Origin of the sequence: Mesorhizobium sp. M0207, assembly GCF_040321995.1 — a bacterium.
In the GTDB taxonomy this organism is placed as follows: Bacteria; Pseudomonadota; Alphaproteobacteria; order Rhizobiales; family Rhizobiaceae; genus Mesorhizobium.
On the sequence record NZ_JAMYSQ010000010.1, the window covers coordinates 1 to 107,885 of the forward strand.

General features: G+C 62.8%; 119 protein-coding genes and 1 pseudogene. 46 read left to right on the forward strand and 74 right to left on the reverse strand.

Features of this window, described 5'->3' with window-relative positions; genetic code table 11:
• The 3 genes from NKJ15_RS15250 to NKJ15_RS15260 form a co-directional block, all read left to right on the forward strand.
• Positions 1-880: cytochrome b (locus NKJ15_RS15250; RefSeq protein ID WP_352816036.1), on the forward strand; the 880-nt coding region annotated here is incomplete at its 5' end.
• Positions 881-969: 89 nt separating this feature from the next.
• Positions 970-1,842, forward strand: a complete 873-nt coding sequence (locus NKJ15_RS15255; protein WP_352816037.1) for a cytochrome c1 — start codon at positions 970-972, stop codon at positions 1,840-1,842.
• Between the two features lie 213 nt (positions 1,843-2,055).
• Positions 2,056-2,601, forward strand: a complete 546-nt coding sequence (locus NKJ15_RS15260) for an adenine phosphoribosyltransferase (RefSeq protein WP_352469734.1) — start codon at positions 2,056-2,058, stop codon at positions 2,599-2,601.
• Positions 2,602-2,647: 46 nt separating this feature from the next.
• Here NKJ15_RS15260 and NKJ15_RS15265 read toward each other — a convergent pair whose 3' ends face one another.
• From NKJ15_RS15265 to NKJ15_RS15310, 10 genes are all read right to left on the reverse strand, one after another.
• Positions 2,648-3,118: a MaoC family dehydratase gene (locus NKJ15_RS15265; RefSeq protein WP_352772566.1), complete on the reverse strand. Its 471-nt coding sequence runs from the start codon at positions 3,116-3,118 to the stop codon at positions 2,648-2,650.
• The gene (locus NKJ15_RS15270; RefSeq protein ID WP_352770919.1) at positions 3,115-3,576 is read right to left on the reverse strand and encodes a MaoC family dehydratase; all 462 of its coding nucleotides are present in this window, start codon (positions 3,574-3,576) and stop codon (positions 3,115-3,117) included. The genes NKJ15_RS15265 and NKJ15_RS15270 overlap by 4 nt, the downstream gene beginning before the upstream one ends.
• A gap of 134 nt (positions 3,577-3,710) precedes the next feature.
• Complete coding sequence (corA, locus tag NKJ15_RS15275) at positions 3,711-4,685, reverse strand: magnesium/cobalt transporter CorA (RefSeq protein ID WP_352469737.1); 975 nt, start codon at positions 4,683-4,685, stop codon at positions 3,711-3,713.
• A gap of 218 nt (positions 4,686-4,903) precedes the next feature.
• Positions 4,904-6,007 carry a redox-regulated ATPase YchF gene (gene ychF, locus NKJ15_RS15280; RefSeq protein ID WP_352816039.1) on the reverse strand — a complete coding sequence of 368 codons (1,104 nt, stop codon included), beginning with the start codon at positions 6,005-6,007 and terminating at the stop codon, positions 4,904-4,906.
• Between the two features lie 77 nt (positions 6,008-6,084).
• A complete protein-coding gene (locus tag NKJ15_RS15285; protein ID WP_352770921.1) occupies positions 6,085-6,648 on the reverse strand; it encodes a hypothetical protein in 564 nt (187 codons plus the stop codon).
• A gap of 3 nt (positions 6,649-6,651) precedes the next feature.
• Positions 6,652-7,377: an aminoacyl-tRNA hydrolase gene (gene pth / locus NKJ15_RS15290; protein WP_352816041.1), complete on the reverse strand. Its 726-nt coding sequence runs from the start codon at positions 7,375-7,377 to the stop codon at positions 6,652-6,654.
• Between the two features lie 23 nt (positions 7,378-7,400).
• A complete protein-coding gene (locus tag NKJ15_RS15295) occupies positions 7,401-8,045 on the reverse strand; it encodes a 50S ribosomal protein L25/general stress protein Ctc (protein ID WP_352469743.1) in 645 nt (214 codons plus the stop codon).
• Between the two features lie 183 nt (positions 8,046-8,228).
• Complete coding sequence (locus NKJ15_RS15300; protein ID WP_352816043.1) at positions 8,229-8,786, reverse strand: DUF2938 domain-containing protein; 558 nt, start codon at positions 8,784-8,786, stop codon at positions 8,229-8,231.
• A gap of 398 nt (positions 8,787-9,184) precedes the next feature.
• Complete coding sequence (locus tag NKJ15_RS15305; RefSeq protein ID WP_352816045.1) at positions 9,185-9,865, reverse strand: response regulator transcription factor; 681 nt, start codon at positions 9,863-9,865, stop codon at positions 9,185-9,187.
• Positions 9,843-11,447 carry a sensor histidine kinase gene (locus tag NKJ15_RS15310; protein WP_352469745.1) on the reverse strand — a complete coding sequence of 535 codons (1,605 nt, stop codon included), beginning with the start codon at positions 11,445-11,447 and terminating at the stop codon, positions 9,843-9,845. The genes NKJ15_RS15305 and NKJ15_RS15310 overlap by 23 nt, the downstream gene beginning before the upstream one ends.
• A gap of 208 nt (positions 11,448-11,655) precedes the next feature.
• Here NKJ15_RS15310 and NKJ15_RS15315 point away from each other — a divergent pair, with 208 nt between their 5' ends.
• Together NKJ15_RS15315 and NKJ15_RS15320 are read left to right on the forward strand one after the other, a co-directional pair.
• Entirely contained in the window at positions 11,656-13,080 is a 1,425-nt protein-coding gene (locus NKJ15_RS15315; RefSeq protein WP_352816047.1) for an SLC13 family permease, read from the forward strand.
• A gap of 1 nt (position 13,081) precedes the next feature.
• Positions 13,082-14,272, forward strand: coding sequence for a glycerate kinase family protein (locus tag NKJ15_RS15320; protein WP_352816049.1), 1,191 nt, complete (start codon positions 13,082-13,084; stop codon positions 14,270-14,272).
• A gap of 123 nt (positions 14,273-14,395) precedes the next feature.
• Here the strand turns inward: NKJ15_RS15320 and NKJ15_RS15325 are convergent, their stop codons facing one another.
• Positions 14,396-15,646, reverse strand: coding sequence for an MFS transporter (locus NKJ15_RS15325; RefSeq protein WP_352541014.1), 1,251 nt, complete (start codon positions 15,644-15,646; stop codon positions 14,396-14,398).
• A 128-nt stretch (positions 15,647-15,774) separates the two neighbouring features.
• Between NKJ15_RS15325 and NKJ15_RS15330 the strand changes: the two genes are divergently transcribed.
• Positions 15,775-16,656, forward strand: coding sequence for an AraC family transcriptional regulator (locus NKJ15_RS15330; protein WP_352469749.1), 882 nt, complete (start codon positions 15,775-15,777; stop codon positions 16,654-16,656).
• 99 nt (positions 16,657-16,755) lie between these two features.
• On the opposite strand, the gene NKJ15_RS15335 is transcribed toward NKJ15_RS15330, so the two are convergent.
• The 6 genes from NKJ15_RS15335 to lgt all read right to left on the reverse strand — a co-directional run bounded on the left by NKJ15_RS15335 (position 16,756) and on the right by lgt (position 22,632).
• The gene (locus NKJ15_RS15335; protein WP_023678427.1) at positions 16,756-17,691 is read right to left on the reverse strand and encodes a ribose-phosphate pyrophosphokinase; all 936 of its coding nucleotides are present in this window, start codon (positions 17,689-17,691) and stop codon (positions 16,756-16,758) included.
• Positions 17,692-17,942: 251 nt separating this feature from the next.
• Positions 17,943-18,563: a hypothetical protein gene (locus tag NKJ15_RS15340; protein WP_023678426.1), complete on the reverse strand. Its 621-nt coding sequence runs from the start codon at positions 18,561-18,563 to the stop codon at positions 17,943-17,945.
• 54 nt (positions 18,564-18,617) lie between these two features.
• Positions 18,618-19,769, reverse strand: a complete 1,152-nt coding sequence (locus NKJ15_RS15345; RefSeq protein ID WP_023678425.1) for a M24 family metallopeptidase — start codon at positions 19,767-19,769, stop codon at positions 18,618-18,620.
• Positions 19,769-20,557 carry a peptidoglycan editing factor PgeF gene (gene pgeF / locus NKJ15_RS15350; protein ID WP_352683930.1) on the reverse strand — a complete coding sequence of 263 codons (789 nt, stop codon included), beginning with the start codon at positions 20,555-20,557 and terminating at the stop codon, positions 19,769-19,771. The genes NKJ15_RS15345 and pgeF overlap by 1 nt, the downstream gene beginning before the upstream one ends.
• A 138-nt stretch (positions 20,558-20,695) precedes the next feature.
• Positions 20,696-21,784: a class I SAM-dependent methyltransferase gene (locus NKJ15_RS15355; RefSeq protein WP_352541016.1), complete on the reverse strand. Its 1,089-nt coding sequence runs from the start codon at positions 21,782-21,784 to the stop codon at positions 20,696-20,698.
• Positions 21,781-22,632 carry a prolipoprotein diacylglyceryl transferase gene (lgt, locus tag NKJ15_RS15360; RefSeq protein WP_352772597.1) on the reverse strand — a complete coding sequence of 284 codons (852 nt, stop codon included), beginning with the start codon at positions 22,630-22,632 and terminating at the stop codon, positions 21,781-21,783. Before lgt ends, NKJ15_RS15355 begins: the two co-directional genes overlap by 4 nt.
• 131 nt (positions 22,633-22,763) lie before the next feature.
• Here lgt and NKJ15_RS15365 point away from each other — a divergent pair, with 131 nt between their 5' ends.
• The 3 genes from NKJ15_RS15365 to NKJ15_RS15375 all read left to right on the forward strand — a co-directional run bounded on the left by NKJ15_RS15365 (position 22,764) and on the right by NKJ15_RS15375 (position 24,264).
• On the forward strand, positions 22,764-23,066 hold the full coding sequence (locus NKJ15_RS15365; protein WP_352469829.1) for an accessory factor UbiK family protein: 303 nt from the start codon (positions 22,764-22,766) through the stop codon (positions 23,064-23,066).
• A 331-nt stretch (positions 23,067-23,397) separates the two neighbouring features.
• Positions 23,398-23,898 carry a type III secretion system chaperone family protein gene (locus tag NKJ15_RS15370; protein WP_023678420.1) on the forward strand — a complete coding sequence of 167 codons (501 nt, stop codon included), beginning with the start codon at positions 23,398-23,400 and terminating at the stop codon, positions 23,896-23,898.
• A gap of 6 nt (positions 23,899-23,904) precedes the next feature.
• On the forward strand, positions 23,905-24,264 hold the full coding sequence (locus NKJ15_RS15375; protein WP_352816053.1) for a tRNA-binding protein: 360 nt from the start codon (positions 23,905-23,907) through the stop codon (positions 24,262-24,264).
• A gap of 12 nt (positions 24,265-24,276) precedes the next feature.
• Here the strand turns inward: NKJ15_RS15375 and NKJ15_RS15380 are convergent, their stop codons facing one another.
• The 4 genes from NKJ15_RS15380 to NKJ15_RS15395 all read right to left on the reverse strand — a co-directional run bounded on the left by NKJ15_RS15380 (position 24,277) and on the right by NKJ15_RS15395 (position 28,204).
• On the reverse strand, positions 24,277-25,299 hold the full coding sequence (locus NKJ15_RS15380) for a glycosyltransferase family 4 protein (protein WP_352816055.1): 1,023 nt from the start codon (positions 25,297-25,299) through the stop codon (positions 24,277-24,279).
• A 205-nt stretch (positions 25,300-25,504) separates the two neighbouring features.
• Complete coding sequence (locus NKJ15_RS15385; RefSeq protein ID WP_352816057.1) at positions 25,505-26,920, reverse strand: ATP-binding protein; 1,416 nt, start codon at positions 26,918-26,920, stop codon at positions 25,505-25,507.
• A gap of 50 nt (positions 26,921-26,970) precedes the next feature.
• Positions 26,971-27,690 (reverse strand): response regulator, encoded by a 720-nt coding sequence (locus NKJ15_RS15390; RefSeq protein ID WP_023678415.1) that lies wholly within the window; start codon positions 27,688-27,690, stop codon positions 26,971-26,973.
• Entirely contained in the window at positions 27,677-28,204 is a 528-nt protein-coding gene (locus NKJ15_RS15395; protein ID WP_352456926.1) for a MarR family winged helix-turn-helix transcriptional regulator, read from the reverse strand. Before NKJ15_RS15395 ends, NKJ15_RS15390 begins: the two co-directional genes overlap by 14 nt.
• A gap of 249 nt (positions 28,205-28,453) precedes the next feature.
• On the opposite strand from NKJ15_RS15395, the gene NKJ15_RS15400 reads away from it, so the two are divergent.
• The 3 genes from NKJ15_RS15400 to NKJ15_RS15410 all read left to right on the forward strand — a co-directional run bounded on the left by NKJ15_RS15400 (position 28,454) and on the right by NKJ15_RS15410 (position 30,622).
• The gene (locus NKJ15_RS15400; RefSeq protein ID WP_352450493.1) at positions 28,454-29,347 is read left to right on the forward strand and encodes a branched-chain amino acid aminotransferase; all 894 of its coding nucleotides are present in this window, start codon (positions 28,454-28,456) and stop codon (positions 29,345-29,347) included.
• 145 nt (positions 29,348-29,492) lie between these two features.
• Positions 29,493-29,804, forward strand: coding sequence for a hypothetical protein (locus NKJ15_RS15405; protein WP_352450492.1), 312 nt, complete (start codon positions 29,493-29,495; stop codon positions 29,802-29,804).
• A 176-nt stretch (positions 29,805-29,980) separates the two neighbouring features.
• Complete coding sequence (locus tag NKJ15_RS15410) at positions 29,981-30,622, forward strand: MBL fold metallo-hydrolase (protein ID WP_352450491.1); 642 nt, start codon at positions 29,981-29,983, stop codon at positions 30,620-30,622.
• A 69-nt stretch (positions 30,623-30,691) separates the two neighbouring features.
• Here NKJ15_RS15410 and NKJ15_RS15415 read toward each other — a convergent pair whose 3' ends face one another.
• The 3 genes from NKJ15_RS15415 to NKJ15_RS15425 form a co-directional block, all read right to left on the reverse strand.
• A complete protein-coding gene (locus NKJ15_RS15415) occupies positions 30,692-31,102 on the reverse strand; it encodes a BA14K family protein (RefSeq protein WP_023678410.1) in 411 nt (136 codons plus the stop codon).
• A gap of 191 nt (positions 31,103-31,293) precedes the next feature.
• Positions 31,294-31,506 (reverse strand): cold-shock protein, encoded by a 213-nt coding sequence (locus tag NKJ15_RS15420; RefSeq protein ID WP_006202521.1) that lies wholly within the window; start codon positions 31,504-31,506, stop codon positions 31,294-31,296.
• Positions 31,507-31,735: 229 nt separating this feature from the next.
• On the reverse strand, positions 31,736-31,948 hold the full coding sequence (locus tag NKJ15_RS15425; protein ID WP_006202520.1) for a cold-shock protein: 213 nt from the start codon (positions 31,946-31,948) through the stop codon (positions 31,736-31,738).
• A 490-nt stretch (positions 31,949-32,438) separates the two neighbouring features.
• Between NKJ15_RS15425 and NKJ15_RS15430 the strand changes: the two genes are divergently transcribed.
• A complete protein-coding gene (locus NKJ15_RS15430; RefSeq protein ID WP_023678409.1) occupies positions 32,439-32,840 on the forward strand; it encodes a Kazal-type serine protease inhibitor family protein in 402 nt (133 codons plus the stop codon).
• 127 nt (positions 32,841-32,967) lie between these two features.
• Here the strand turns inward: NKJ15_RS15430 and NKJ15_RS15435 are convergent, their stop codons facing one another.
• On the reverse strand, positions 32,968-33,213 hold the full coding sequence (locus NKJ15_RS15435) for a hypothetical protein (RefSeq protein WP_023678408.1): 246 nt from the start codon (positions 33,211-33,213) through the stop codon (positions 32,968-32,970).
• The gene (locus tag NKJ15_RS15440) at positions 33,210-33,476 is read right to left on the reverse strand and encodes a hypothetical protein (RefSeq protein ID WP_352469759.1); all 267 of its coding nucleotides are present in this window, start codon (positions 33,474-33,476) and stop codon (positions 33,210-33,212) included. Before NKJ15_RS15440 ends, NKJ15_RS15435 begins: the two co-directional genes overlap by 4 nt.
• Before the next feature lie 368 nt (positions 33,477-33,844).
• On the opposite strand from NKJ15_RS15440, the gene NKJ15_RS15445 reads away from it, so the two are divergent.
• The 3 genes from NKJ15_RS15445 (at position 33,845) to NKJ15_RS15455 (ending at position 36,141) form a co-directional block, all read left to right on the forward strand.
• The gene (locus NKJ15_RS15445) at positions 33,845-34,027 is read left to right on the forward strand and encodes a hypothetical protein (protein ID WP_023678406.1); all 183 of its coding nucleotides are present in this window, start codon (positions 33,845-33,847) and stop codon (positions 34,025-34,027) included.
• 10 nt (positions 34,028-34,037) lie between these two features.
• A complete protein-coding gene (locus NKJ15_RS15450) occupies positions 34,038-34,304 on the forward strand; it encodes a DUF1488 family protein (protein ID WP_352683477.1) in 267 nt (88 codons plus the stop codon).
• A gap of 181 nt (positions 34,305-34,485) precedes the next feature.
• Positions 34,486-36,141: a tetratricopeptide repeat-containing sulfotransferase family protein gene (locus NKJ15_RS15455; protein ID WP_352770945.1), complete on the forward strand. Its 1,656-nt coding sequence runs from the start codon at positions 34,486-34,488 to the stop codon at positions 36,139-36,141.
• Here the strand turns inward: NKJ15_RS15455 and NKJ15_RS15460 are convergent.
• The 6 genes from NKJ15_RS15460 to NKJ15_RS15485 all read right to left on the reverse strand — a co-directional run bounded on the left by NKJ15_RS15460 (position 36,128) and on the right by NKJ15_RS15485 (position 44,011).
• The gene (locus tag NKJ15_RS15460; RefSeq protein WP_352683481.1) at positions 36,128-36,481 is read right to left on the reverse strand and encodes a DUF1428 domain-containing protein; all 354 of its coding nucleotides are present in this window, start codon (positions 36,479-36,481) and stop codon (positions 36,128-36,130) included. The two genes, NKJ15_RS15455 and NKJ15_RS15460, sit on opposite strands and share 14 nt — an antisense overlap.
• Positions 36,482-36,558: 77 nt before the next feature.
• A complete protein-coding gene (locus NKJ15_RS15465; protein WP_352541022.1) occupies positions 36,559-36,987 on the reverse strand; it encodes a VOC family protein in 429 nt (142 codons plus the stop codon).
• 127 nt (positions 36,988-37,114) lie between these two features.
• The gene (locus NKJ15_RS15470; protein WP_352816210.1) at positions 37,115-37,315 is read right to left on the reverse strand and encodes a hypothetical protein; all 201 of its coding nucleotides are present in this window, start codon (positions 37,313-37,315) and stop codon (positions 37,115-37,117) included.
• 75 nt (positions 37,316-37,390) lie between these two features.
• Positions 37,391-38,920, reverse strand: a complete 1,530-nt coding sequence (locus NKJ15_RS15475; RefSeq protein WP_352816061.1) for an ABC-F family ATP-binding cassette domain-containing protein — start codon at positions 38,918-38,920, stop codon at positions 37,391-37,393.
• 432 nt (positions 38,921-39,352) lie between these two features.
• Positions 39,353-42,643, reverse strand: coding sequence for an excinuclease ABC subunit UvrB (uvrB, locus tag NKJ15_RS15480; RefSeq protein WP_352816063.1), 3,291 nt, complete (start codon positions 42,641-42,643; stop codon positions 39,353-39,355).
• Positions 42,644-42,757: 114 nt separating this feature from the next.
• On the reverse strand, positions 42,758-44,011 hold the full coding sequence (locus NKJ15_RS15485; protein WP_352816065.1) for a hypothetical protein: 1,254 nt from the start codon (positions 44,009-44,011) through the stop codon (positions 42,758-42,760).
• Positions 44,012-44,152: 141 nt separating this feature from the next.
• Between NKJ15_RS15485 and NKJ15_RS15490 the strand changes: the two genes are divergently transcribed.
• Positions 44,153-45,193 carry a CapA family protein gene (locus NKJ15_RS15490; RefSeq protein WP_352816067.1) on the forward strand — a complete coding sequence of 347 codons (1,041 nt, stop codon included), beginning with the start codon at positions 44,153-44,155 and terminating at the stop codon, positions 45,191-45,193.
• Positions 45,194-45,265: 72 nt separating this feature from the next.
• On the forward strand, positions 45,266-46,237 hold the full coding sequence (locus NKJ15_RS15495) for a DUF3137 domain-containing protein (RefSeq protein WP_352816069.1): 972 nt from the start codon (positions 45,266-45,268) through the stop codon (positions 46,235-46,237).
• A 15-nt stretch (positions 46,238-46,252) separates the two neighbouring features.
• Here NKJ15_RS15495 and NKJ15_RS15500 read toward each other — a convergent pair whose 3' ends face one another.
• On the reverse strand, positions 46,253-46,747 hold the full coding sequence (locus NKJ15_RS15500) for a YegJ family protein (protein ID WP_352816071.1): 495 nt from the start codon (positions 46,745-46,747) through the stop codon (positions 46,253-46,255).
• A 118-nt stretch (positions 46,748-46,865) separates the two neighbouring features.
• Here NKJ15_RS15500 and NKJ15_RS15505 point away from each other — a divergent pair, with 118 nt between their 5' ends.
• A complete protein-coding gene (locus NKJ15_RS15505; RefSeq protein WP_352816073.1) occupies positions 46,866-48,488 on the forward strand; it encodes an FAD-binding oxidoreductase in 1,623 nt (540 codons plus the stop codon).
• A gap of 8 nt (positions 48,489-48,496) precedes the next feature.
• Here NKJ15_RS15505 and NKJ15_RS15510 read toward each other — a convergent pair whose 3' ends face one another.
• The 3 genes from NKJ15_RS15510 to NKJ15_RS15520 all read right to left on the reverse strand — a co-directional run bounded on the left by NKJ15_RS15510 (position 48,497) and on the right by NKJ15_RS15520 (position 50,744).
• Positions 48,497-49,012: a hypothetical protein gene (locus tag NKJ15_RS15510; RefSeq protein ID WP_352541029.1), complete on the reverse strand. Its 516-nt coding sequence runs from the start codon at positions 49,010-49,012 to the stop codon at positions 48,497-48,499.
• 160 nt (positions 49,013-49,172) lie between these two features.
• Positions 49,173-50,303 carry a hypothetical protein gene (locus NKJ15_RS15515; RefSeq protein WP_352816076.1) on the reverse strand — a complete coding sequence of 377 codons (1,131 nt, stop codon included), beginning with the start codon at positions 50,301-50,303 and terminating at the stop codon, positions 49,173-49,175.
• Positions 50,304-50,309: 6 nt separating this feature from the next.
• The gene (locus tag NKJ15_RS15520; protein ID WP_352690658.1) at positions 50,310-50,744 is read right to left on the reverse strand and encodes a hypothetical protein; all 435 of its coding nucleotides are present in this window, start codon (positions 50,742-50,744) and stop codon (positions 50,310-50,312) included.
• Positions 50,745-51,481: 737 nt separating this feature from the next.
• Here NKJ15_RS15520 and NKJ15_RS15525 point away from each other — a divergent pair.
• Entirely contained in the window at positions 51,482-52,420 is a 939-nt protein-coding gene (locus NKJ15_RS15525) for a diacylglycerol/lipid kinase family protein (protein ID WP_352816078.1), read from the forward strand.
• Positions 52,421-52,512: 92 nt separating this feature from the next.
• On the opposite strand, the gene NKJ15_RS15530 is transcribed toward NKJ15_RS15525, so the two are convergent.
• The 7 genes from NKJ15_RS15530 to NKJ15_RS15560 all read right to left on the reverse strand — a co-directional run bounded on the left by NKJ15_RS15530 (position 52,513) and on the right by NKJ15_RS15560 (position 58,535).
• Positions 52,513-53,436 carry an NAD(P)-dependent oxidoreductase gene (locus tag NKJ15_RS15530; RefSeq protein WP_352816080.1) on the reverse strand — a complete coding sequence of 308 codons (924 nt, stop codon included), beginning with the start codon at positions 53,434-53,436 and terminating at the stop codon, positions 52,513-52,515.
• Positions 53,433-54,644: a mandelate racemase/muconate lactonizing enzyme family protein gene (locus tag NKJ15_RS15535; RefSeq protein ID WP_352816082.1), complete on the reverse strand. Its 1,212-nt coding sequence runs from the start codon at positions 54,642-54,644 to the stop codon at positions 53,433-53,435. Before NKJ15_RS15535 ends, NKJ15_RS15530 begins: the two co-directional genes overlap by 4 nt.
• A complete protein-coding gene (locus tag NKJ15_RS15540) occupies positions 54,641-56,257 on the reverse strand; it encodes a GMC family oxidoreductase (RefSeq protein ID WP_352816084.1) in 1,617 nt (538 codons plus the stop codon). The genes NKJ15_RS15535 and NKJ15_RS15540 overlap by 4 nt, the downstream gene beginning before the upstream one ends.
• Before the next feature lie 148 nt (positions 56,258-56,405).
• On the reverse strand, positions 56,406-56,963 hold the full coding sequence (locus tag NKJ15_RS15545) for a hypothetical protein (RefSeq protein WP_352541034.1): 558 nt from the start codon (positions 56,961-56,963) through the stop codon (positions 56,406-56,408).
• An 80-nt stretch (positions 56,964-57,043) separates the two neighbouring features.
• Positions 57,044-57,214 (reverse strand): hypothetical protein, encoded by a 171-nt coding sequence (locus NKJ15_RS15550; protein WP_352816086.1) that lies wholly within the window; start codon positions 57,212-57,214, stop codon positions 57,044-57,046.
• Positions 57,215-57,277: 63 nt separating this feature from the next.
• Positions 57,278-57,616 carry a hypothetical protein gene (locus NKJ15_RS15555; RefSeq protein ID WP_352816088.1) on the reverse strand — a complete coding sequence of 113 codons (339 nt, stop codon included), beginning with the start codon at positions 57,614-57,616 and terminating at the stop codon, positions 57,278-57,280.
• Positions 57,617-57,743: 127 nt separating this feature from the next.
• Positions 57,744-58,535: an alpha/beta fold hydrolase gene (locus NKJ15_RS15560; protein ID WP_352816090.1), complete on the reverse strand. Its 792-nt coding sequence runs from the start codon at positions 58,533-58,535 to the stop codon at positions 57,744-57,746.
• A gap of 106 nt (positions 58,536-58,641) precedes the next feature.
• Between NKJ15_RS15560 and NKJ15_RS15565 the strand changes: the two genes are divergently transcribed.
• The 4 genes from NKJ15_RS15565 (at position 58,642) to NKJ15_RS15580 (ending at position 61,865) form a co-directional block, all read left to right on the forward strand.
• Entirely contained in the window at positions 58,642-59,568 is a 927-nt protein-coding gene (locus NKJ15_RS15565) for a LysR family transcriptional regulator (RefSeq protein ID WP_352450469.1), read from the forward strand.
• 265 nt (positions 59,569-59,833) lie between these two features.
• Positions 59,834-60,805 (forward strand): MBL fold metallo-hydrolase, encoded by a 972-nt coding sequence (locus NKJ15_RS15570; RefSeq protein ID WP_352450468.1) that lies wholly within the window; start codon positions 59,834-59,836, stop codon positions 60,803-60,805.
• Between the two features lie 200 nt (positions 60,806-61,005).
• Entirely contained in the window at positions 61,006-61,401 is a 396-nt protein-coding gene (locus NKJ15_RS15575; protein ID WP_023678380.1) for an acyl-CoA thioesterase, read from the forward strand.
• A 143-nt stretch (positions 61,402-61,544) separates the two neighbouring features.
• The gene (locus tag NKJ15_RS15580; RefSeq protein WP_352450467.1) at positions 61,545-61,865 is read left to right on the forward strand and encodes a hypothetical protein; all 321 of its coding nucleotides are present in this window, start codon (positions 61,545-61,547) and stop codon (positions 61,863-61,865) included.
• Positions 61,866-61,914: 49 nt separating this feature from the next.
• On the opposite strand, the gene NKJ15_RS15585 is transcribed toward NKJ15_RS15580, so the two are convergent.
• Positions 61,915-62,283 carry a winged helix-turn-helix transcriptional regulator gene (locus NKJ15_RS15585; RefSeq protein WP_352450465.1) on the reverse strand — a complete coding sequence of 123 codons (369 nt, stop codon included), beginning with the start codon at positions 62,281-62,283 and terminating at the stop codon, positions 61,915-61,917.
• A 91-nt stretch (positions 62,284-62,374) separates the two neighbouring features.
• Here NKJ15_RS15585 and NKJ15_RS15590 point away from each other — a divergent pair, with 91 nt between their 5' ends.
• Complete coding sequence (locus tag NKJ15_RS15590) at positions 62,375-62,980, forward strand: NADPH-dependent FMN reductase (protein WP_023678377.1); 606 nt, start codon at positions 62,375-62,377, stop codon at positions 62,978-62,980.
• Positions 62,981-63,054: 74 nt separating this feature from the next.
• On the opposite strand, the gene NKJ15_RS15595 is transcribed toward NKJ15_RS15590, so the two are convergent.
• The gene (locus NKJ15_RS15595) at positions 63,055-63,447 is read right to left on the reverse strand and encodes a winged helix-turn-helix transcriptional regulator (protein ID WP_352683518.1); all 393 of its coding nucleotides are present in this window, start codon (positions 63,445-63,447) and stop codon (positions 63,055-63,057) included.
• Positions 63,448-63,545: 98 nt separating this feature from the next.
• Between NKJ15_RS15595 and NKJ15_RS15600 the strand changes: the two genes are divergently transcribed.
• Positions 63,546-64,526, forward strand: a complete 981-nt coding sequence (locus NKJ15_RS15600; RefSeq protein ID WP_352744433.1) for a quinone oxidoreductase family protein — start codon at positions 63,546-63,548, stop codon at positions 64,524-64,526.
• Between the two features lie 41 nt (positions 64,527-64,567).
• Here the strand turns inward: NKJ15_RS15600 and NKJ15_RS15605 are convergent, their stop codons facing one another.
• The 4 genes from NKJ15_RS15605 to NKJ15_RS15625 form a co-directional block, all read right to left on the reverse strand.
• Positions 64,568-65,158, reverse strand: coding sequence for an HAD family acid phosphatase (locus NKJ15_RS15605; protein WP_352684341.1), 591 nt, complete (start codon positions 65,156-65,158; stop codon positions 64,568-64,570).
• A gap of 840 nt (positions 65,159-65,998) precedes the next feature.
• Positions 65,999-66,433 (reverse strand): FKBP-type peptidyl-prolyl cis-trans isomerase, encoded by a 435-nt coding sequence (locus tag NKJ15_RS15610; RefSeq protein WP_352450461.1) that lies wholly within the window; start codon positions 66,431-66,433, stop codon positions 65,999-66,001.
• A gap of 234 nt (positions 66,434-66,667) precedes the next feature.
• Positions 66,668-67,912, reverse strand: a complete 1,245-nt coding sequence (locus NKJ15_RS32990; protein ID WP_502906912.1) for an SDR family oxidoreductase — start codon at positions 67,910-67,912, stop codon at positions 66,668-66,670.
• A 72-nt stretch (positions 67,913-67,984) separates the two neighbouring features.
• Positions 67,985-68,170: a DUF1127 domain-containing protein gene (locus NKJ15_RS15625; RefSeq protein WP_352816095.1), complete on the reverse strand. Its 186-nt coding sequence runs from the start codon at positions 68,168-68,170 to the stop codon at positions 67,985-67,987.
• 207 nt (positions 68,171-68,377) lie between these two features.
• Here NKJ15_RS15625 and gcvA point away from each other — a divergent pair, with 207 nt between their 5' ends.
• On the forward strand, positions 68,378-69,271 hold the full coding sequence (gene gcvA, locus NKJ15_RS15630; protein ID WP_352450458.1) for a transcriptional regulator GcvA: 894 nt from the start codon (positions 68,378-68,380) through the stop codon (positions 69,269-69,271).
• Positions 69,272-69,310: 39 nt separating this feature from the next.
• Here the strand turns inward: gcvA and NKJ15_RS15635 are convergent, their stop codons facing one another.
• From NKJ15_RS15635 to NKJ15_RS15650, 4 genes are all read right to left on the reverse strand, one after another.
• Positions 69,311-70,093, reverse strand: a complete 783-nt coding sequence (locus tag NKJ15_RS15635) for a class I SAM-dependent methyltransferase (RefSeq protein ID WP_352816097.1) — start codon at positions 70,091-70,093, stop codon at positions 69,311-69,313.
• A gap of 83 nt (positions 70,094-70,176) precedes the next feature.
• Complete coding sequence (locus tag NKJ15_RS15640; RefSeq protein ID WP_352450557.1) at positions 70,177-70,650, reverse strand: VOC family protein; 474 nt, start codon at positions 70,648-70,650, stop codon at positions 70,177-70,179.
• A gap of 247 nt (positions 70,651-70,897) precedes the next feature.
• Positions 70,898-72,895, reverse strand: a complete 1,998-nt coding sequence (locus NKJ15_RS15645; RefSeq protein ID WP_352816099.1) for an ABC transporter ATP-binding protein/permease — start codon at positions 72,893-72,895, stop codon at positions 70,898-70,900.
• Positions 72,896-72,973: 78 nt separating this feature from the next.
• Positions 72,974-73,324 (reverse strand): hypothetical protein, encoded by a 351-nt coding sequence (locus NKJ15_RS15650; RefSeq protein ID WP_352816101.1) that lies wholly within the window; start codon positions 73,322-73,324, stop codon positions 72,974-72,976.
• Between NKJ15_RS15650 and NKJ15_RS15655 the strand changes: the two genes are divergently transcribed.
• The gene (locus tag NKJ15_RS15655) at positions 73,323-73,613 is read left to right on the forward strand and encodes a hypothetical protein (RefSeq protein ID WP_352816103.1); all 291 of its coding nucleotides are present in this window, start codon (positions 73,323-73,325) and stop codon (positions 73,611-73,613) included. The two genes, NKJ15_RS15650 and NKJ15_RS15655, sit on opposite strands and share 2 nt — an antisense overlap.
• Before the next feature lie 52 nt (positions 73,614-73,665).
• Here the strand turns inward: NKJ15_RS15655 and NKJ15_RS15660 are convergent, their stop codons facing one another.
• Positions 73,666-73,959, reverse strand: a complete 294-nt coding sequence (locus tag NKJ15_RS15660; protein WP_352450453.1) for a hypothetical protein — start codon at positions 73,957-73,959, stop codon at positions 73,666-73,668.
• Positions 73,960-74,234: 275 nt separating this feature from the next.
• On the opposite strand from NKJ15_RS15660, the pseudogene NKJ15_RS15665 reads away from it, so the two are divergent.
• A pseudogene (locus tag NKJ15_RS15665) lies at positions 74,235-74,420 on the forward strand (NAD(+)--rifampin ADP-ribosyltransferase); the annotation flags it as partial.
• 118 nt (positions 74,421-74,538) lie between these two features.
• Here NKJ15_RS15665 and NKJ15_RS15670 read toward each other — a convergent pair.
• The 3 genes from NKJ15_RS15670 to NKJ15_RS15680 all read right to left on the reverse strand — a co-directional run bounded on the left by NKJ15_RS15670 (position 74,539) and on the right by NKJ15_RS15680 (position 77,664).
• Positions 74,539-75,276 carry a class I SAM-dependent DNA methyltransferase gene (locus NKJ15_RS15670; RefSeq protein WP_352816105.1) on the reverse strand — a complete coding sequence of 246 codons (738 nt, stop codon included), beginning with the start codon at positions 75,274-75,276 and terminating at the stop codon, positions 74,539-74,541.
• Between the two features lie 76 nt (positions 75,277-75,352).
• Positions 75,353-76,663: a hemolysin family protein gene (locus NKJ15_RS15675; RefSeq protein ID WP_352775078.1), complete on the reverse strand. Its 1,311-nt coding sequence runs from the start codon at positions 76,661-76,663 to the stop codon at positions 75,353-75,355.
• A 59-nt stretch (positions 76,664-76,722) separates the two neighbouring features.
• Positions 76,723-77,664 (reverse strand): LysR family transcriptional regulator, encoded by a 942-nt coding sequence (locus NKJ15_RS15680; protein ID WP_352541054.1) that lies wholly within the window; start codon positions 77,662-77,664, stop codon positions 76,723-76,725.
• A gap of 127 nt (positions 77,665-77,791) precedes the next feature.
• On the opposite strand from NKJ15_RS15680, the gene NKJ15_RS15685 reads away from it, so the two are divergent.
• A complete protein-coding gene (locus NKJ15_RS15685) occupies positions 77,792-78,811 on the forward strand; it encodes a zinc-dependent alcohol dehydrogenase family protein (RefSeq protein WP_352816108.1) in 1,020 nt (339 codons plus the stop codon).
• A gap of 47 nt (positions 78,812-78,858) precedes the next feature.
• Here the strand turns inward: NKJ15_RS15685 and NKJ15_RS15690 are convergent, their stop codons facing one another.
• The 4 genes from NKJ15_RS15690 to NKJ15_RS15705 form a co-directional block, all read right to left on the reverse strand.
• On the reverse strand, positions 78,859-79,566 hold the full coding sequence (locus NKJ15_RS15690) for an LssY C-terminal domain-containing protein (protein ID WP_352541056.1): 708 nt from the start codon (positions 79,564-79,566) through the stop codon (positions 78,859-78,861).
• Positions 79,567-79,632: 66 nt separating this feature from the next.
• Positions 79,633-80,487, reverse strand: coding sequence for an extensin-like domain-containing protein (locus NKJ15_RS15695; RefSeq protein ID WP_352816110.1), 855 nt, complete (start codon positions 80,485-80,487; stop codon positions 79,633-79,635).
• Between the two features lie 116 nt (positions 80,488-80,603).
• Positions 80,604-81,536 (reverse strand): extensin-like domain-containing protein, encoded by a 933-nt coding sequence (locus NKJ15_RS15700; RefSeq protein WP_352816112.1) that lies wholly within the window; start codon positions 81,534-81,536, stop codon positions 80,604-80,606.
• Between the two features lie 112 nt (positions 81,537-81,648).
• On the reverse strand, positions 81,649-82,074 hold the full coding sequence (locus NKJ15_RS15705) for a DUF3775 domain-containing protein (RefSeq protein WP_023678354.1): 426 nt from the start codon (positions 82,072-82,074) through the stop codon (positions 81,649-81,651).
• A gap of 236 nt (positions 82,075-82,310) precedes the next feature.
• On the opposite strand from NKJ15_RS15705, the gene NKJ15_RS15710 reads away from it, so the two are divergent.
• Together NKJ15_RS15710 and greA are read left to right on the forward strand one after the other, a co-directional pair.
• On the forward strand, positions 82,311-82,868 hold the full coding sequence (locus NKJ15_RS15710; RefSeq protein WP_352816115.1) for a tetratricopeptide repeat protein: 558 nt from the start codon (positions 82,311-82,313) through the stop codon (positions 82,866-82,868).
• 318 nt (positions 82,869-83,186) lie between these two features.
• Positions 83,187-83,660 (forward strand): transcription elongation factor GreA, encoded by a 474-nt coding sequence (gene greA / locus NKJ15_RS15715; protein ID WP_023719113.1) that lies wholly within the window; start codon positions 83,187-83,189, stop codon positions 83,658-83,660.
• Between the two features lie 207 nt (positions 83,661-83,867).
• Here the strand turns inward: greA and waaC are convergent, their stop codons facing one another.
• The 3 genes from waaC to rfaD are packed head-to-tail and all read right to left on the reverse strand — an operon-like array spanning position 83,868 to position 86,778.
• Positions 83,868-84,851 (reverse strand): lipopolysaccharide heptosyltransferase I, encoded by a 984-nt coding sequence (gene waaC / locus NKJ15_RS15720; RefSeq protein WP_352816117.1) that lies wholly within the window; start codon positions 84,849-84,851, stop codon positions 83,868-83,870.
• A complete protein-coding gene (gene waaF / locus NKJ15_RS15725) occupies positions 84,848-85,855 on the reverse strand; it encodes a lipopolysaccharide heptosyltransferase II (RefSeq protein ID WP_352469801.1) in 1,008 nt (335 codons plus the stop codon). Before waaF ends, waaC begins: the two co-directional genes overlap by 4 nt.
• Positions 85,828-86,778, reverse strand: a complete 951-nt coding sequence (rfaD, locus tag NKJ15_RS15730; RefSeq protein ID WP_352816119.1) for an ADP-glyceromanno-heptose 6-epimerase — start codon at positions 86,776-86,778, stop codon at positions 85,828-85,830. The genes waaF and rfaD overlap by 28 nt, the downstream gene beginning before the upstream one ends.
• A 176-nt stretch (positions 86,779-86,954) precedes the next feature.
• On the opposite strand from rfaD, the gene NKJ15_RS15735 reads away from it, so the two are divergent.
• The 3 genes from NKJ15_RS15735 (at position 86,955) to NKJ15_RS15745 (ending at position 89,788) form a co-directional block, all read left to right on the forward strand.
• Positions 86,955-87,587: a LysE family translocator gene (locus NKJ15_RS15735; protein ID WP_352816121.1), complete on the forward strand. Its 633-nt coding sequence runs from the start codon at positions 86,955-86,957 to the stop codon at positions 87,585-87,587.
• 139 nt (positions 87,588-87,726) lie between these two features.
• Entirely contained in the window at positions 87,727-89,205 is a 1,479-nt protein-coding gene (gene rfaE1 / locus NKJ15_RS15740; RefSeq protein ID WP_352816123.1) for a D-glycero-beta-D-manno-heptose-7-phosphate kinase, read from the forward strand.
• A gap of 7 nt (positions 89,206-89,212) precedes the next feature.
• Complete coding sequence (locus NKJ15_RS15745) at positions 89,213-89,788, forward strand: D-sedoheptulose-7-phosphate isomerase (RefSeq protein WP_352450434.1); 576 nt, start codon at positions 89,213-89,215, stop codon at positions 89,786-89,788.
• Between the two features lie 325 nt (positions 89,789-90,113).
• Here NKJ15_RS15745 and NKJ15_RS15750 read toward each other — a convergent pair whose 3' ends face one another.
• The gene (locus NKJ15_RS15750; RefSeq protein WP_023678347.1) at positions 90,114-90,590 is read right to left on the reverse strand and encodes an Lrp/AsnC family transcriptional regulator; all 477 of its coding nucleotides are present in this window, start codon (positions 90,588-90,590) and stop codon (positions 90,114-90,116) included.
• Between the two features lie 255 nt (positions 90,591-90,845).
• On the opposite strand from NKJ15_RS15750, the gene trxB reads away from it, so the two are divergent.
• Positions 90,846-91,820, forward strand: a complete 975-nt coding sequence (trxB, locus tag NKJ15_RS15755; protein WP_352816125.1) for a thioredoxin-disulfide reductase — start codon at positions 90,846-90,848, stop codon at positions 91,818-91,820.
• 98 nt (positions 91,821-91,918) lie between these two features.
• Entirely contained in the window at positions 91,919-92,815 is an 897-nt protein-coding gene (locus NKJ15_RS15760) for a LysR family transcriptional regulator (RefSeq protein ID WP_023678345.1), read from the forward strand.
• Positions 92,816-92,919: 104 nt separating this feature from the next.
• On the opposite strand, the gene NKJ15_RS15765 is transcribed toward NKJ15_RS15760, so the two are convergent.
• Positions 92,920-93,564 carry a TetR/AcrR family transcriptional regulator gene (locus NKJ15_RS15765; protein ID WP_352816127.1) on the reverse strand — a complete coding sequence of 215 codons (645 nt, stop codon included), beginning with the start codon at positions 93,562-93,564 and terminating at the stop codon, positions 92,920-92,922.
• A 121-nt stretch (positions 93,565-93,685) separates the two neighbouring features.
• Between NKJ15_RS15765 and NKJ15_RS15770 the strand changes: the two genes are divergently transcribed.
• Positions 93,686-94,438 (forward strand): SDR family oxidoreductase, encoded by a 753-nt coding sequence (locus NKJ15_RS15770; RefSeq protein ID WP_352469808.1) that lies wholly within the window; start codon positions 93,686-93,688, stop codon positions 94,436-94,438.
• Between the two features lie 19 nt (positions 94,439-94,457).
• Here NKJ15_RS15770 and NKJ15_RS15775 read toward each other — a convergent pair whose 3' ends face one another.
• The 3 genes from NKJ15_RS15775 to NKJ15_RS15785 form a co-directional block, all read right to left on the reverse strand.
• Positions 94,458-94,955, reverse strand: coding sequence for a methyltransferase family protein (locus NKJ15_RS15775; RefSeq protein WP_352541068.1), 498 nt, complete (start codon positions 94,953-94,955; stop codon positions 94,458-94,460).
• Between the two features lie 816 nt (positions 94,956-95,771).
• Complete coding sequence (locus NKJ15_RS15780; RefSeq protein ID WP_352816129.1) at positions 95,772-97,823, reverse strand: elongation factor G; 2,052 nt, start codon at positions 97,821-97,823, stop codon at positions 95,772-95,774.
• A 163-nt stretch (positions 97,824-97,986) separates the two neighbouring features.
• Positions 97,987-98,853, reverse strand: coding sequence for an alpha/beta fold hydrolase (locus NKJ15_RS15785; RefSeq protein WP_352816131.1), 867 nt, complete (start codon positions 98,851-98,853; stop codon positions 97,987-97,989).
• A gap of 144 nt (positions 98,854-98,997) precedes the next feature.
• On the opposite strand from NKJ15_RS15785, the gene NKJ15_RS15790 reads away from it, so the two are divergent.
• Both NKJ15_RS15790 and NKJ15_RS15795 read left to right on the forward strand, forming a co-directional pair.
• Positions 98,998-99,597 (forward strand): methyltransferase family protein, encoded by a 600-nt coding sequence (locus tag NKJ15_RS15790; protein WP_352816133.1) that lies wholly within the window; start codon positions 98,998-99,000, stop codon positions 99,595-99,597.
• Positions 99,598-99,626: 29 nt separating this feature from the next.
• Positions 99,627-100,022, forward strand: a complete 396-nt coding sequence (locus NKJ15_RS15795) for a (R)-mandelonitrile lyase (protein ID WP_352816135.1) — start codon at positions 99,627-99,629, stop codon at positions 100,020-100,022.
• 6 nt (positions 100,023-100,028) lie between these two features.
• Here NKJ15_RS15795 and NKJ15_RS15800 read toward each other — a convergent pair whose 3' ends face one another.
• Complete coding sequence (locus tag NKJ15_RS15800; RefSeq protein ID WP_352705346.1) at positions 100,029-101,231, reverse strand: pyridoxal phosphate-dependent aminotransferase; 1,203 nt, start codon at positions 101,229-101,231, stop codon at positions 100,029-100,031.
• 202 nt (positions 101,232-101,433) lie between these two features.
• Between NKJ15_RS15800 and NKJ15_RS15805 the strand changes: the two genes are divergently transcribed.
• The 3 genes from NKJ15_RS15805 (at position 101,434) to NKJ15_RS15815 (ending at position 104,049) form a co-directional block, all read left to right on the forward strand.
• Positions 101,434-102,327, forward strand: a complete 894-nt coding sequence (locus NKJ15_RS15805; protein ID WP_352816137.1) for an EAL domain-containing protein — start codon at positions 101,434-101,436, stop codon at positions 102,325-102,327.
• Positions 102,324-103,178 carry an EAL domain-containing protein gene (locus tag NKJ15_RS15810; RefSeq protein WP_352622192.1) on the forward strand — a complete coding sequence of 285 codons (855 nt, stop codon included), beginning with the start codon at positions 102,324-102,326 and terminating at the stop codon, positions 103,176-103,178. Before NKJ15_RS15805 ends, NKJ15_RS15810 begins: the two co-directional genes overlap by 4 nt.
• A gap of 262 nt (positions 103,179-103,440) precedes the next feature.
• Entirely contained in the window at positions 103,441-104,049 is a 609-nt protein-coding gene (locus tag NKJ15_RS15815; protein WP_352646486.1) for a glutathione S-transferase family protein, read from the forward strand.
• A gap of 79 nt (positions 104,050-104,128) precedes the next feature.
• Here the strand turns inward: NKJ15_RS15815 and NKJ15_RS15820 are convergent, their stop codons facing one another.
• From NKJ15_RS15820 to NKJ15_RS15830, 3 genes are all read right to left on the reverse strand, one after another.
• A complete protein-coding gene (locus NKJ15_RS15820; RefSeq protein ID WP_352616729.1) occupies positions 104,129-104,383 on the reverse strand; it encodes a type II toxin-antitoxin system RelE family toxin in 255 nt (84 codons plus the stop codon).
• Positions 104,380-104,580, reverse strand: a complete 201-nt coding sequence (locus NKJ15_RS15825) for a hypothetical protein (protein ID WP_352475039.1) — start codon at positions 104,578-104,580, stop codon at positions 104,380-104,382. The genes NKJ15_RS15820 and NKJ15_RS15825 overlap by 4 nt, the downstream gene beginning before the upstream one ends.
• Positions 104,581-104,855: 275 nt before the next feature.
• Complete coding sequence (locus NKJ15_RS15830) at positions 104,856-105,068, reverse strand: cold-shock protein (RefSeq protein WP_023678332.1); 213 nt, start codon at positions 105,066-105,068, stop codon at positions 104,856-104,858.
• A gap of 299 nt (positions 105,069-105,367) precedes the next feature.
• On the opposite strand from NKJ15_RS15830, the gene NKJ15_RS15835 reads away from it, so the two are divergent.
• Positions 105,368-105,694 (forward strand): hypothetical protein, encoded by a 327-nt coding sequence (locus NKJ15_RS15835; protein ID WP_352772958.1) that lies wholly within the window; start codon positions 105,368-105,370, stop codon positions 105,692-105,694.
• Between the two features lie 52 nt (positions 105,695-105,746).
• Here the strand turns inward: NKJ15_RS15835 and NKJ15_RS15840 are convergent, their stop codons facing one another.
• Positions 105,747-106,316 (reverse strand): methylated-DNA--[protein]-cysteine S-methyltransferase, encoded by a 570-nt coding sequence (locus NKJ15_RS15840; protein ID WP_352541077.1) that lies wholly within the window; start codon positions 106,314-106,316, stop codon positions 105,747-105,749.
• Positions 106,317-106,523: 207 nt separating this feature from the next.
• Between NKJ15_RS15840 and NKJ15_RS15845 the strand changes: the two genes are divergently transcribed.
• Positions 106,524-107,300 carry a transglycosylase SLT domain-containing protein gene (locus tag NKJ15_RS15845; RefSeq protein WP_352774805.1) on the forward strand — a complete coding sequence of 259 codons (777 nt, stop codon included), beginning with the start codon at positions 106,524-106,526 and terminating at the stop codon, positions 107,298-107,300.
• Complete coding sequence (locus NKJ15_RS15850; RefSeq protein ID WP_352816141.1) at positions 107,293-107,781, forward strand: GNAT family N-acetyltransferase; 489 nt, start codon at positions 107,293-107,295, stop codon at positions 107,779-107,781. Before NKJ15_RS15845 ends, NKJ15_RS15850 begins: the two co-directional genes overlap by 8 nt.
• Positions 107,782-107,885: the final 104 nt, after the last annotated feature.

Sequence of the window (107,885 nt, forward strand, 5' to 3'; positions counted from 1 at the left end):
GACCGGATTCATGGGCTACGTGCTGCCCTGGGGCCAGATGAGCTTCTGGGGCGCCACCGTCATCACCGGTTTCTTCACCGCCATACCTCTGGTCGGCGACTGGATCCAGCAGCTTTTGCTCGGCGGCTTCGCGGTCGACAATCCGACGCTGAACCGCTTCTTTGCGCTGCATTACCTGTTGCCGTTCATGATTGCCGGCGTTGTCGTGCTGCATATCTGGGCGCTTCACGTCGTCGGCCAGAACAATCCGACCGGCATCGAGGTCAAATCGAAGACCGACACGCTCGCCTTCACGCCTTACGCGACCATAAAGGACGGGTTCGGCATGATCGTGTTCCTGTTCGTCTTCGCCTATTTCGTCTTTTATCTGCCGAACTATCTCGGCCATCCGGACAATTACACCGTTGCCAACCCCCTGAAGACGCCGGCCCACATTGTGCCGGAATGGTACTTCCTGCCGTTCTACGCGATCCTGCGCGCTATCACCTTCAATATCGGGCCCATCAACTCCAAGCTCGGCGGCGTGCTCTGCATGTTCGGCGCGATTGTCATGCTGTTCCTGGTGCCGTGGCTCGACACCTCGAAGGTGCGCTCGGCAGTCTACCGGCCCTGGTACAAGCTGTTCTTCTGGCTGTTCGTGGCCGACTCCATCCTGCTCGGCTGGCTGGGCTCGCAGCCGGCCGAGGGCAGCTATGTATTCATGGCGCAGATGGCGACGCTGTTCTACTTCGCCTTCTTCCTGGTAGCGCTGCCGGTGCTCGGGCTGATCGAAAAGCCGCGGCGGCTGCCGAACTCGATCACCGAGGCGGTGCTCGAGAAGAACAAGGGCGGCGGTGGACATCCTGCCGGCGCCACGACCGCGCCGGAAACCAAGGGCTGAGCATGATTCCGAAAAGTGGAAACCGGTACTCGGACAAGGTCATGCTCGAGACGGTGACGGCGCGTCAGAGAATCTCAAGGGGATTTGGCATGAAGAAGATTCTCTCCTCGCTGGCGCTGCTTGGCCTTTTGGCCGCGGGCATGGGTGCCGCAAGCACTGGAGCCAGCGCCCAGGAAGAGGCGCACAATGAGGCGGCGCCGACGCATTTCCCGATACACGAACCGAACGAAATGGATTGGAGCTTCGCCGGGCCATTCGGCACCTACGACAAGGCCCAGCTGCAGCGCGGGCTGAAGGTCTACAAGGAAGTCTGCTCGGCCTGCCATTCGATGAATTTGGTGGCGTTCCGTACACTGGAGGGCCTTGGCTATTCGGATGCGCAGATCAAGACGCTGGCGGCCGAATATACGATCCATGACGGACCGAACGATGCCGGCGACATGTTCGATCGTCCCGGCAAGCCGTCCGACCATTTCCCGGCGCCGTTCCCCAATGTGGAAGCGGCGGCAGCGGCAAATGGCGGCGCAGCACCGCCCGACATGTCGCTGCTGGCAAAGGCGCGCGGGGTTGAACGCGGCTTCCCGCGCTTCGTCTTCGATATCTTTACCCAGTATGCCCAGGGCGGCCCCGACTACATCCACTCGCTGCTGACCGGCTATGATCAGCAGCCGCCGGCGGGCATGGTCATACCAGAAGGCACGTACTACAATCCGTACTTCCTGTCCGGCGTGTCGCTGAAGATGCCGAAGCCGCTCTCTGACGGCCAGGTAACCTATGATGACGGCGCGCCGCAGACGGTCGACCAGTATTCGCGTGACGTGTCGGCCTTCCTGATGTGGGCGGCCGAGCCACACCTCGAGGACCGCAAGAAGACCGGCTTTCGCGTACTGGTCTTCCTGCTGCTGTTCGGCGCACTGGTCTACCTGACCAAACGCAAGGTGTGGGCCGGCGTGGCGCACTGAGCCCTGCGATCTACGAGAATGCGAGGGCGTCGAAAGACGCCCTTCTCATTGCAGGCATGTCGATTCATCGCTGCCGGCGCAGAGTGGCCCCTTTGCCGGACAATTTTCTGTCAGGCGTCACATGGCGGTAGCCGGACTTAGCTGCACCGGGTTACGATTGGCCCATTCCCTTCACGTCTTCAGCCGAATCTGAAAGGCCCGGAGAGCCGCTTGATGAAATCCTCGCTCGAAGAGACGCTGCTTGCCGCGATCCGCACCATTCCGGATTATCCCAAGCCGGGCATCCTGTTTCGCGACATCACCACGCTGCTCGGCAATGCGCGGGCCTTCCGCCGCGCCATCGACGAACTGGTGCATCCCTATGCCGGCCTCAAGATCGACAAGATCGCCGGCATCGAGGCGCGCGGCTTCATCCTCGGCGGCGCCATCGCCCACCAGCTCTCGGCCGGCTTCGTGCCGATCCGCAAGAAGGGCAAGTTGCCTTCCGAGACGGTGCGCGTCGCCTACAGCCTGGAATACGGGCTGGACGAGATGGAGATGCACAAAGACGGTGTTTCTCCAGGCGAGAAGGTAATCCTCGTCGACGATTTGATCGCCACCGGCGGCACGGCCGAGGCGGCCGTCAAGCTATTGCGGCAGATCGGCGCCGACATCCTCGCCGCCTGCTTCGTCATCGACCTGCCGGACCTTGGCGGCCGCGAGAGGTTAGAGGCGCTCGGCGTACCGGTGAGGACGCTGATCGGGTTTGAGGGGCATTGAGCGTTTCTTCCTTCTCCCCTTCTTGTGGAGTAGGGAAGAACTCCGCTCACTCCACCTTCACCAGCACGGCACTTTCGAATTCGATGACCTTGTCGCCGGTCGAATCGAAGGCCTCCGAGCGGAGCGTCAGCAGCCGCCAGCCCGGTCGCGAGGCGATGGGGCGATGGGCCAGCGCGGTGCGGGTGAAAGTCACGGTTTCCCCGGCATAGACAGGTTTGGGCCATTTGAGGTTCTTGAAGCCGGGCGAGGGACCGAATTCCGGCACCGGCCCGGGACCGGGCCAGCGGGCGACCTCTGCCTCTATGCCAGCCTGGAGGTTCAATTTCATCCAGGTGGCGGCGGTGTGCCAGCCCGAGGCGCAGAGCCCGCCGAATATGCTGTTCCTCGCCGCCTCTTCGTCGATATGGAATATCTGCGGGTCGTATTTGCGGGCGAACGCCTTGACCGCCTCCGGTTCGAATCGATGTGAACCGAGCGTGACGGTGATACCGATGCAGAAGAATTCGTCGAGGCTCACGCACTGCCCTCGCGGGTGAGGAACATGACGGTGTTTTCGAGCTCGAAAACACCTTCGCCGCGCTGGTTGAACAACTCGCTGCGCATGGTCACCAGGCCAAGGCGGGGTTTCGATCTGGACAGTCGCTTGGCAAGGACGGTGGTGCTGCCGGTCAACAGGTCGCCGGCCAGGACCGGCCGTTTCCATTTGACCTGGTCGACGCCCGGCGCGCCTTGGGAGGTTGAGTCGAGCAGGAAGGCATCGCACAGCATGCGCATGAACATGGCGCAGGTGTGCCAGCCTGAAGCCGCCAGCCCGCCGAGGATGCTGGCCTTGCCCGCGGCCTCGTCGAGATGCATCGGCTGGGCATCGAACTCGTTGGCGAATTCTATGATTTCGGCGGCGCTTACCAACTTGGTGCCCAGGTCGAGCGAAGCGCCCTCGACAAAATCCTCATAAGCCCAGGTCTTTGCGGTCATGGTTTGGAAATCCTGTTCAGGATTGTACGATCGCTACGGGTCCGGGTCCCGGATGCAGGCAGGGCGGCATTTGGTCAAGCAATTTCTATTGCGCCAGCCCGCTGCGCCCAAGCCGCAGCGCGGTATTGACGACCCTATAGCCAGCCGCGGCGGCGGAAATACCAGAAGGGCAGGATTGCCGAAAGCACCATCATGCCGATGGCGAAGGGATAGCCAAAGTGCCATTTGAGCTCAGGGATGATGTCGAAATTCATGCCGTAGATCGAAGCGACAAGCGTCGGCGGCAGGAAGATGACAGCGGCGACGGAGAAGATCTTGATGATGGCGTTCTGCTCGATCGAGATCATGCCGAGCGTCGCGTCGAGCAGGAAGCTGATCTTCTGCGACAGGAACGTGGCGTGGTCGGCGAGCGACAGCACGTCGCGCGACAAGGTCTTGATGCGAGCGCGGGTATCCTTGCTCATCCGGCTTTGCGTGGAGGCATGGGCGAGAAAGCCGGCAAGGCGCTGCAGCGAGATCAGGCTGTCGCGGATCGAGGAGGCGAGGTCCTCCTTGCGGCCAATGCCTTTCAACAGCTCCTGGAAGTCGCGGTTGCGCTTGGAAACCTTGGTCGAGCGTGCCTCGAAGATGTCGCGCGAGATCGCCTCGACGTCGCGGCCGGCGCGCTCCAGAATGTCGGCGAGGCGGTCGACGATCGCCTCCAGCAGTCCGATCAGGATGGTGTCGCCGCTGGTGCAGCCGGTCGCCACCTTCTCCGCGCGCAGCGGAAAGGTCTTGAACGCCTTCGGCTCGTGGTAACGCACGGTGATCAGCCTGCTTCCGGCGAGCACGAAGGTGACCGGCGACATCAAGGGATCGTTCACCTCGGTCTGCGCAGGCAGAATGGCGGTCATGAAGTAGGCGCCGTCCTCGACGTAGAGACGGCTCGAGATCTCGATCTCTTCCATCTCTTCGCGGGTCGGAACGGCGATGCCGAGCCAGGTCTCGATTGTCGTCTCTTCTTCCTTTGTCGGGTTGAAGAGGTCGACCCAGACGACAGTGTCGCTGTTTTGCACGAGATCGTCGACCAGGCGCAGGCGATCATTGTCGACGACGAAGGCCTTGATCATCGCCGGGGTCTCCCTTGCTGTTGCCAAAGAGCGTTCGTTTGGAGGGGGCGCGTCAGTCACATCGCACGGACACGGGCAGGCGAGGCGCGAGGCCGGTGCAGAGGCCCCTTAGACCCCGCACGATGGCCCGTCAAGCAGCGCAAGAGGCACTGCGACACCCTGCTTTGAAGTTTGTCATCGAGCGACGGCAATGGTGACCATTGGGCTCCCTCGCAGGTTCAGGTGTTGAACTTGAACAGCATGATGTCGCCGTCCTGGACGACATACTCCTTGCCTTCGTCGCGCGCCTTGCCGGCCTCCTTGGCCGCGACTTCGCCGCCCAGCCTGACGAAGTCCTCATAGGCGATGGTCTGGGCGCGGATGAAGCCGCGCTCGAAATCGGTGTGGATGACGCCTGCCGCCTGCGGCGCCTTGGCGCCCTTGTGCACGGTCCAGGCGCGTGTCTCCTTGGGGCCAACGGTAAAGTAGGTGATGAGCTGGAGCAGCTCGTAGCCGGCGCGGATGACCTTGTTCAGGCCGGGTTCGTCCAGACCGAGCGTTGCCAGGAATTCCATTTCCTCTTCGTCCGAGAGCTGGGCGACCTCGGCCTCGATCGCCGCGGAAATCACAACGGTGTGGGCACCTTGCGCGGCGGCCATCTTCTCGACCGCCCTGGTATGCGCGTTGCCGGTGGCGGCATCGGCTTCCGCGACGTTGCAGACGTAAAGCACCGGGTGTGAGGTCAAGAGATTCAGCCCCTGCAGGATGCGTAGATCCTCAGCCGAGATGCCGTTGAGCAGGATGCGGGCGGGCTTGCCGGCCTGCAGCAGTTCAAGCGCCGCTTCCATCATCGGAAGTGCGGTCGCTGCTTCCTTGTCCTTGCCGGCGGCACGCTTGCGGATCTGCACGATGCGGCGCTCAAGGCTGTCGAGGTCGGCAAGCATCAATTCGGTTTCGACGGTCTCGGCATCAGCGACAGGATCGATGCGGCCCTCGACATGGGTGACGTCGTCATCCTCGAAGCAGCGCAGCACATGGACGATGGCGTCGACCTCACGGATGTTGGCGAGGAATTGGTTGCCAAGCCCTTCGCCTTTGGAGGCGCCACGCACCAGGCCGGCAATGTCGACGAACGAGATGCGGGTCGGGATGATCTCCTTCGACTTGCCGATCGCGGCGATCTTCTGCAGGCGCGGGTCGGGCACCGCCACCTCGCCGGTATTCGGTTCGATGGTGCAGAACGGATAATTGGCGGCCTGCGCGGCCGCCGTCCTGGTCAACGCATTGAAGAGCGTCGACTTGCCGACATTGGGCAAGCCAACGATGCCGCATTTGAAACCCATTTTTGTCTGGTCCTATCGGGAAATCGAAATTTAATCAGGGCTATGGGCGAAAGCCCCGATGATCGTCAAGGCGCAATTCAATTCAGACGCTGCGCGATGTCATCGGTGCCTATCGCCAACGAACGAACGCCGGACCTGCTCAGTATTTGCAGAAGATGCCAGAACGCGTCGACCTCAGCGGTTCCGAAATCGATGGTCAGTTGCCCCTCGAGCAATTGCGCACTGTGAATGACGTTTCCGACGGTCTCCGATGTTTCACGCTCGCTATCGATATCGAACCAGCCGCGAAACCATTCGTCGAAGAGATCGCCGTCGAGCTCATTTATAGGGAATTTAAAATGAACCTCATCCCACCTGAAAGGTGAGATGAGGACATCCATTCCACCCATCCCGGCGTGAATATCCGGAGAGAATTTCACATAGGAATCGCTGTTGATGAATTGCGGATTTGGCTGTCCGTCATTACTGACGAAATCAACCGCGATGAAATTTCGATAGAAGGAATCGACGTTCGAAAACTTGATTTCGGTCGCATGCGATCCTTGGCTGTTGCGAGCAAGTTCGCCGGCAGCGGTGACGAAATAATCAACATACTTCTGTCTGATGAGACGGACCAATTCCTGAATGTCATCCAGATCCATGGCTCAGTCCTTGCCGCCAAAAAGCTTCTTCAGCATGGCCGCCATCGGGCCGGTTTCGGGCAGCTTGGCCGCCGGCTGCTGCGGCCGCGCCTGGCGAACGTGGCTTTGCGCCTTTGGCGCCTTGGGCGGCGGGCGATCGTCGTCGTCCGTCGGCGTGAGCTTGTCGCGCAGCGCCAGCGTCACGCGGTTCATGAACGAATTGGTGTCGCCCTTGGCAAGCAATCCGGCACCATCGGCGATTGCGTCGAGCAGCACGTCCAGCCATTCGCGGTCGCCCTTGGCGAAATCGCCAAGCACATGGCCGTGCACCATTTCCTTGACGCCGGGATGGCCGACGCCGATGCGCACACGGCGAAAATCCTTGCCGACGTGCTGGTCGAGGGAGCGGATGCCGTTGTGGCCGCCGGAACCGCCACCGACCTTGACCCGCACCTTGCCGGCGGCAAGGTCGATCTCGTCATAAAAGACAGTCAGCGCCGAAGGGCCGAGCTTGTAGAAGCGCAAGGCTTCGCCGACCGCCTGGCCGGACAGGTTCATGAAGGTCTGCGGCTTGATCAGGATCACCTTTTCGCCGGCAAGCGTGCCTTCGGCAATCAGACCCTGGAATTTCTTCGACCAAGGCGAAAAGGAATGGCGGCGGGCGATCGCGTCCGCCGCCATGAAGCCGACATTGTGCCGGTTGTTGGCGTATTTCGCGCCCGGATTGCCGAGGCCTGCAAAGACAAGCATCGTCGCCTCCGGGCGGGAAGGGGTTACTTCTCTTCGGCGGCAGGAGCCGCTTCGGGCGCAGCCGCTTCAGTCGTCTCTTCCGCAGCCTCCGGCTTCATCGCCGAGGAGCCGGCAATGGTCGCGATGGTGAAGTCGCGGTCGGAGATCACCGGCTTGACGCCGGCCGGCAAGGTGACGGCCGAAATGTGGATCGAATCGCCGATATCGGTACCGGTGAGATCGACGGTGATGAAATCCGGGATCGCATTGGCCGGGCAGTGGAACTCGACCTCGTGGCGCACGATGTTGAGCACGCCGCCGCGTTTGATGCCGGGCGACTTGTCTTCATTGATGAAGTGCACGGGCACATCGACGTTGACTTCGGTATCCTTGCCGATGCGCAGGAAATCGACATGGACAGGGAAATCCTTGACCGGGTCGAGCTGAAAATCCTTGGGCAGAACCTGGATCTTGTTGCCGTCGACATCGATCGTGGCGACCGTGGTCAGAAACCCACCGCCATGGATCTTGTAGTAGATGTCCTTGTAGGTCAGCGCAATCGCCAGGGGAGGCTGCTTGTCGCCGTAAATCACTGCAGGCACTTTACCGTTGCGGCGAACTGCACGGGCGGACCCCTTACCGACCTGTTCGCGCGCTTCGGCCTTGAGCTCGTAAGTATCGTGGCTCATGGCATTTCCTTTCGCGTTGTTCTGGAGCGTTCGCGGCCGGCAACGTGCCGGGGCCGTAAACGTCGAAAGCCGACATAGCTAACGCATGACCTGGTCCGAAAACCGGAATCCACTTTTCGGGATCATGCGGGAAGGCGGCCTTCCGCCGCGTTGCCTCCAAGGGTGTCTACGCGGGTGGCGGCTCTATAGCGGAAGGCGGCGCGAGGTGCAAGCGGGCGGAAGGGCGCCAAGGATGGACCGTGTCCCATCAGGCCGGAAGTAGCAATGCCGAAAGCGATGCTGCAACGTACAGCCCAACCCCGAAAGACAGATGGGCCATAAGGCTGGCAGGCGCGCAGTGCGCGGGTTGGGAACTTTCGAAGCCGCGATGCCGATCCCAAAAGCCGGTTGCATCACGAAGAACGGCGCGACGATGGTGCAGACGCCGACCAACAGGGCCGGAAGCACTGTCGGGTGCCGTGCCCAGTCGAGGCCCCACACTCCAATCAGCGCTGCGGCAAATACGATGCCGGTCGCGTAATGCGCACTCCATCCAATGGCGGTTTCGCCGCGAACGCGGGCAGCTTGTGCGATATTCGCATGTGCAAAACGTCCATGTGGAAAGTGCCCGATCCAGCGGCCGACCCAGGCGTAATCAAGCGGTGGAATCGCGAACATTCGCTTCAGAAACCATCCCCAGAGGTCCATCAGGGCTGTCGCGCCGATTCCAACGACGGCCGCACGAACAACGAACTCCAACATTTTGGCATCTCTTGTTTCACTCGTTGTCGCCTATTGTCGTGGAGTCCAGTGCGTTCTTTCGGCCGACGCCTTGGCAATCCTCAGGGCACGAGGCTGGGCCTCGCTCCGGTTCGAAGGCGGCTTCCCCGACTGGGTGGCTGCAGGCCTGGGGGTAGAGGGCGTGAATTGCGAAAGCGGTTAACGGCCGCCAAAATCGGCGTCGCCGGCCAAGCCAGAACACGAATGGAAAGGTCGGACCGCGGCGGGGCAATGCCCACAGCGGGTGGACGGCGCGCGCCGGCAGCATGGAAGGGAGCCAATGAACTCCTATTCGGAAACAAGCGGTGGAAGCGGCGTTGCGGAAGGGAAGGTTTCCAGCGAGCGGCGAGAACGGTGCGACAAAGAGTTCGCTCTACCTTCTATGGCTTCCGCTCGACCAGCATGTAGCCGATCCCACGAACTGTCTGAATGCTGGCCGATGCATCCGGCCCGAGCTTCGCACGCAGATAGCGAATGTATACCTCCACGATTTTCGTCCCGGGTTCGAAGCTGTATGACCAGACATTGTTGAGGATGCGCTCGCGGCTAACCACTTTCCCCGCATTGAGCATAAGGAAATGCAGAAGGTCGAATTCACGTCGGGTAAGGCTGATTTCCCGGTCGCCGTCCGCAAAACGACGAGCGCTCGTGTCGAGATTGAGGCGGCTCACTCGAAGCAATTGTCGATCCACTGCACCCTGACGGCGTCGGCGCAGCGCGTCAATCCTGGCCACCAGTTCATCAAACGCAAACGGTTTCGTCAGGTAATCGTCGGCACCGCCCTTGAGCCCATCTACGCGATCCTGAATTGTCTCCCTCGCGGTCAGCATCAGGATGAGAACCGGCCACTGCTCCAATCGCACGATCCGGCACAGCTCAAGGCCGTCCAGGTAGGGAAGCAGACGGTCCAGGATCACGAGATCGAATGGATCCGTACGAATAATGGCTAGTCCCTCGCGACCGTCCTCCGCGACACTCACCTGGAAGCCTTCGGCCTCCAACCCCCGGCGGAGAAAGTCGGAGACACGCCGGTCGTCTTCAACGATCAGGATTCGAATCATGGGTGCGATGTACCAGCGGCAGTCTGATTCTGAGGAGGGTTCCCGAAGGCTCAATTCCTTCAAGGCCGATTGTGCCATTGTGCCCGTCTATAATCTCCTTGGCGATCGCGAGGCCAACACCAAGGCCGTCGGCTGCGGACCTCCCGCCGACACGCCCGCGATAATATCGGTCAAACACGAACGGGAGATCGTTGGCATCGATCCCTGAACCGTTGTCGCGGATGGCGATCTCAAGCATTCCATGACGCTCAGCCATCTCGACTGCTATTGTCTGATACGGCTTTGAGTACTTTATGGCGTTGTCGAAGCCGATCAGCAGCGCTTGCTTTAGGCGCTGGGCGTCACCCCGAATGAGGCAATGGTCTGGGTTGAGCGACAGGTCAACGGATATCTGCTTGGGACCTGCGAGTACGGAAGCCTCCTGAACGGCCGCCTTCACAACCTCACCGGTATCGATGTTGCGCAAGGAGAACCTGAAATTTTCAGCTTCGGAGCGGGCGAATGCCAGAAGGTCCCCCAGGTTGCGAGCCATATCTTCAGCGCAATTGCGGATTCGGCTCAGAGCTTCGCGGTAAGATCGAACACGCGGTTGGCCGCGGAGGGCAACGTCGGCCTCTCCGCGGAGAATCGTCAACGGCGTGCGGAGTTCGTGGCTTGCCTCCGCAAAAAATTGTGTGCGTCGGCTATCGATCGCTCTCAGTTGCTCATTGGCTTTCCGCAGTTCACGGGTGCGCAACTGAACCTCCGCCTCCAAGCGGTCCTGTACCGAAATCAGAGCAGCACGTTCGATCTCGAGAGCCTCGGCCATGCTGTTGAAACTTCGCGAGAGGGAAGCGAACTCGTCGCGTCCGGTCGCGGAAACGCGATGGTCGAGCTTGCCTGCAGCGATGGCTTTGGCGCTTTCGTTCAGTTCACGCACAGGTGTGGCGATTGATCGTCGCAGGACCAGGCCGAACCCCAGACTGCCCAGCATGAGCAACGCAGCGAAGCCGCCGGTCAGCAGCAGCAGCCGCCATTGTGCGCCACGGACGCCGGCGAGTTCCTCTCCAACCTCCCTGCGCTCATCGTGCAAAGCGGCTTCAATCATTTCTTCAAGATCGTTCTCTAATCGGTGCTCCACATCGTTGCGGAAGGCGTCTACGATGCCCTTTGGATCCCCCTTTGTTCGCTGGCTGAACAGTCGCTGGGCGGCCCGATCGATCGCCTCAAACAGCGCCTTGACGCGACCGACGAATCTGAGTTCGGCCTCCTCCTGGCGTCTATCGCTCCAATATCCGAGAGCACCGAGTTCCTCGCGAGTGGCGCCCTCCAGCTTGTAGAATCCGGATTTCACTGCTTCTCGCGCCGCTTCGAAATCCGGCATTTGCTCGGGCCCAAGCAGCAAGACTTCAGCGAGTTGCTCGGTGTAATTGTTGGCTTGCCCATTGAGTTCGGCGAGCGCCTCGAACCGCCCGTGGACGCTGTCGATTCGGCGGACGAATTCCTCTGTCAGCTGGAGTGTTGCGAATGCCAGTCCTGAAATCAGTCCGACAAGGGCGAGAATGACGATTTGAAATAGGAAGATGCGGCCTCGAACGGTCATGCGGTAATCCTGCCGGCGATCGGATAATGCCTCTCACCAAATTCTAACCGGAGCCCTCGCAAGCGTCTAATCGGAACCTCCTAAGTTCGAGCGGAGGGTGTGCGACGCCCTCATCGCCACGTTGGCGACGAACTAGACGAGGTTTCGGTTGGCACAAGTAGATTTTCGGACCGACAGTGACGCCACCCTTCGGGAAAGGACACCGCCGGTGCTCTGGCCGATATGGCGAGCCGCACTGATCGGAACCTGTGTATCCCTGTGTGTGGCCATCATTGAATTCGGCCTCTCCGCGCTCCCGTCCGACGCCCGGCGCGCGCTCGAGATCCTGCTTGTCGCGATCATCGGGTGGACCCTGACGCCGTTCGACGACACCTTCGTTGCGATCGCCGCCGGGCTGGCAATGGCGCTGCTGGTCAACCGTGATCCAGGCGCGCTGTTTCATGCGCTCGGCGATGAGTTGATCTGGCTATTGCTTGCCTCCTTCATGTTGGCGGCCACCTTCAAGGCGAGTGGGGTCGCAGATCGCGTTCTCGGCCTCGTGACGGGGCGCATGCGATCGGTTCGCGCAATCGCCTATTCCTTGACGGCCGTCATGATCGCCACAGCCTTCGTCATTCCGTCGACCTCAGGTCGCTCAGCTTTGATGATCCCCGCCTTTCAGGCGATCGCGGGACGCTGTGGAAGCGCCCGGTTGCGAAGGGCCTTCGCGCTGCTGTTCCCCACTGTTATCCTGCTCTCGGCCATTGCATCGCCCGTCGGCGCCGGTGCCCATCTACTGGCGATCGAAATGGTCGGCCGCCTCTCGGGTGTGAAAGTAAGCTATCTGGAATGGATCGCTTTCGGCCTGCCGTTTGCGGCCGTAAGCACCTTCCTTTCGGTCGAATGCCTGCTCCGGCTTTTCCTGTCGCCGGTCGAACGGCGGATGACCCTTTTGCAGCCAACGACGGTGACTAGTGGCGGTGCCGGATTGGCAGGGCAGCCGATACTCTGGATCGCCGGCGGGGTTGTCATCGCGTGGCTGACCGAACCTGTCCACGGACTTGATGCCACCGTTGTCGCTCTTGGCGGCGCTCTCTTGGCCACACTTCCTAGAGTAGGCTCCGTGGCGTTTGGCGATGCAATCAAGAGTGCGGAGTGGAAGCTGCTCTTGTTTCTGGCGGCGACGATCTGCTTGGCAGACGGCCTGACGGCATCAGGCCTCAATCGGTGGTTGATCGAGACGACTGTCGATCCGCTGCGCGGCACCGGCTTGGGCCCGTTGGCGCTTATCTCCTTATTAGCCTTGCTTGGGCTTTTCAGTCATCTCGTGATCCACAGTCGCACGGCGCGTGTCTCGGTGCTGCTGCCCCCGGCGCTGATGCTCGCATCGACAGCGCGGCTCGACCCTCTCCTGGCAATGTTTGTCCTCGTCTCGGCGACCGGCTTTTGCCAAACCCTCGCGATCTGCGCGAAACCGGTGGCGCTTTTCGCGGGGGTCGACGAGGAAGGCTACGGCCCGAAAGACCTCGCCTTGCTCAGCTCAATCCTGCTGCCGATGCAGTTCATCCTCATCGTCGTGTTCGCGGTCGCCGTGTGGCCAGCCACCGGAGCCCTGCTCAACACGCTCCATCTGCAACTTGTTGGAGAGCCGTAGAATGTCGAAAAAGAAAGGATTGACGAAACGAAGACGGCTTCGAGTATTGGTCGCACCCTCCGGCTTTAAGGAGAGCCTCGGCGTTCGTGATGTCATCGCTGCATTGGCGCGCGGCGTTCGCAATGCCGTTCCGACAGCAAAGATCCTGGGCCTTCCAATGGTGGATGGCGGCGAGGATTTTACGCGGACCCTTGTTGAATTGTCTGATGGCGAGCTGCATTCCGTCACAGTGACGGGACCGGTGGGACAACCCGTGGCGGCCAATGTCGGTTTTCTCGGGCGAAGAAAGAAACGGACTGCAGTTCTGGAAATCGCGGCGGCTGCCGGGCTCCGGCTCGTCCCCACTGACATGCGTGACCCGACCCGCACTACAAGTTATGGGGTTGGTGAGTTGATTCGTTTTGCGCTCGATCTTGGCGCGAAAAGAATTCTGATCGGCTGCGGTGACTCGGGTGTCAACGATGCAGGAACCGGCATGGCCCAAGCATTAGGCGTGCGTCTGCTCGATGGCGGCGGCCGTCCCATTTCGGGGAGCGGCTCGGCCCTCTCATCGCTAGCTCGTGTCGATCTTTCCAGTCGTGATCATCGCCTTTCGAATGTTCGTGTCGACGTCGCGGTAAATCCCTACAACATGCTGCTCGGCGAGAGAGGCGTCGCTCGGGTGTTCGGCCCGCAAAAGGGTGCAACACCTGATCAGGTGGTTTTGCTCGAGCAGGGCATGGAAAATGTCGCTCACGTCGTTCGCGGCGACCTCGGCGTCGACGTGACGCCGCTTGTCGGCGGAGGAGCTTCCGGGGGACTCGGCGCCGGACTTCACGCCTTTGCTGGAGCCCGGCTGCATCCGCGCTTCGACCTGATCCTGCGGTATATGGATCTCGATCATCGGCTGTCAAACGCCGACATCGTCATGACAGCCGAGGGTGGCCTGGATGGTCAGACGAGCTTTGGAAAGATACCAGCCGAGATTGCCCGGCGCGCGAAACGTCACAATCTGCCCGTCATCGCCTTGGCCGGAACGATCGGAGCAGGTGCAGAGGCGACCCACGACATCGGCATCGATGCCTTCTTCAGCATTCTGTGCCGACCGTGTTCCCTCGAAGACGCGATCCGTGACGCCGACACGCTGCTGGCGAACGCTGCCGAGCAGGCATTCCGGCTGATGCGGGCGACGCGTGCTTTCAAGTTCAGATGACGGAGCGTGTCAGCCAATGGCCGCGATGTCGCCACGCTGCGGCCCTGACCGGCTCGAAGTCTATGTCGAGAACCGAATTTCGCGCTGCCCGGTGGGCGGGGAAGCCGAAGTCCAACCCAAACTTCACCCGATCGTGGTCCCCGCCTCCACCTTCCTCGCTTCCTTCATGTTAGGCAGGAGGACCGTCAGCAGCCCGAGCAGCGGCAAATACGAGCAGACCTGGAAGACGAAATCGATGCCCTTCATGTCGGCGACGACGCCAAGCACGGCGGCCGCGATGCCGCCCATGCCGAAGGCGAAGCCGAAAAAGATGCCGGCGATCATGCCGACCCGGCCGGGCACCAGTTCCTGCGCGAAGACGACGATGTTCGAGAAGGCCGAGGACAGGATCAGGCCGATCAGCACGGTGAGAACCATTGTCCACTCGAAATTGGCGTAGGGCAGGGCCAGGGTGAAGGGCAGCACGCCGACGATCGAGAACCAGATCATCGCCTTCTGTCCGTAGCGGTCGCCGAACGGGCCGCCGAGCAGGATGCCCAGGGCCGAGGCGCCGAGGAACAGGAACAGCATGACCTGCGACATCTGCACCGAAACGCCGAATTTATGGATGGCATAGAAGGTGTAGTAGCTGGACAGGCTGGCGATGTAGGCGTTCTTGGTCAATACCAGCAAGGTCAGCACCGCCAGCGCGCCCAGGACCTTGCGGCGCGGGAAAGGCGAAACGAAGCGTGCCGCCTTGCGGGTGCCCTGTGCGGCGCGCAGGCGGCTGTACCAGCCGCCAACCTGCCACAGCACGATGATGCCGATCAGCGAGCCGCCGGCAAACCAGGCGATGCTGGTCTGGCCGAAGGGCACGACGATGAAGGCTGCCAGCAGCGGCCCCATCGCTTGGCCGAAATTGCCGCCGACTTGGAACAGCGACTGCGCAAGACCGAACCGGCCACCGGAGGCGAAGCGGGCGATGCGTGAGGATTCCGGGTGGAAGATCGCTGAGCCGATGCCGATCAGCGAGGCGCCGATGAGGAGCAGCGAGTAATGTCCGGCATAGGCCAGCACGACCAGCCCGATCAGCGAAGAAGCCATGCCGTAGGGCAGCGAATAAGGCATCGGCCGCTTGTCGGTAATCATGCCGATCACCGGCTGCAGCAAGGATGCCGTCACCTGGAAGGTAAAAGTCAAAAGGCCGATCTGCCAGAAATCGAGACCGTAATTGTCCTTCAGCAGCGGATAGATCGCCGACAGCAGCGACTGCATGATATCGTTGATGCAATGGCAGAAGCTCACCGCCAGGATGACGGTGAAGGCCGTCGCCTGAGCTGAAATGTGGCTGGCCGCTGCCGGCTTGGCGTCGGCGGTTGCTGTGGTATCGGTCAAGGCAGGCTCCGTGGTCTTTTTGGCGGGCGCTCCCGCAGGCGGTCTTATAGGGCGCAGCCTTATACGTTGCTTGTCACGCGACTTCTTTCGTGGTTTGGTCCAATAGTTTCGCAAGTGGGCCATAGCTGATGCCGCATGGCAGGGAAATGTTCAGAGCGGGCGACACCGATCTCGGGCTGTTGCATGAGCGTCGCTGGCAATGGCTGGAGCAGGCCGTAGGGCCGGCAGTGGCGCTGCCGACCGAATATCCGGACGGCTACCATGTGCCACCGCACCATCATAGCCGCAGCCAGTTGCTGCACGCGCTGGTCGGTGTCGTGCTGGTGAAGACGCGGCATGGGCGCTGGATGGTGCCTCCGGACCACGCGATGTGGATCCCCGCCGGCACCGAACATTCCGTCGAGATGCTGGGCGACGTCAGCATGCGGTCCGTCTATGTGATGCCGGAGGCCATTCCCGGCCTGCCGGACGGGTTGCGTGTCGTCGGCATCACCGACCTGATGCACAGCCTGATCGTGGAATCGGAAAAGCTGCCGCAAGGCGCCGAGCTGAAGGGGCGGGGTGGACTGATCATGAAGCTCCTGCTGCACGAAATCCCGAACCTGCCGGAACGGCCGCTCGGCCTTCCGTTCCCGTCCGATGCAAGGTTGGCGACGCTGTGCCGGCGCTTCGTGTCGGCACCGTCCCCGCATGCGACGATCGACGAGTGGGCTGCTATCGTCGGCATGAGCCGCCGCTCTTTCACCCGCGCGTTCCACCGCCAGACCGGATTGTCGCTGTCGACCTGGCGTCAGCAGGCCTGTCTGTTCGCGGCGCTGCCACGGCTGGCCGACGGCGAGCCGATCACGAGGGTGGCGCTCGATCTCGGCTATGACAGCGTGCCGGCGTTCATCACCATGTTCAAGCGCATGCTGGGAGCCTCGCCACGCGGTTACATGCGGGGCGCCCGTGATGCTGGCGAAGGTGTGCGACGAACAAGTGGTCCGGCTCGGCCTGAGGCGCAGCCCTGAAGGGCGTCGCGTTCGACCGGCCTCATGCGACGCGCTTTGGGTTCTTGTTGTATGCATGTCGTTATCGCAAAACCGCTGCACAGTTTTGCGCGACACGCATTAATCGAACAGGCTCGACACCGATTCCTCGGTCGCCGTGCGCGAGATCGCCTCGCCCATCAGTTCGGCGATGGAGATGACGCGGATATTGGCGGCGTCCAGCACTGCCTGGGTCGGCTGGATGGAATCGGTGATGACCAGTTCCTGCAGTTTCGAGGCGCCGATGCGGGCGATGGCGCCGCCGGACAAAACGCCATGGGTAGTATAGGCGGTCACACTGGTGGCGCCATCGGCAAGCAGCGCATCGGCCGCATTGCACAGCGTGCCGCCCGAATCGATGATGTCGTCGATCAACAGGCAATCCTTGCCGCGCACGTCACCGATGACGTTCATGACTTCCGATTCGCCGGGGCGCTCGCGGCGCTTGTCGACGATGGCAAGCTGGGCGTCGATGCGCTTGGCGAGCGCGCGGGCGCGGACCACGCCGCCGACATCCGGCGACACCACCATGACATTGGCAAGCTGCTTGTATTTCGCCTTTACGTCGCGGGCCATGACCGGCACGGAAAACAGATTGTCGGTCGGGATGTCGAAGAAGCCTTGAATCTGGCCGGCATGGAGATCCAGGGTCAGCACCCGGTTGACGCCCGCCCTGGTGATCATGTTGGCGACCAGCTTGGCCGAGATCGGTGTGCGGCCCGAGGCACGGCGATCCTGCCTGGCATAGCCGAAATAAGGAATAACCGCAGTGATGCGCTTGGCCGAAGAGCGCATGAAGGCGTCGATCATGATGAGCAGTTCCATCAAATGATCGTTGGTCGGGAACGAGGTGGACTGCAGGATGAAGACGTCCTCGCCGCGCACATTCTCCTGGATCTCGACGAAGATTTCCTGGTCGGCGAAGCGCCTGACGCTGGCCTTGCCCAGCGGAATGTTGAGGTAGCGGGCGACTGATTCGGCCAGCACCCTGTTGGAATTGCCCGCGAAGAGCTTCATGCACCGTTCCTGGCGAAGGATTGAGAGACTCCGATAGCACTCCAGCCTCTTAGTCGGGCTTTTAGCGGCCCGCGCCGGTATTGCAAGCGTCGTGAATGGGAATCCGCCGGCTAATCTCAATAAACGCTTACGGCTTGACGATGCGGCGATAGGTCCACTTCGACGCCGACGGAATCGGCATAGCTCTATCTTTCAGTCTGAGTATGATCTTTTCCGAAAACCGGATTTCACTTTCGGAATTATGCTCCAGGTCAGCCGGCGCCGCCGCCAAGCCAGGTGGCGAACTGGTCGATTGTCTGGTCGGCAATTGCCTGCATGGTCGCAGGCGCGACCGCCGTCCAGCCTTCGCCGCCGCCAACAGACGGCGCCTTCTGCTGGCCGTTGATGCGATGCAGCCGGTTGCCGGCCGGGTCATAGATGTCCCAGACATAGATGACGGTAGTGTCCTTGCCTTCCGTCATGGTCGAGAAATAGCCCTTGAGGACATGTGTTGGGGTCTGGTCGGTGCTGCCGGCCAAGGTGATGCCGCGCTGCCTGGCGCGTGTCTGAAGCTCGGCGGTCAGCGGTGTCGCGGCTTCTACCGAGGCGCCGACGATCGGCGCCACCTGCAGCCGGGTCCGCGCAATGGCAGCCGCGCTTTTGGCGGGCGGCACGGCTGCTGCAGCGGAAGGCTGCGCCGTATCTGCAGTTTGCGCGGTGCCGGCAGGCTGAGCCGGAGTTGCGGGGGGCGTCGCGGCACCTCCGGCTCCGGAGAGGGATTGCGTCGATTGCGGGGCAATGGCCGAGGGTTCGAGAACGTCCTTCGCATTGGTGCAGGCCGCCAGTGCCAGCGCCACGAGCAATGACACGGTCGTCACATGCGATCGTCTCATTAGCCTGAAAACTCCTTGGCGACGAACGCCCCTCACACTCTCTCCATTATGGATTCACTGCACGATCAAGTCGAGATCATGGCGGGACAGCGGCTTCGGCTGGGATTCGGTGGTCAGATAGGTGCGGCCAAGCGTCATCGCGGTTTCGGTTTCGGAGTCCATGATGATCATATGGGCGAACAGCGTCATGTTCGGCGCAATCGGTTCGGGATTACCCTGATAGAACATCGGCATATCCATCCAGGACGGGGTGAAGCGGGCGCCGAGCGAATAGCCGCAGGCATTGAGCCGGTGCTTGGTCAAGTTGTGGGCTTCGAGGGTGCGGGCATGGGCGTCGAACACGTCGCCGAACGTATTACCGGGCGTCATCGCCTTCTCGACTGCAAGTAGCGCGGCGCGGGCGGCATCGAACAATTCCTGGTGGCGTTTCGATACCTTGCCGGTCAACACCGTGCGCATCATTGCCGCATGGTAGTGGTGGAAGACACCGGCCCATTCGAGCGTCAGCTGGTCGTTCTTGGTGAGCTTGCGGCGACCGGCCTTGTAGCGGCAAAGCAGGGCGTCGACTCCGGAGCCGATGATGAACTCGTTGGCCGGATAATCGCCGCCGCCGGCAAAGATCGCACCTTGCATGGCGGCGAGGATCAGCGCCTCATCGCCACCCTGCTTGATCAGCGGCAGTGCTGCGTCCAGCGCGTCGTCGGCCAGATTTGCGGCTTTTTCCGCCTTGGCGATTTCTGCCGGGCTCTTGAATAGCCGTAGCCGGCTGACAATGCCGGAGGCATCCGCGATCTGCCCGAAGGTCTGCAACTGCTCGTCGAGGCGCCGGCCATTATAGGCGGTCAGGCCGTGGGTGTCGTATTCGACGCCGATCCGGGCGCCGAGCAGGTCAAGCTCGTTGAGCAGATTGCGCAGATCTACCGCCGGATTGGCGCCGTTGCGGTCCGTCCACAAAACGATGTTGTCGATGATCGAGGTGTGGCGCGCCTGGCGCAAGTCGGCCGAACGCGTCAGCAGCACCATCGAGCCGTCGGCCTTGACCACCAGGCACTGGAAAAAGCAGAAGCCGAAGGTGTCGTAGCCGGTTAGCCAATACATGCTTTCCTGGGCAAACAGCAGGACGGCGTCGAGCTTCTTTTCGGCGATCTCGATCATCAGTCGATCGCGCCGCGCGTCGAATTCCGAGCGTTCGAAATGCAGCGCCATCAGTCAGCCTCCAAAACGATTGCCGAAACCTGCCGCCCGTAGTCGGGCTCGTTGCGATGCGTGCTGCGCCGATAGGAGTAGAAAAGCTCTTCCTCGGCATAGGTGCAGCGGCCAAGTCCTTCGGCATTGACGCCAGCCCTGGTCAGCCGGTCGACCGTGTAGCGGTTGAGATCGAACATCGCGTGTCCGGCATTTGCGGAGGGCGCGAAATAGCGGGCACTGCCGGCATCGGCGTCGACGAAACGGGCGACGAATTCCGGTCCGACTTCGTAATTCCGTGGGCCGATCGAAGGACCGAGCACTGCGACGATGCGGTCGCGCCGGGCGCCGAGGCTTTCCATTGCCGCGATGGTGTTTTCCAGCACTCCGGTGAAAGCGCCTTTCCAGCCGGCATGGGCGGCGCCGATAATGCGCGCCTCGGCGTCGGCGAAGAGGACCGGTCCGCAGTCGGCGGTCGAGGCACCGACGGCAATGCCCGGCCGGTCGGTGACAATTGCGTCGGCCTTGGGCCGCTCGCCGGCAAAAGGCTCCCTGGCAATGACGACGTCCGGCGAATGAACTTGGTGAGCGGTCAGCAGATGGTTTGCAGGCACCCCCATCCATTCGGCGACCCGGCGGCGATTCTCGCGCACCAGCGTCTGGTCGTCGTTCGAGCCGGTGCCGATGTTGAGGCCCCGGTAGATGCCGCTGGAAATGCCGCCGACGCGCGTGAAGTAGCCGTGGCGGATGCCTTGCGCCGTTTCCAGCAAGGGCGACCGAACGGGATCCGGTTTGGTCTGATTCAGCATGGCGGCTTTGTTGTCCGTATGGGCGATTTCGTCAAGCGAGTTGAAGGGCGCAGTTGAAGGCTGGTCAGTTTAAGGCTGGCGCAGTTGATGTCGGCCGCTAGTCGGAGATGGGAGAGTGGGAGAGGCGGCAGCGAAAAGTCAATCCATGCTTGGAAACGGCGGAACGGCAATGCCGGCGGGGAGGACGGCAAGCACCTTGAAGAGTTCGCCCATGGCCAGCGGGCCGGCGAGGCGCTCGACGTCGGCCGCGATCTTTTCGCGAGCTGCCTCATCGGCATTGGCGCCGAGCCGGCCAGCTCGTTCGAGAAGCCCCATCTTGAGCAGGAATTCACCTTGCGTTGAGAGGTGGGCATCGAGGCTGTGTGCCCGAACGGTTGCCGCGAGGGCAGCGAAATCGACATGGGCTGTGAGATCGGCCCGCCCCGGATTGGCCAGCACGTCCTCATGACGGTGCTTGCGCAAGGCCTGCAAGGTGTCGCCGATCCCGGGCTGGAGGTGACCGTAGTCGAGAAACAGGCCGGCGCCGCCAAATCCGGCAAGTCGCCCGGCGATGGCCGCCATCAGGGCGGCGCGGGCTGGCGCCACCTCGACGATCGCACCTTCCGGCGCATTCTCGGCACCCTCCGGCAGCAGCATCGGGTCGAGCGAGCCGGCGCCGACGAAAAAGCGCAGCCGGTTCGCATCGTCGAGACCGATCATCCGCTCGCGCCAGCCGGCTCCGGCGCGGACGAACTGGCGGATGGGCACCGCGTCAAACAGCTCATTACCAACAATCAGAAGCGGCGCCTGCGGTAGTGTGTCCACGGCCTCATGCCAGGCGACGGTGGCCGACGTCCCGGCAAGCGTTCGTTTCTGGACCTCGGTCAACCGCGGACTGGTCTCGATCAAGGCGAACGATGCGCTGGCGGTAAGCGTCGGATCGAGCCGCGAAAGCGTGCGCAGCATATCTCTCATCAGCGTGCCGCGGCCGGGGCCTATTTCGGCGATGGCGACCGGCGTCGGCCGGTCGATCGCCAGCCACGCCTGGTAGAGCCAGATGGCGACCAGTTCGCCAAACATCTGGCTGATCTCCGGCGCGGTGACGAAGTCGCCGGCGGCGCCGAACGGCTCGCGTGTCGTATAGTAGCCGTCCAGCGGATCGAACAGGCAGAGCGCCATGTATTCGCTGATGGGGATCGGTCCCACCGCACCGATCAGCTCGGCGATGCGGGTCTTCAGCCGCGTCATGCCGGCTGCGGTTTTGTCACCGGCTTGGCTGTAGCCATCGCCCAGATGCCGGCCAGCACCATCGGCAGTGACAGCACCATTCCCATGGTCAGCCAGCTCGTGCCAAGGAGGTAGCCAAGCTGCTGGTCGGGCTCGCGAAAGAATTCGACGAAGATGCGCGAGGCGCCATAGCCGGCGATGAAGGCGCCGCCGACGAAGCGCGGCGTCTTCAGCTTGAGCCGCGAATGGGTGAGGAAGCGCAGGATAAGGAACAACACCAGCCCTTCGAGCAGCGCCTCGTAGATCTGGCTCGGATGGCGTGCAAATGGACCGCCATTGGGGAATTCGAATGCCCATGGAACGTCGGTCGGCCGGCCCCATAGTTCGGAATTGATGAAGTTTGCCAGGCGAACGAGGCCAAGCCCCACCGGCACGCCGGCGGCAACCACGTCGAACAGCGACCATGTGCGGATGCCGCGAGACCGGGAAAACAGCGTCATTGCGAGAATGACGCCGATCAGGCCGCCATGAAACGACATGCCGCCCTGCCAGACGGCGACGATATCGAGCGGATTGGCGATGTAGCGCGGCAGGTCGTAGAACAGCACGTAGCCGGTGCGTCCGCCGAGCACCACACCGATGGCTGCCCAGACGATGAAGTCGTCGAGGTCGACGGGCTTCATCGGCAGGGTGCCGTCGGGCCACAGTTTTGGGTTGGTGACGAGGCGCTTGGCATACCACCAGGCGAACAGAATGCCGACGATGTAGCCGACGCCGTACCAATGCACCGCCAGCGGTCCGATCCGGACGATGACCGGGTCGATGTTGGGAAAGGGCAGGGCGGCCAGCGGCAGCAAATATTCGCTCAACAGGGTCTCCGGGTTCCCAATCAGGTTCGGGCGCGGACCATGCGGCAGGCTTTTGGCGGGGTCAAGGCAAGCATATGCTTGCATTCCGAATCGCGCGCCACTACGTCAATTCGACCAAGCGAGGATTTGCCATGGCGACCGGACCGAACCGCATTCTCGATGAATTCGCCAAGCTGATGACCGATGCAGCCGGTGCCGCGCAAGGCGTGCGGCGCGAGGTGGAGACCGCCTTCAGGGGCCAGGCCGAGCGCATACTCAACTCCATGGACGTGGTGCAGCGCGAGGAATTCGAGGCCGCTCGCGACATGGCGGCGAAGGCCAGGGAAGAAAACACCCGCCTCGCCGCTCGCATCGAGGCGCTCGAGGCCAGGCTTGCCGAATTGACCGGTCAACCAGCGCCTGCGGCTGCGTCAAAGCCGCGTGCAAAAAAATAACAAGAAATAAATCGTTAAACTTTTCCACAAAGCCGGATCGCAAAAAGCGCTTTGTCGTGAATCGCTTACCGGTACTGCGTGAATCTTTGTGACAGCGCCTTTCCACATGCGAATGACGCAGTGCGAAAAATTTGGCTGGTCACGCGACTCCCGATCAATAGACTGAATTTGTTGCATGATTCGGAGCAGGGTCATGCGCCGGGCGGTGGGGTCCGGTCCGGGGTCTTTGCGTTGACGAAGTCCTGGCCGTCCGAGTTCTAGGCAGAATTGTTCGAGTGTGCCTCTCCCGCGGAGCGTGTGGTGGCGCTCCCAGAACGACAGGAAGCATTTCATGGAACTTCTCGAACTCGAATTCTCCCGCGAAATCCATCCGGTGGATGTTATCGAGCAGGTGGCGCACAATAACGATTGGTCCTTCGAGCGGGCCGGCGACGACGAGATCTCGATCTCGGTTGCCGGAAGCTGGACCGACTACCACGTTTCATTCTCCTGGATGGAGGACTACGAGGCGCTGCACCTGGCCTGCGCCTTCGACATCAAGGTCCCGGAGGCGCGCGCGCTCGAGGTGATGCGGCTGCTTTCGCTGATCAACGAGCAGATGCTGTTTGGCCATTTCGATCTCTGGGAGCAGGAAGGCGCCATCATGTTCCGCCAGTCGCTGCTGCTGGCTGGTGGGGTCGAGCCGTCGAGCCAGCAGGTCGAGGTGCTGCTGTCGTCGGCGCTGGAGGCCTGCGAATGCTATTTCCAGGCGTTCCAGTTCGTCGTCTGGTCGGGAACTTCGGCCAAGGATGCGTTGGCCGGCGTGCTGTTCGAAACTTACGGAAACGCCTGACCGTCGATGGTTTCGAGCAACGCGCGAAAACCCGAGATCAGCTTTGCCGATTTCGACCGCGTCGACATCCGCGCCGGCACGATCGTCGAGGCAGAGCCTTTTCCCGAGGCGCGCAAGCCGGCGATCAAGTTGAAAATCGATTTCGGTCCCGTGATCGGAGTGAAGAAATCCTCGGCCCAGATCACGAAATACTATTTGCCCGAAGCCCTGATCGGCCGGCAGGTGTTCGCTGTGATCAATTTCCCGCCGCGTCAGATCGGGCCATTCATGTCGGAAGTGCTGACGCTCGGCTTTCCCGATGAAGAGGGCGCGGTGGTGCTTGGGGCAATCGAACGCAAAGTGCCGGACGGCGGCAGGTTGTTCTAGCTGCGCTGTTGTTCACGCAGCCAGTTTACGCCTGGTACCCAGCGCTTCTTCGACCGTTTCCATGAACATTTCCGCGCAGGCCTTCCAGCTGTAGCGCATTGCGCGTTGCCGCGCCTCGGCGCGGTCTACGTGAAGGGCGGCGAGCGCTGCTTGCCGCAGGTCGTCCGACACCGCGCCGCCGATGCCGTCACCCACAATATCGATGGGTCCGGTGACGGGATAGGCTGCGACCGGCGTGCCGCTGGCCAGCGCCTCGATGATGACGTTGCCGAACGTGTCGGTACGGCTGGGGAAGACGAAAGCATCGGCCGAGGCGTAGATCTCGGCCAGTTCGTCGTTCGGACGATGGCCAAGGAAATGGGCATCGGGATATTTGGGCTTCAGCTTCGCCAATTCCGGCCCTTCGCCTACGACCAACTTGCTGCCGGGCAGGTCGAGGTCTAGGAAGGCCGGCAGGTTCTTTTCGATCGCGACGCGGCCGACGCAGAGGAAGATCGGTCCGGGAAATCCCAGGTCCTTTCTTTTGTCCGGCCGAAAATGATCGGTGTCGACGCCGCGCGTCCACGGCCGGAGCTTGGTGAAGCCGCGCGCCGCAAGATCGTCGGCAAGCGACTGGGTGGCAACCAGCGTGCCCTGTCCTGAATTGTGGAAATCACGCAGCCAGCGATAGGCCCATGCTTCAGGCACCGGCAGGCGCGCGCTCAGATATTCCGGAAAACGTGTGTGATAGCTGGTCGTGAACGGGCGGCCGGCGTTGCGGCAGTAGCGCCGGGCCATAATGCCGAGCGGTCCTTCGGTGACGATATGGATGTGGTCCACCTTGCGGGCCTCGATCAGCTGCGCCACGCGGTGCGGCGTCGTCAGCGCCAGCCTGATATCGGGATAGGTCGGCAGAGGCAGGGTGCGAAAGATATTCGGCGTCAGGAAGTCCGTCTCGATATCGAAGGATTTCAGGGTCTCCGAGAGACGCTCCAGCGTGTGGACGACGCCGTTGACTTGCGGGCGCCAGGCGTCGGTGACCATCAGGATGCGCATGGCGGTCCCTTGGCGGCAAGCTTGATTGCCTCGCCGCGACGCCTGAGCGGCGACCACGCCGCAGCTCGGGCGTCGCACCAGCGCACCTGGGCAGGCGCGGGGTCGAAATGAGGCCGCAGGGCCGAATCAATCAGGATCGCGCGCTTCATTGGCGCTCTTCACCATGGTTTCATGACGGGCCGATGAAGGCCGGGTGTCGCTGCCGTCAAGCGGGGACCTTGATCACCGCCCGAAGGCCGCCGAGCGGGCTGCGTTCGAGGACAATGTCGCCGCCATGGCTGCGGGCAATGTCGCGTGCGATGGAGAGGCCAAGGCCGGTGCCGCTGGCGTCGAGGTTGCGGGCCTCGTCCAGCCGCACGAACGGCTTGAATACATCCTCTCGCTTTTCGGGCGGAATTCCCGGGCCGTCATCGTCGATGGTGACGAGCAGCGAACCGCGCCCATGATTGGCATTGATCTCCACCGTCTTGGCATAGCGGAATGCATTGCCGACGACGTTGGACAGCAGCCGCGCAAAGGCATTGGGGCGCACGTGCACATGCGGATCGCCGACAAGCACGGTCGACAGCTTGCGCTTGCGCAGCGCGGCTTCCTCGCGAAGCTTGTCGAAGAAGGCTTCGAGATCGAACTGACCGGCATCTTCCGAAGCTTCGCCGCGTGCAAAGGCAAGGTAGCCTTCCAGCATCGACTGCATGTCGTCGATATCCTGGTCGAGTGCCTGGGTATCGGCCGCCTTGGTCCCGGCAAGCGCCAATTGCAGCTTGAAGCGGGTGAGGATGGTCCTCAGATCGTGGCTGACGCCGCTCAGCATGGCGGTACGCTGCTCGAGCTGGCGTTCGATGCGTTCGCGCATCTGTATGAAGGCAAAGCCGGCGCGGCGGACCTCCTCGGCTCCGCGCGGGCGAAAATCGCGCGGCATCGGCCGGCCCTTGCCGAAGCTCTCGGCCGCCTCGGCCAGCGTCAGAATCGGCCGGATCTGGTTGCGCAGGAAGGGAATGGCGATCATCAGCAGCACCAGCGAGGTGCCGACCATCCAGATCAGGAAAATATGGGTGTTCGATGCATAAGCCTGGCTGCGGCGCACGAAGACGCGCAGCACATTGTTCTCGAGCTGGACGCGGACCTCGACGATATTGGAATTGCCGACCGTATCGATCCAGAACGGACGGTTGATCTGGCGGGTGATCTCGGACGAGAGGATCTCGTCGAGGATCGAGAAGAACGGCTTTGGCCCGGGAGGCGGCAGCGGGTCGGGCGGTAGGAGGTCGACCTTCAGCTGCATGCGATCCTGGGCGATGCGGATGACGTTGGCGTAGTCGGCGTCGTGAGGATAGGTCTCTATCAGGTCGATGATGGCGGCGATGTCGCGCACCGTGGCCTGCGACAGGCGTTGCGTCACGGTCTGCCAGTGGCGCTCCATGAAGACAAAGGCGACGACCGACTGCAGCATGATCATTGGCGCGATGACGATGATCAGCGAGCGGGCATAGAGCCGCTTCGGCATGTAAAGCGACACCAGGCGCCAGAAACGGTTCCAGGCGCGCGGCACGGCCTTGAGCGCCCGCGTCGCGCGGGCGCTGAAGCCGCCATCTCCCGGCCGTTCGAGTTGCGTGGTCGCCATTCGTCCTTTCGCTCACCGGGACCCGGCAAAGGGCCGCTGTCGGCGGCATTCTATTCCACGCTGAGCCGATACCCAATACCGCGCACGGTCTGCAGCCAGACCGGATTGGACGGATCGCGTTCGATCTTGCGGCGCAGCCGGTTGATCTGGACGTCGATCGTGCGCTCGCCGACCTCGGATTCATCGCCGACAAGCTCATGCCGCGGTATCGTTTCGCCGGCACGCGCAGCGAAGATCGCCAGGATTTCCTGCTCGCGGTCGGTCAGCTTGAGCGCCTCGCCGCCGCGCTTCAGCTCACGCCTGGCGATCTGGAACGTATAGGGGCCAAAGACCAGCTGTTCGACCTTGGGCGTCGTCGCGGGGCCGCCGCGGCGCAGGATATTGTTGATGCGCAGGATCAGCTCGCGCGGGTCGAACGGTTTAGGCAGATAGTCGTCGGCACCGGCCTCGAGCCCGGTGATCCGGCTGTCGGTTTCGGACAGTGCGGTGAGCATCAGGATCGGCACGTTTTTCTCGGCCCGCAGCGCCTTGGTGAGATCGACGCCGCTTTCACCCGGCATCATGACGTCGAGCACGATCAGATCGAAGTCGAGGCCGGCGAGCTTGCGCCTCGCCTCGCCGGAATTTCCGGCGACGGTGACGCGAAAACCGTTTTCGGTCAGATACTGTTTCAGAAGATTGCGGATACGGGTGTCGTCGTCGACCACCAGCAGATGCGGCGCGTCGTCTTCCGGTGCTGTCGGATGATCAACCCTCTCAATGGTCTCCATGGTTTTTCCCTGACATCTTTGCGGGCACAATGTCGATCTGCGCCCTTAGTTCCGGATTTACCATCGCTTCAAGGAACCGTTCGATAACGGCGCGTTCGGTGGCTCCGGAATCTTCCAATGCAGCATGGATGCGGCGCGACTGTGGCCGCGCCAGTGCCAGCGCCAGAGCACGGCCCTTGGCCGTCGGATAAAGCTCGCGCTGGCGGCGGTCGCGGGGGCCCTGCAATTGCACGATATGGTCGGTGTCGATCAGTTGCTTGAGCACGCGCGCCAGGCTCTGCTTGGTGATCTTGAGCACATCGAGGAGCTCGGCGACCGTCAGGCCGGGCCGGCGATTGACAAAATGCAACACCCGATGATGGGCGCGGCCAAAACCGTAATCGGCCAGGATCTGGTCCGGATCGGAGGTAAAGTCGCGATAGGCGAAGAAGAACAACTCGATGATGGCGAAATCGATGCCGTCCTCGTCGGTGATCGCTGTCCTGATCGGCTCTGCGGCTGCGTGGCTCGTCATCTTTTCTCCGTGTGAAGCAGGAAATTATGTCAGCACTATTGACGTATTTTCCGCGCGATGGTAATTTTTGGCAAGCTTTTCGGCGGATTGCGAACGAAAAGGCAAGCGAAGCCGTTTTTTCCGGAACTTCCTGAGTTTGCCAGACCTTAAATATCCGCCTACGCTTTGAGACAATGGCCGCCCGCAGCGGCCGAGGCGAAACACGCAACGACACAATGATGTGCGGGCTGCCGCCCGCGGGAGGTTACCATGGCATCCGTTCCCTTCGACCAACTGGACGGCTTTATCTGGATGAACGGCGAATTCGTCAAATGGGCCGACGCCAAGATCCACGTCTTGACCCACGGGCTGCACTACGCCAGCGCGGTATTCGAGGGCGAGCGCGCTTATGGGGGCGAAATTTTCAAGCTGACCGACCACACCGAACGCCTGCATGAATCGGCGCGCCTGCTTGGCTTCAAGATACCCTACTCGGTCGCCGAGATCGACGACGCCTGCCGCACGCTGTTGAAGAAGCAAGGTTTCCAGGACGCCTATGTCCGGCCGATCGCGTGGCGCGGCAGCGAACAGATGGGCGTTTCCGCACAGAACAGTCGGATCAACTGCGCCATCGCCATCTGGCAGTGGCCAAGCTATTTCGACCCGGCGCAGAAGCTCAAGGGGATCCGCCTCGACATGGCCGAATGGCGCCGCCCCGACCCGCGCACCGCACCGTCGAAATCGAAGGCGGCCGGCCTCTACATGATCTGCACCATGTCCAAGCATGCCGCCGAGGCCAAGGGCTATGCCGACGCCATGATGCTCGACTGGCGTGGCCAGGTGGCGGAAGCGACAGGCGCCAACATCTTCTTCGTCAAGGACGGCAAGATCCATACGCCCAAGCCTGATTGCTTCCTCGACGGCATCACCCGCCGCACGGTTATCGGCCTTGCCAAGGACCGCGGTTTGGAGGTGATCGAGCGCGCCATCATGCCGGATGAGCTTGAAGGCTTCCAGCAGTGCTTCCTCACCGGGACGGCAGCCGAGGTGACGCCTGTTTCGGAGATCGGTCCATACCGATTCGAGGTCGGCGAAATCGCCAAGACGCTGATGAATGACTATTCTGCGGCCGTTCAGCCCAAGCACGCAATCGCTGCAGAATAACGAAAGTCACAGCTTTTTTAACTAGTAAGGGCGGTTTTCGGGCCGCCCGTTTTATTTAAGCGCTTCTGCATTTGACTTTCACACAATTCGGCGTCTCATGATGGGGTCGGCCCGGGAGGCTGGCAGCTATGGAGGGACTGGAAATATGGATATGAACACGCTTCTTCCGATCATTATTCAGGTGATTACGGGTATCATCGGTGGTCAGGCGGTTGGCGCGGCTATCAAGACTGCGGCGATGGGGCAGCTTACCAAAATCCTGGGCGGCGCTGTCGGCGGCGTCGGCGGTGCGGCCATCCTCAACAGTCTGCTGGGTGGCTCGGTCGATCCGGCAGCCGCCGCCACGGCGGCAGGGGCCGGCAGCGCGTTGAACATTTCAAATATCGTTGGCGGTGCCGGCGGCGGCGCCATCCTGACCGGCATCATCGGTGCGGTCATGAACGCGATGAAGAAATAAGCTTTGACGTTTCAGGTTTTCAAATGGGCGGCTTCGGCCGCCCATTTCGTTTGCCGTTTGTGGGAGCGGTGGACGCCGTTCGCGTGTGTCTCTACATCAGGGCCTGGTTCAAGGTTGGAACTCTCCTGACGCGTTCGAGAGGACGCGCAGCGCTCCGACAGCGTGAAAGGACGAATATGGGTCAGCTCAACGCCGGCATCGTGCCGGTCACGCCGTTCCAGCAGAACTGCACCATCCTCTTCGACATGGACGACAGGCAAGGCGTTGTCGTCGATCCGGGCGGCGACATCGACAAGGTGCTGGCGGCGCTCGAGGACAATGCGATCACTGCCGGCGCGATCTGGATTACGCACGGCCATATCGACCATGCCGGCGGGGCCATGGAACTGAAGGAGGCGCTCGGTATCGAGATCATCGGTCCGCATGCCGCCGACCGGCCGCTGCTCGCCAATCTCGAGAACCAGGCAAAGCGCTACGGCATCACCGATCCCGTGCGCAACTGTGTCCCCGACCGGTTCCTTGCCGAAGGCGAGACCGTTTCGTTCGGCTCGCACGTGTTCGAGGTGCTCCATTGTCCGGGCCATGCACCCGGCCACGTCGTCTACTATAGCCGGGCTGCGAAGTTCGCCCATGTCGGCGACGTGCTGTTCCGCGGTTCGGTCGGCCGCACCGATCTGCCGGGCGGCAACCACGCCGCGCTGATCGCCTCGATCAAGGAGAAGCTTTTGCCGTTGGGCGACGACATCGGCTTTATCTGCGGCCATGGTCCCGGCGGCCGTTTTGGTGAGGAGCGGCGGAGCAATCCTTTTCTGGTCTGAAACCGCTTGCCGGAAACAAAAAGCGCGGCCTGTGCGACCGCGCTTTTTTCCGACGGGAAACTGCCTCCGCTAATTGGCGGTACAGAAATGCTGTTCGCCGTCATAGCCGGTGAACGTGCCGGTACGGGCGTTGAAGCTCCGGTAGCGGTCCGAGCAGTATTCGTACCAGCCGCGGGTCCACGGCTCCGCATAGCTTTCGGCATAGGCCACGCGCGGCTGCACGTAATAACGGCGCACCGGGGCAGGCCTGTAGTATTCATCATCATAGGCCGGGTCGTAATAGCGGGGCTGCGGGCTGGCGAGCGCACCGCCGATCAGGGCACCGGCCGCAAGGCCGAGCACGCCGGCCGCAACGGCGTCGCCGTGGCCGTGGTGGCGGCGGTGATGGCGCCATTCGTCGGCATTGGCCGCGGGCAAGGTCGCAAGCGTGGTCGCAACGACCGCGGCGGACAGGATGGCAGTCTTGAAAATTCGGTTCATGTCAGTCTCCTTCGTGCCGGCCCGGGTCGTTTTCGGGGATGCGGTCCGGCTTTAACGAAGATTAATATGCGACCGTGGCTGAACGGGGGCTGAACGAAATTTGACCAGGCGGTTCATCTAACTGGGCGGTTCAAGCGTGCGGCAAACACCGCGGGCCAGACCGGCCCACGTCCATTCTGTCCGGGGGTGGTTCAGCCGATCGACAGGTTGACGGCTTTCGGACCCTTGCCGCGCTTGTCCGGCTCGGTGTCGAATGTCACTTTCTGCCCATCCTCAAGACCGGGAAGACCCGACGCCTGCACGGCCGAAATATGGACGAAGACATCCTTTGCCCCGTCGTCCGGCGTGATGAAGCCGAAGCCCTTGGCGTGATTGAAGAATTTGACGGTGCCGGTCTGCGGCATGGGAAGCTCCTTTGATCCCACAAGTCCAGTCTCGGGCCGGCAAATGCCCGGACGGAAATTTGTCCTTTATTTTAGTGCCATCGGCAAGAGAAAGTTTTGCGGGTGCCGGCAAGCATCCCGGAACACAAAAGGCGCGACGAAAACCGCCGCGCCTTTACAGAATTCAAGTTCACTCCAAAAGCCTTGCAGCATCCTCACACCCCGAAAGGACGCGCGGCACGCTGTGGTTTCAGGCAGCGCGGAGATTGACCGCTTTCGGACCCTTGCCCATACGGTCGGGCTCGACATCGAAGGTGACCTTCTGACCGTCGACGAGCGTGCGCAGCCCGGAAGCCTCGATCGCCGAGATGTGGACGAACACATCCTTGGCGCCGCCATCGGGCGTGATGAAGCCGAAGCCTTTGGTAGCGTTGAAGAATTTAACGGTGCCGGTCTGGGCCATTGGGGAAACTCCTTCACCCGTGTCAGTCTTGGTGGTTCCGCCCGCCGCCTGGCGCCGTGGGCAAGTCCCGGTGGTTGCTTCGGCAGTCATGCATTGGCGCATGGTAAAACCCCCCGCCGAAAACGGGGCTGTCAGAGATTCACAGTATCGGGGAAAGGTCGTCCAAAACGTTCCGCTCTCCGGGTCGCAAATGCCCGAACACAAAATTTATCGCACGGAAACGTGATGCTTGCAAGACACAGCCGCGGGCGGCCCCAACAGGCGCATCCCGACGCATCGCACCGATAGTCCCGGTTCTCTGCGCGGTCATCGGCCAGACTTCACCCAGGCATGGTCCAGCCAGCGGGGCAGGTGCTGTCTTGGCTTGCGCCGGCATACCGCCCTGGCTCGCCAGTTGCAAACAGGGGTTGCATCTGGCAGCGGAATGACGAGGATTGGCCTGACCCAGGCACCATTTGTGCAGGCAGGAGTTTCGAGGGAGAGAACATTCATGCGGTTTCTTGCGGCAATCTTTCCGCGGCAGGTTTTTTCCATCCTGTTCCTGTCGGCAATTCTCGCAGCCTGCACCGTCGTGGTGGATGATGAGGGGCCGGGGCCGCGCCCGCCACGGCCGGGGCCGCAATTCTGCACTAGGCAATATGACCCGGTCTGTGCCCGGCGCGGCGGCGACCGCCAGACCTTCGCCAATGCCTGCCTTGCCGAACGGGCCGGATACCGCATCATTCGCGAGGGCGAGTGCCGCGGCGGTGGTGGTGGCGGTGAGGAGCAGACATTCTGCACCCGCGAATACCGCCCAGTCTGTGCCCGTCGCCATGGCGAACTGCGCACATTCCCCAACGAATGCGAAGCCCGCGCGGCGGATTATCGCGTCGTCGATGACGGGCCCTGCTAGCGCACCGACCTACAGCCTGGCCGGATAAGCACCATCTGGGGGCCGGCGTAGAGCTCAGCGCCGTTCCCGTTGGAGATGCGGATCTGCGGCATTATCAGCATGTGAAGCAGCGTTGTGGCGCGTCGGCTCAGTTGGCCGGGTTGTCGACCGGTTCGAGATTGTCTTCCGTGGTGACCCGCTCATAGGTCTCCTGATCGCTGCGGATGCGATATTGCGGCGAGCCGTCCTTGACCGGCAGCCGGCTCTTGATCTGGAACAGCTCCGCGGTCTTTTGGGCAAGGCCGGTGCGGCTCTTCATGCGGACGGTCTGGCCGACGGTGAAGATATGCGCCGGCGTGTCCGTGCGCCGCGCATTCTGCTGGAAGCGGATCATGTGACATTCTCCTGGTCGTGCCGAAGCGCTGCGTCGAGCTCGGCATGGTCAATGGCGACAAGCTGGCTGGTCGCGCTTTTCACTGTCCTTGCCGGCAGATGGATGAAAGTGGCGACGCGGCGCCAGGCAGGCCAGGACATGCCGTCGATCAGTTCTTCGTCGTGGTCGATGTCATAGTCGCCGGCCGGCTGCATGCCATCCAGCCCGCCAAGCACGAAAGGTGCCGCGAAATGCGCTATGGAATGGGTGGTGCGAGCAGACATTCTTGTGCGCCTCGAAGTTCTCGCTTGTGCCTTGAAGTTCTCGTGCCTTGAAGTTTCTTTCCGGCCTGCCCCGGAAGCGGAGCCTGCATTGCGGTACCAGGTGTCGGCGATTTGGATAAGTTTGGCGGGCCGAGAATCCCTGACACCGCGGGGCCAAGCATGACCCAAACGGTTTCATACCTCTAGTCTGAAAATACGACTTATTCAAGAAGTTTTCGGCCTCTTACCCCTACCAACGTCAAATTACTTTTCTATAGTTATCCGCAGAACGATGATACGGTCCCGGTGCACCTCAAAAATTGTTTGAAGAACTTCCGAAAAAATTCCTCCGGCATTTGTATTTATCTAGCAATGGAAGGAAGAGAGTCATGAACTCCGCAAGAACACCGGATGTCCCGACAGTTGCAGTCAGTCCTGTCGCAAAGCCGATAAAGGTCTTGTCGCCGCGTCTCACGATAAGAAGCGACGAGGCGGCAAGGCGAAGGATTGCCGACACCGACGGCACGGCGCGGCGGGCGCGCCAGCTTGCCGAAAGCAACCGCCTGATTTGACGCGCAAGCCATGACGCTCAATTTTCCCAATCCCAGCCGCTCCTATGACCCGGCGGCCAAGCGCATTCGTTTCGTCGGCCATGACGGCATGCTCGAAGTCCCGTTCTTTGTCGAGGTCGCGGCACTTTCGGCGGCAAACCCGGCAGCAAGCGGAGCCGAGGCCGAATTTCTCAGCGCCTTCGACGCCAAGCGTTCGTCGATCCACGAGATTGCGCGCCAAGCCTACTCGCACGGCCGCAGGAACATGTATGTGCTGACGCCGGCCGACTTTCGGTAGCTCGGTGGGTTCCGAGGTTCGCTCCCTTGCGACCGCCTCTGCTCTTGCACGCGCCGCAGCGATGGCCTAGATCGCGGCAGGCGGACAACACGGCAGGTTTCCCATCAACAGAGATCCGAGACAACCGGCAGGCGCACGTTACGGCTCAGGCGGGCAGCCACCACTGGGGCTCGACCAGTACGTGCAGCAGGCGCTGCAGCTGCACCAGGCGGGGCGCCGGCAGGAAGCCGAGGCGCTTTACCGACAGGTGCTGGCGCAAAAGGCCAACCACCCGGCTGCTGCGCATTTCCTTGGGCTTCTGCTGCACCAGACCGGGCGCAGCGCCGAGGGGCTGGCGCTGATCGAACAATCGGTGCGTCTGCAACCGAACAACCCGGATTTCCTCAACAATCTCGGCACCGTGCTGCGCGACCTCGGCCGGGTCGCGGCCGCCGCCGATCTCTTCCGCAAGGTGGTGGCGATTCGGCCGGACCAGCTGGCGGCGCGTGACAATCTCGGCTCGTCGCTGAAGCAGCTCGGCCAATTCGAAGGCGCCGAGGATATTTATCGCGGCACGATCGGCCGTAACCCGTTCCATGTCCGCGCCCGCGTCGGGCTTGCCGAAACGCTGCAGGAAGCGGGCCGGCTGGATGAGGCACTGGCTGTTTTTCGCGAGGCGCTGACGATCCGGCCGAAGGATGCCGATCTTTTGCACGGCCTGGGTGTCGGGCTGATGGAAAAGGGCAATCTCGACGAGGCTGCGGATCTTTTCAGGCAGGCGCTGGCTGTGGACCCCGGCATGGCGAGGGCCTGGCTGATGCTTACCCAGGTCAAGCGCCAGAAGGAGCGCGATGCCGAGCTTGCCCGCATGGAGGCGGAGCACGCCAAGGCGCCGCAAGGCAGCCTGGCGCGCATGCAGCTTTCCTTCGGTCTCGGCAAGGCCAACGACGACCTCAGGGATTATGGCCGCGCCTTCGACTATTTCGCCGAAGGCAACGCGATCCGCCGACAGGGCATAGACTACGACGCCGGCAAGACGCGCGGCGAGTTCGAGGCGATGAAGGCGGTGTTCGACAAGGCCTTTTTTGAAAGGCACAGGCCAGGCGGGATAGCCGACGCCACGCCGATCTTCGTCGTCGGCATGCCGCGTTCCGGCACCACGCTGGTCGAGCAGATCATCGCCAGCCATCCGCAGGTCTATGGCGCCGGCGAGCTCAGCATTTTAAAGACGGCGGTCGGCAAGCAGTTTCCGCTCAGCATGAAGGGCGGCTTTCCCTGGGGCATCGCCGACATGCCCGACAAGGCCTATGCCGAGGCCGGCCAGGCCTATCTCGACATGCTGCACGCCCGCTATCCGGGTTTTCGGCACGTCACCGACAAGATGCCCGGCAATTTCCTCTTGGTCGGCTTCATCCATATGATGCTGCCGAAGGCCAAGATCATCCATTGCGCGCGCGATGCGGCGGCGACCTGCCTGTCGATCTATAAGGTGCACTTCCGCGGCGACAGCCATCGCTACGGCTACGATCTCGACGAGCTCGCCGATTTCCACAATCTGTACACCGACATCATGGCGCACTGGCACGCCGTGCTGCCTGATGTCGTGCACGACGTTCGCTACGAGGACTTCGTCGCCGACCAAGAAGGCCAGTCGCGGGCGCTGATCGCCCATCTCGGCCTGCCGTGGGACGACGCCGTGCTGTCGTTCCACCAGACCGACCGGCCGGTGCGAACGGCGTCGGCTGCGCAAGTGCGCCAGCCGATGTATCAGGGCTCGGTCGACCTGTGGAAGCGCTATGGCGACCGGCTGAAGCCGCTGCTCAATAAACTTGATCGAGGGGCGCCTACAGCTCGATGAAGGGCTGAAAACCGCCAAAGATCATGCGCTTGCCGTCGAACGGCATGGTCTCCCAGTCCTGCTTGAGACGAGGATCGGCCATCACCTTGGCCATCACCGCGTCGCGGCTCTGGCGCGATTCGTAGACCACCCATGAGAAGATGACGACCTCGTCGTCCTTGGCCTGCACGGCGCGCGGGAACGAGGTGAGCTCGCCATAAGGGACGTCGTCGCCGACGCATTCGACGTAGGCAAGAGCACCGTGCTCCTTCCAGACGGCGCCGCCGGTTTCCGCCAGCTTCTTGTAAGCATCGAGCTTTGCTTTCGGTACGGCAAGTACGAAACCGTCGACATAGGACATCTGATTTCCTCCATGCGATCGTTTTCCTCTCCCTCTGGAGCGGGAGAGGTGATTTCAGACACAGCCTGTGTGGAATGCTAAGCTGCTTTCACCGGTGCGTTCATTGCCCATTCGACGCCGAACGGATCACGCATATTGCCCCAGCGATCACCCCAGAACATCACTTGCAACGGCACGACTTCCTCGCAGCCCGCCTCGATGGCCCGCTGCCACCAGGCGTCGATGTCGTCGCTGCCGAGATGGAGCTGCATGGTGTAGCCCTGCGGCTTCACAGCGGCCATTCCATGCTCGGGATAGAAGTCGGAAAGCATCAGGGTCGAACCGTTGATGTGGAGATGGATATGCATGGTACGGCCCTGTTCGTCCGGCGGATAGGCAAAGACCTGCTCGGCACCGAAGGCCTTTCGGTAAAATTCGGCGGCTTTGAAAGCGCCATCCAACTGAAGGTAGGGCGTCAATCCGCCAAGCACTTTGGCGGCGGGCTGGGTCTGCGGCTGGTCATTCATGTCATGCTCCTCTTTGCGTCTGGTTTGCCTTTGCGAACCACAGGACGAACGGAACGGCGACGATCCTACACGGCCGATGTTTTTTGGATTCGAAATGGCGCCTGCCGCGACGGCCAACTGCCACCTTTCAACCTTCCATGCGAATCCGCGGGCTGTTTTGCGCGTCGACGACGATTTCCGGCCAGCCAATATCTTTGCGCAGTTCGATCGGCAATGAAAGGATGGCGCGTTCGCTGCGATAACGGGCGCGAGCCGCCGAGTAACGCGTCACGGCGTGACCTATGGATGACAGAATAGACATTGCTTTCTCCTCAATTGGCGCCGGCATCACCGTGTCGGCAACCCAAGGACGTGGCATGCGATCATCAACCGACAGAGCGCCGGAATTTTTTTCCGCAAGCCTTCAGCCGCCGGCTTCGGCAACCTCCCGGAAGAACTCCTCCGGGCTATCGATCTCGGTCAGCCGCCGTTTCTCGATCAGCCAGAAGCGGTTGCCAACCGCGCGGATGAAGGAGCGGTCGTGCGAGGCAAGCAGGCAGCTCGCCTGACGTTCCAGCAATTCCGCTTCCAGCGCTTCCTGGCCATCGATATCGAAATGATTGGTCGGCTCGTCGAGCAAATAGAAATTGGGATTGGCGAGCCTGAGCGCCAGCATCATCAGCCGCGCCTTCTGCCCGCCCGACAGCACGCCGATCCTGCGCTCCTGCATGTCGATGCTGACGCCGGCGCCCACCAGCAGCGAGCGGGCGCGCTGCTCGCCGACATCGAATCTGCGCGAGAGTATCGCCAGCGGCGTGTCGTCGCCGCCGATGCCCGACAATGCCTGGTCGCTATAGCCGAGCACCGTCGACGGCGTCACCTTCAGGCTTTGCGCCGCCGTTTCCGGCTCGACGATGGCGTTCCGGATCAGGCCGATCAGCCGTGACTTGCCGACGCCGTTACGGCCGAGCAGGACGATGCGGTCGCCTTGGCAGATGTGGCGCTTGCCGGTGCTGAACAGAACCGTGCCGTCAGGTGTTCCGACCACCAAATCGTCGAGCGTGATCAGCACCTTGGCATGGCTGCCGCGATTGGCGAGCTTGATCGCGCCCGCCGATCTTTCGCGGTGTGCCGGCGCTGCCGCTTCTTCCAGACGCTCTGCCCGCTGGTTGAGCTGCTTGGTCTTGACCGTCAAAAGGTCGCTGCCGGAATTGATGCCGATATTGTTGAGCTTGGTCGCTTGCCGGCGCAGCTGTTGCGCCACCTTCATGTCGCGCTGGAACTTGCGTTCGGTCGAGGTGTCGACCTCGTCCAGCGCAAGCCTCGCCCGCGAATAGGGCAGCGAAAACACCGGCGATTGTTCGGGGCGCAGGAACAGCGTGCGGTTGGTCGTAGCATCGAGAAAAGCGCGGTCGTGGCTGGCAATCACCACCGGCACCTCCCGCGGCAGCGCCTTCAGCCAGGTCTCGAGCTGGCTGATCTTGCCGAGGTCGAGATGGTTGGTCGGCTCGTCGAGAAGCAGGACGTCGGGGTCGGTGACCCAGACGCGGGCGATCAACGCCAGCCTTTGCCAGCCGCCGCTCAGCGCCTGCATTGGCCGCCCGCGCATCGGTTCTGGCACGTCAAGCGAGTCAAGAACCACATCGACGCGCCATTGTTCGCTTTCGACCTGTCCGGCCGGCAAGGCATCAGCGACCACCTGCTGGAAGCTGCGCCCGGCCAGCGCTGCCGGGACGACTTGCTCGACATAGCCGACGCGCAGGCCGCGCGTACGGGTGATGTCGCCTGATGTCGGCTCCAGCTCGCCGGTCAGGCACTTCAGCAAAGTGGATTTGCCGCGCCCATTGGCGGCGACGATGCCGAGCCGGTCGCCGGTGCCGATGGTGAGGTCGAGGTTGGAAAACAGCGGCGCATTCAGGGTGACGCCGAGGGATTTGAGGCTGATCAGGGCCATTTTGATTTCTCTGGTCTTGCCGGAGCCCGGCTCAATGCACTTTGACGGTGCACGTGCCAGCCATTAGGCTCGGCATTGCGCACCACGAAGGGCAGACCAAAAAATCGAAGCGGGGAAAAACCCGGACCGTCCCTGGTCAGCCCTGCAAGCTAGCTCGCAGGGCAAAGACAGGGCCGCGCTGACGGTGGTGAGAAAATAACACGCAGCCCTCCTTTCAAGACGTTCGAGTTGTAGAAACTGGCTACACCAAGGCTAGGGCCGATGGCAAGTGGCTAGGCTCCCCCTTCTCCACTTGTGGGAGAAGGTGGCCGCGAAGCGGTCGGATGAGGGGTGCTCCAGCTTGGCACCGACGGCGATCCGTCCAGCACCCCTCAACCGTCTCGGCGCTGCGCGCCGATCCACCTTCTCCCCCAAGGGGAGAAGGGAAGCTCGCTAGCGTCCCGGGCGCCCCGTCTTGCCGGGGCGGCGCTTTTCACGGCGGGCGTCGGCCGGGTCTTCGTAGGAGCCGATACCGCTGCGCTGGCGGACAATGGGTTTGGCGGAATCGTTGCGTTCCTTTGCGCCCCCCTCTGCCCTGCCGCGCATCTCCCCCACACGGGGGGAGATCGGCTGTGGTTTCGCTGGCACCTTTCCTTCGACCGGCTTTTCCGTCCGCCGCACGGTCATCTCGTCGAGCGAGTTCTTCTTGAATAGCGGCTTGGTCGGTTCGCCCGGGATGCCGAAGTCGGAGCCGTGCGCCTCTTCGGCCGACTGCTTCTTGAACAGCGAACGCGACACTGCGCCGGCCGGGGTCGGCATATCCGTGCCCGGCCCCATGGCGTCGAGCGAGGGCTTCGAAAACAGCGGCTTCTTCACCGGCACGGCGCCGTCGGCGCCCATCTGGTCGAGTGCCGGCTTGCGGAAGAGGTTGGGCCGGGCCGCCTCTTCGGCCGAACGTGCCTCGTCGAGCTTGCGGAAACGCTCCTGTTCCTCTGATGTGCGATGTTTGGCCACGCCTTTGTTGTGCTTGCCCTTCTCGCGGCCCGAGACCGGGCTTTCCATGTCGGCATATTTGGCCAGCGGATCGTCGGAGATGGACAGCTCCATCTCGCGCAGCCGTTTGATCTCGTCGCGAATGCGGGCGGCCTTCTCGAAATCGAGATTGGCGGCGGCGTCGCGCATCTGCTTGTCCAGGGCGTTGAGATGCGCCTTCAGATTGTTGCCCATCATCGCGCCGGCGCTGTCGGTGAACTGCGAGATATCGGCGCGGACATGGTCCTTCTCGTAGACCGAGTCCAGGATGTCCGAAATGCGCGACTTGACCGATTCCGGGGTGATGCCGTTGGCCGCGTTCCACTCCATCTGCTTTTCGCGACGGCGGTTGGTCTCGGCCATTGCCCGCTCCATCGAGCCGGTGATCTGGTCGGCATAGAGGATGACCTTGCCGTCGACGTTTCTGGCGGCGCGGCCGATCGTCTGGATCAGCGATGTCTCGGAGCGCAGGAAACCTTCCTTGTCGGCATCGAGAATGGCGACGAAGCCGCATTCGGGAATGTCGAGGCCTTCGCGCAACAGGTTGATGCCGACCAGCACGTCGAAGACGCCGAGGCGCAGGTCGCGCAGGATCTCGATGCGCTCGAGCGTGTCGATGTCGGAGTGCATATAGCGCACGCGAATGCCCTGCTCGTGCAGATACTCGGTCAGGTCCTCGGCCATGCGTTTGGTCAGCACGGTGACCAGCGTGCGGTAGCCGGCCTTCGTGGTTTCGCGGATTTCGCCGACGACGTCGTCGACCTGCGTCTTGGCCGGGCGCACTTCGACCGGCGGGTCGATGAGGCCGGTCGGGCGGATGACCTGCTCGGCGAAGACGCCGCCGGACTGCTCCATCTCCCAGGCGCCGGGCGTCGCCGAAACCGCGACGGAGAGCGGGCGCATGGCGTCCCACTCCTCGAAGCGCAGCGGCCGGTTGTCCATGCAGGACGGCAGGCGGAAACCATACTCGGCCAGCGTCGCCTTGCGACGAAAGTCGCCGCGATACATGCCGCCGATCTGCGGTATGGTGACATGGCTTTCGTCGATGAAGACCAGCGCATTGTCGGGTATGTATTCGAACAAGGTTGGAGGCGGATCGCCCGGCTGGCGGCCGGTCAGATAGCGCGAATAGTTCTCGATGCCGGCGCAGGACCCGGTCGCCTCCAGCATCTCCAGGTCGAAGCGGGTGCGCTGCTCGAGCCGCTGCGCCTCAAGCAGGCGGCCAGCCTTTTCAAGCTCTTGCAGGCGATACTTCAGTTCTTCCTTGATCGACTTGATGGCTTGATTCAAGGTCGGGCGCGGTGTGACATAGTGCGAATTGGCGTAGATCTTGACGCTCTTCAGCTCGCCGGTCTTCTGGCCGGTCAGCGGATCGAACTCGGTGATCGCCTCGATCTCGTCGCCGAACAGCGAGATGCGCCAGGCGCGGTCCTCGAGGTGGGCCGGGAAGATCTCGATCGTGTCGCCGCGCACCCGGAACGAGCCGCGGACGAAATTGATGTCCTGGCGCTTGTATTGCTGGGCGACGAGGTCGGCGAGCAGCGCGCGCTGGTCGAGCCGGTCGCCGATCTGCATCTGGAAGGTCATCGCCGTATAGGTCTCGACCGAGCCGATACCGTAGATGCAGGACACCGAGGCGACGATGATGACGTCGTCGCGCTCGAGCAGTGAGCGCGTCGCCGAATGGCGCATGCGGTCGATCTGCTCGTTGATCGAGGATTCCTTCTCGATGTAGGTATCGGTCCGTGGCACATAGGCCTCCGGCTGGTAATAGTCGTAGTAACTGACGAAATACTCGACGGCGTTTTCCGGGAAGAATTTCTTGAACTCGGAGTAGAGCTGCGCGGCCAACGTCTTGTTGGGCGCCAGGATCAGAGCGGGGCGCTGCGTCTCCTCGATCACCTTGGCCATGGTGAAGGTCTTGCCCGAGCCGGTGACGCCGAGCAGCACCTGGGTGCGGTCGTTGCGGTCGACGCCTTCGACGAGATCCTTGATCGCGGTCGGCTGGTCGCCGGCCGGCTCGAAATCCGAGACCATCCTGATGGCGATGCCACCTTCGGATTTCTCAGGCCGGGCAGGGCGGTGCGGTGTCCACAGCACGCCGTCCTTGTGCAGCGGATTGCCGGATTCGATCAGCGCCGACAGTGCCGCGACGGTGGCAGTGACGCCGCCCGAGGCCATGGTCTCGGCCTCTTCCAGGGAGACATCGAGGCCAGCGACAGGATTGAGACCGGCCGCGGTACGCTCCCGCGCCGAAGCCGCGCCGCCCATCGAGGTGCCGCGTGCCGTACGGCCGGGGGAAGAGGAGCGTTCGGGGATTTTCTTGGCAGACTTGGCGCCTTCCCTCCCCCTCGAGGGGAGGGTGGCGGCGGAGCCGCCGGGTGGGGTCGGTGCGGCAGTGCTCGGCGACCCTTGATGCCGAGCGCTTCCTTTGCCGACCCCCTCTGTCGCCTTCGGCGACATCTCCCCCTCGAGGGGGGAGATTTGACGCCCTTCCTTCTCGGCTTCCTGCTCGATCTGTTCGGCCCAGTCGGCGATCGAGCCGGTCAGCGGCGCGCCGGTGAACTCGGCCTGCGGCGCCTCGGCAAAGCCGCCCTTGTACAGGGGCTCCGACGCATCGAGGAAATCGGTCAGCGGACTGCGCCGCTTGGGCGGCGAAGCGCGCTCGTCGTTCGCCGGCGGCGGCGTTTTCTTGTCGGAGAGTCTGGCCATGGCCCCGAATATGGGAGGTATCGGCCAAAATGGAAAGAGCGGAGTGGTGAAGGGTGCCGCGCGCAATTTGGCTGCTGACAGCAGGTTGTCAGGAGCAACGTCGAAGTGCGCCGCTCAATTAAACCAAAGCGCGAACGTCAGAAACCCGGCGCCGCCAAACTGGCGCTGGATCTGGTTGAACTCCTCGCTGGTGAGAGTCTTGCCGCGCTCGAGATAGGGCGCGATGGCCGGGCCGGTGATCGACAGCACCAGGTCGAAGGTTTTTGGCTCATCAAAGAAGCGCTTCATGTTGATGCCTTTGTCGGCGCTGCGGAAATGCGGCAGCAAGGTGCGTCCCTCCAGCAGATCCTCGGCCATATCAAGGGCGGCGAGCCAGGCCTGTACCTGCTGCTCACCAACTTCGAGACCGGTCAGCGGGCTGGTGCCTTTCTGCTGCGGCCCGGGCAGCCATTCGCGGTCATTGTCGGTTTCGGCGCGGATGGCTTTCCAGTCCTCGCGCGACAGCCGGATCATTTCCATGAGATGGCGGCGTGCCGCTTCCCGGCGCTCAGGCTCGACCACTTGCCAGTTAATGAGATGCACCAGGGAGATAAAGTCGGCTAGTCGCCATTCGGACGTCAGGATGCCGCCATTCGTGCCACCGTCCAGCGGCACGAGCCTATCCTGCAGCGGCAGTTTTGCGCGCGGGAACAGCATGTGGAAGGAGCCGTCGAACGTGTTTCTGAAATCATGCGCCAGCCAGAAGTCGGCCTGCGCCATCAGGAACTCGGCATAGCCCTGCAGCCAATAGCCGTCGGCGCGGTCGAAGCGGAAGGTGAGGGCGGGTGCGGCCGCGTCTGGCGCACCACCGCCGCGTGACAGAGACGCCATGATCGCGGCGGCGCTCTCGTCCGCCGCGATCGTGCCGTCCTCGTTGAGGTCGATGCCGAGGCGGGTGAGGTCGATGACCATGCCGATGTCGGCGTCGGGGGGTACCGAACCGAGCGTGGCTGCGGATTTCTCCAGCCGGTCGCGGAAGGCGACGAGAATGGCGCGGAATTGTTCGTAGGTCAGCGGCTCGGGATTGGCATTGTCCGGCACCGGCAGCCGCATCAGCGGCAGCATGAAGGATTGCGGGCTGTCGAAACCGTGGCGGTGCAGGCCGCCGGCCAGGATCTCCAGCGCGGTGAAGAATTCGCCGGCGCCGGCGGCGTAGGCGGCTGCCGGATCGCCTGGCGCGGCGGCTTCCAGAGCGGCAAGAGCGCTGTCGCGTTCGGCTACGATTTTTGCCTCGAACAGGGCCGCCGCTTCGGGAGCCGCGGCGCTGGGTGAAGCCAGCGGCAGGAGAAGAATGATGGCGCACGCCACCAGCCTGGAAAAACGCGTCATCGTGATCGCCCCTTTGTCGCTCCGCAGTGGATCATACACGCATTTGGTTCGCTGCGCCTGTGGCCTGCGGTTCACCCACAACAGTCGACGCTTCAATCAATCCGGCGGACGGTCTACACAAGGCAAACGATTGGGCGTCGCGTGTCGAACTATCCGCTTTCCTACAAACTGTCGTGGCTGCCGCGTTTTCTCCGGCCTTCGCTCAATGGCGACGCGCGCGGCTTTGCTCCGGCGGCCGCAGCCCTGCTCGAACCACTGCCGGCGCGGACGGTGCGGCTGGCTTTCGTCGGCGATATCTCGGCGGTGGCCAATCGCCGCGCGCCAGACTGCGATCCGGCGATTGCGGCACTGCTTGCCTCGGCCGATCTGGTGGTCGGCAATTGCGAAAGCCCGGTGGTGGAGCGGCGGAGCGCTGTTTGGGGCACCAGGCTCGGCACGCACCACGCGATGAGCGAGCGGTTCCTTGCCGAGGCGCTGGCCGCCGCCGGCATTTCGCGTGAAAAACTGGTGCTGTCGCTGGCCAACAACCATGTGCTCGACCAGGGTATTGCCGGCTTCGACGAGACCGTCGCCGCGCTGGAGCAATTAGGCATCCGCACGATCGGCAGTGCGGCTCCGGTCGAGCGGTTTGCGGTTGGTTCGCTGACCATAGGCCTTGCCGCCTTTACCTTGTGGCGCAATACCGACGAGGCTCAGTTGGCGGGCCGAGTCTCGATGCAAGCCGATCCGACGCAATGGCCGCACGCTGCCGTTTCGGGTGTCGACCTCCTCTGCGCGGTGCCGCATTGGGATTGGGAATTCCGGCATTTTCCACGTGCGAAGACGCGGGCAATGGCGCGACTTCTGGCCGAACATGGCGTCGGCCTGATCGCCGGGCATCATGCCCATGTCGTGCAGCCGATCGAGCGGATCGGCAAGACGCTCGTCGCCTATGGGCTCGGCGATTTCATCGGCACCGCCTTCGCGCGCCAGCCATGGCCCGGCCGCATCGGCGCCATTCTCGTCGTCGACATCAGCGACGATCCCGGCACGCGCGGGGCCATCGCCGCCTACCGGCTGCATGCCTTCATGCGGCTGCGCGCCGGCGATCACGAGCGGCTGATGCCGGTTGAAACGCTGGCGGGAAAATCCAGGCAAAGGGTTCTGGCCCGCCTCGATGCGATCTTCGGTGCCGGGCGCTGACAGCTGCGCTGACGCGGTCCACCAAACCGGCTATCATGCCCAACGCGGGCGGGCTTGTGGGGCGGGTGGGTGATGGAAACTGCGGATTTCATGCCGAGCGAAGCGGTGATCGCCGGCCTCAGGAAGGACATCGAGGCCTACGAGGCGCAAAGGGCTTCGGCCTATCGCCGGACGCGCTGGCGGGTGCCACTTTTCATCGGATCGGTGGTTGTCTTCGTGGCGCTGGTGGCCTGGCTCTTCAACGGGGTTGCCGACCCCAACGAGCAGTGGTTCTCGACCCCGCATGTGTTCCTCTATATCGGCGGGTTCCTGGCGGCGATCCTGCTCTATCTCCAGGCGATCAGGCCGGCGCGCAAATTGCAGCAGACGTTCCGCAACAGTTTGCTGCCGATCGTCTTCGGCTTCATCCAGGACGTACGCTATCAGCATGGCGTAACGCCGAACTCTTTCGATCGGCTGCCGCGCGAGACGATTGGCGTGTTCAACCGTTCGTATTTCGAGGACGTCGTCTCCGGTCGGTATGAAGACTTTGCGTTCGAGCTCTATGAGGTGACGCTGCTGGAGAGGAACGGCAAGACCACATCTCAGGCGTTCAAGGGCGTCATTATCGCGTTCGACACCATTGCGCCGTTCCCGGGAATCTTGGTGGCGGCGCGCCGTGCCAATATGGTGGTAGGTTTCTTCCGAGGCATGTTCGGCAGCAAGACGGAACAACTGTCATGCGGCGTACCCGAACTCGACGCCGCCTACGAGTTCCACACCGACAACATCGAAGCGGCGCGGCCGCTGGTGACCGGCCGGCTGGCGCAGGCGCTCGAATGGCTTGGCGAAACATGGCCGAAGGAACCGGCACGCGTCGCGCTCAACGGCAGCGACGGCTTTCTGCTGCTTCCGCAGACGAAGAACTTCTTCGAACTGCCGGACATCTCTGTGCCGCTCGACTATGCCAAGCATGTTGCGCCGATGATCGCCGACATGGCCACGATCCTGGCGACCGCGGCACTGGTCCGCAAGATCGGCGTGAAGGATGTAGAAGCCGGTTGAACTAGAATTCAGCCGTCAGCAATCGAAGCCATAGTTCTGGTGATAATAGTCGGCGTCTTCCTTCGACATTTTTTTGAAGAGAACGCAGACAGTGAAACTTCCCACCCGGCGGCCGTTCTTCATGTAGCCCCAGTCGGAAATATCGTCCCGGCTGAATTCGATCTCCTGGCCTGCCACGACGTTGTGCACGGTCTGCGGCTCGTTGTCCAAGGTTCCTGCGAATCCGGCCGCCGTCCGGTGGAAGGGAAAGACCCAGAAATGTTCAGTGGCGTCCCCGTCCCTGACCACGACTTTCAATTGGAAGTCGGCCGTTCCGGATGGCGGTGCGTCGGCCAATACCAGGAAGTCGTCGAGACTGGCACGCGCCTGCTCGATAGCGGCCGCCATCTCCGGATCGTCGCCAGCTACGCTGACGACCTTGTCGTCGCCTTGACCAGGAGTCTGCGCGTCGGCTGATGCCGGAGCAAACGCAAGCAACAGGGCAAGCGCGATACGGGCTGCAAGCTTCATGATGCGACTGCTTTCGACATTTTCGCCAGACAAACCGGATCATCGTTCGCCGAACGTCTGATTGGCAACTGGTTTTTGTCTCCATCAGGCGCTATTCCTGGGGCAGTGGGGTGGGGCTATGGTCGAAGAACGCAAGGGGTTTCGCCTGTCGCGGCGGCTGCTGCTGGGTACGACCGTGGTCGGCGGCGCGATGCTCTGGGGCGGCACGACCGTGGCGCGGCTGGCGCGCGGTCCGTCGGGGCAGAAGAATTCCGGGCGCATCGCCGACATTGACGGAATCGACCTGGCGCAGAAGCCGCTGGAGGGCCCGCCAGCCTACGATCCGGCGCTGCCATGGCTGACCAAGGGCGGCAACATCAACGATGCCAGCGGCCTGTCGATGACACCGGTCTACGGCGTTATCGAAGTCAGCGAGGAAGACCACATCGCGAGCGCGCTGGCCTTTGCCCGCGCCAATGGCCTGAAGGTCTCGGTCGCGGCGGTGCGCCATTCGATGGGCGGCCACGCCTTCGACGACAACGCGCTGGTCCTCGACATGCGTAAATTCAACAAGGTCAGTATCGACCCGGCTGCAAAGACGATGACCTTGCAGCCGGGCGCGCGCTGGCACGACATCCAGAACCTTTTGCACCCGCGCTTCGCGGTGAAGGCGATGCAGTCGACCGACATCTTTTCGGTCGGCGGCTCGCTGTCGGTCAACGCGCATGGCATGGACCACCAGGCCGGCTCGGTCGCCGGTTCGATCCGATCGATGCGGGTGATGCTGGCGGACGGTTCGGTGACGACCTGCTCACCGGCCGAAAATACCGAGCTGTTTCGCCACGTCGTCGGCGGCTACGGCCTGTTCGGCGTGGTGCTGGAGGCGACACTCGACATCGTCGACAACGCCGTCTACCGGACCTCGCGCGAGATCATAAAATCGGACGATTTCCCGACGTTCTTCGCCGAGGTTCTGGAGCCAAACAGGGCGATCGGTCTGTTTTATGGGCATCTGTCGACTGCGCCGGGCAATTTCCTCGAGGATATGATCGTCTACCGCTATGACAAGGTCGCCGACCAGCCGCCGGCCGACCAGCCGGCAATCGGTGAACCGGGTTCGGTCGGGCTCAAGCGCGTGATCATCAACCTGGCGAAATGGGGCAGCCTGTTCCAGGAGCTGAAATGGTTCACCGAAAAGACGCTGGAGCCGCAATTCGAGAGCTGCACGGTGGCGCGGACGACGGCAATGGGCGAGGGCGAGGCCTGCCTGGTCACCCGCAACAACCCGATGCACGATTCAGTGCCCTATCTGTTCAACGATCTGCTCGACGAGACCGACATCCTGCACGAGTATTTCATCCCGCGGGCGGCCTATAACCCGTTCATCGCGGAAGCGCGCGAGATCCTGCGCAACCAGACCCTGCCGGTGCTCAACGCGTCGGTACGCATCGTCCACAAGGAGGATGTGGCGCTGAATTATGCGCCGGAGCCGGCCTATTCGCTGGTGCTCTACATCAATCAGCCGACAAACGCTGACGGCAATGCCAGGATGCGGGCGCTGACAAGGGCGCTGATCGACGTGACGATCAAGCATGGCGGGCGTTTTTTCCTGCCCTACCAGCTCCACTACACAGGCAAGGAGCTGCTTGCCTCCTATCCGGAACTGCCGTCCTTCCTGGCGAAGAAGCTGCAATACGATCCGGGCGAGCTGTTTTCGTCGATTTTTTATCGCGCCGTCAAAGCACTGATCGGCACGGCCTGAAGCGGCGGCTACAAACCGTCAGGCAGCTTCGCCGCCAGCCAGTTCGCCGAACGCCTGGCGATGCCGATCGTTGCCGATGCGGCGCGGCCGAGATCGGTCTTGACCACGGCGTAGCCGGCCTTCGTGCGGTAGACCACGGCGCGGCCGCCATCGACCGCCGCTTCATAGGCGACCGGCCGGACGGCTTCCGTTTCCGTCGCCGTGGCCTGCGTTCCGACCGCAGCACTGGGCCGATGGCTCAGTTCCGGTGGCAGCGGGTCTGTCGCTGCGGTGCTGGCCGTCGTCAATTCAGGCTCGGAAGCGGTCGCAGCGAGCTGCGATGACGAAGACGAGTTCTGTGTCCGGCAGATGCCGGAGACCAGCGGATAGTCGAAATTGCGCTCGTGCAGCATCTGGCTTTTCATCGCCGCTTCGCATTCGGCGATGGTCGACCATTTGGCGGGCGTCTCGCCGATATATTCGCAAAGCCTGGCGTCGCAATCGCAGCCGACGATGGTCATGGCGACAAGGGCGGTCTTGATCACGGTCGTGTCCCTCCGAGTTGCCTGGCACATGTGCGCAAGACAACGTGTCTACGGCATCATCAATCGTTGCGGAACAAGGCGGGATTTGGCCGCGATTGTGGAATGAGCGTGACGGAGCATCACGCAACGTCCTGCCGAGGCCGACTGTGACCGAAAGGCCTCAGTAATCGTAGACATGCTCGAGCCTGGCGCCCGCCGTCATCAGCGCCGGCAGCACGATGTGCAGCTTGCGCACGGCGACGGTCAGGCCGGTGCGGCGCGTCGAAGGTTGCGCCGGAAGCGGGTAGCTGAACAAGGTGCGTGCACCTTCGGGAACATTGATCTCGTCATTGGAAAGCATGGTGACCATGATCTCGTCATTGCCGCCGATCTCGACGATGGAGACGCCCTTGCCGATCAGGCGCGGGATCATGTCGGTGAACACCTGATAGCGTCTGGTGACGAAGATCGCGCCGTCGGCGCCGAGATCGCGCTCCAGCAAGGTGTCGGGTTCGTTGCGCGTCACCTCGCCGACCGGACCCTTGGCCCAGACATGAATATCGAGCAAGGCGGGATCGGTGGTGGCGGCGAGCGCCGACTTGATCAGATCGGCATAGCCCTGCTTGATCGTGTCGGCGAGGCCGAAAGCGAGCTTGCGTTCGCTGGTGCGGACGGCGCTGTCGTCCGCTGCCGGCTGGACGGCAAACAGGCCGGCACGCTTTTCGGCATAGGGAAACTGGTACCACGGCACCTGGTCGAGAAAACCGGCATAATCGGCCGCCACCTTGGCCTGGTAGATGTCGACGGCGGTGCGCTTGCCGGCTGTCGCTTCGGTGACGCGGCCGATCGTATTTTCATAGGCCCACTGGATGGCGTGCTCGATCGTGTGGCTGGTGCCGATGACCACCAGCATCTGGTGGTTGTCGAGGTTGAACTTGTAGGTGGAGCTGGCGCGGATGACCATCGCATAGTCCTGCCAGAAGCGGCCGATATAGGAGAGATAGGGAAAACCGCTCGGCTGGTTCTTGTCGACGAAGCCGGCATATTCGCGGGCGGCGTAGACGATGGCCCACTCCGGATAGGTAAGAAAGGTCGATTCCTCCGGCCGCTGGTAGCCGGGGATCTCGGCACGGATCTTGTCGGCCAGCGCCTTTGGCGGGGCACCCTCGGCGACGCCCGGCAATGGCGTTGTGTCCAGCGACGGCGTCGTGAGAAAGCCGTAGGCCAGCCCGGCGATCGGGATCAACACGACAATGACGACGAGCCAGAGGATCGCCTTGATGATGCGCTTCAGCCAGCGGAACAGGAACATGGCCGGTCAGGCCGTGGCGAAATGGTCGTACACACGTTTCGACAGCCAGAACCCGACGTAGACGGCGAAGCCGCCGATGAAGATGTGCGGCAGGTTGGCGAAGAAGCGGGCCGGGAATTCGATGTCGTTCAGGGAGCGGAAGCCGTTGATGAAGATGCCGCCATCGAGGCAGCCGGAACCGGTGACCAGGCCGAGCACGCCGTCGAACAGATAGACCGAGCCGAACAGCTTGAAATAGAACACCGCCTGGCGGTGCGAGATGAAGGCGGCGGCCAGCGCCCAGACGCCGGAGAAGGCGTGCAGCAAATCGTCGTACCATTGCAGCGAGAACAGGCCGAACAGATTGCCGCCGGCGTCGTTGAAAGCCGGCACATAGCCGATGGCAACAACGCCGAAGAACAGGAAAGCATAGGCAACAGCAAGCTTCTGGATGAGCGTCATGAAATGTCCCCCTGCCGTCAGCCCCTTTAAACGGCCCCCGACGACAAATGGATAGTAGCTGATTTTGGCGCAGCGTGAAGCGTCGCCGGCAAAATCGTCAGGCGGGGCCACAAAGACAGTCGGCGCCGGGATCTCTCCCAGCGCCTCCCTGTCAGATCAGGACACGGTCGCGGCAGCAACTCCCGAAAGATGTCGCGCCATGCCGGCCTTGATTTTGACGGTCCTGCCAGTCGCCACCCGAGGGCAGCGTCCGTTCCGGACCACGCCGGTCCCCACTCTTGCGAGCTTTGCCCAGCGCGCCATCGAAGGTTTTTGCCGTCCTTCATGGCAGCATCGGTCCGCCGTCGGCGTTCGCACGCTTTCCGCGGCCCCGTAGGTCTCGGCGTCCATCCCTCCAACAAGCAAGCCTGTTCTCGTTCAGGGCCGTACGGGCCTCAGGAAATCCGCCGTTCCGCTTTGCCTTTCGGCGTGGCGATCGGTTGCCGCCTGAGATGGGTTTTAACGTACGTCGGATAAGCGTTCGGCGGAACTGCCGCATGCCTGTGGATAGCGGGATTATCGGGGACTGACCCTGCCAAAATAGCGACTTTCCGATCTCTGCCGCCGCCGGTCGGGATTTGCCGCCTCGATGCCGAAGCCGCATTGTCGGGTAATCGACCCTTGCCCCGCAGGCCGGCGCGGGCTTCAATGCCGGCAAATGATTGGAAGGCGTGTTCGATGGCCTTGGGGAGGCAGGCTTGAAGGTCGCGGTGGTTCTCAATCCGATCGCCGGCGGCGGCAGGCTCAAGCGGCATTGGCCCGAGGTTGCGGCTTCGCTGAAAAGACATTTCGGCGATTTCGAGCTGCGTGAAACGCAGGCCGAGGGGGATGCCGAACGGCTGGCGCTCGACCTTGCCGCCATCGGCTTCGAGCTGGTGATCGCGGCCGGCGGCGACGGCACCGCCAGCGAAGTCGCCGACGGGCTGCTGAAGGCTTTCCGGGAAAGCGGCCGGACGGCCGAACTCGGGCTGCTGCCTTGCGGCACCGGCATCGACTTTGCCCGCGGGCTCGGCCTGTCGAACAATGTCGATCTGACGCTGAAGCGGATTGCCGAGGCAAAGCCGCGCAAGGTCGATGCCGGCTGCATCAGCTATGTCGACGACCATGGCGCACTGGCCAGCCGCCATTTCATCAACATCGCCAGCCTCGGGCTTTCCGGCGCTACCGACCGTGCCGTCAACGCCGACAGGCGCAAGGGCAAGGTTTCGGCCAAGGCACTGTTCTACTGGCGCACGGTCTGGGAATTCCTCCGTTACCGCTTCCAGGAGGTTGCGATCACCATCGACGACGGTGCCCCGGTTGAGGCGCGCATGGCATTGGTGGCGGTGGCCAACGGCAAATTCTTCGGCGGCGGCATGATGATCGCGCCCGACGCCGAGCTTAACGACGGCGAGTTCGACATCGTCATCCTGCGCGCCGCCGGCAAGCTGAAGCTGATCTGGGACATCCGCCTGCTCTATGGCGGGCGGCACCGCAACCATCCTGCGATCACCATCCTGCGCGGCAAGAAAGTGGTTGTCGAGCCGCTCGGCGATGTGCAAAAGAACGCCGCGCTGATCGACGTAGACGGCGAATCGCCGGGTCGCATACCAGCGACTTTCCAGATCCTGCCCGGCGCATTGACGCTGAGATATTGAATCAAGGTGTTGAGACTTTGATTCAGTTGACTGCGGCTCTGGTTCCGGCGATCTCTCCAATCGACTGAAATCGATTGATAATCCAGCCAATATCAACTTGCGAGTTTAGCCGGGAAACCGGGTGCGCGCAGGTCGGTGCCGACGGCATCCTCGAGCAGTTTCACGATCATCGTCGACCAGGCGCTGCCGCTATAGGCCTGCTTGCCTTGCCTGAAGATTGCGTCGACGCGCGAGGCAAGCTCGAGCGGAACGCCGAATTTTTCACCCATGCCGAGGGCGAAGCCGAGATCCTTCAACGCCAGGTCCATGGTGAAGCCGATGTCGTAGGAGCCGTTCAGCACCAGCTGGCTTTCGGTCTCATGGACGAAGCTGTTGCCGGAGGAGGCGACGATGGCATGATAGGACTGGGCAAGGTCGAGCCCGCCCTTTTTGGCCAGCATCAGCGCTTCGCCGGCGGCGACCAGATGGATGAAGGCCAGCATGTTGGTGATGACCTTGATCACCGCCGCCGAGCCGACCGGACCCATCAGGAACGAGCGCGCGCACATCGCCTCGACGGCAGGGCGGTGGCGCGCATAAAGCGCTGTGTCGCCGCCGACCAGCGCGGTGATCTGTCCGACGGCTGCCAGATGCACGCCGCCGGTGACCGGGCATTCGAGCGTCTCGACGCCTCTTGCCGAGGCGAGGGATGCAAGGCGCAAGATCTCGTCTTGGCCATTGGTCGACATCTCGATCCAACTGCCGCCTGCGGGCAGGCCTTCGAGCAATCCGCCGGGGCCGGCCAGCACCGCCTCGCTGACTTTTGGCGAGGGCAGGAAGGTGATGGCATTGCCGGCGCGGCCAGCGGCATCAGCCGGGCTGTTGGCGGCATCGGCACCAAGCATCACCAGCCGCTCGACGGCCGCCTGGTCGAGGTCGAATACGGTGACGGCAAAGCCGTTGTGGATCAGGTTGGCGGCGAGCTGGCCGCCGAGATGGCCAAGACCGACGAAGGCATAGCTCTGACGCGCGCTCACGGCATCAACGGCGTCTGCAGCATCTGCAAATGCAGGTCCTTGCCGGTCCAGGGATGCGCCTCGCAGACGGCTTCGTCGAGTTCGACACCGAGGCCTGGCTCCTTCGACGGGATGACGTTGCCGTCCAGCCATTCGATCTTCTTCTTGAGCAGCTTCGCGTGAAAACCGTCCCACTGTTTCAGCGATTCCAGAATGAGGAAATTGGGCAGCGTCACCGCAAGCTGGATGTTGGCGGCGCCGACGATCGGTCCGCAGTAGCAGTGCGGCGCGACCTGAATGTGGTAGGCTTCGGCCATGGCGGCGATCTTTTTGGTTTCGAGAATGCCGCCGGAGCGGCCAAGGTCGGGCTGAAGAATGGTCGCCGCACGGTTCTCGATGACGCGGGCGAACTCAAATTTGGTTGTTAGCCGCTCGCCGGTGGCAATCGGGATCGAGGTCGCGCGGGCGACCTGCGCCATCACCTCGGGCATGTCGGGCGGCACCGGCTCCTCGAACCACAGCGGATCATAGGGCTCGATGGCGCGGGCGAGGCGCAGCGCGCCCGATGCGGTGAACTGGCCGTGCGTACCGAACAGGATGTCGGCCCTGGTGCCGACCGCCTCGCGGATCGCCTTGACCATGCGGGCGGAGAGGTCGATGTCGACGAGGCGCGGCTGGTGGCCGTCGAAGGCGGTGTAGGGGCCGGCTGGGTCAAGCTTGACCGCATTGAAACCCTGCTCGACATATTCGAGCGCGCAGGCGGCGGCCAGATCTGGGTCGTTATAGACGTTCTTGCCGCGGGCGTCCTCCGAATGGACGCTGCCGCTGTGCGGGTAGAGGTAGGTATAGGAACGCAGCGTTTCGTGTACCTGGCCGCCAAGCAGCTTGTAGACCGGCTTGCCGGCCTCCTTGCCGATGATGTCCCAGCAGGCGATTTCGAGCGCCGAGAAACAGCCCATGCCCGACACGTCGGGGCGCTGGGTGAAGCCGGACGAATAGGCGCGGCGGAAGAAGGTCTCAATATCGTGCGGGTCGCGGCCGATCAGATAACGCTCGGCCATATCCTCGACCATTTTCGCCGTGACATGGGCCGAGAAGGTGGCGTTGTAGGCCTCGCCATAGCCGACGACGCCGCCATCGGTGGTGAGCTTGACGAAGATGAAATACTTGCCGCCGATGCCGGGCGGCGGATTGCCCACCACCCAGGTCTTGACGTCGGTGATTTTCATTTTTGATCCTCCAGAACCAGTTCGGCGCCCTTCCATCCGGTCATGATCGCGGCGGCGTTGGTGTTGCCGGTTATGTTGTCCGGAAAGATCGAGGCGTCGATGACGCGCAACGCCTGGATGCCGTGTACCTTGAGGCGCGGATCGACGACGGCGCGCGCCGGGTCCGGCCCCATGCGGCAGGTCGAGACCGGGTGATAGACGGTGCCCGAGCGCTTCCTGAAATCCTGAATGAGATCCGCGTCGGAGGTGATCGAGGGACCGGGCAAAACCTCTTCCTCTATGATCTCCGCCATCGCTGGCATCGAGGCGATCTTCCGGACGAATTTCACCGCCGCCAGCATTTCAGCGACGTCCGCCTCGGTCGAAAAGGCATTGGCGACGATTTTGGGATAATCGCGCGGATTGGCGGAACGGATCATGATTTCGCCGCGGCTCGACGGACGGCAATTGGACAGTCCGATGGAAAAGCCCGGCCATGGATCGGGCGTCAGGATCGGGCGTTCGCCGCTCTTCGGAATGACGGTCGAAAACGCCTGGAAATAGAGCTGCATGTTGGGCCGTGCCGTGGCCGGATCGGTGCGAAAGAAGCCGCCGGCATTGTTCATCGACAGCGACAGCGGGCCCGACCGCAAAAACACGTATTGCATGCCGACCAGCAGCTTGCCCCACCACGGGCGCAGGATCTGGTTGAGCGTCGGCAGCCTGCCCTTGAACGTGTAGTTGATGCCGACATGGTCCTGCAGGTTTGCCCCGACATTCTCGTTGGCGTGAACGACGGGAATGCCGAGCGCGCCAAGAAGCGCCGACGGGCCGACACCGGAGAGCTGGAGAAGTTGGGGCGAATTGACCGAGCCGCCCGACAGGATGACCTCGCGGCCGGCGCGGGCGGTTTTCGTCGCGCCATTCTGGAGATATTCGATGCCGACGGCGCGTTTGCCCTCGAACAGGATCTTTGTCGCCAGTGCGTTGATCTCGACGCGGACGTTTTTGCGCTTCATCGCCGGGCGCAGGAAGGCGCGCGCCGCCGACATGCGGCGGCCGTTCCTGGTGGTGATCTGGTAGACGCCGACGCCTTCCTGGGAGGCGCCGTTGAAATCCGGGTTGAGCGGCAGGCCGGCCTGGTTGGCGGCGGCGAGATAGCGCTTGGTGAGCGGATGGACGGAGGTCGAGCAGTCGGTGACATGCAGCGGCCCGCCGACGCCGCGCCATTGGTCGGCGCCGGCCTGGTTATCCTCAAGCGCCTTGAAGGCGGGCAGCAGGTCGTCGAAGCCCCAGCCGGGATTGCCGGCCGCTGCCCAAGCGTCGAAATCCTCACGCGCGCCCCTGATCCAGACCATGGCGTTGATCGAGCTCGAGCCGCCGAGCAGCTTGCCGCGCGGCCAGTGGTCGACATTGCCGGCCAGGCCCGAATCCGGCTCGGCCTTGTAGTTCCAGTTGACCGCCGGGTCGAAGAAGGTCTTGCCGTAGCCGAGCGGCATCTGGACGTAGAAGCGACGGTCGCTGCCGCCGGCTTCCAGCACCAGCACCGAGAAGCGGCCGGAAGCCGACAATCTTTCGGCCAGGACCGAGCCGGCCGAACCGGAGCCGACGATGATGAAATCATAGGTCTGCATTGTGGCTGCGGCTGGCTCCGGAATTCAGCTCTAGCCTAGACTTGAGCGCGGCGCGGCGTCGCCGGGTCTTCCGGCATCCGATGTGAAAAAAGCGACTGGCAACTTCGTTTGAATTTCGACTTTCAGCGCCAAGAAGATTGATGAAGACCTAACTTGCCCACGCATCGAGTTGATTGAGGACAGCAATGGCTGGATAGGATTTCCGGTTGGGATAAGCACGCCTGTAATAGGCATTCCAATAGCTTGTGGCCTTGCTGCGCATTGCACGCATTACGTCTCGGTTCTGTCGGACAAAACTGGCATAGGCTGAAGCGTCCAGATCAGGTACTGCGGCGTAGATGTCTTCGGCGATTTCGACGACATATTCGCCCAACAGCAGAACGACGAAGGCGATGCTCCAACTTTCGTTCAGCGACAGGATCACTTTGGCTGATTTCTGCCGCAAAAAGCCATCTGTCGATCGTGTCAGCAGGCAATGCGACGGAAATGAAAAGCCAAGGTGATGCTCTCGCACGCTTGGCAGAAAATGTAACCGATAAGGAATATAGATGACCGCTCCATCAGAAATGAGATGTCGGGACGTCGTTCGGTAAGTGTCGTCGACAAAGGGCGTCAGCTCCTCCTCTGCCATGGTGGTCAACATGCTGAATGGGAAAGCTGACTTCGCAGCGCCCGAGAACGGCTTGCGTCGTGTGAACCAATCCACGTTGTGCCTCTGACCAAAAGTTGAAAACGATCCGGCTTCATTTCGAAGTGCCTGAGCTTCCTCGACAAGCGATCCAAGCATTACAGGCGATGATCGGCAATCTGCTTGAAATCATAGCGCATGATCGGGCGGGTCGGCGTTCTGCGAGCGACGACCCTGAACCCGGCGCGCGCGAAGGTGGAGGCATATCCGCTGCCGGAAGCACTCGGCGATACGTCGGCCTCGAAAGGATAGGCTTCGAGCGCAGGCACATTTGCGCGCCTTGCGATTTCCAGAGCCTCTCCAATCAGCTGGGATGTTACGCCTCGCCTGCGTTATCTTTTTCGCACGTAGAGGCAGGACAAAGACCAGACCGGCTTGTCATCCACGCGCTTGAGCTGCCACAGCCGATCGAGCCAGGGCAGGGCATCTCGCAGCGTCACCCGGCACCAGCCGACAGCCGTATCGCCGTCGAAAGCGAGCAAACCCGGAGGCGGACCATGCTGGACGGCCTGCCGGAACGCTGCCTTGTTTTCCTCGCCGGGTCGCTTTCGATAAGAACTGCCGATCCGTCCGTACATACACCAACAGCGACTGCAGACGGCGCTGTCACCGAACAGGTCCTCGAGCGCCGGCCACAGATCGGGCGTTAATGGGCGAAAGCCAAGTTCCATGTCAGCCGTCATCCGCTATTGATATTGCCCAGTCTAGCCTGCACTGCGCGCTAGCGCATCATAGGTTGCGGTCCATGCGGGGATGTTCAAACCGGGGTTTCACTCAGCGTCCCTGTCGTGCTCCATCTCAGCGCAGAAAACCAAGCACGGCCTCCATGAACTCGGTGGGGTACTCGACATTCGACAAGTGGACCGCGGGCAGGACAACCAGTTTCGCGCCAGGCACCGTCGCCGCGATCAACTCGCTATGGCTGGCGGCTGTCACAGTGTCGTGCCGGCCGGCGATCACCAACGTTGGCCTGGAAATCAGCGCTGCGGTTCGGCGAAGGTCCGCATCGCGAACCGCCGCGAACAGACCAGCCAAGCCTTGCCGGTCGATAGCCAGCAGCATGGCGCGAAATTCTTCGATGACGGGCCCGTTGGCCGCCAGCATTTTTTCAGGGAACCAGTTGCCCAGGAACATCTCGGCGGTTTCGGACATATCCGGCGCCTGCAGCACGGCGGCAATCCGCTCGTCAAACTGCTTTGCCGGTCCGAGGTAGGACGAGGTGTTGCTCAGGATCAAGCGCTCGATCCGCTCGGGCGCGTGGATGCCGAGCCACTGCCCGACGAAGCCGCCCAACGACAGACCGAGGAAGTGTACGCGTTCAATGCCCAGGGTGTCGAGCAACTCGATCACGTCGCGGCCAAGCCGGTCGAGCGAATAAGCGCCGGCCGGAACGCTCGACCCTCCGTGGCCGCGAAAATCATAGCGCAGAACACGGAAATGGTTCGACAGCTCGCCGACCTGCATGTCCCACATCCGCAGCGTCGTGGCGATGGAATTCGACAGCATCAGCACGGGCTTCCCGGCGTCGCCGTCGATGCGGTAGGCGATGCGTGTGCCATCGCCGACGGTCACGAAATCCAGCTCATTCATGGTGAATACACCTTTCTTCTTGGAGCGTTGAATGTGGCAAAGCCTAGCTGCGGCGCGCTTTTGATGATATTACAAAGATAGGACTATCTCTGTAATAGAAGCTGACATGGCCGAATTCACCCTGCACGACCTGCAATGCTTCGATGCCGTGGTCCGCTGCGGCGGCTTTCAGCCTGCGGCGGCCATGCTGCATCGCTCGCACCCGGCGGTGTTCGCAGCCGTTGCAAAGCTGGAGCGGCACCTCGATCTCGTTCTCCTGGATCGCAGCGGCTATCGCGTGCGCCCCACCGAGGCAGGGCTGTCGTTCCATCGCAGGGCACAATCGCTGCTGCGCGAGCTCGAGGGCTTGCGGCTTCATGCTGCTCAGCTGTCAATGGGCGAAGAAAGCGAGATCCATGTGGTGATCGGCGACCTTTGCCCGCGCCCGCAGGCATTGGGCATGCTCGGACGGTTCTTCGCCCAGTGTCCGGGCACACGCCTGCATCTGCACTTCGAGGCGGTGGGCGGCCCGTGGGAGCGCCTCTTCGATGACGAAGCCGATTTGATCCTGCACTGGATCGACAAGAGCGATCCGCGGGTGGAATGGATCGATCTGTGCAAGGTGCCCTTCGTCCCAGTAGTGGCGTCGGGCTTTCTGCCGGAGCGCATCAAGCACCCCATCACGCCGGATCAGATGCACGCGTTCACCCAATGTGTCATGCGCGACACGGCCCGCCATTCACCGCAACAAGACTACTTCATGATCGAGGGTGCGCCTCAATGCATGGTGGCCGATCAGGGCATGAAGAAGGAAATCATCCTGCAAGGCCTCGGATGGGGCCACATGCCCCGCTTCCTGATTGAGGAGGAACTGCGCGACGGACGCCTGCAATCCGTCGCCGGCCGTCATCTGCCAGGCCGCACCGAGGAGTTGGTGGTGGCGCGCCGCCGCGACCGGCCGCACGGGCCGATCTCGAACCGTCTGTGGGATTATATCGAGCAAGAGGCGCCGACGTTGCGCCGAGCGCTCGAACCCCGGCAACCTGTCCAGTAGGCGAAGCCAGGGCTCGGCGAGGCCGTTTAGCGGACGGCCGAACCAGCAGCCTTACCCGCTTAATTCGATTGCTGCATAAGCTGCAGCAGTGAACTGCATCCCATCGCTATTCCCGCTGTTTATGAGGCGGATTATTGATGTCGCAAGGAGTTGGCCATGAACCGCGCCGACCCCCGCCCAAGAGTGGTCCGAGCGGTCGGCATCCGCCCCGGCAGCGACGACGTAGTCTGGGACTAGCTTCATCTGCAATTCGAAGGACAAGACCATGAATATCGACCGTCGAACGTTCGGCATCGGCACCTTTAGTGCCGGTGCCCTGCTACTTTCCCCGATCAGCCTCTTTGGGAGCAACGCTGCGGCTATCGCCGCCCGGTCTCCGGCTTCGCTTGCGAGCGCCCACAGGTTCATGCTCGGCGACCTCGAGATCACAGCACTGAGCGACGGCTACCTCAATCTCGGCCTCGAACTCTTCCCTTCCGCAGATACGGCTGCCGCCGAAGCGCTGCTGGCAAAGGCATTCCTGCCAAAACCACTCCCGACCTCGGTCAATGCTTACCTTGTCACCAAAGGCGACAGACGGGTGCTGATCGATACCGGCACGGCATCGGCGATGGGGCCTATACTGGGACATATACCCGAGGCGCTCGCCGCCGCTGGCGTCAGGCCGGAAGAAATCGACACGGTAATCATCACCCACCTCCATCCCGACCATGCCAACGGCCTTGTCGGTATCGGCGGCAAGGCCGCCTTTCCGGCAGCGGAGGTCGTGGTTGCCGCGCCGGAATTCGCTTTCTGGCACGATGACGGGATCCTATCCAAGGCGCCCGACCAGATGAAGCCATACTTCGAAATAGCGCGCAAATCGCTGGTGCCTTACCATGGCAAGGTCCGGAAGATCGAAGGCGAAGTCGAGATCGCGCCCGGGATCAGGGCATTGCCTGCGCCCGGACACACGCCGGGGCATCTCGCGCTTCGAATTGGCTCTGGTGACGCCAACCTGCTGCTCTTCACTGACGTAATCCACGCCTCCGCGCTGCAATTTGCGCATCCGGAATGGGCAATCGCCTTCGACGTGGACCAGCAGGCCGCAATCGCCACACGCAAGAAGGTGCTCGACATGGTGTCGGCGGATGGCCTGCTCGTCGCAGGCATGCACCTGCCCTTTCCAGGCATCGGTCATGTTATTCGCGAGGGCAACGCCTATGCCTACGTCCCAACGCCCTGGCCCGCTTTGTGAAGCACGCCTATTGGTAAGCTTTCTTACCTCGGCCATGGAATGCAATCCTGCTGGTGCGCTCGTCTAGCTCCGCACAGCATCTTTTCAATACTGTCGACCGATAGCCGAACCTCAGGCCGCGACCTGTTCAGTGGCGCGTTGACCTGTCCGTGCCATGACGATACGGGATCGGGACAATCGGCTTCGAGAGGATTGGCCAAATGGTGCATTACGCGGACGGGCGGCCGATCGGCGATCTGACGCTGCGCACGCTGGCCATGCCTTCCGACGCCAATGCGGCAGGCGACATTTTTGGCGGCTGGGTGATGGCGCAGATGGATCTCGCCTGCGGCATCCGCGCCGCCGAGCGCGCCAAGGGCCGCGTGGTGACGGCGGCGGTGAAGGAAATGTCCTTCGCCAAGCCGATGAAGATCGGCGACACGCTGTGCATCTATACGCATGTCGAACGCGTCGGCCGCACCTCGATGACGCTCAAGGTCGAGGCCTGGGCGCAGCGCTATCTCTCCGACCTGATGGAGAAGGTCACCCATGCCGACTTCGTCATGGTGGCGCTGGACGGCGAAGGCAAGCCGAAGGCGGTTCCGGCCGAAGGCTGACCCGGCCTGATTCCAGAAGACGGATTTAAACAGCCGTCTCTCCCGCGCGGGGGATGCGGACAGCGATCCCGCGTGGTCTTTGGCTAACGGGTTCCCGCATGCGCGCCTGCAGCGCGACCGACGGGATCTTGGGAGGAAAGACAATGCGTCAACACATGCTGAACGCTGCCCTGGCGGGTGCCTTTGCAGCCTTGCTCTGCCTGTCGTCCGCAAGCGCTTTTGCCGAGGTCAAAAAAGGCGATCCAGGCGCCACCTGCACGTCGGAAAACCGCACCATCAACGGGCAGGCGGCCAAGTGCGAGATCTGCTCGGCGACGAAATGCGACACCAGCGGCACGACGGTGAGCAATTGCCGCAAGGAAACGACCACGACCTGCACAATTGGCGGCAGGGTGGTCAGTCCCAACCCGAAATGGAACCGGATCGAGAAGCTGCCGAAGAGCAAGATGCAGTTACAGCAGTAGCGCTCATCCGAGGCTCCCCGACAGGTTCAAACCCTTGCAGCGCAAGGGTTCAGCTGTGCATGGCGTCGAACTTCTCGCGCGCAGCCTTGACGCGCTGGGTGTTCTTGCGCGCCCATTCGCCGAGCGCATCGACCGGCACCAGCAGTTCGTAGCCAAGATCGGTCAATTCGTAGTCGACCCGCGGCGGGATGGTCGGGAACACGGTGCGGGTGACGAAGCCGTCGCGCTCGAGCCCGCGCAAGGTCGTGGTCAGCATCTTTTGCGAAATGCCGCCGACGGCGCTGCGCAACTCGTTGAAACGCAGCGGCCCGTTGCCAAGCTTGCCGACCACGAGCACCGTCCATTTGTCGCCGACGCGCTGCAGGATTTCCGAGATGGCGCGGCAGTCCTCGGTGCGGTGCGGGTGCCTTGGTAACAAAAAAGTGCCTCCTTGCACATTGAGCGGCCAGTTACTCATATAGCTCAGGTATCTAAACGATACCAGTATTCCCGTAAGGAGAGCCCCCTCTATGTCAAAACCCAAAATCGCCATCATCATTGGTTCAACCCGCGCGGCCCGCTTTGCCGACGTCCCGACCCAATGGATTGCCAAGATAGCCAAGTCGCACGCCGACATCGACGTTGAAGTCGTCGACCTGCGCGATTTCCCGCTGCCGTTCTTCGATGAGGTCGCATCCTCCGCCTGGGTGCCGTCGCAGAACGAAGTGGCGCAGCGCTGGCAAAAGAAGGTCGCCGGATTCGACGGCTTCATCTTCACCGCCGCGGAATACAATCATGGCCCGACGGCCGTGCTGAAGAACGCCATCGACTACGCCGCCAACGAGTGGAACAAGAAGCCGGCCGGCTTCGTCGGCTATGGCAGCGTCGGTGGCGCGCGCGCGGTCGAGCAGCTGAGGCTGCATGCGGTCGAGTTGCAGATGGCGCCGGTGAAGTCCGCCGTACACATCGCCTGGGCCGATTTCCTTGCCGTCAAGCAAGGCGACAAGAAGCTCGATGAGTTCGAGCACCTCAACCAGGCGGCAACCGCGCTGGTCAACGACATTGCATGGTGGGCCAGGGTGCTGAAGACGGCGCGTCAGGCCGATGCCGTCGCCGAGGAAGTCAAGGCGGCCTGAGCACAGGTTCGAGCAGTCCTCCCAAGGATTAATTCTCCCAAGCGTTGGGGCGGCGCACGCGCCGCCCCTTTTGTTCACACGGCATGGGCGTCCTGCGCTTGCCGTGGTCTGATGATGCAATCGGCAAGGCGGTCCATCTCATTCAGCTCGTCGGCGTGATGCTGGCCCCACTGGCAAAGTGCCAGCAGGATCGGCTCGAGGCTGAGGCCGAGCCGCGTCGCCGAATATTCGACGCGCGAAGGTATCTCGGCAAAGATCTCGCGGCGGACGAGGCCGTGCTCTTCCATTTCGCGAAGCTGCTGGATCAGCACTTTCTGGGTGATATCGGGCATCAGCGCCTGCAGCGCCGACAGCCGCCGGGGCGCGTCGAAGAGATGGTACAGGATGACCGCCTTCCAGCGGCCCGAAATCACTTTCAGCGCGCGCTCCGCCGGCAGCGTCGGCAGTCTCTTGATCAGCTTGGCCATGGTCACCTCCCGGTCAGCAGCGGACAAATCGGTGTGTAGTCGAAGCCAGGCAGATAGTGGCAAACAGCGGCCGATGCCAACAGCGATCGGTGCATGCGATGAGAGCCATTCAACTGAGCCGCTTCGGCGGGCCCGACGTTCTCGACGTAGTCGCGGTGCCGAAGCCTGAGCCGCAAGCCGGCGAGGTCTTGGTCCGCGTTCATGCGGCCGGGGTGAATTTCTTCGAAGTGCTGATGCGCGCGGATCGCTATGCGGTGACGCCGCAACTGCCGATGATCCCTGGCGTCGAGGCCGCCGGGATCGTGGAGGCGCTTGGGCAGGGGGTGGACGCTTCCTTGCTCGGCACGCGCGTCGCCGCGCCGTTGTTCGCCTCGAGCCGCCCGTTTGGCGGCTATGCCGAGTATGTGACGATCGACGCAAGCCTGGCCGTGCCCTTGCCGGATTCGCTCTCGTTCGAAAACGCGACGGCATTGATGGTGCAAGGACTGACGGCATTGTATCTATCGCGGCAAAGCCCGCCCGCCGGCAGATCGGTGCTGGTCGCCGCTGCCGCGGGCGGCGTCGGTTCGTTGCTCGTCCAGCTTGCCAAGCGCGCCGGCGCAAGCCGTGTCATCGCGGCAGCCGGCAGCAAGGCCAAGCTCGACCTTGCTTTGTCGCTGGGAGCCGATGCTGCCGTCGACTACAGCAACACGGATTGGCCGGTGCACGTCCGGGCAGCGACAGACGGCGCCGGCGTCGACATCATCTACGACATTGTCGGCGGCCCGCTGACGGCGGTTGCGCTGGAGGCTCTGGCACCTCGCGGAGAGTTGGTGTTTGCAGCACTTGGCAGATACGCGCTCGGCGCCCCGGAGATGGAGGCGATGATCGGCCGCAACCAGTCGCTGAAGGGTTTTGCCCTGCTGCCGTTGCTGTCTACGGACGGGCTCCGTGACGGCCTTTTGAAGCTTTTCGATCTGGCCGCTGGTGGTCAGCTTGTGGTGACCAAAGGTGGCCGCTTCCCGCTCGACCAGGCCAGCCACGCACATCGCCTGCTGGAGGACCGCGGCGCGACCGGCAAAGTCGTCTTGATACCTTAGTAGGTGCTCCGCAAGGATCCGGGATTGTGCCGTACAGGCCGTCAGCGAACCCGGTAGAACGGATTTGGCAGCAGGAACAGCTTCTCGGCATGCCCGCCGAACAGGTCGGATGGCTGGTCACCGACATTGGCAATTATCGTGTAGCCGGCCTTTTCGATTTCGGCCCTTATGGGTGCCTTGAAATCTGCGGCGGAGCCGTATTTGGCCCCAGGCTGGACCATGTAAAGGTGCTCGTAGCCGGCATAGCCGGCCGACTGCAGGTTCTGTTCGGTTGCCTGACGCTGGTCCTCCGGACGTCCGGTGATGAAGAACACCGCGACTTTCGCCGTTCGCGCCTGCCGGAAAACCTCCAGCACGGCGTCGATGGCCGGATCCTTCGCAAGCTGATCCCAGGCGGCCCAGCCACAGGGACCATCGATTGCGATGTCGCAGGCGCCGCCGATCGGGCGGCCGAAATTGTCACGTGTGATCACTTCCCAGTTGGCCAAAGCCGTCTCGTCGATATCGAGCACCAGTGCGGGGCGAGGCACCTCCATTGCGCGCTTGATGACCCAGTCGCCTGCCTGCTTCGCCACAGCGGCAAGGTCGCGGTCATAGTCGCCGGAATCATGATAATTGGCAGCCGCCAGCATCGCATCGCCGACATTGGCTGGCTGGGACGGGCTTGTGAGAAGGAGCGAGTCGGAACGTGCCGGCGCAGGAACATTTGTGCCAATCATCAGCACGATTGCCCCGGCACGCGCAATTCTATTCCAACCAATCGCCCGCATCACGAGACTTTGCTGTCACGAGAAGTCGGCTGTCAAGCGAGGTCTTCCAAAGGTAGTGTCTCAGTTTGAAATTTGAAATATGCGAAAGCGCCTATCCCGGTTTGCTCGCCTAGGCGAAACCGCCTATGTGCTCAGCGGAAAGCATGGAAGGCACCCAATGTCAGATCCGATTCAGTTGCTACCATTCGCCTTGTTGACAGTCCTCACAGCAATCCCCGCGTGGGTGCTGTTTGGGCGACTAAGAATGTCTCGGGCGTGGGTGCTTCTCTCTGTGGTCCCGTTGGGAATGATAATCATTCTCTGGGTCGTCGCGTATAAGCGCTGGCCAATTCAGGAGGCAGCAATTGCCCACCGGACCTAAAGGCCAGAAGCGCCCCGCCGATGTGATCGGCAACGCCGTCCGCGTCATGCGCATGCAAGACTCCTGCGAGGAAGTCGTGCTTCGGTGGCCAGGCACGCCGCCACCGCCTGACTACGATGGACCGTCGTCTTAATTTCAAACTGAGACACTACCCTTCCACAGGTCCTCGAGACCGCGACGCTGAATTGGACATTCCAGATGCCGAATGTCTCTATGGGTTGCTGCACGCTACACGATTTCCGCCGTCGCGGTCTTTGCCTCCAAACAGGTGACGCACCGCCGGAACCGCCGGTCGAAATGCGTCACCCGAAAATCATGGCCGTCACGCGCTTTGCCGTGCCCTACGCCGCCTGAACGATCTCGACCAGTTCAACGTCGAACACGAGATCGCGCCCGGCCAACGGATGATTGCCGTCGAGCTTGACGCTGGTGTCGTCCACGCCGACGACTGTTACCGGCATCGGGCGCCCTTCCGGGGTTCTGACCTGCAGTCGAGCGCCGATATCGACATTGATGTTGTCTGGTACGCGGGCGCGGTCGACGGTCATGACCGCTTCGGGGCGGTGGGGGCCATAGGCGGCGTCGGCGGGAATGGTGACGGTGCTTTTCGCGCCCACCTCCATACCCTCGACATGGGTTTCGAGACCGGCGATCACTTGTCCTTCACCCAACGTGAATTGCAGCGGTTCGTTGCCGGAAGAATCGAACTGAGTGCCGTCAGCCAGGCGGCCATTGTAATTGATGCGCACGGTGTCGCCATTCTTGGCCTGTGTCATGATAGCCATCCTTTGAAAGTTTCGAGGGGCCGGCCAGAGCTCACGGTCCCGTCCTCGATCATCCACACACTTAGGTGCGCGGCGCGAAACGCTAAAACTAGGGACCTGGCTGCCGATGTAAACCCCGATTGCGCGACGCCGGCATGACCCGCCGGCGTTCGTCGCCTTCGGCAGCAGTGCACCGGTCTAGCAGTCATGCCGGCTCAGCCCATCCAGGCGGCGTGCAAATGGCGGCTAGATCAGGTTATGGCCGCCATCGATGCGGATCGTCTCGCCGGTCGTGAAGTCGCTTTCCATGAGGTAGAGGTAGGCGGCGGCGACGTCCGCAGCGGTCGGAATTTTTCTCGATGGCAACCGGGCAGCCATGTCGGCAAAGAAGCTGGATTTGGCTTCTCCAACAATGTCCCACATCGGTGTATCGACCCATCCGGGCGACACGACATTGACGCGCGTCGGGGCCAGTTCGAGCGCCAGGGCGCGGGCGAAGTAGCTGAATGAACCGGCAATCGCGGAGACGACCGAGCCTCCCGGCACCGGCGGCCGATCCTTATTTATTCCCGAGGTGAAGGTCATCGAGCCGCCGGCTTTCAGGGTGCGCACAGCATGCTTGGAGAGCATGACAGCGCCAATCAGCTTGTTATCGACGAAGCCTCGCACAGCCTCCATGTCGGTACTGCCGATCGGATCGCCGGGCGGCAGTGTTCCGGCGGTCGATACGAGGTGATCGAAGGGACCGACCTCGTCGAACAGGCGAGCGACGTCCGCTTCGTCGGTCATGTCGGCGACCACGCTGGTCACGCGGCCCGCATTGAGCGTCCGTTCGGCAGCCAGCAGTTTCTCGGGCGAGCGTCCGACGATCACGAGCTTCGCTCCGCCGTTGAGAGCAGCTTCCGCGACGCCGAGACCGATGCCGGAACTACCGCCGACGACGATGACTTTCCTGTCCACGAGCGATGTCATGAGGGTTCTCCGTTCGTTGCGATTGCGGTGAGGGTCAGGCCTTGCCGGCATAGGCGGCTTCGAGGTCGGCGATGATGATCTTGCGCATCCCGTACATCGCCTGCCGGACGCGGTTGGCCTTTTCGCGATCCGGATCGGCACTGAGCCGCGGCAGGATTTCCGGGATGACCTGCCGTAGACGCCGTATCTGTCGGTGAGCCAGCCGCAGGGTTGTGCCTTGCCGCCGCCGGCGGTGAGCGCCTCATAGTAGTAGTCGGTCTCGGCCTGGTCCCTGGTCTCGATGTAAAGCGAGAGCCGCTCGTTGAAGGGCGGCTGCGGCCCGGCATTGAGCGCAGTAAGGTGCAGTCCTTCGAGCTCGAAATCGAAGGTGGCATGCGGGACCGTCTTGTTGGTTCCGGACACCCAGTCGGTGTATTCGATGGTCTGGAGCGCTTTGCTGTTCTTGAAGACCGAGAGATAGAAATCGCGGGCTTGCTCCGCGTCGGTGTTGAACCAGAGGAATGGGTGGATGGTGGCCATGTCCGTTCTCCATTAATTCCTTGCGACAGCGATCTTTGGCGAAGAGCCTGTCCGCTGTTGCTTTCGTTCAGGCTAGCGGTGGTCCGACGGCCGATAGACCGAACCGTCCCAGTCGCGGGCAAACCCGAGGTCTTCGAGCCGGCGGGTGGAGAAGCGTGCAATCTGCCGCCCGGTCCGGCGCCGGCTGCTCGAGGCGAAAATGCGGCCGGCCATGCCGGTCAGGACGTCGACGATGGCTTCAACTCGTTTGGCGTTCATGGTGCTCTCCCAGAGTGGCGGCAGTTTTGGTTTCAGCAGTTGCCCCGCGACTTTCGTCAGCGAGAGTATCAGTCACATCAAACTCGCCTTTTGCAGCGGCGGTGAATGACTGATTACGAGAGCAAACATGCCGGCTTCTGGCCTGGACGACAAACGACTTATCGGCGACAATCTGTGAGCATCACTCACACGTACAGGTATCGATCCATGCCCCGGAAGCTGCCTCCCCTCACCACTTTGCCAAGTTTCGAGGCCGCGGCGCGCCTGTTGAGTTTCTCCAAGGCGGCAGAGGAACTTCATGTCACCCACGGTGCGATCAGCCGGGCGATCAAGAATCTTGAGGATCAGCTCGGTGTGCAGCTGTTCGAGCGCGGTACGCGTTCGGTGAGTCTGACAGCCGTTGGCGAGCCCTATGCGCGGGCGGTGCGCGAGGCGCTCGCCCAGTTGGCCACCGCCACCGCTGCAGCAACAGCCCGCTATTCGAGCTCGACATTGAACGTCAGCACCTCCGATGGCTTCGCGGGGAGATGGCTGGTGCCGCGCCTCTATCGCTTTCACCGTGCGCATGGCGACGTCGATGTGCGGGTTTCGACAAGCGGGAAGCTGACCAACTTCCTCGGCGACGGCATCGATGTCGCCGTCCGTTATGGCAACGGAAACTATCCGGGGCTCACGTCAGAGTTCCTCACCGGCGAGGAGGTGTTTCCAGTGTGCAGCCCAAAGCTTCTTGAGGGTGCACATCCGCTCCGCACGCCTCAGGACCTCAAACACCACACGCTGATCCGTGACAGCTTTCCGATCGACTGGGCGACCTGGCTGGCTAGCGCCGGGGTCGAGGGCGTGGACCCGCAGAGCGGGATTACCTTTGACTCTGCCACCTTTGCCATGGAGTCGGCCGCACAAGGCGAGGGGGTGGTGCTCGGCCGGACCATGCTCGTTGCGGCCGACCTTGCCGCCGGGCGACTCGTCCGCCCCTTCGGCCACGCCCTGAAATCCCCCTCCAGCTTCTATTTCGTCTACCCGCCAGAGGCGATCCGTCAGCGCAAAGTCAAGGCTTTTCGGGATTGGCTGCTCTCAGAAGTCACGCCGCAAATGGACTGACGGGAAGGCCGAGAGAACAGGATCGTCTATATCGCGCAGTCACCATCGGCCCGCCCGAAATGCGGTGACGATCCAGGCACGCGAGTTGAAAAGCACACCGTCCGCGGTCAAATGCGTGTCGAGCAGATCGCGCAACCGCCGCAGCGCCGCGTCGACATCCACATCCGCGCGGGCGAGCGGATCCTTGACCAGTTGCAGGCCAAGCAAAGCGTCATAGGCCGCATCGACGTCCTGGCCGTAGAAGACCGGCTCATGCACTTCGGCAAAGTCGACCGAAACAAAACCGGATGCACGCAAGATTTCCGCGGTGATGGCGGGGTCGCCAAGCGAAAACGGGGTGGCGGCGCCCCTCGATATGGCGGTCCCCGGCGCAATTGCCCGCTGAATGGCAGTTGCCCATTCGTTACGGTCCTGGCATTGCCATACCATCCACACAAGACGTGCCCCTGGTCGCATCGCCCGGGCGATATTGGCGAACGCCGCCGCGGGGTCGGCAAAGAACATCACTCCAAACCGACTAATGCACAGATCGAAACCGTCGCGCGGAAATACCAGCAATTGCGCATCGCCGCGCTCAAAGGCGACGTTTCGCAATCCCTCTTTCGCGCTACACTTCCGGGCGATCTCGAGCATCTGCGCCGATACGTCCACGCCGAGCACGCTGCCTTCCACCGCGACACGGGCAGCATCACGAGAGGATTGTCCCGAACCGCATCCGATATCGAGCACGCGATCGCGCGTTCCCACCTTGACCGCAGCCCTGAAGACCTCGTTGTGCCGTCGCAGTTCGGCGTCGTAAAACGCAGCGCAGTTCAGCACCATCGCACGCCTGCCTGGAGATGATGGGCCGGCAGCATTTCCGGCCGCTCTGCCCTGATCTTTTCGCGTCGGGCCACCCGAAACTGTCAGCCGCGCCGCGCCGCCTCGATCGCTGCAACGTCGATTTTCTTCATCTCCATCATCGCCTCGAATGCGCGCTTTGCTTCATCGCCGCCGGCGGCCATCGCTTCGGTCAGCACGCGCGGCGTGATTTGCCAGGAGATGCCCCATTTGTCCTTGCACCAGCCGCAGGCACTTTCCTGGCCGCCATTGCCGACGATGGCGTTCCAATAGCGGTCGGTCTCCTGCTGATCGTCGGTGGCGATCTGGAAGGAGAAGGCTTCGTTGTGCTTAAACGCGGGCCCGCCATTGAGGCCGAGACAGGGGATGCCGGCGACCGTGAACTCGACCGTCAGCACGTCGCCTGCCTTGCCGGACGGGTAGTCGCTGGGAGCGCGGTGGACGGATTTCACCGAACTGTCGGGAAAAATCTCGGAATAGAAGCGGGCCGCAGCCTCGGCGTCCTTGTCGTACCAAAGGCAGATCGTGTTCTTTGCGATTGTCATTGCTGGTCCCTTTGCTTTCGAAATCAATCTGGGCTTTTGAAATCAACCCGGGTTGCATCGGCGTTGCACCGGACATGGAAATGCGCTCGTGCCATCGACGTTCCGACAGCAGCAGCTGCCCGGAATCAAGGTACCACGGCTGGTGCTTTCAGGACCAGATACGGGCAGTGACTCGAACCGGCGATGGTCCGCCTGGTCCGACCGGCGGCCTCACTCTTTGCGTAGGGCAGCGCCGCTTTGCTCAAGGTCGCGCTGGCTTTCCGTTGGCGCGCCGTTGCCTCAGAAGGCGCATGAGCAAGTTCCGTCTGTCCTTGCGCGGGACGAGTTCGATATCGCTGACAAGTTTTGCGCCGCCCTTGTGCCGCTCCAATGTGATCTTGCGGCTGTGGAAGGCCTCCAGCTCGGCGCGGTGCGCTACGCTTATGATGGTGACCTTCGGCAATTCGCGAATAATCATCTCCATCATCTTGTCCTGGCTCTTCTCATCGAGTGCCGACGTTGCCTCGTCCAGCACGATGATATCGGGGCGGTGCAGCAGAAGACGCGCAAAGGCGAGGCGCTGCTTTTCGCCACCCGACAAGGTCTGGTCCCATGGCGCGTCCTCCTCGATCCGGTCGTTGAGGTAGTCGAGCCCCACCTTGTCGAGGGCAGCCTTGATCTTATCCAGCGTCCAGTTGTCGGCGGCGCCTGGATAGGCGACAGCGCGGCGAAGCGTCCCGGTCGGGATGTAGGGCCGTTGCGGCAACATGAACAACCGTCTGTCGGCGCGGATGTTGACGCTGCCGCTACCCCATGGCCACAGACCCGCGACGGCCCGCACCAGCGTACTCTTGCCCGAGCCGGATTCGCCGGCGACGAGCACCCGCTCGCCTGGTTCGATCACGACCTCGGTTTCCTTGACCACGGCGGTGCCGTCGTCGAGCGACACGGAGAGATTGTTCAGGCTGAGCATCGCATCGCCGTCGGTCTCGCCGCGCTTTATGCGTCCCAGCGTGTTGCTCTGTTCCGCCCGCTCGAGCCCGTCGAGCGACATCATCAGCGAGGCGATGCGCCGAGCACAGGCGTTCCAATCGGCGAGACGGGGATAGTTGTCGACCAGCCATCCGAACGCGCCCTGCACGATGGCAAAGGCCGAGGCAGCCTGCATGACCTGTCCAAGTGTCATGCTGCCTTCGAGGAACTTTGGAGCGCAAAGCAAGACCGGCACGACAGGCGCAAACAGGCTCGACCCCTGAGACACCAGCGCCGTGCGCATGTGCTGGCCTGCAAGGAGCGCCCATTGCCTGAGCACATGGGCAAATGTCTTGTCCATGCCGCTGCGCTCCTCCTCCTCGCCGCCGAGCAATGCGATGCTCTCGCCGTTTTCCCGCACGCGCGTCAGCGTGTAGCGGAACTCGGCTTCCGCCTGATTTTTTTCCTCGGAGAGGTGGACGAAATGACGGCCAATGACCGCCATCGAAGTGGACGTGATCGCGGAATAGAGCACCGCGGTGATGACCAGGAAGCCGGGAATGGTGACGGTCGAACCTGCAATCGTCAGGGTCAGGGCGCCGCCGATCGTCCACAGCACCACGATGAAGGTCGAGGCCGACAGAAATGCGACGATGACACCGGCGATGAAATCGACGGGCGATTCGGTGGCAATCCGCAAATCCTCGGCGATGCGGGCTTCGGGGTTGCTATGATCGCCGCCGACGAGGTTCAGCTGATAGTAGCGGCCGCTTGCGAGCCAGCGCGCGATGACCGCGGTGGTGAGCCAGGACCGCCAGCGGCGCTGTATCCTCATGCGAAAAAAGACTTGCGCCACCACAAGGCTGGCGCTTCCGATCACGAGTGGCAGGAATACGGCGCTCAGCCAATATACGGTGTGGGCATTGCGTTGCTCAATGGCGTCGAAAATTGCGCGATTCCAGACATTGATCCCATACTGGAAGCCGACATTGGCGACGATCAGGACCAACAGCCCGATCGTCAACGGCCAGGCGACCCTGTCGCCGCTGCCGCTCCAGTAACCGCGCGCGCTGATCCAGAAGCGCTTAAGCAGGTATCTCTTGCGCGCCCGCTCGGCCTCTTCAGGTGTCAGCTCAGGATCGGGTTCGGTGACATCCGGCGGCGGCGCGGGCTGGCCGACGACCTCTGACGCGACTTCGACCGTCGATTGTTTCTCGTGGCGCGACTTCTCGGCATCGCGCGATTGGGCGCCGTCAACCGATTTCAGCTTAAATTTAGCCTCGGGCATCCGGCGATAACGGCTTAAAAATCAGAAGGTTTCATAGCGTCCGCTCGAGATCCCAGATGCCAACAACGCCAAGGCTTCTCAGCTGTTCCGGTGCTCGCAGCAGCCTATGGTCGTTCTCGATGACAGGCTTTGATCGTTGCGGGGCAGACCGCCGAGCGTCGGCTGCGGGTCAGTCTGCAACAAAGCATCACCTGCTGCGATCTCGACAATTCGCTTCAGGCTCTCAAGATTTGTCCGCATGCTGCATTCGAAGAGGCTGGACGCAAGCGGCGCGAGAAGTGCCATCGGCCGAGTCAACAGGATCGAGGAGGAGAGGTCATCTCGATTGCGATTGCGAGCATCTGCTGCCCAGCCGGACCGCGCCAGCCCCGAGTTCCGGAACAAGGGTGCGATTTTGCCGTTGAGCCAGAAACTGGAAGCGACCCGCATGTCCGAATTGCCGAACGAAGAGATCGAAGGGCGGCTGAACGCCCAGCGCGAGACTCTGGCGCTGGTCGTTGCGCTGCTTGCCAGCAAGGATACGGCACCCGAGCGAATATGGGCCGAACTGGAGGCCCGTTTTCAGTTTCAGAACAGTCAGGAGGACCCTGGCGTCCTGCCAAGCCGCGCATTCGCCATCGAAGCTGCGAAGATGCGGGAGTTCAAGCTGATCGCCGAAGAGGCGCAGGCGCGCAATGCGCAATGGAACGGCAGGGACAAGCCACAGGGCGCCAGCTGAAACCCCGGAGAGTGAATGCAGGACCGGCTATTTTACGATGACTGAGCAAGCGTCAGCTTTGCTGCAAAAGTGTACGTGCCAACTCTTGCCATTCCTCGTCAAGCGTTAAGGTCGACGGCGCCGCGTTGCTGCGGCGATACCAATATTCCGCATTCGACTGGTCGCCTTCCTTGCGGTGGAGATAGGCATGCACGTGCATGCCCGCCGTATCGTCGCGCTGCTGCGCGCATTCGTGCGCCTTAGCCCAATCGCCCTTTGCATCCCACCACAGCGCCTGCAGGGCAGGGCTCAAGCCGGCTGGCGGCTGTGGTTTTGCAATCGAATCCCTGAAGGCTTGCAGATCCATTTTCCACCTTAGCGACGGTGCAGGCGCCGATAATAACCGCGCCGGCAGCCGACCGCTAGCGCGCATCGGGCGGTATGGCCGGAATGGGTGTCGGCAGCGCTGAGCGCGGACGGCCGATAACCGCGCGGCCGGAGGCTTGATTCGATGGCGTGCATGAACTTGATTCGATGGCGTGCATGAAATAGTGCGCGCCACGACACCATGATGCCTGGGACAACGAGGATGAGTAGCGAGCCGATGACAGCCCCGACCAGCCGCGCCAATTCTACCCCGGCACCCGGGCCGACCTTAAACCGGGAGACCTGATCGAAGCCGGCCACAGCGCCAATTACGGCGTGCGAAAGCAGGCGGCCTGGGTCTATCTGAGCGGCACTCTGGATGAAGGACCATCTCGAACGGCTGAGGGCACAAGGCATCGAGGCAATCGATTGATCGCTGAGTCCTGCGATTGCCAAGCTTGACCTGGCTGACGGTCGGCAGTCTCATTTCTGCGTCGCAGCCGCCGCAAAATACGGTTCCACGTCCGCAATGGGGCCGCGAGTTGTCGTTGCTTGCAGGGCTGGAGAGCGGATGCTCCTTTCATCTGGCCGCGAACGTGATGATCTCTGGGCTCGAAGGGCCAAGTGGGCTGCCGTCAAAGTCGCCGAATTGCTGTTCGATCCGTAGCCCCGCGTTCCCCAGCAGGCTCGATAAGGCGTCCGTCTCGAGGAATCGCAAGGTGCTGCGACTAACTTGCGGAAGGCTCGGATGCTTTCCGCCGAACCTGTGGGTGAATGTCACCGTCTGTCCGTCGAACGGCATGATCACCTCTGTTGTGATCTGCACCAGCGATCCGTCAGGCAGCTCAACGACGACCGCATTTTCGGGTGTCCAGTGCTCCCACGCCCGCACCGAAGGGTTCCGCGTTTCGAACGCGAAGCATCCGCCTGGCACAAGGGCGTGTCGGACAGCCGCCATGAAATCCCTCAGGTCTTCGTCACTGACAAGGGCCTGGAATGCATGCCCCGTCATCACAATGAGATCAAACTCGGCTGTCCAGCCGGTCGATAGGAGATCGCCGAGAACCCTTTCGATATCCGCGCGCGTTCGTGCGCGATCCAACACGCCGGGTGCTGGGTCGATGCCGCAGAGCCGCCCTGAATGTCCAGCCAGGCGTGCCTCGTGAAGGAGGGTGCCCGTTCCACATCCGACATCAAGCACCGCGTCTGCTGTTAGAATGGGGGGCAGGTAGAAATCATAGTCGTCGCGCGCAGATCTCGGGTGCCAGGCATCGTAGACGGCAGCGAGATATGGGTCGGCGAAAAGCTGGTCGACCATAGGCGGTATTCCCAATCAACTTTGACTGTGCGAGCGGTGTCGCCGCGAGCATATAGCCCATAAGTAGCGTCGATCCTTACCGCACGACCTCGCGGTGGCCGCCGGGCAGGCGGGTGGCGATGAGCTTGTCGATGCGGCGGCCGTCGAGGTCGACGACCTCGAAGCGCCAGCCTTGCGCGTCGACGCATTCGCCGGTCGCCGGCAGATGGTGCAAATGCGACAGCACATAGCCGGCGACGGTTTCGTAATCGCGGTTCTCAGGCAGGTCGATGCCGAGGACCTCCGCCATCTCGTCGGCCTGCATGTAGCCGGCGAGCAGCCATGAGCCGTCCTCGCGCTTGACGGCGTTTTCCTCTTCGCCGGCATCGAGATCGGAACGGAAGACGCCGGTAATCGCTTCCAGTATGTCGGCCGGGGTGACGATGCCTTCGAAATGGCCGTATTCGTCATGCACCAGCGCCATCGGCACGTCGGATTCTTTCAGCGTCGCAAGCACGTCCAGCGCGTCGGCCTGGTCATGCACGATTGGCGCGGCGCGCACGTGCCGGCGCGGGTCGAGAGCGCGGCCGCCGAGCATTGCGGCCAGCACGTCGCGGGTCTGGACGACGCCGATCATGGCGTCGACGCCGCCGTCGCCGGCCGGCAGGCGCGAATGCTGGGTGTCCATCAGCAGCTTCCTGATGGCCGCCTCGTCGGATTGCAGATTGATCCAGTCGACCTCGGTGCGCGGCGTCATCACCGCGCGCACGGCACGGTCGCCGAGCCGCATGACGCCGGCGATCATCCGCCGTTCGTCGGATTCGATGGTGCCGTGGTGCTCGGCTTCGGCGACCAGCATCTTGATCTCCTCGTCGGTAACCTTATCCTCGCTCTGACCGCGCTGGCCAAGCAGCCACAGGAGGGCGCGGCCGGAAAAATCGAGCAGGAAGACCAGCGGCGCCGAGACGCTGGCGAGGATGGTCATTGCCGGGGCGACCCTGACGGCTACCCGTTCGGGGTCGCGCAATGCGATCTGCTTGGGCACCAGTTCGCCGATGATCAGCGAGCCATAGGTGATGAGGGCGACGACGATGCCGACGCCGAGCGGATCGGCGAGGCTTTCGCGGATGCCGGCCGACGCCAGGGAGGTGGCCAGCCGCTCGCCGAGCGTGGCGCCGGAAAAGGCACCGGACAAGACGCCGACCAAAGTGATGCCGATCTGCACCGAGGACAGGAATTTTCCCGGATTGGCGCCGAGCGCCAGGGCCCGGCCGGCGCCCTTGACGTTGCGGTCGATCATCGTCTTGAGGCGCGCCGGCCGCGACGAGACGATGGCGAGCTCGGACATCGACAGAAGGCCGTTAATGCAGATGAGGACGACCACGATGGCAATTTCAGCATAAAGCATGCCGGGTCCATAGCATTGCCGCGCTGTTTTCGAAAATAGGACGGTCGCGCTTTTTAAATTTAGCGAGCCGGGCAATCAGGCGGCACTCCTGCCACATCCCAGGGCGGCGCGGCAAAATGCTCGATCAGGGCGTCGACGACGACGCGCACCTTTGGCGCGAGATTGCGTGTTACCGGCCAGATGGCATGCACCACGGTGTTTTCGACAAGACTGTCCGACAGAACCATTTCGAGCTCGCCGCGCCTGATGCTGTCGGCCGTCAGCCATGTCGGCAGATAGACGATGCCGCAGCCGGCCAGTACCGCATCGAGCATCGGTTCGCCGTGACCGAGCACCAGCCGCGCCTTGGGCGCGAATTTTTCGAGACGGCCGTCGGCGTGCCTGACGGTCCAGGGATGGACCGTGCCGTCGCGGCCGTAGCCGATGAGGCTGTGCCTGGCCAGGTCCTCGATCGATTGCGGCCTGCCATGGGCGTCGAGATAGGCGGGGGCGGCGCAGACGCCCGAACGCTGGGCATAGATGCGGCGCGCGGCGAGCGACAAGCTGTCGTCGAGGTCGCCCATACGCACCGTCAGGTCGATGCCTTCCTCGATCAGGTCGACGCGCCGGTCGTTGAAGGAGATTTCCATCGTCAGATCCGGATATCTTTTGGAAATCTCGAACAGCACTGGGGCGACGCACCGGCGGCCGAAGGCCAGAGGCAGGTCGACACGAAGCCGGCCGGAAGGCACCTGCTTGCGGGAAGCGAGCAGCGACTGGGCGGCATCGATCTCGGCCAATGCCCTGACGCAGGCTTCGTAATAGCTCAGGCCCTCGCTGGTCGGGCTGAGGCTACGGGTGGTGCGGTTGAGCAGGCGAACGCCCAATCGCTGTTCCAGCTGCGCGATCGACTTGCCGACCGCCGATTTGGTGACATGCAGCCGCGCGCCGGCGCCGGTGAAGCTGCCGGCCTCCACCGCGTGAACGAATGCGACGATGCCTTGCAAATTGGCTGATTCCAATGAAGCGCCCCTATTGTAGAGTTTTGCTCCTTAATCTGTTGCAGAACATGCCACATGGAAGCACTTTTCTCCATAGTGAAACGGCGTAAATGTCTCGCGCAATCGTCAACCACGGAGCGCGAACCAAATGAGCACCGAAAACAGATCCTGGCAGATGAACGGTTTCGGCCTGTCCAGGTTGAAGCCGGCTGATGGAAAGCTGCCCCAAGCCGGGCCGCATGATCTTCTGGTACGCGTCACAGCGGTATCGCTGAATTATAAGGACAGGATGATCGTCGATGGCGTGCTGATACCGGACCTCAGCTTTCCGTTCGTGCCGACATCGGACGCGGTAGGCGAAGTAGTCGCCATCGGCAGCGAAGTCAGCCGCTTCGGCATTGGGCAGCGCGTGCTCGGCCAGGTGATCGCCGACTGGCCGGACGGCGACGCCCCGCCGGTGCTGCACAAGCATACGCTTGGTTCGTCACTGCCCGGCATGCTGTCCGAGCATGTGCTTTTTCATGAGGATGCCGCCGTGGCGGCGCCGCCGTCGCTCAGCGACGTCGAGGCATCGACGCTGCCGATTGCGGCGCTGACGGCGTGGTTCGCGCTGGTCGAGGCGGCCAAGCCGATCCCGGGCGAAACCGTTCTCATCCAGGGCACCGGCGGCGTGTCGCTGTTTGCGCTGCAATTTGCCGCCGCCTTCGGCCTGCGCGCCATCGTCACCTCGAGCAGCGACGAGAAGCTCGAACGGGCGAAGGCGCTCGGCGCCTGGCAAGGGATAAACTATCGCAGCCGGCCGGCGTGGGACGAGGCCGCGCGTGAGCTGACAAACGGCGCCGGCGTCAGCCACGTGCTGGAAATGGTCGGCGGCGACAATGCGCGACGCTCGCTCAACGCGCTGGGCGCCGACGGCCGGCTTTCGGTGATCGGCCTTCTCGGCAGCATGGAACTCAATTTTCCGGTCCTGCCGTTCATACGCAACCGGATCGTCGTACAAGGCATATCGATCGGCCACCGCCGCGCCTTCGAGCGAATGAACCAGGCGATCGAGACGCTCGCGATCAAGCCGGTGATCGACAAGGTGTTTGGCTTCGACGAGGTGCCGCAGGCATTTGAGCGTCTGGAGACAGGACCGTTCGGCAAGATCGTGATCACCGTGCCCTGAGCCCGTCGGGACGAAATGGCTGTCAGACGGGAAGGCCGATTGCGCGCCTACGGCAGTTGCAGCAGGACCCCGATGATGGCCCTGCCGTCGGTGAAATAGGGATCGCCTTCGCCGTTGCGCCCGGTCTTTGTGGCGCCGACGCCTGGTATCTCGCTGGTCGAGATCAGCATGCCGGCGGCGGAGAGGTCGTGCATCAGCCCGTCGCGCTCGGCGTCGACGTCGGGGCCGATATGATGGGTGATCGCGCCGGTGTCATGGCTGAGGCCGACGCCCCGGTCGAAGCTTGCCGAGCCGAGCCAGAGCGGCCGGCCGTCGTCTCCGGTCGCATGGGTCTGCCAGAAGCGGACGTGGTGGCGCCGGTCGGCGCTGTCGCCGACCGGCTTTTCGAAGGCTAGGTCCTGGGCGCGGCCTTCGAACAAAAGCCGGCTGACCGGCGCGTCGGGATAGGGGCGGTTGAACAGCACGCTTTCGCCGATCTCGATGGCGGTCTTCAGCGTGATGGCGTCTGCCGTATCCCAGCCGGCGACGGCAAAAGCATGGACAACCTCCTTCTTGGTGCCGACAAGGCCGACATTGATCGGATCGCCCGGAATGCCTTGCGGCGTGTGCGTCACCATCTCGAATTGCTGATTGCGAAAATTGCGGTCCCGTAACGTCCAGAACTCAGGCGCGGCGAAATAGGCGAGCGAAAGATAGGCGGCACAGCATGCCACCAGCCAGGTCGTTGCACGTCGTCGAAGGCTCCGTTGGCTCAAGAGGCACCACCCAAGCGTCTGCGCACCATCTTAACCGGCGCAGCAAGTCTTGGGCAGGGGCTGCAATCAGCGGCAGGCGCGATAGCCGTTCTTGCGGTTCTTGATGTCGAAATGGAAATGATTGCGGTGGTCGTAGTTATAGCCGGGGCCGAGCACGGTGGTGAAATACTGGCAGCCGTCGGCGCGCACATTGTTGAGGAAGCCGCGCGTGCGGAAGGCGAACAGGCCGGGCTTGCGGACGTCGATGTCGTCGCCATTGTTAAGCTCGATGCTCATCACGTCGAGCGCATTGCCCTTGCCGTGTTCCGACAAAACACCTTCGCCGGCAATCCTGCGGCAGGAATAGCTCGAGCCCTGGTGGATGGTCTTGACGCCTGAAAAATAGCGCCAGCGGGCCGACGGCACGAGTTCGTTCCTGGTCCAGCCGGCAAAGCTGGCGGCCATGTCGCAGGTCAGCGTCGCGGCCGGCTTCATCTCGACGCTGCCGATGGCCGACATCTTGACAGGATAATCGATGCCGCACTGGCCTTCATGGATCGGCGCAACATCGGTGTAGACGACGCCGAGGCGTTTCAGTTCCTTGCGGCAATCGATCTCGGTGGCCGGCATCTGTTCGGCCGGCGACATCGGGTTGTCCAGGCGCGGATAGGCGGCCGTCATAAAGGGATTGGACGGGACGAGGCGCTGCATACCCGAATATTGCGGCCCGGAATCTTGTGCGCCGGAATATTGCGCGCCGGAATTGGGCGGGACGGCAGCGGTCTGGCTGCCGACATCGACGGCCGGCTGCAGCGACAGCACGCTGCCGGTATTGCAGGCTGAGACCGCCGCCACGGCAAGCAGGGCGGCAAGCCTTCCGGCCATGCGCGCGCATTCTGTGTGCCGCGCAGCGGCAAGCGCAGCGCGAAATAGCCCGGCCATCGGAAGGGTTCCTGTCCCCAGATGGCACAGACTCTAAACCTGAAGAGTAAAGGAAAAATCAGCGGCGCCGTTCACGCCTGCGGCCAAATTGCGGCGCCCAGTACCGGCGGCCGGCGTCATTGGCAAAACGTGCCGCCATTGCGGCGCGGCTCGAGATCGAAATGGAGATGCAGCGAATGATCGGCATCGCTGCCGGGACCAAGCACGGTCTTGAACGGCCCGCAGGCCGCCTTGCGCACTGTGGCCAGGAATTTCGCGTCCTTTTCCGGCGGCGTTGGCCCGACATCGATCTCCTTGCCGTCGGAAAGCGTGAAGCTGGCGATGTCGAGCGCGTTGCCGAAGGCGTGCTCCGACAGTTTGCCGCCGGCGTGGCGCGGCCGGCAGACGAAGGCGGAGGCCTGGCCGATCGATTTGATATCCATGCCGAACTCGGCCTTTGCCGCAGGCTGGATGACCGAAGCAGCAAAGCGTGCGGCCGCTTCCGCCATCTGGCAATTGAGCTCTGGGTCCGGGCCGATGGCGATGGATTTGCCGAGCGTCTTCAGCACGATCGGGTAGGGGATCGAGCAACCGACCGCCGTATCATGCTCCGGCTTGCGCTCCTCGAAATCGACGCCCATCGACTTCAGCCGCCTGCGGCAGGCCAACTCCTCCGGCGGCATTTCTTTCCCGGCAATGGCGACCGATCGAGGATCTGGAAGGATTTTTTGCTCCGCCTTCTCGTCTGCCTCGGCGGGGTTTGGTGGCGCGACCGATGGGTTTGCCGGCGGCTCGGCCTGCGCCGGCTTTTCAGGCGGCTGCGGTGCGATCGCCGGTGGCTCCGGCTGCTCGGTCTTGGACTGGCCATTTTGGGGCTGATCGTTTTGAGGCTGACCGTTTTTGGGCCGCTCAGCCTCCGGAGCGGGGCGTGGTTCGGGGACCGGGATCTCGGTTGGCGATGGCGAAGTGGCTTCCCGGTTGGGCTGGGGAACCGGTGCGGTTTGCGGTAGTTCGGGCGCCTTGGCTAATGCAGGTCCCGCCAGCAGCGACGCCGCCGCAACGGCGAGCATCAGTCTGCACAATCCGGAAAAACCAAACGCCGCCATCAGCTCGCAACGGCCAGAATGCAGGGAAGTTGCCTTGGACGAAGGTTCGAGGCGATCACAATCGGTAACCGCGCCGTCACGCGCCGATCGCCTCCAGGCCTTCCTCGAGCCAGTCCGCCAGCAGCGGCATGCCGAGCAGATATTTTGCCGTGCGCTTGTTGGCGCGCTCGCGGGCGGCGGACAGCGCGTCCGTCCATTCCGTCGCGTCATAGTCGCCGCGGCCGACCCAGGCCAACGCAATCAGTTCGGCCGCTTCGTCGACATTGAGATCGTCGATCAGCTCGCGCAATTCTTCTTCGGTGAGATCTTCGGAGCTTTCCTCGGCAAGGCCGTCATGATGGTGGTTGTCGTGCGCGTTGCCGTCGAGCTCTACCTCGTGCTCGGCGCCGTCGGCATAGTCTTCGTTGACGGCGGCGCTGAGCGCCTTCGCCTTCAGGATGAACAGGCGCACGGTGTCGGGACCGATCGAAAGCTCCCAGTCTCGTTCAACGCGTTGCTGCACCGGCCGTCTCCCTGCTTCGTGCTCGGTCGGCCCGATGATAGCGGATTTGCAGCGCTCGTCACGTTATCTTGCGCGGCGGCGTTGATCGTGAGCATGATTTCCGATGCCCTCTCTTCCCGGGATAAGATGGCCTTGCTGGGAGAGATCGCGGTTTTGAGATAGGATGGCATTTTCCGGGGACGAAACGGCTTCGGCCCGGCGTTAGTGTTGCATTGTCAGGTTCAAAGGAGAGTGTAATGCGCAGACGATTGCTGATTTACGCCATGGCCATTGCCGCCCTGCCGCTGATTGCGGCTCCGGCGTTTTCGGCTGGTGAAGGCGGGGGAGGTGGTGGCGGCGGCGGCGGCAATGGCGGCGGCGGCCAGAGCCAGTGCAAGAAGGGGCAGGCCTGGGACAAGAAGCAGAAGAAATGTGTCTCGCCGAAGCAAGGCATGTTGGATGACGACAGCATCTATGATGCCGGTCGCGCGCTGGCGATGGATGGACGCTACGACGAGGCGATCGCCGTGCTCAGCCTCGCCGCCAACAAGCAGGACCCGCGCATCCTCAACTATCTCGGCTATTCGCACCGCCATTCCGGCCGCGTCACCGTCGGCCTCGGCTATTACGAGGAAGCGCTGCGCATGGACCCGAATTACACGCTGGTGCGCGAATATCTCGGCGAGGCGCACCTGCAGATCGGCGATCTTGCCGGCGCCCAGGAACAGCTCCGCGAGATCGAGAAGCGCACGGGCAAGGGGTCTCGCGAATACGGCATGCTGTCGGAGCAGATCGATCACTTCATGAGGAGCTGATCCGCCTTCCGGAACGCTGCTCATAACCGGCTGCGAGCGATCGCAGCCGGTTTTTTGCTGTGCTCACATGCTGCTCCGAACTGGAATTTGGCATCACGGTACACGTGATGCGCTCCTTGACGTTAGGTCAGCCGCGCAATCGGTGGATGATTTTTCAAAAACCGACTTTTTGGACGTGAAAAACCCGCGAAGATTGCTATATCTTGCAAGATTGTGGTGAGACGGTTCCGTTAGCGAGGCTGCCGGACCGTTTTCTTTTTGTACCATCGACAAGGTCGCTCCCGATTGCGGGGGCGGCGGCAGGAAAGGTCAGGCATTATGAACAAGGTCCCGATGACAGGCGAGGGGTTCGCGTCATTGAAGGAAGAACTGCGCTGGCGCCAGCAACAGGAGCGGCCGCGTATCATCGAGGCGATTTCCGAAGCGCGCTCGCATGGCGACCTCTCCGAAAATGCCGAATATCACGCGGCAAAAGAGGCACAGAGCCTCAATGAGGGCCGGGTCAACGAGCTCGAGGACCTGATCGCGCGGGCCGAGGTGATCGATGTCACCAAGCTCAGCGGCGACAAGGTCAAATTCGGCGCCACCGTGGTGCTGGTCGACGAGGATACCGAGGAGAAAAAGACCTACCAGATCGTCGGCGACCAGGAAGCGGACGTGAAATCCGGCCGCATCTCGATCTCCTCGCCGATCGCGCGCGCCCTGATTGGCAAGGAAGTCGGCGACGCCATCGAGGTCAACGCACCGGGCGGCGCCAGGGGCTACGAGATCGTCCAGGTGCAATTTATCTAGGGGATTGGCGCTGCTCTGCCTTCTCCCCCTGTGGGAGAAGGTGGCCTCGCGAAGCGAGGTCGGATGAGGGGTGTTCCAGCTTGGCTCCCTCCGCACTCCGTCCAACACCCCTCATCCGTCTCGGCGCTTCGCGCCGATCCACCTTCTCCCACAAGGGGAGAAGGGAAGGGGCAGCGCTGACCTTTCCGATTGAATTGATTGAGCAAATCAGCGGTCACCGGCCTGACCAAGCGTCTGGCGCTCCACAAGCCTCTCGGCTTCCGCCATCACCTCCGGCGGCGTGACACTGTGACCGGGCCTGGCCAGCAGCGTCGATGAGAATGGTCCGCGCGGGCCGGTCAGGCCGGGCTCGGTAGCGAGGAATATCGCCACCGTCGGCAGGCCGAAAGCGCTGGCGAGATGGGTCAGGCCGGTGTCGGCGCCGATGACCAGCGTCGAGCCGCCGATGACAGCGGCGATCTCGGCTAGCGGCGACCTGGCGACCACCACGGTTTGCGAAACGGCGCCGGCGATCGCTTCGGCAGCCGCCTGTTCCCGATCGTTCGACCAGGTGGTGACCGGCGTCATCCCCTTGTCCACCAGCAGACGGGCGGTTTCGATCCAGTCCGCGACCGGCCATTTCTTGTCCTCGCGGCTGGTGCCATGCAGCAGGAAGGCGGTCTTTTCACCGACAAGAATGGATCTTCCGGCCGGCGGCGCGATGCCCGAGTCAAGCCGGGAAAAATCCGGCTCGTAGCCGAGCGCCAGCCCGAACAGCCGTCTCGTGCGCTCGATGGCATGCAGGCCGCGCGGCACGGGATACCGGTGGTCGTAGAACAAGATCGCCGACGGCTCGCGGGCGCTCGACCGATCGAAGCCGGCGATCGGGGCTGCCGCCAGCCGCGCCACCAGCGCCGATTTCAGCAAGCCTTGCGCATCGAGAACGAGGTCGTAGCGGCAATCGCGCAAGGCGCGGCGCAAGCCGACCACTTCCCGCCATGTGCCGGGCTCGAGCAGCTTCCTGCGCCAGCGCCGGATCGCCACGCTGTGGATGGTCTGGATGGCTGGATGCAGCGCCACGATGCCGGCAAATGCCTCTTCGACACACCAGTCGAAGGAGATATCCGGCCGAGCGCGGCGCGCGTCCTCGATCGCCGGGAAGGTGTGGATGACATCGCCCATGGACGATGTCTTGACGATCAGCACTTTCATGCGGCGGCCGGCATTTCCAGCAGCCGCTCCGCCGCCGCCACGACGCGTTCGACCTCCAGCGTCTTCAGGCAGTTGAGATGACCGAGCGGGCAGATTTTTTTGTGGCAGGGCGAGCAGGACAGGCCGAGCCAGACCAGTTCGCGGCGCTCGGCGAGCGGCGGCGTGTTCTGCGGCGAGGTCGAGCCGTAGACGGCGACGACCGGCGTGCCGACGGCGGCGGCGACATGCATCAGCCCGCTGTCGTTGGAGACGGCAAGCCTCGCCGCGGCTATCAGGTCGATGGCATCCTCGAGCTGCGTCTGGCCGGCAAGATCGACGGCGCCCGTAGCCAGCGCGGCGATTTCAGCCGTCACCTCAGCGTCGTTCTTCGACCCGAACAGCGCGACGCCAAACCCTTTCGCCATCATCTCGCGGGCGAGGCCGGCATAGTGTTCGCTCGGCCAGCGCTTGGCCGGACCGAATTCGGCGCCGGGCATGAGTGCCACGAATTTCCCCGCCGTCAGCCCGAAACGGCCGAACAATGCCGCCTGGTTGGCTTGATCGACGGCAAGCTTCGGCGCCCGGAAGGCGCCACCCCGGGCAAGGCTGAAATAGGCCTGCGCGGTGCGCCGTTTCAGGCGATCGGGCAACGGCACGATGTCGGTCAGCAGCCCGTAACGCATTTCCTTGAGATGGCCGACACGGCGCGGAATGCCGGCAAAGAACGGGATCAGCGCCGATTTCCAGCTTCCCGGCAGGACAAAGGCCATGTCGTAGCGGCCGCGCAGCAGGCGGCCGAAGCGCCTTCGGATGCGGAATTCGAACGCGCCGGATTGCAGCGGCAGGTCGATCTGCTGGCGGATTTCGGGCATGCGCTTGACCAGCGGTGCTGCCCAGGCCGGCGCCAGCACGTCGATGGCGGCATCCGGATGAAGCTCCCTCAGCGCCTGGAACAGGCACTGCGCCATCACCATGTCGCCCACCCAGCGTGGGCCGATCACGAGGATCGTTGGGCTTTCAGCCATTCGACATAGTCTCTGACGCCGGTTTCCACTGTGCGGAACTGGCCATTGTAACCGGCTGCGCGCAGGCGGGACATATCAGCTTGCGTAAAGCTCTGGTAGCTGCCCTTGAGGTGGTCGGGAAACTCGATGAATTCGATCTGGCCCTTGCCGAGCGTATCGATCACCGTTTCGGCAATGGCGCGGAACGGCTGGGCCTTGCCTGTGCCGCAGTTGAAGATGCCGCTCGAGCCGCGTTTCCACAGCCACAGATTGACGTCGGCGACATCGCCGACATGGATGAGGTCGCGGCTCTGTTCGCCGGGCCCGAAACCACCATAGGCGCCGAACAGCTTGGGGTTCTGGCCTTGCTCGACCTGATTGAACAGATGGAAGGCGACCGAGGCCATGGCGCCCTTATGCGCCTCGCGCGGTCCATAGACGTTGAAATAACGCAGGCCCGCCACCGGCGAGTGATCGGTATCGAAAACGGTGCGGCGGACATAGTCGTCGAACAGTTTTTTCGAATAGGCATAGACGTTCAGCGGCCGTTCGCATTGCGGCTCCTCGCGGAACTCGGCGCCGCTGCCATAGACCGAAGCGGACGAGGCATAGAGGAAGGGCAAGCGCAGGGCCAGGCAGGCGTGCAGCAGGCGCTTCGAATAGGCGTAGTTGACCTCCATCATGAACTTGCCGTTCCATTCGGTGGTGGTCGAGCAGGCGCCCTGGTGGAAGACGGCCTCGATGCGGCCGAGGTCCCCGGCCTCCATCCGCGCCAGAAAATCGTCCTTGTCGAGATAGTCGGCGATCTCGAGATCGGCGAGGTTGGCGATCTTGTGGCCGTCGGTGAGGTCGTCGACAACGAGGATGTCGCTGAAACCGTCGGCGTTGAGCGCGGCGACGATGTTGGAACCGATCATGCCGGCGCCGCCCGTGACGATGATCATGAAAGCCTCTGGTACCTTGTGCCGGTTGTAGCCCTTGTGGGATTCTGGCCTTATAGGGGAGGCGGGCCGGGCTGTCGACAAAGCAGGTGGCGGGGCGGCCGGATGAGCGCCATAGTGGCGCCGCAAACGTCACGTTTCAGTCGGCCTGCCGGCCGACCGGCGACAGGAGCAAGGTAATGCCGTCAACCGAACTGCTTGTCGCCTTTTTCGCCACCACGGCGATCTTCGCCTATATCCCCGGCCCGGCTATGCTCTATGCCGCCGCGCAAACCATGGCGCGCGGCCGCTGGTCCGGGCTGATGGCGGCGCTCGGCATCCATCTTGGCGGCTACGCACACGTCTTCGCCGCCGCTGTCGGCCTGTCGGTGCTTTTCCATTCCGTGCCGGTGCTTTACATGGCCGTCAAGCTGGTCGGTGCGCTGTATCTGATCTGGCTCGGTGTTTCGCTGTTTCGCGCCAAGGCGCAAGGCGACGTTGTCTTGCCGGGAATTCAGCCGAAATCCGCCCGCCGCGCCTTTTTCGAGAGCATTGCCGTCGAGGTGCTCAACCCAAAAACGGCGATTTTCTTCATGGCGTTCCTGCCGCAATTCATCGATGCCTCGGCAGCGTTTCCGGTCTGGCTGCAGTTCGTCGTGCTTGGAACAATCGTCAATTTGATGTTCTCGTCGGCCGACATTGTTTGCGTGGTGCTGGCCGGCGCGGTGATCGCCAGGCTGCGGCAGTCGAGCCGGGCGCAGCGCCTGATGCGGCGCGCCGGCGGTGCGGTGCTTGTCGGACTGGGCGTGCATGTCGCGTTGCAGAAAAGCTGACGCATTGTCTCGCCGCCGCGATCGGTCGAAGGCCCGCCGTTGCGTCGGCTGAAATTGCGGTATATCGGCATCGCCATGAACGGCCGGCCCTGCCAATCGAATTTCCCGTCACTGAAAATCGGCCCTCCCGCGCGTTGACATGATCAAGCTGCCCTCTCCCGAACCTCTTCACCGCGCCATCTCGCGCTTCGGCGGCGCCACCGTGCTGGTGGTCGGCGATTTCATCCTCGACCGTTTCGTCAACGGCGTGATCGAGCGCATTTCGCCGGAGGCGCCGATCCCCGTGCTGCACGGGCGCGGCGAAACGCTGGCGATGGGCGGCGCCGGTAATGTCGTCGCCAACATCGTTTCGCTCGGCGCTGCCGTCATACCGGTCTCGGTGATCGGCGCTGACAAGGCCGGCAAGAACCTCATGCGCATGCTCGGCGAATTTGGCGTCGACACCGGCGGGCTGGCGCAGGATGCCGATCGCATGACGTCGTCCAAAAGCCGATTCAGCGCGCTCAACCAGCAGGTGCTGCGTTTCGACGAAGAGGAAATCAAGCCGCTGGGCGATGCCGAGCGCGCGACATTGGTCGGGCATTTTCGCGAAGCGCTGGCGCGCGCCGACATCGTCATCCTGTCCGACTATGGCAAGGGCGTGCTGCTCGACGGCGCCGCCGGCGAGCTGATCTCGATCTGTCGGGAAGCGGGCAAGCCGGTGCTGGTCGACCCGAAGGGCCGCGACTATGCGCGTTATGCCGGCGCGACGGCAATCACGCCCAACCGCAAGGAACTCGGCGAGGCGGTCGGCCGCGCAGTGTTTGCCGACGACGAAATCGAGGCGGCGGCGCGCCAGCTGATTTCGGCGCACGGTTTCGATTTCGTCGTCGCGACGCGCAGCGAAAAGGGCATGAGCGTCATCGGTGCGGACGACGCCCGCCATATCGCCACGCAGGCGCGCGAAGTGTTCGACGTTTCGGGCGCCGGCGACACGGTGATCGCGACGTTTGCACTGGGACTTGCAGCAGGCGCCGACCGCGTCATGGCCGGATCGATCGCCAACGCCGCCGGCGGCGTTGTCGTCGGCAAGCGCGGCACGGCGCGGCTGACGATCGAGGAACTCACCGGTGCGCTGTTTCGCTCGCATGGTCCGGTCGCCCACTTGGATGCGATCCTCGATGCCGCCGCCGCCGCGCGGCTGGTGGCGGGCTGGAAAGACGAGGGCTTGAGCGTCGGCTTCACCAATGGCTGTTTCGATATCCTGCATGCCGGCCATGTCAGCCTGTTGCATGCGGCCCGCAGCCAGTGCGATCGGCTGGTGCTCGGCCTCAACAGCGATGCCTCGGTGCGCCGGCTGAAAGGGCCGGGGCGCCCGGTCAACGACCAGCATGACCGGGCCTGCGTGCTGGCAGCACTTGCCTCGGTCGACGCCGTCGTCATCTTCGAGGAGGATACGCCGCTTTCGCTGATCGAGGCGCTGAGCCCCGACATACTGGTCAAGGGTGCCGACTATACGGTCGATCAGGTGGTTGGCGCCGATGTCGTGCAGAAGGCCGGCGGGCGCGTCGTGCTGGTCGACCTCGTCGCCGGCAAGAGCACGACCGGCACTATCGGCAGGTTGCGCGCCGGGAACTGAGGGTTTCATGTCCGAACTGAACGATTACCTGGCCCGCTCGGCGGCCGCGATTTCGGCGATGGTCGAGCGCGACCTGACCAGCGAGATGGAGCGGGCGGTCAGCGCCGTCGTCGCCGCGCTTTCGCAGGGCAAGGCGCTGCTGATAGCAGGCAATGGCGGTTCGGCCAGCGACGCCATCCATATCGCCGGCGAGCTGGTCGGCCGCTTCCTCAGGGAGCGCAAGGCCTACAACGTCATCGCGCTGCCGGCCAACGCGGCGGTGCTGACCGCCTGGGGCAATGATTACGGCTTCGACACGGTGTTTGCGCGCCAGGTCGAGGCGCATGGTTCGGCGGGCGCCGTGCTGCTCGCCATCTCGACCAGCGGCAATTCGCCAAGCATCCTCGCCGCCGCCCAACAGGCGCGCATGATGGGCATGACGGTGGTCAGCCTGACCGGCGACACCGGCGGCAAGCTGAAGCCGCTCTCCGACATCCTGCTCAACGTACCCTCGACCTCGACGCCGATCATCCAGCAGGGGCATTTGTGCCTCTACCACCATTTGTGCGAAATGGTCGAAACGCGCCTCTGCGAGGTGGGGTGATCCTCGAACTCTCAGGACCTGGGTTCCTCGCCCTCCGCGAAGCGGGGGAGAGGTGGCCGCGAAGCGGCCGGAGAGGGGGCTTCGTAGAGCGCGGTTCCCCTCTCCGTCTCGGCTTCGCCGAGCCATCTCTCCCCACTTTCGTGGGGCGAGGAACCCAAGCTGGAATGAAGCCAATCTTCAACGCTGAAGGCAATTATGTTCTTGCTTTGTGCCGGCAGCTATGCTACTAATTTGGGTATGGTGATGATTTCCACCGACGATCCCGCCCGCCGAGGCGGGTTTTTTGTCTCCGGGTTTTTGTTTCGCAGCCGCTTTGCCTGCTCTCTTAAGCCGAAAACGCCACCAGCCCTTCGTCTTTGACCCGGCGGATGGTCAGCGCGGTTCGCACCGTATCGACATTGGGGGCCGAGGCCAGTTCCTCGATGACGAAGGTCTGGAAGGTGCCGAGATCGCTCGCCACGCAATGTAGCAGGAAATCGGACTCACCCGACACCATCCAGGCGTCGCGCACGATCGGCCAGCCGCGGGTGCGCTCGGCGAAGGTCTTGAGTTCGGCGTCGGCCTGGTGATGCAGGCCGATCAGACAGAAGGCGACGACGTCGAGGCCGAGCGCCGGAGCGTTGAGCAAAGCGCGGTAGCCGCGGATGATGCCGGCCTCTTCCAGCCGCCTGACGCGGCGCAGGCACGGCGGCGCCGAAATGCCGACGCGGCTCGACAGTTCGACATTGGTCATGCGTCCGTCCTGCTGAAGCTCGCGCAGGATCTTCCAGTCGATGGCATCGAGATCGGCCTTGATCGGCATGGTGGCTTCCGTGGTGACGCGAAAGAATCTTTCGCGACTTTGTAATTAAACGACTTTGCTGTCTATTCCATCCGCTGGATCGAGGATTTTCGCATCATCTTGCTGCGGGTTGCTTGTCGCCGTCGCCGGCGCCGAAGCTTTCCGGGGACGAACGGCAACTTGCCTTGCTGGCGTCGCAGGCAACACTTACATTACGCGCAACAATCGACGAGAGTTCATGCCACAATCCATGGCTGCTCCCCGCAGAGGCTTTTCATGATCACCAAGCACGCGCCTGTTCTCATCATCGGCTCCGGCCCTGCCGGCTATACGGCGGCGATCTATGCCGCCCGCGCCATGCTCAAGCCGATGCTGGTCGCCGGCCTGCAGCAGGGCGGGCAACTGATGATCACCACCGATGTCGAAAACTATCCCGGCTTCGCCGAACCGATCCAGGGTCCATGGCTGATGAGCGAGATGCTCAGGCAGGCCGAGCATGTCGGCACCGACATCGTCAACGACATCATCACCGAGGTCGACCTCAACGTGCGGCCGTTCCGCGCCAAGGGCGATTCCGGCACGATCTATACCGCCGACGCGCTGATCATCGCCACCGGCGCGCAGGCCAAATGGCTGGGCATCCCGAGCGAACGGACCTTCATGGGATTTGGCGTTTCGGCCTGCGCCACCTGCGACGGCTTCTTCTACCGCGGCAAGGACGTCGCGGTGATCGGCGGCGGCAATTCGGCGGTGGAGGAAGCGCTCTATCTCTCCAACCTGGCCAAGAGCGTCACCGTCATCCACAGGCGCAGCGATTTCCGCGCCGAGCGCATCCTGCGCGAGCGGCTGCTGCGGAAAGACAATGTCCGCATCATCTGGGACACGGTGGTCGACGAGATCACCGGCAGGCCCGGCAAGGCGCCGCTGCCGCCGTCGGTCGAAGGGCTGAAGCTGCGCAACGTGGTGACCGGGCAGGAGATGCATCTGGTGGTCGACGGCGTGTTCGTGGCGATCGGCCACGCGCCGGCGGTCGAGCTGTTTGCCGGCAAGCTGAAGCAGAAGCCGAACGGCTATCTGTGGACGGCGCCGGATTCGACCCGCACCGATATGCCGGGTGTGTTCGCCGCCGGCGACGTGACCGACGACATCTACCGCCAGGCGGTGACGGCGGCCGGTCTCGGCTGCATGGCCGCGCTCGAGGCGGAAAAATATCTGGCGGGGATCGAGGTTCACCGCGAAGCGGCGGAGTGATTGTTCGATAAGCAGCTGAGAAAAGCCGCGCAAAAGCCTGATTTTTCATTCAGACGCCGAAAACAGGCGGACGCCAGAAAACAGGACGAGGGGAAATCATGGCGTTGGATTGGGACAAGCTACGCGTGTTTCACGCCGCGGCGGAAGCGGGGTCGTTCACCCATGCCGCGGAAACACTGCATTTGTCGCAATCGGCGATCTCGCGGCAGGTCAGCGCGCTCGAGCATGACGTCGGCGTGCCGCTGTTCAATCGCCATGCCCGCGGCCTGGTGCTGACCGAGCAGGGCGAGATGCTGTTCCGCACGGCGCACGACGTGCTGATGAAGCTCGAAACCATCAAGTCGCGACTGACCGAAACCAAGGACCGGCCCTCCGGCGTGCTCAGGGTGACGACCACGGTCGGCCTCGGCGCCGGCTGGCTGACCGAGCGCGTGCAGGAATTCATCGAGCTCTATCCCGAGGTCAGCCTGCAGCTCATCCTGGCCAATGAGGAGCTAGATCTCACGATGCGCCAGGCCGACTGCGCCATCCGGCTGCGCCAGCCGCAGCAGCCGGACCTCATCCAGCGCCGCCTGTTCACCGTGCATTTCCATCTCTACGCGGCGCCATCCTATGTAAACAAATACGGCAAGCCGAATTCGATCGCCGAGCTGAAAACCCATCGCATCGTCACCTTCGGCGTGCCGGTGCCGGCGCATCTGTCGGAACTGAACTGGCTGGAGACGGTCGGCGATTTCGAAGGTGGGCAAAGGGTGCCGACGCTGCAGATCAACGACATATTGTCGATCAAGCGGGCGGTGCAGGGCGGCGCCGGCATCGCCATGCTGCCGGATTACGTGGTCAGCAAGGATTCCGGACTGGTGCAGTTGCTGCCCGAGACCGAAGTGCCGTCCTTCGATACCTATTTCGCCTATCCCGACGCGATGAAGAACCAGGCGAAGCTGCATGTCTTCCGCGATTTCATCATCGCCAAGGCGCGCAGCTGGTCGTTCTGATTTAATGCATGTCGCGCAAAAGTGCGCAGCGGTTTTGCGATAAGGACATGCATCAAACAAGAACCTAAAGCGCGTCGCATGAGGTCGGTCGAACGCAACGCGCTTTAGGAACGCGTATCCGCCAGCGTGCTGGCGCCGTAGCGCAAACCGTCGACCAGCAGGGCAACCATGCGCCGCGCCTGGGCAGGGCCGCCGCCATGTGCCGGCATGGCAAGGCTGGCGGCCGCCCCCAACAGGTCGCCCGGCTCGATATCGGCGCGCACCTCGCCGCCCGCCGCCGCCGCCTCCAGCAATGTTTGAAGCGCGGGCCGGAGCCGTTGGTTGAAATAGGCAGGCAAAGTGTCGAATGCCGGATTGCCTGAGTACAAGGCTGCCGCGAGGCCGCGTTTTGCCGTGATGAAATCCACATAGCGCTGCATCCACAGGGCCAGCGCTTCACCGGGCTCATGCTTTCCGGCCAGGATCGGCGCGGCGTCCGCACAGGCGTCGACCTCGTTGCGGAAGACGGCCACGATCAGGTCCGAGCGCTGTGGAAAATGGCGGTAGACGGTGCCGACGCCGACGCCAGCCTTTTCCGCGATCTCTCGCACCGGAGCCTCCACGCCGGAGGTCGCGAACACCGCCATGGCCGCCCGGAGCAACGCGTCGATGTTGCGCCGTGCGTCGGCGCGCACCTGGCGATCCGCGCGGTCGCGGGATGCCAGACCATCGCCTTGATCCGTTTTGCCGTTCGGCGTTTTTTCGCCCATCAAATTACCTCTTGCAAACGGAACCTTGTTCCGGATATATGTGGAACGTGGTTCCGTTTGACTTGTATCTAGCACGGCAAAGCGGTGTTGGCCACACATCGGTGCACAAAAGGAGATTACCATGCAGGACAAACCCGTCGCCCTGGTCACCGGGGCCAACAAGGGCATCGGTCTTCAGATCGCCAAGGACCTCGCGGCGAACGGCCTTACCGTGCTCGTAGGATCGCGCAGGCTCGAGCATGCCGAGGCAGCCGCAAATAGCATCGGAGAGGATGCCCACGCCCTGCAGCTCGACGTCACCGATCAGGCGTCGATCGCCGCCGCGGCAGAGCGCATCCGCATCGAACTCGGCCGCCTCGACGTGCTGGTGAACAATGCCGGCATCTCCCATGCGGGAAAGCCGGGCAGGCCGCTCGAGGAGATCATCAATTCGGGCCGCCCGAGCATTGCCTCCCTCGACGACGTACGCGCCGTATTCGAGACGAACGTGTTTGGCATCGTCGCCGTCACGCAAGCGATGCTGCGGCTCCTTCGTGAGGCGCCGGCGGCGCGTATCGTCAACGTATCGAGCGGCGCCGGCTCGCTGACATTGAACGCGGATCCGGCCTTTCCGTACCGCACGTCGTTTGGCGCCGTCTACAACCCGTCGAAGACGGCCGTCAACGCGATGACGCTCGCCTTCGCCATCGAGCTCGAGGAGACCGGCATCAAGGTCAACGCTGCGTGCCCGGGCTACACCGCGACGGAGCTCAACAACTTCGAAGGTCCGCGCACAGTCGAACAGGCCGCGCGGGAGCCCGTGCGCCTCGCGCTTCTCGACGCGAACGGTCCGACGGGCACGTTCTCGAACGAGGACGGCCCGCTGCCGTGGTGACGCAGCGTTGGAGCCTGCGTCAGCCGCGCCAAGGTGTCAGGCGGGGCAGCCAGCCTGGTACGGCACGGCGGTAGGCCTCGTATTCGTCACCGTAGCGGCGGGCAAGCGTCGGTTCCTCGTATAGTCTCACGAAGGAGATCATGGCGGCCGCGGCGATGACTAGATAGGCGGCGACCGTCCAGCTCGAAAACAGCAGTGCCTGGCCGAGGACGATCGACAGCACGGCGACGTACATCGGATTGCGGACATGGCGGTAGATGCCGCCGACGACCAGCCTCTCGGTCGGCGCGACCGGGGCGGGCGTACCCCGACCCTCCAGGGCAAACCGGGCAAAGGCGTGCAGCAGTATGGCTGTGCCGGCGACAACCAGCAGCCAGCCCACAGGAACGAAACCGGGCAGTCTCGACCAGGGCAGGCGATAGCGATCGGTCAGCAGCCAAGGCAACAGTCCGGCGACCACGCCGGGCGCTACAGCAAGAAAGATGACGCTGCCGGCGATCGCCGAAGTGGCTCGCATATAGCTCTCCTTACGGGCGCGGCCTTGAACGGTCTCCTGCAACGCGCTTCAGGTCTTGTCCGGCACGTAACCCAAGCCGCCGCACCTCAGGTCAAGCTCGATGGCGGGCTTTTGGGCGGCATGCACCAGCAAGGTCTGCCTGCCGAAAAAACAAACGCGTGCTGCACGATTCCACGTCATCCTGCGTTTTTCGACTTTCCGAGCAGGAATCGCTGCTGATTCGCGGCCGCGGATCGATTTTTGCCTTGCCGCAGGCTGTATTTCAGCGATTCAACTGGTCCTATTGCGCTTCGGGACGGATTAGACCACAGCCGGCGCCTTTTTGCATGTGAGTGTTGCAAAATAGATGCTTGTTTCTTGGGCATGAAGAGCACATATATGGATCATCTCCTGAGCGCGTTCTCCTCCCATTAGCGCTCTCGAGTGTTCCCCTCTGGAGGTTAGCCTTAACAGGCACTTCCAATCAAACTCAGCCGGGTCTTCATTGATCCGGCTTTTTTGTTGCCCGAAACCAACACATCGCCAGAAAATCGGCCGGAACGGTCGCGTAACAGTGACATGTAACCTCGGGTAACATGCCGCGGGCGCGCCAAATCGATTAAGCAGAGCATAGGACGCGGTGTGGCTCGTCCGGGGGATGGGGGCATCACTCGGACGACCCGGGCTCAGGCAGCTACCGCGTCCGAACCTTCCTCCGCCAAAACACCGGCGGCAAGCATGCGGCGGACCTGCCGTTTCGCCTCCCACGAAGACGGTCCGCAAGAAACGGCGCCCGGGGCATCCGGGCGCCGTTTCCTGTTGGGCCGCAAGGGCAGCTCAGGCGGCCTTGCCGTTGGCGTTCAGCGCTTCGTCGGCCAACCGGCCGGTGAGTTCGGCCATGTGGTCGAAGACGGCCCGGTAGCTGGCGACACCCGCAGTGGCCGAGCGCAGCTCGATGATGAGGTCGCCGATCTCAGCCTGCGGCATGGTCGCCTCGACCACGTCCCATCCCGGCCAGTCGGGCCGCGCGTCGTAGCCGAGGATCTGGCCGCGCCGCTGCGGGATCAGAGCGATGATCTTCGACGTCGCATCCGACGGCGTGACGATCTCGACCTTCATCACCGGCTCCAGCAGCACCGGCGAGCACGCGGCCATGCCTTCCTTCATCGCCAGCTTCGCCGCCATCTGGAAGGCCATGTCGGAGGAATCGACCGCATGGTAGGAGCCGTCGGAAAGGTTGACGGCAACATCGACGACCGGAAAGCCGAGCGGGCCCGATTTCAGGTAATCGCGCACGCCGGTCTCGACCGACTGGATGTAGGTCTTCGGCACGACGCCGCCGGTGATCGTATCGGTGAACTGGAAGCCTGAACCGCGCGGCAGCGGTTTGATCTCGAGCACCACATCGCCGAACTGGCCGTGGCCGCCCGACTGTTTCTTGTGGCGGCCGCGCTGCTGCGTCGCTTTGCGGATCGTCTCGCGATAGGGCACGGCCGGCACATGGCCTTCGACCGGGATCTGGTTCTTGCCTTCCAGCCGCTCGCGCACGACGCGCAGATGCATCTCGCCATGACCGGACAGCACGGTTTCGGCGGAATCCTGGTTGTGATGCAGGTTGAGCGAGGGATCTTCCTCGGCCAGGCGCTGGATGGCCGCCGACATCTTGACCTCGTCCTTACGCTCTTTCGGCCGCAGCGCGAAGGCGAAGACCGGTTGCGGCGGCGCCAGCGTGACCAGCGGCTTGATGCCGCCCTTGGTCGAGCTCAGTGTCTGGCCGGTCCTGACGGCGTCCAGCTTGCCGAGCGCCACAGTGTCGCCGGCCTTGGCCAAAGTCAGCTTGACCTGGTCCTTGCCGAGCATCTTGTAGATGCCGGAGACCTTTGCCGTCTCGCCGTTGGGAAGGAACAACTCGGCGGCGTCGGCGACCTGGCCGGACAGGATGCGCGAGACCGACAGCTTGCCGCCATGCGCGGTGTGGATGGTCTTCACCACCTGGACCACGGTGGCATTGCCATCGGGCGCGCCGAGACGCTGGCGCGTCGCCGCGATGTCCGGTGCGTCGTGGCGGATCGCCTTCAGCAGGCGCAGCACGCCATTGCCTTTCTCGGCGGTGCCGATCAGCACCGGCGTCACCGTGCCGTCGCGCAGATCTGCGGCGAGGTCGTCGAAGATCGCGTCCTTCGGCGGTTCGATCTCGTCCAGCAATTGCTCCATCAGGCGGTCGTCATGGTCGGCGAGCGTCTCCAGCATGGAAAAGCGCGCCTCGAGCTCGCGCGCCTTGTCGTCGCTCGGGATCTGGGCGACCTCGCTCTCGGCATATTCGCGGTAGATGTAGGCACGCTCCAGAGCGAGGTCGATCGAGCCGATGACGACGCCGTCCTTGCGCAGCGGGATCTGGCGCAGCAGCAATGGCACCGAGCTTGCCGGCTGCAGCATCTTCAGCGTGTCGCGCACACCTGCTATCGCCTTGTCGACCTTGTTCAGGAACAGCATGCGCGGCACGCCGAGCTCGTCGAGCTTGCGCATGATCAGCTGCAGGGCAGGGATCTTCTTCTCGTCGGCCTCGGCAACGACCACGGCGACGTCGCAGGCGGCCAGCACCGGCTCGGCTTCGAAGGAGAATTCGATCGAGCCGGGACAATCGACGAAGGTGAACGGCTCGCCCATGAAATCGGTGGTGGCGAAGGTCGCCTCGACGCTCATGCCGTGAGCGCGCGCCTCGGGCGAATGATCGGAAACGGTATTTCCGGACGAAACGGGATTCTGGCGGGGAATGGCGCCTGTACGGGCGAGTATGGCTTCGAGAAGTGTCGTCTTACCGCTTGCGAAGGGACCGACTATGGCAATGCATTTCGGTCCCGTGCGTCGTCCTCCGGCGCGAGTACCCATGGCTGACCTCCACTCAGGCGTTTCCCTGTGAGCGGCGGCCGGCCTGTCGGCCGTCGCGGGCGAGGCTTTTTTCAATTTGCCACCTACCCAAAGGGCATCGTCCCACGGGCAGGCCGGGAGGGCAAGGGATTTGAAGTTGAAGGGATTTGAAGTTGGGGCCGGTTCAGCCGGTGCCGGTCAGGCGCGACGCCAGCGGGGGTGCGTCCACGCGCTGCACCGCCACCGTCTCGGCAAAGCGCGCGAGCAACGGATTGAACAGGTCCGCGCGCTCCCAGAAAGGCGCATGCCCGGCGCCGGAGACGATGTGGCAATGCCCCCACAGCGAGCCGTAGGCGAGCGTCTCAAAATAGCCGAGCCGGACGAACGGATCGTTCTCGCCATTGACGATAGCGACCGGAAACGCGGCTTGCTCGACCACCTGTCTCTGGTCGGCACCCTTGCCGGTGAGCATGCCGCGCGTCACCGCGGCGCGCAGCCGGCCGTCGGTGCGCAGGATGGCTTGGCGAAAGGACGGATCGGCGGTGTCGCCGAAACACAGCGTCTCGAAGCGCTCGGCATCGCGTTCGGAATACGTCTTTTTGGACGCCAGCAGCATGTCCCAATGCGCGTGGAAGCCGCGCAGCATGCCGAAAGGACCCTTCGATACCGGCGGCGCGCCGGTCAGCATCAGCCCGCCGACGGCGCGGTGAAAACTCGCGAGTTCGATTGCCACGTGCCCGCCAAGCGACCAGCCGAAGACGACGGCGCGGCCGATGCCCAAGGCATCGAGGAGCTGGGCCGCCGATTGGGCAAGGCCGGCGATTGTGTAGTCCGTCGCCGGATCGCGGGCGTCCGACGATTCGCCATGGCCGGGCAGGTCGAAAGCAATCAACCGATGGGCAGCGGCCAACGGGCTGTCGAACTGGCGGGCGAATACGGCGCGCGAACTGCCTGAGCCGTGGATCAGGACAAGCGGGATGCCGGGTCCCGACGACTGGCTGAGGCGCAAATCCGCTTGCGGCGTGCGGATCGTGCGGTGGGAAACGGCCATATCTGGTTTGGACCTTGGGATTGTCTCCAGGTCAACATCGCATGCCGAGGTCACCATGTTGTTTAGAACGGTGGTTAAGAAATGATTTCTCGGCTTGCGCCGGGTATGATGAACGAATCCACCACAGCTAACCCCCGGAGCCTGATGATGGAATCCACACTCGACCTTCTCGTCTCGATCAGCAGCATCGCGACGCTCGGCCAATATGCCTGGTCGATGCGCGCGCATTTCCAGTCGCCGACCATGTCTCCAGGCGCGATGATCATTTCGGCCGTCGTGGTCGGCACGGCGCTGTTCTTTCTTGCGCTGCTGTGGATCGAGCGGCAGCCATTGGCGGCGAAGATCGGCGGGCTCGCCATCGAACTGGCAAGCTCGGCGCTGTTCTGGTGGGCGATCTCGGTCTCCCGCAAGGCGGGGCTGCGGTTCGCATTCGATCCCGACAATCCCGACAGCCTGGTGACCGAAGGCCCTTATCTCCATGTCCGGCATCCGTTCTACACGTCCTACATCATCTTCTGGGTCGGATGGGGTATCGCGACCTGGTCGGTCTGGGCGGTGGTGCCGGTCGCCGGCATCGTTACGATCTACGTGATCGCAGCCTTGGACGAAGAGCGAAAATTTTCGCGGACAAGGTTGGCCGATGCCTACGACGCTTACCGCACGCGGACCGGTCTGTTCTGGCCGCGTTTTGCCCGCAGCCGGCAGGAGATGCAGCCGGCATCGGACGAAAGTGGTAGGGTCTAAGACACTGGATTGATCGAGGACTTGCGACGATGAAGATTATTGCCTGCGGCAGCGTGCCGACGATTGTTGCGCCGGAAAAATACTTCACTGGCCGGGTTTTGCAGACGCCGATCATCGAGAAAGAGGCGCCGGCGCGGCTCAGAGCCACGCTGGTCAGCTTCGAGCCCGGCGCCCGCACCCACTGGCACACGCATCCGCTCGGCCAGACGCTCTATGTCACATCCGGTGCCGGTCTCGTGCAAAGCTGGGGCGGGCCGCTGCAGGAGATCAGGGCCGGCGACGTCATCTCCTTTGCGGCCGGCGAAAAGCACTGGCACGGCGCCGCGCCCAAATCGGCGATGACCCACATCGCCATGCAGGAGGCGATCGAGGGTGTGCATGTCGATTGGCTGGAGAAGGTGAACGACGAGCAGTATGGCGGCTGAAACGTCTCAGACCAGCGCGGCGGTAAAGCGCTGGATGCGGGTGCAGGCCTCTTCGAGCAGAGCCTCCGACGTGGCGTAGGAGATGCGGAAGTTCGGGCCGAGGCCAAAGGCCGAGCCGAAAACAACCGCCACGCCCTCGGCCTCGAGCAGTTCCGAACAGAAGGTTTCGTCGCTGTCGATCACCTTGCCGCTCTTGGTCTTCCTGCCGATCAGCTGGGCACAGGAGGGATAGACGTAGAACGCACCCTCCGGCGATGGGCAGGTGATGCCGCGCGCCTGGTTGAGCATCGAGACGACGAGATCGCGCCGGCCCTGGAAGATCGCCTTGTTCTTCGGGATGAAATCCTGCGGGCCGTTCAGCGCTTCGACCGCCGCCCATTGGGCGATGGTGCAGGCGCCGGAGGTCTGCTGGCCCTGGATCATGTCCATCGCCTTGATCAGCGGCACCGGGCCTGCCGCGTAGCCGATGCGCCAGCCGGTCATGGCATAGGCCTTCGACACGCCGTTCATCGTCAGCGTGCGCTCATAGAGCTTAGGCTCGACCTCGGCGATGGTCTTGAAGACGAAGTCGCCATAGGTCAGGTGCTCGTACATGTCGTCGGTCAGCACCCAGACATGGGGATGCTTCAACAGCACGTCGGCCAGGCTCTTGAGTTCCGCTTCGGTGTAGGCTGCGCCCGAAGGGTTGGACGGCGAGTTCATCAACAGCCATTTGGTGCGCGGCGTGATCGCCTTTTCCAGCACGGCCGCCGTCAGCTTGAAGCCGTTGTCGATGGAGGTGTCGGCAAAGGCCGAGGTGCCGCCGCAGATCGCCACCATTTCGGGATAACTGACCCAGTAGGGCCGCGGGATGATCACTTCGTCGCCGGGGTTCAGCGTCGCCATGAAGGCGTTGAACAGGATCTGCTTGCCGCCGGTGCCGACGATGGTCTGCTCCGGCCGGTAGTCGAGATTGTTCTCGCGCTTGAATTTTTTCGCGATCGCATCGCGCAGCGGCACGATGCCGGATACCGGCGGATACTTCGTCTCGCCTCGGCGGATGGCCTCGATCGCGGCGTTCTTGATGTTGTCGGGGGTGTCGAAGTCCGGTTCGCCGGCGCCCAGCCCGATCACGTCGCGGCCGGCGTTTTTCAGCTCGCGCGCCTTCTGCGTCACCGCGATGGTCGCGGAAGGCTTTACGCGGGAAAGGACGTCGGCAAGAAAGGCCATGACAGATATCTCCAGAAAGGACCGGCGGGCGAAGGCGCTGCGGCGCCTCTCATGTCGCATCATCTGGTCAAGCGCAAGCCCAGCGCAGGCATTGTCGAATGAGCCAGCGCGCAATGCTGGCAACAATAAATTCATCAACGATCGGTAAAAGCTTGAACGGCAGGACCGTAGCCGGTCCGCCAGTCTCGCATAGCGAGGAACCGTGACACGCAGCATCGGGCTTGCCCATATCATCCGCCATGATGACGGCACCGCCAGCGGTGTCTGGGGGGTCTATACGCTGCAAAGCGCGTTCCAGCCGATCTTCGCCTTCAACAAGGGCAAGCTTTCCGTCGTCGCGTTCGAGGGGCTGATCCGGCCGTTCCGCGAAGGCGAGCCGCAGCCGCCAATGAGTTTCTTCAACAGTTGTCCGGCGGTCGACCGCCTGCATATCGAGGCGCTGACACGGACGCTACACCTTCTGAACGCCGGCGCCTGCCTGCCGCGAGACGCCTCCATCTTCATTAATTTCGATCCATCGGTGTTCACCGACCGCAGCATCGCCGACAAGGCGCTGCGCGAAATGCGGCTGGTGCTGCACGAGGCCGACATCGATCCGCGCCGCGTCGTCTGCGAGGTCACCGAACAGAAATCGGCGTCGCAGGAAACGCTCTACAATTTCGTCGAGGCGCTCAGGGGCAATGGTTTGCGCATTGCCGTCGACGATTACGGCGCCGACGAATCCGACATCAATCGCATCAAGGAACTCAGGCCAGACATCGTCAAGTTCGACGCCGACTGGATCATGACGCTGATGGAGTCCGGTGCCGGCTTCGCCTTGCTGACCGCTATGGTGACCAGCTTCGAAGAGCAAGGCATCCGTACGGTATTCGAGGGCATCGAGACGGGCTGGCAGCTCGAGCTCGCTGAAAAGTCGGGCGCCTCGATGGTGCAAGGCTTCGTGCTGGCACGCCCGGAGCTTGCACCGACCAGCTTTCACGTCTTCGACAAGGCCGGGCAGGCATCAGCGGTGTCGCCCGATAAGGACAAAGTTCCCGCGGCCGTTTCGCCATCGCGGCGGCCGATGCGGGCCTTTGGCCGCAGGGTGGCATCGTGACCGGGCGGGCCGACATGCGGCGCAAGGTCGGCGAAGCGATCTTTGCCGACGAGGTCGGCATCGAATATGGCGTCTACGGCGCATTCCGGCTGAGGAGCGCCTACCAGCCGGTCTTCGCGCCGCGCGGCAGGTTTCTCGCCGCCGTCGCGGTCGAGGGACTGATCGAGCCGCACCGTGCAGGCAGGCCGGTGGCGCCGCAAATCTTCTTCGAAGGTGTGCCGGCAGCGGATCGGCTGTTTGTCGAAACCATGTGCCGGGTGCTGCATTTGCGCAACTTCCGCAACATCGGCGTCGACGGGCTCGACCTCTTCTTCAACTACAATCCGCTGATCAACGATGACCCCGCACGGGCGCTGGCCGAAATCAGGCTGATGACCAGGCATCTGACGGATTTCGGCCTGCATCCCGGCATGCTGGTCTGCGAGATTACCGAGCAGGCGGCCGGCGACAAGGTGCTTGTCAGCCTGGCGCGCGAGATGCGGCGCGACGGCGTCCGCATCGCCATCGACGATTTCGGCACCGGGCATTCGACCGAAGAAAGGGTAGCACTGGTGCAGCCCGACATCGTCAAGATCGACGGCACCTGGTTCGCAGAATTCTGCCGCCATGCCGCCGCCGAGCGGTTTTTCCGGCCGCTAGTTTCGACGCTGCACGACCGTGGCGCCAAGGTGCTGGTCGAAGGCGTCGAGAACGCCACGCATCTGCGCGTCGCGCTGGATGGCGGCGTCGACCTGCTGCAGGGCTTTTACCTTGCCCGGCCGGCGCTGGCCGGTACGCTGTTCGACGAGGAGCCGCTGTCGATCGACAGGCTGCTTGGCAGGGACAACAACGTCATCCCCCTATTCGGCTAGGATATGTCGAGATTCAAGTGATGCCGGCCTGCGAACGGCGGTTTCCTGCGCTTCCGGTGCTCACGTACCCAAAGTACGCTCCGCTCCGGTTCTCGGAACCCACCCTTCTCGGCTCGGCCTGACTTGAATCTCGATATATCCTGAAATGCATCAGCGGCGCTGATGGTTACGCCAAAACAAATCACTGGATGAAGCCGCCGCTGCCGCGATAGAGGCTGGATCAAGCCCTGAGACGGGTGGTTGCGAGCAAGGGGGAGCACCGATGATACTCTATGGAATGATCGACAGCGGCAATTGCTACAAGCCGCGCCTGTTGATGGCCAAGCTCGGCATCGCTTTCACCAATGTCGAGGTCAGCTCGCACACCGGCGACACGCGCAAGCCCGACTATGTCGCGAAAAACCCGAACGCCATGGTGCCGCTGCTCGAACTCGACGACGGCCGCCGGCTGGCCGAATCCAATGCCATCCTGCTCTATCTCGCCGAAGGCACGCGGTTTCTGCCGGCGGACAGATACGAACGCGCGCTGGCCTATCAGTGGCTGTTCTTCGAGCAATACAGCCATGAGCCTTATATCGCCGTGCGCAGGGCGCTGCTGACCTTCCCTGAAAGAGCCAAGGATGCGACGCCGGAGCGGCTGGCCCTGACGCTGGAGCGCGGCAACAAGGCGCTCGGCGTCATGGACAAGCACCTGGCCGGGAGCAGCTTCTTCGCCGGCAATGCGCTCAGCGTCGCCGACATCGCGCTCTATGCCTATACGCACACGGCCGAGACGGGCGGGTTTCAGCTCGACGCCTATCCGGCGGTTGCCGCCTGGCTGAAAAGGGTCGAGGCCGATCCGGGGCACGTGCCGCTGGAGTGGCTGCCTTAGTCACGCTTCTCGGCGCTTCGCGGCTCGCTCCGGAGGTCGGGCTTGCGGCCCTCGGCCGATGACGTGAATGGTCGCGCGGCTATTTCAGCAGGCGATCATATTCGGAATGGGTGCCTATCCAGAACCAGACCACGTCATCGTGGTCGCGAACAGCCACGGCGCGGTAGTTGATATCAACCCGCGCCGACCAGTAGCGCCCGACCTGTTTGAAATGCAACGACGGGTGGAACGGGTCAGAATTCAGTTTGGCGAAACGTCTGTTCGCCTTTGCTCTGATTAACGAGGGCAGTTTTGCGTAGGCCTCCCAAAACGAGGGAGTAGCAAAATGATTCACAGAGGCCGGGTCCGGCCGGCGCGATGATCAGCCAAGGCCTGCTCGGCAAGCTTGTCCAGCCTGCCGCCCTTGGCGTCGGCTTCGATCTGCCGGTCCCACATGTCGGCCTGCAGCGCCTCGAACCATGCGGCAAACGCTCTCAGCTCTTCGGGGCTTAGTTCGGCAACGGATTTCTCAATCTGTTCAAGCTTGCTCATGAATCAATAGTACCACATTGGGCCAAAAACACCACAAAGTGGGACTATAGGCCCAAGGCAGCGGTTCACTGGAATCCAGACAGCAAAAAGGCGGGACAAAATCCCGCCTTCCCATGCTTGGTAGCCTGATCGGGAGCGTTTTGGCCGGGCCGGCAGCAATCTGCTGCTTCGGCTTGTCGGGTCTTTCGCTCCGGCGCGCTTCTCGCGCGACCGCCAGTACATCCGTGACTTGCCGCGCGCCCCGGGCTATCGCCCGGCGCGCGCCATTCGCAAAATCAGGCTGCCTTGCTCAGAGATCCAGCGGACGACTTGCCAGTGCGGCGGTCCTGCTCGATCTCGAAGTTGATCTTCTGGCCTTCAACCAGGGTCGACAGTCCAGCACGCTCGACTGCGGAGATGTGGACGAAAACGTCCGCGCCGCCGCTGTCAGGCTGAATGAAGCCGAAACCCTTGGTGGAATTAAACCACTTGACCGTACCTGTTGCCATTTCGATAGTCCTTTACGTTTGCTTTAGTTTGACTGGGCCGAAACCCAGCCGGTTTGTATCGAGATTTTGGAGATAGAACGTCAGCAAACGCGAAGATCGCGAGGCCCGGATCGATCGGCCGAAATATCAATGGACCGCATATAATATGCCTTCGCGCAAAAAACAAGACGGGGCGGAAAATGGCGCGACGGCAACGCTGCCCAACGGCCGCCCCAATCGCGTGAGAGCGTCGTCGTTGCGCGCCTGACCCGGGAGGATCGCGCCGGCTTCGGGCGCGACCGGGTTTTGGGGAGAGGGACATGAAAATCGTTCTGCTTGCCGCTTGCCTGACGCTGGTGGCCGCCGAGGCGCAGGCGGGCTCGCGCTACGACCCGACCCGCATGAGCTGCGGCAAGGTGCAGGCGACGATCGCGCGCGAGGGCGCGGTCATCCTGCGTTACAGATCGGCGCGCGTGCCGGGGCTGGCGCTCTACGACCGCTACGTGCGGAGCCAGCAATTCTGCGACATCGGCGAGGTCAGGGCGCGGGCCTCGGTGCCGAGCGCCGACACGAATTCCTGCACCGTCTACAAATGCAAGCGGGTGGAGATCGACCGGCGTTTTCGCCGGCGCCTGCTTCCGGATTAGAGTGGGACGAAATGGTGCGCCGGGTGCCGGCCTCGCCTGAATATCAGCACCACTAAAACCCGAACGACACCTGCGCCGGGGGCGGCGGGCCGACGCGTACGCCTTCCATTGCCAGCATCTTTTCTTTGGTGGCCGAGCCGCCGGCCGCGGAAAATCCGCCGATCTTGCCGCCGGCGGCAAGGATGCGGTGACAGGGGATGACCAGCGGCACCGGGTTGGCGCCGAGTGCGGCGCCCGTCTCACGCGCCAGCCCGGCATGGCCGGCGCGTTTGGCCAGTTCGCCATAGGTGGTGGTTTCGCCGAAGGCGAGTTTTCGTGCCGCGTCATAGATCGCCAGGCGGAACTCGTCGACGCCGCTGAGATCGACCGGCACGTTGGAGAAATCTATATCCTCGCCGGCGGCATAGGCCTTGATCGACGCGATCAGCTCGGCAACCCATTGCGGCTCGGGCTTCGCAGGCTGGTCGGCGGCGGCATGGCGCAGCAGCCGGCGCTCGACCGCGTCGCGATTGCGCTGCGGCAGGCAGAGCCGGGTCAGTCCGGCATCGCTCCAGGCGATGCCCATGAAGCCGAGCACGGTTTCGAAGACCGCGTGGCCGGCGGTGGCATGAGAGGCGTGCATGGCGTGCTCCTTTCCGGAATCCTTCGAAGTACAAATCCAGAACAATATCGCATTTCGCGGCCCGGCTCGCCACCCGAAAACCACCGGCTACCGCGGATTGCCCGAGGAAAGATGCTGGTGTAAGGACTTCTTAACACCCGACGAACCGGACCCGAGCGCCGCTTGCCAGCAAAATTCCTCTTTCCCGTCCTTGCGGCGGTGTTGGCCGTGGCCGCTCTCAGCGGTTGCACCTCGACTTCGCCGGTGACCCCGACGCCGGCCTTCACCGAAAATACGGCCAATACCGATGCCGGCTTTACGCTGGCGCTGCCTGACACGGTTTCGGTGCTGCCGGAGCCGTCCGGCGTCGCCCAGACAGCGGCGCTGCCGATCGAGCCGGCCGCCGCCTTTGCCGGGCCGACGCCGCTGGCGGCAACTACCCCCGCCGTCATGACCGCCAATGCCCTGCCTGTTACCGCGACGCCAGCCGTCGCCATGCCGGTCAGCCAACAGACCGAGGCCATGCCCGGCGTTCAGCCGGTTTCCTACACGCTGCCGCAGGACCCGGCCGTTCTGGCCGCGACCGACCCCACCGAGCGTCAGTCGAACGCCGGCGGCCGCAGCGAGATCGAGCGACTGATCGAGAAATATTCCGCGCTTTACCAGGTGCCGGTCGATCTGGTGCGCCATGTCGTCAACCGCGAGAGCACGTTCAACCCGAAAGCCTACAATCACGGCCATTGGGGGCTGATGCAGATCAAGCACGCGACGGCGCGCGGCATGGGCTATGACGGGCCGGCAAGCGGCCTGTTCGATGCCGAGACCAATTTGAAATATGCGGTGAAATATCTGCGCGGCGCCTGGCTGGTCAGCGGAGGCAACCCCAAGCGGGCCGACCGGCTCTACCAGAGCGGCTATTATTACGACGCCAAGCGCAAGGGGATGCTGGGCGAAACCGGCCTCGGCAGCGACAGCCTGCGCCGCCGCATGCAGCCCGATGCCTGAGCCGGGTCCGCCGGCGCCAAACGACATCCGCCTGCGCAAGATCCTCGACGACACGCTTCTGGCGCCGCGCTGGCCCGAAGGTTTTTTCATGCGCGCCTTCGAAGCCGCCGATGCACTCGCTTTGCATACGCTGTTGACCGCGGTGTTCGACGACGGCGCCGACGGGCCGTTCGACGAATGGTGGCCGCGCATTTCGGCCGACGCGGAATTCGACCCAGCTTTGTGTTTCCTGGTCATCGACGGCAAGGGCCGGCTGACGGGCGCGGCGCTCTGCTGGACACGGGCGTTCGTCAAAGACCTTGCCGTGCATCCCGAGGCGCGCGGCAAGGGCATCGCCGAGGCGCTGATGCGGCACGCTTTCGCCGTGTTTCAGGCAAGGGGTGCTGCGCATGTCGATCTCAAGACCAACACTGTCGAGAACGCCGCCGCGGTCCGGCTCTACGAACGGCTGGGGATGTCCGAAGTCGACTGGGCGGCGTGAGGGGTCGGGGCAAGCGGGCGCTCGATCGTAGAAGTCGGCGCCGCCCCTCATCTGCCTGCCGGCATCTTCTCCCCGTAGAGGGACGGGGAGAAGGGGGCTGGCGG

What these genes read in the sequence shown, in the direction of transcription:
- NKJ15_RS15255 (WP_352816037.1), top strand. Translation starts at nt 970, where the DNA reads ATGAAGAAGATTCTCTCCTCGCTGGCGCTGCTTGGCCTTTTGGCCGCG.
- NKJ15_RS15260 (WP_352469734.1), top strand. Translation starts at nt 2,056, where the DNA reads ATGAAATCCTCGCTCGAAGAGACGCTGCTTGCCGCGATCCGCACCATT.
- NKJ15_RS15270 (WP_352770919.1), bottom strand. Translation starts at nt 3,576, where the DNA reads ATGACCGCAAAGACCTGGGCTTATGAGGATTTTGTCGAGGGCGCTTCG.
- corA (WP_352469737.1), bottom strand. Translation starts at nt 4,685, where the DNA reads ATGATCAAGGCCTTCGTCGTCGACAATGATCGCCTGCGCCTGGTCGAC.
- ychF (WP_352816039.1), bottom strand. Translation starts at nt 6,007, where the DNA reads ATGGGTTTCAAATGCGGCATCGTTGGCTTGCCCAATGTCGGCAAGTCG.
- NKJ15_RS15285 (WP_352770921.1), bottom strand. Translation starts at nt 6,648, where the DNA reads ATGGATCTGGATGACATTCAGGAATTGGTCCGTCTCATCAGACAGAAG.
- pth (WP_352816041.1), bottom strand. Translation starts at nt 7,377, where the DNA reads ATGCTTGTCTTTGCAGGCCTCGGCAATCCGGGCGCGAAATACGCCAAC.
- NKJ15_RS15295 (WP_352469743.1), bottom strand. Translation starts at nt 8,045, where the DNA reads ATGAGCCACGATACTTACGAGCTCAAGGCCGAAGCGCGCGAACAGGTC.
- NKJ15_RS15300 (WP_352816043.1), bottom strand. Translation starts at nt 8,786, where the DNA reads ATGTTGGAGTTCGTTGTTCGTGCGGCCGTCGTTGGAATCGGCGCGACA.
- NKJ15_RS15305 (WP_352816045.1), bottom strand. Translation starts at nt 9,865, where the DNA reads ATGATTCGAATCCTGATCGTTGAAGACGACCGGCGTGTCTCCGACTTT.
- NKJ15_RS15310 (WP_352469745.1), bottom strand. Translation starts at nt 11,447, where the DNA reads ATGACCGTTCGAGGCCGCATCTTCCTATTTCAAATCGTCATTCTCGCC.
- NKJ15_RS15320 (WP_352816049.1), top strand. Translation starts at nt 13,082, where the DNA reads ATGTCGAAAAAGAAAGGATTGACGAAACGAAGACGGCTTCGAGTATTG.
- NKJ15_RS15330 (WP_352469749.1), top strand. Translation starts at nt 15,775, where the DNA reads ATGCCGCATGGCAGGGAAATGTTCAGAGCGGGCGACACCGATCTCGGG.
- NKJ15_RS15335 (WP_023678427.1), bottom strand. Translation starts at nt 17,691, where the DNA reads ATGAAGCTCTTCGCGGGCAATTCCAACAGGGTGCTGGCCGAATCAGTC.
- NKJ15_RS15340 (WP_023678426.1), bottom strand. Translation starts at nt 18,563, where the DNA reads ATGAGACGATCGCATGTGACGACCGTGTCATTGCTCGTGGCGCTGGCA.
- NKJ15_RS15345 (WP_023678425.1), bottom strand. Translation starts at nt 19,769, where the DNA reads ATGGCGCTGCATTTCGAACGCTCGGAATTCGACGCGCGGCGCGATCGA.
- pgeF (WP_352683930.1), bottom strand. Translation starts at nt 20,557, where the DNA reads ATGCTGAATCAGACCAAACCGGATCCCGTTCGGTCGCCCTTGCTGGAA.
- NKJ15_RS15355 (WP_352541016.1), bottom strand. Translation starts at nt 21,784, where the DNA reads ATGACGCGGCTGAAGACCCGCATCGCCGAGCTGATCGGTGCGGTGGGA.
- NKJ15_RS15365 (WP_352469829.1), top strand. Translation starts at nt 22,764, where the DNA reads ATGGCGACCGGACCGAACCGCATTCTCGATGAATTCGCCAAGCTGATG.
- NKJ15_RS15370 (WP_023678420.1), top strand. Translation starts at nt 23,398, where the DNA reads ATGGAACTTCTCGAACTCGAATTCTCCCGCGAAATCCATCCGGTGGAT.
- NKJ15_RS15375 (WP_352816053.1), top strand. Translation starts at nt 23,905, where the DNA reads ATGGTTTCGAGCAACGCGCGAAAACCCGAGATCAGCTTTGCCGATTTC.
- NKJ15_RS15380 (WP_352816055.1), bottom strand. Translation starts at nt 25,299, where the DNA reads ATGCGCATCCTGATGGTCACCGACGCCTGGCGCCCGCAAGTCAACGGC.
- NKJ15_RS15385 (WP_352816057.1), bottom strand. Translation starts at nt 26,920, where the DNA reads ATGGCGACCACGCAACTCGAACGGCCGGGAGATGGCGGCTTCAGCGCC.
- NKJ15_RS15390 (WP_023678415.1), bottom strand. Translation starts at nt 27,690, where the DNA reads ATGGAGACCATTGAGAGGGTTGATCATCCGACAGCACCGGAAGACGAC.
- NKJ15_RS15395 (WP_352456926.1), bottom strand. Translation starts at nt 28,204, where the DNA reads ATGACGAGCCACGCAGCCGCAGAGCCGATCAGGACAGCGATCACCGAC.
- NKJ15_RS15400 (WP_352450493.1), top strand. Translation starts at nt 28,454, where the DNA reads ATGGCATCCGTTCCCTTCGACCAACTGGACGGCTTTATCTGGATGAAC.
- NKJ15_RS15405 (WP_352450492.1), top strand. Translation starts at nt 29,493, where the DNA reads ATGGATATGAACACGCTTCTTCCGATCATTATTCAGGTGATTACGGGT.
- NKJ15_RS15410 (WP_352450491.1), top strand. Translation starts at nt 29,981, where the DNA reads ATGGGTCAGCTCAACGCCGGCATCGTGCCGGTCACGCCGTTCCAGCAG.
- NKJ15_RS15415 (WP_023678410.1), bottom strand. Translation starts at nt 31,102, where the DNA reads ATGAACCGAATTTTCAAGACTGCCATCCTGTCCGCCGCGGTCGTTGCG.
- NKJ15_RS15420 (WP_006202521.1), bottom strand. Translation starts at nt 31,506, where the DNA reads ATGCCGCAGACCGGCACCGTCAAATTCTTCAATCACGCCAAGGGCTTC.
- NKJ15_RS15425 (WP_006202520.1), bottom strand. Translation starts at nt 31,948, where the DNA reads ATGGCCCAGACCGGCACCGTTAAATTCTTCAACGCTACCAAAGGCTTC.
- NKJ15_RS15430 (WP_023678409.1), top strand. Translation starts at nt 32,439, where the DNA reads ATGCGGTTTCTTGCGGCAATCTTTCCGCGGCAGGTTTTTTCCATCCTG.
- NKJ15_RS15435 (WP_023678408.1), bottom strand. Translation starts at nt 33,213, where the DNA reads ATGATCCGCTTCCAGCAGAATGCGCGGCGCACGGACACGCCGGCGCAT.
- NKJ15_RS15440 (WP_352469759.1), bottom strand. Translation starts at nt 33,476, where the DNA reads ATGTCTGCTCGCACCACCCATTCCATAGCGCATTTCGCGGCACCTTTC.
- NKJ15_RS15445 (WP_023678406.1), top strand. Translation starts at nt 33,845, where the DNA reads ATGAACTCCGCAAGAACACCGGATGTCCCGACAGTTGCAGTCAGTCCT.
- NKJ15_RS15450 (WP_352683477.1), top strand. Translation starts at nt 34,038, where the DNA reads ATGACGCTCAATTTTCCCAATCCCAGCCGCTCCTATGACCCGGCGGCC.
- NKJ15_RS15460 (WP_352683481.1), bottom strand. Translation starts at nt 36,481, where the DNA reads ATGTCCTATGTCGACGGTTTCGTACTTGCCGTACCGAAAGCAAAGCTC.
- NKJ15_RS15465 (WP_352541022.1), bottom strand. Translation starts at nt 36,987, where the DNA reads ATGAATGACCAGCCGCAGACCCAGCCCGCCGCCAAAGTGCTTGGCGGA.
- NKJ15_RS15470 (WP_352816210.1), bottom strand. Translation starts at nt 37,315, where the DNA reads ATGCCGGCGCCAATTGAGGAGAAAGCAATGTCTATTCTGTCATCCATA.
- NKJ15_RS15475 (WP_352816061.1), bottom strand. Translation starts at nt 38,920, where the DNA reads ATGGCCCTGATCAGCCTCAAATCCCTCGGCGTCACCCTGAATGCGCCG.
- uvrB (WP_352816063.1), bottom strand. Translation starts at nt 42,643, where the DNA reads ATGGCCAGACTCTCCGACAAGAAAACGCCGCCGCCGGCGAACGACGAG.
- NKJ15_RS15485 (WP_352816065.1), bottom strand. Translation starts at nt 44,011, where the DNA reads ATGACGCGTTTTTCCAGGCTGGTGGCGTGCGCCATCATTCTTCTCCTG.
- NKJ15_RS15495 (WP_352816069.1), top strand. Translation starts at nt 45,266, where the DNA reads ATGGAAACTGCGGATTTCATGCCGAGCGAAGCGGTGATCGCCGGCCTC.
- NKJ15_RS15500 (WP_352816071.1), bottom strand. Translation starts at nt 46,747, where the DNA reads ATGAAGCTTGCAGCCCGTATCGCGCTTGCCCTGTTGCTTGCGTTTGCT.
- NKJ15_RS15505 (WP_352816073.1), top strand. Translation starts at nt 46,866, where the DNA reads ATGGTCGAAGAACGCAAGGGGTTTCGCCTGTCGCGGCGGCTGCTGCTG.
- NKJ15_RS15515 (WP_352816076.1), bottom strand. Translation starts at nt 50,303, where the DNA reads ATGTTCCTGTTCCGCTGGCTGAAGCGCATCATCAAGGCGATCCTCTGG.
- NKJ15_RS15520 (WP_352690658.1), bottom strand. Translation starts at nt 50,744, where the DNA reads ATGACGCTCATCCAGAAGCTTGCTGTTGCCTATGCTTTCCTGTTCTTC.
- NKJ15_RS15535 (WP_352816082.1), bottom strand. Translation starts at nt 54,644, where the DNA reads ATGAAAATCACCGACGTCAAGACCTGGGTGGTGGGCAATCCGCCGCCC.
- NKJ15_RS15540 (WP_352816084.1), bottom strand. Translation starts at nt 56,257, where the DNA reads ATGCAGACCTATGATTTCATCATCGTCGGCTCCGGTTCGGCCGGCTCG.
- NKJ15_RS15555 (WP_352816088.1), bottom strand. Translation starts at nt 57,616, where the DNA reads ATGGAACTTGGCTTTCGCCCATTAACGCCCGATCTGTGGCCGGCGCTC.
- NKJ15_RS15560 (WP_352816090.1), bottom strand. Translation starts at nt 58,535, where the DNA reads ATGAATGAGCTGGATTTCGTGACCGTCGGCGATGGCACACGCATCGCC.
- NKJ15_RS15565 (WP_352450469.1), top strand. Translation starts at nt 58,642, where the DNA reads ATGGCCGAATTCACCCTGCACGACCTGCAATGCTTCGATGCCGTGGTC.
- NKJ15_RS15570 (WP_352450468.1), top strand. Translation starts at nt 59,834, where the DNA reads ATGAATATCGACCGTCGAACGTTCGGCATCGGCACCTTTAGTGCCGGT.
- NKJ15_RS15575 (WP_023678380.1), top strand. Translation starts at nt 61,006, where the DNA reads ATGGTGCATTACGCGGACGGGCGGCCGATCGGCGATCTGACGCTGCGC.
- NKJ15_RS15580 (WP_352450467.1), top strand. Translation starts at nt 61,545, where the DNA reads ATGCGTCAACACATGCTGAACGCTGCCCTGGCGGGTGCCTTTGCAGCC.
- NKJ15_RS15590 (WP_023678377.1), top strand. Translation starts at nt 62,375, where the DNA reads ATGTCAAAACCCAAAATCGCCATCATCATTGGTTCAACCCGCGCGGCC.
- NKJ15_RS15595 (WP_352683518.1), bottom strand. Translation starts at nt 63,447, where the DNA reads ATGGCCAAGCTGATCAAGAGACTGCCGACGCTGCCGGCGGAGCGCGCG.
- NKJ15_RS15600 (WP_352744433.1), top strand. Translation starts at nt 63,546, where the DNA reads ATGAGAGCCATTCAACTGAGCCGCTTCGGCGGGCCCGACGTTCTCGAC.
- NKJ15_RS15605 (WP_352684341.1), bottom strand. Translation starts at nt 65,158, where the DNA reads ATGCTGGCGGCTGCCAATTATCATGATTCCGGCGACTATGACCGCGAC.
- NKJ15_RS15610 (WP_352450461.1), bottom strand. Translation starts at nt 66,433, where the DNA reads ATGACACAGGCCAAGAATGGCGACACCGTGCGCATCAATTACAATGGC.
- NKJ15_RS32990 (WP_502906912.1), bottom strand. Translation starts at nt 67,912, where the DNA reads ATGGCCACCATCCACCCATTCCTCTGGTTCAACACCGACGCGGAGCAA.
- NKJ15_RS15625 (WP_352816095.1), bottom strand. Translation starts at nt 68,170, where the DNA reads ATGAACGCCAAACGAGTTGAAGCCATCGTCGACGTCCTGACCGGCATG.
- gcvA (WP_352450458.1), top strand. Translation starts at nt 68,378, where the DNA reads ATGCCCCGGAAGCTGCCTCCCCTCACCACTTTGCCAAGTTTCGAGGCC.
- NKJ15_RS15635 (WP_352816097.1), bottom strand. Translation starts at nt 70,093, where the DNA reads ATGGTGCTGAACTGCGCTGCGTTTTACGACGCCGAACTGCGACGGCAC.
- NKJ15_RS15645 (WP_352816099.1), bottom strand. Translation starts at nt 72,895, where the DNA reads ATGCCCGAGGCTAAATTTAAGCTGAAATCGGTTGACGGCGCCCAATCG.
- NKJ15_RS15655 (WP_352816103.1), top strand. Translation starts at nt 73,323, where the DNA reads ATGTCCGAATTGCCGAACGAAGAGATCGAAGGGCGGCTGAACGCCCAG.
- NKJ15_RS15650 (WP_352816101.1), bottom strand. Translation starts at nt 73,324, where the DNA reads ATGCGGGTCGCTTCCAGTTTCTGGCTCAACGGCAAAATCGCACCCTTG.
- NKJ15_RS15660 (WP_352450453.1), bottom strand. Translation starts at nt 73,959, where the DNA reads ATGGATCTGCAAGCCTTCAGGGATTCGATTGCAAAACCACAGCCGCCA.
- NKJ15_RS15670 (WP_352816105.1), bottom strand. Translation starts at nt 75,276, where the DNA reads ATGGTCGACCAGCTTTTCGCCGACCCATATCTCGCTGCCGTCTACGAT.
- NKJ15_RS15675 (WP_352775078.1), bottom strand. Translation starts at nt 76,663, where the DNA reads ATGCTTTATGCTGAAATTGCCATCGTGGTCGTCCTCATCTGCATTAAC.
- NKJ15_RS15685 (WP_352816108.1), top strand. Translation starts at nt 77,792, where the DNA reads ATGAGCACCGAAAACAGATCCTGGCAGATGAACGGTTTCGGCCTGTCC.
- NKJ15_RS15695 (WP_352816110.1), bottom strand. Translation starts at nt 80,487, where the DNA reads ATGGCCGGGCTATTTCGCGCTGCGCTTGCCGCTGCGCGGCACACAGAA.
- NKJ15_RS15700 (WP_352816112.1), bottom strand. Translation starts at nt 81,536, where the DNA reads ATGCTCGCCGTTGCGGCGGCGTCGCTGCTGGCGGGACCTGCATTAGCC.
- NKJ15_RS15710 (WP_352816115.1), top strand. Translation starts at nt 82,311, where the DNA reads ATGCGCAGACGATTGCTGATTTACGCCATGGCCATTGCCGCCCTGCCG.
- greA (WP_023719113.1), top strand. Translation starts at nt 83,187, where the DNA reads ATGAACAAGGTCCCGATGACAGGCGAGGGGTTCGCGTCATTGAAGGAA.
- waaC (WP_352816117.1), bottom strand. Translation starts at nt 84,851, where the DNA reads ATGAAAGTGCTGATCGTCAAGACATCGTCCATGGGCGATGTCATCCAC.
- waaF (WP_352469801.1), bottom strand. Translation starts at nt 85,855, where the DNA reads ATGGCTGAAAGCCCAACGATCCTCGTGATCGGCCCACGCTGGGTGGGC.
- rfaD (WP_352816119.1), bottom strand. Translation starts at nt 86,778, where the DNA reads ATGATCATCGTCACGGGCGGCGCCGGCATGATCGGTTCCAACATCGTC.
- NKJ15_RS15735 (WP_352816121.1), top strand. Translation starts at nt 86,955, where the DNA reads ATGCCGTCAACCGAACTGCTTGTCGCCTTTTTCGCCACCACGGCGATC.
- rfaE1 (WP_352816123.1), top strand. Translation starts at nt 87,727, where the DNA reads ATGATCAAGCTGCCCTCTCCCGAACCTCTTCACCGCGCCATCTCGCGC.
- NKJ15_RS15745 (WP_352450434.1), top strand. Translation starts at nt 89,213, where the DNA reads ATGTCCGAACTGAACGATTACCTGGCCCGCTCGGCGGCCGCGATTTCG.
- NKJ15_RS15750 (WP_023678347.1), bottom strand. Translation starts at nt 90,590, where the DNA reads ATGCCGATCAAGGCCGATCTCGATGCCATCGACTGGAAGATCCTGCGC.
- trxB (WP_352816125.1), top strand. Translation starts at nt 90,846, where the DNA reads ATGATCACCAAGCACGCGCCTGTTCTCATCATCGGCTCCGGCCCTGCC.
- NKJ15_RS15760 (WP_023678345.1), top strand. Translation starts at nt 91,919, where the DNA reads ATGGCGTTGGATTGGGACAAGCTACGCGTGTTTCACGCCGCGGCGGAA.
- NKJ15_RS15765 (WP_352816127.1), bottom strand. Translation starts at nt 93,564, where the DNA reads ATGGGCGAAAAAACGCCGAACGGCAAAACGGATCAAGGCGATGGTCTG.
- NKJ15_RS15770 (WP_352469808.1), top strand. Translation starts at nt 93,686, where the DNA reads ATGCAGGACAAACCCGTCGCCCTGGTCACCGGGGCCAACAAGGGCATC.
- NKJ15_RS15775 (WP_352541068.1), bottom strand. Translation starts at nt 94,955, where the DNA reads ATGCGAGCCACTTCGGCGATCGCCGGCAGCGTCATCTTTCTTGCTGTA.
- NKJ15_RS15780 (WP_352816129.1), bottom strand. Translation starts at nt 97,823, where the DNA reads ATGGGTACTCGCGCCGGAGGACGACGCACGGGACCGAAATGCATTGCC.
- NKJ15_RS15785 (WP_352816131.1), bottom strand. Translation starts at nt 98,853, where the DNA reads ATGGCCGTTTCCCACCGCACGATCCGCACGCCGCAAGCGGATTTGCGC.
- NKJ15_RS15790 (WP_352816133.1), top strand. Translation starts at nt 98,998, where the DNA reads ATGATGGAATCCACACTCGACCTTCTCGTCTCGATCAGCAGCATCGCG.
- NKJ15_RS15795 (WP_352816135.1), top strand. Translation starts at nt 99,627, where the DNA reads ATGAAGATTATTGCCTGCGGCAGCGTGCCGACGATTGTTGCGCCGGAA.
- NKJ15_RS15800 (WP_352705346.1), bottom strand. Translation starts at nt 101,231, where the DNA reads ATGGCCTTTCTTGCCGACGTCCTTTCCCGCGTAAAGCCTTCCGCGACC.
- NKJ15_RS15815 (WP_352646486.1), top strand. Translation starts at nt 103,441, where the DNA reads ATGATACTCTATGGAATGATCGACAGCGGCAATTGCTACAAGCCGCGC.
- NKJ15_RS15825 (WP_352475039.1), bottom strand. Translation starts at nt 104,580, where the DNA reads ATGAGCAAGCTTGAACAGATTGAGAAATCCGTTGCCGAACTAAGCCCC.
- NKJ15_RS15830 (WP_023678332.1), bottom strand. Translation starts at nt 105,068, where the DNA reads ATGGCAACAGGTACGGTCAAGTGGTTTAATTCCACCAAGGGTTTCGGC.
- NKJ15_RS15835 (WP_352772958.1), top strand. Translation starts at nt 105,368, where the DNA reads ATGAAAATCGTTCTGCTTGCCGCTTGCCTGACGCTGGTGGCCGCCGAG.
- NKJ15_RS15840 (WP_352541077.1), bottom strand. Translation starts at nt 106,316, where the DNA reads ATGCACGCCTCTCATGCCACCGCCGGCCACGCGGTCTTCGAAACCGTG.
- NKJ15_RS15850 (WP_352816141.1), top strand. Translation starts at nt 107,293, where the DNA reads ATGCCTGAGCCGGGTCCGCCGGCGCCAAACGACATCCGCCTGCGCAAG.